The organism is Rhizobium sp. NFR12 (genome assembly GCF_900108545.1).
Lineage (GTDB): Bacteria > Pseudomonadota > Alphaproteobacteria > Rhizobiales > Rhizobiaceae > Neorhizobium > Neorhizobium soli.
Genome location: NZ_FNWM01000002.1, coordinates 229,633 through 343,911, shown reverse-complemented (window position 1 = coordinate 343,911; position 114,279 = coordinate 229,633). Strand labels below are relative to the sequence as shown.

107 protein-coding genes (2 of these 107 cut by a window edge) are annotated in these 114,279 nt (G+C 61.5%); 48 read left to right on the top strand and 59 right to left on the bottom strand.

Going from position 1 to position 114,279, the window contains the following annotated elements:
* A protein-coding gene (locus BLW69_RS08915; RefSeq protein WP_092661481.1) for a homoserine kinase crosses the window boundary here: on the bottom strand, positions 1-840 show its 5' portion. Its footprint begins 126 nt before the window's first position; the window shows 840 of its 966 coding nt (coding positions 1-840); it begins with the start codon at positions 838-840; its stop codon lies off the left edge, out of view.
* Between the two features lie 407 nt (positions 841-1,247).
* On the opposite strand from BLW69_RS08915, the gene BLW69_RS08910 reads away from it, so the two are divergent.
* Entirely contained in the window at positions 1,248-1,553 is a 306-nt protein-coding gene (locus BLW69_RS08910) for a hypothetical protein (protein WP_139283826.1), read from the top strand.
* Positions 1,554-1,598: 45 nt separating this feature from the next.
* Here BLW69_RS08910 and ispH read toward each other — a convergent pair whose 3' ends face one another.
* The 8 genes from ispH to coxB all read right to left on the bottom strand — a co-directional run bounded on the left by ispH (position 1,599) and on the right by coxB (position 8,990).
* Positions 1,599-2,624 (bottom strand): 4-hydroxy-3-methylbut-2-enyl diphosphate reductase, encoded by a 1,026-nt coding sequence (ispH, locus tag BLW69_RS08905; RefSeq protein ID WP_062453623.1) that lies wholly within the window; start codon positions 2,622-2,624, stop codon positions 1,599-1,601.
* 71 nt (positions 2,625-2,695) lie between these two features.
* Complete coding sequence (locus BLW69_RS08900) at positions 2,696-3,463, bottom strand: SURF1 family protein (protein WP_092661477.1); 768 nt, start codon at positions 3,461-3,463, stop codon at positions 2,696-2,698.
* A 115-nt stretch (positions 3,464-3,578) separates the two neighbouring features.
* A complete protein-coding gene (locus BLW69_RS08895) occupies positions 3,579-4,454 on the bottom strand; it encodes a cytochrome c oxidase subunit 3 (RefSeq protein WP_092661475.1) in 876 nt (291 codons plus the stop codon).
* A 61-nt stretch (positions 4,455-4,515) separates the two neighbouring features.
* Positions 4,516-5,160, bottom strand: coding sequence for a cytochrome c oxidase assembly protein (locus BLW69_RS08890; RefSeq protein WP_092661473.1), 645 nt, complete (start codon positions 5,158-5,160; stop codon positions 4,516-4,518).
* A 25-nt stretch (positions 5,161-5,185) separates the two neighbouring features.
* A complete protein-coding gene (locus tag BLW69_RS22735) occupies positions 5,186-5,326 on the bottom strand; it encodes a hypothetical protein (RefSeq protein ID WP_062453628.1) in 141 nt (46 codons plus the stop codon).
* Entirely contained in the window at positions 5,323-6,279 is a 957-nt protein-coding gene (gene cyoE, locus BLW69_RS08880; RefSeq protein WP_062579437.1) for a heme o synthase, read from the bottom strand. The genes BLW69_RS22735 and cyoE overlap by 4 nt, the downstream gene beginning before the upstream one ends.
* A gap of 72 nt (positions 6,280-6,351) precedes the next feature.
* Positions 6,352-8,088, bottom strand: coding sequence for a cytochrome c oxidase subunit I (gene ctaD, locus BLW69_RS08875; protein WP_092661471.1), 1,737 nt, complete (start codon positions 8,086-8,088; stop codon positions 6,352-6,354).
* A 17-nt stretch (positions 8,089-8,105) separates the two neighbouring features.
* Complete coding sequence (gene coxB / locus BLW69_RS08870) at positions 8,106-8,990, bottom strand: cytochrome c oxidase subunit II (protein WP_062579433.1); 885 nt, start codon at positions 8,988-8,990, stop codon at positions 8,106-8,108.
* Positions 8,991-9,316: 326 nt separating this feature from the next.
* Between coxB and BLW69_RS22970 the strand changes: the two genes are divergently transcribed.
* From BLW69_RS22970 to BLW69_RS08845, 5 genes are all read left to right on the top strand, one after another.
* Positions 9,317-9,988 carry an invasion associated locus B family protein gene (locus BLW69_RS22970; protein ID WP_244508788.1) on the top strand — a complete coding sequence of 224 codons (672 nt, stop codon included), beginning with the start codon at positions 9,317-9,319 and terminating at the stop codon, positions 9,986-9,988.
* 122 nt (positions 9,989-10,110) lie between these two features.
* Positions 10,111-11,526, top strand: a complete 1,416-nt coding sequence (gene tldD / locus BLW69_RS08860; RefSeq protein ID WP_062453633.1) for a metalloprotease TldD — start codon at positions 10,111-10,113, stop codon at positions 11,524-11,526.
* Positions 11,523-11,963, top strand: coding sequence for a bleomycin resistance protein (locus tag BLW69_RS08855; RefSeq protein ID WP_062453634.1), 441 nt, complete (start codon positions 11,523-11,525; stop codon positions 11,961-11,963). The genes tldD and BLW69_RS08855 overlap by 4 nt, the downstream gene beginning before the upstream one ends.
* A 76-nt stretch (positions 11,964-12,039) precedes the next feature.
* The gene (locus tag BLW69_RS08850; RefSeq protein ID WP_092661469.1) at positions 12,040-12,831 is read left to right on the top strand and encodes a sulfite exporter TauE/SafE family protein; all 792 of its coding nucleotides are present in this window, start codon (positions 12,040-12,042) and stop codon (positions 12,829-12,831) included.
* 71 nt (positions 12,832-12,902) lie between these two features.
* Positions 12,903-13,964, top strand: a complete 1,062-nt coding sequence (locus tag BLW69_RS08845) for a polysaccharide deacetylase family protein (RefSeq protein ID WP_092661467.1) — start codon at positions 12,903-12,905, stop codon at positions 13,962-13,964.
* A 21-nt stretch (positions 13,965-13,985) separates the two neighbouring features.
* On the opposite strand, the gene pdxH is transcribed toward BLW69_RS08845, so the two are convergent.
* Positions 13,986-14,606, bottom strand: coding sequence for a pyridoxamine 5'-phosphate oxidase (gene pdxH, locus BLW69_RS08840; protein ID WP_062579430.1), 621 nt, complete (start codon positions 14,604-14,606; stop codon positions 13,986-13,988).
* Positions 14,607-14,690: 84 nt separating this feature from the next.
* On the opposite strand from pdxH, the gene BLW69_RS08835 reads away from it, so the two are divergent.
* The 4 genes from BLW69_RS08835 to BLW69_RS08820 all read left to right on the top strand — a co-directional run bounded on the left by BLW69_RS08835 (position 14,691) and on the right by BLW69_RS08820 (position 18,082).
* Positions 14,691-15,122 (top strand): RT0821/Lpp0805 family surface protein, encoded by a 432-nt coding sequence (locus BLW69_RS08835; RefSeq protein WP_082471848.1) that lies wholly within the window; start codon positions 14,691-14,693, stop codon positions 15,120-15,122.
* A gap of 223 nt (positions 15,123-15,345) precedes the next feature.
* On the top strand, positions 15,346-16,515 hold the full coding sequence (locus tag BLW69_RS08830; protein ID WP_092661465.1) for a DnaJ C-terminal domain-containing protein: 1,170 nt from the start codon (positions 15,346-15,348) through the stop codon (positions 16,513-16,515).
* 150 nt (positions 16,516-16,665) lie between these two features.
* Positions 16,666-17,484: an enoyl-ACP reductase FabI gene (gene fabI, locus BLW69_RS08825; RefSeq protein WP_062453638.1), complete on the top strand. Its 819-nt coding sequence runs from the start codon at positions 16,666-16,668 to the stop codon at positions 17,482-17,484.
* 7 nt (positions 17,485-17,491) lie between these two features.
* Positions 17,492-18,082, top strand: coding sequence for a histidine phosphatase family protein (locus tag BLW69_RS08820; RefSeq protein WP_092661463.1), 591 nt, complete (start codon positions 17,492-17,494; stop codon positions 18,080-18,082).
* A 24-nt stretch (positions 18,083-18,106) separates the two neighbouring features.
* Here the strand turns inward: BLW69_RS08820 and BLW69_RS08815 are convergent, their stop codons facing one another.
* A complete protein-coding gene (locus tag BLW69_RS08815) occupies positions 18,107-18,367 on the bottom strand; it encodes a DUF1344 domain-containing protein (RefSeq protein ID WP_062453640.1) in 261 nt (86 codons plus the stop codon).
* A 297-nt stretch (positions 18,368-18,664) separates the two neighbouring features.
* Here BLW69_RS08815 and BLW69_RS08810 point away from each other — a divergent pair, with 297 nt between their 5' ends.
* The 7 genes from BLW69_RS08810 (at position 18,665) to glgB (ending at position 33,856) form a co-directional block, all read left to right on the top strand.
* The gene (locus BLW69_RS08810; RefSeq protein WP_162759498.1) at positions 18,665-21,808 is read left to right on the top strand and encodes a putative bifunctional diguanylate cyclase/phosphodiesterase; all 3,144 of its coding nucleotides are present in this window, start codon (positions 18,665-18,667) and stop codon (positions 21,806-21,808) included.
* A 159-nt stretch (positions 21,809-21,967) separates the two neighbouring features.
* Complete coding sequence (aroC, locus tag BLW69_RS08805; protein WP_092661460.1) at positions 21,968-23,065, top strand: chorismate synthase; 1,098 nt, start codon at positions 21,968-21,970, stop codon at positions 23,063-23,065.
* Positions 23,066-23,075: 10 nt separating this feature from the next.
* The gene (gene ribB / locus BLW69_RS08800; RefSeq protein ID WP_062453643.1) at positions 23,076-24,176 is read left to right on the top strand and encodes a 3,4-dihydroxy-2-butanone-4-phosphate synthase; all 1,101 of its coding nucleotides are present in this window, start codon (positions 23,076-23,078) and stop codon (positions 24,174-24,176) included.
* A gap of 225 nt (positions 24,177-24,401) precedes the next feature.
* Positions 24,402-24,893, top strand: coding sequence for a cupin (locus BLW69_RS08795; RefSeq protein ID WP_062580184.1), 492 nt, complete (start codon positions 24,402-24,404; stop codon positions 24,891-24,893).
* 133 nt (positions 24,894-25,026) lie between these two features.
* On the top strand, positions 25,027-28,281 hold the full coding sequence (locus BLW69_RS08790) for a maltotransferase domain-containing protein (protein WP_092661458.1): 3,255 nt from the start codon (positions 25,027-25,029) through the stop codon (positions 28,279-28,281).
* 23 nt (positions 28,282-28,304) lie between these two features.
* Positions 28,305-31,649, top strand: a complete 3,345-nt coding sequence (treS, locus tag BLW69_RS08785; RefSeq protein WP_175487259.1) for a maltose alpha-D-glucosyltransferase — start codon at positions 28,305-28,307, stop codon at positions 31,647-31,649.
* Positions 31,649-33,856, top strand: coding sequence for a 1,4-alpha-glucan branching protein GlgB (gene glgB, locus BLW69_RS08780; protein WP_092661456.1), 2,208 nt, complete (start codon positions 31,649-31,651; stop codon positions 33,854-33,856). The genes treS and glgB overlap by 1 nt, the downstream gene beginning before the upstream one ends.
* 55 nt (positions 33,857-33,911) lie before the next feature.
* Here the strand turns inward: glgB and BLW69_RS08775 are convergent, their stop codons facing one another.
* Positions 33,912-35,102, bottom strand: a complete 1,191-nt coding sequence (locus BLW69_RS08775) for a winged helix-turn-helix domain-containing protein (protein WP_092661454.1) — start codon at positions 35,100-35,102, stop codon at positions 33,912-33,914.
* Positions 35,103-35,211: 109 nt separating this feature from the next.
* Here BLW69_RS08775 and BLW69_RS08770 point away from each other — a divergent pair, with 109 nt between their 5' ends.
* The 3 genes from BLW69_RS08770 to BLW69_RS08760 are packed head-to-tail and all read left to right on the top strand — an operon-like array spanning position 35,212 to position 37,084.
* Positions 35,212-35,889 carry an energy-coupling factor ABC transporter ATP-binding protein gene (locus tag BLW69_RS08770; RefSeq protein ID WP_244508787.1) on the top strand — a complete coding sequence of 226 codons (678 nt, stop codon included), beginning with the start codon at positions 35,212-35,214 and terminating at the stop codon, positions 35,887-35,889.
* Entirely contained in the window at positions 35,886-36,491 is a 606-nt protein-coding gene (locus BLW69_RS08765; RefSeq protein WP_092661451.1) for an energy-coupling factor transporter transmembrane component T family protein, read from the top strand. The genes BLW69_RS08770 and BLW69_RS08765 overlap by 4 nt, the downstream gene beginning before the upstream one ends.
* A gap of 29 nt (positions 36,492-36,520) precedes the next feature.
* Positions 36,521-37,084 (top strand): biotin transporter BioY, encoded by a 564-nt coding sequence (locus tag BLW69_RS08760; protein WP_062453649.1) that lies wholly within the window; start codon positions 36,521-36,523, stop codon positions 37,082-37,084.
* Positions 37,085-37,088: 4 nt separating this feature from the next.
* Here BLW69_RS08760 and BLW69_RS08755 read toward each other — a convergent pair whose 3' ends face one another.
* A complete protein-coding gene (locus tag BLW69_RS08755; RefSeq protein WP_062453650.1) occupies positions 37,089-37,487 on the bottom strand; it encodes an acyl-CoA thioesterase in 399 nt (132 codons plus the stop codon).
* Between the two features lie 133 nt (positions 37,488-37,620).
* Between BLW69_RS08755 and BLW69_RS08750 the strand changes: the two genes are divergently transcribed.
* From BLW69_RS08750 to dxs, 5 genes are all read left to right on the top strand, one after another.
* The gene (locus BLW69_RS08750) at positions 37,621-38,553 is read left to right on the top strand and encodes a histone deacetylase family protein (RefSeq protein ID WP_062579411.1); all 933 of its coding nucleotides are present in this window, start codon (positions 37,621-37,623) and stop codon (positions 38,551-38,553) included.
* A 5-nt stretch (positions 38,554-38,558) separates the two neighbouring features.
* Positions 38,559-38,825, top strand: a complete 267-nt coding sequence (locus BLW69_RS08745) for an exodeoxyribonuclease VII small subunit (RefSeq protein ID WP_062454826.1) — start codon at positions 38,559-38,561, stop codon at positions 38,823-38,825.
* Positions 38,826-38,893: 68 nt separating this feature from the next.
* Positions 38,894-39,205 (top strand): nucleotidyltransferase family protein, encoded by a 312-nt coding sequence (locus BLW69_RS08740; RefSeq protein WP_092661449.1) that lies wholly within the window; start codon positions 38,894-38,896, stop codon positions 39,203-39,205.
* Between the two features lie 67 nt (positions 39,206-39,272).
* Positions 39,273-39,557 (top strand): HepT-like ribonuclease domain-containing protein, encoded by a 285-nt coding sequence (locus BLW69_RS08735; protein WP_062453653.1) that lies wholly within the window; start codon positions 39,273-39,275, stop codon positions 39,555-39,557.
* A gap of 294 nt (positions 39,558-39,851) precedes the next feature.
* Positions 39,852-41,771, top strand: a complete 1,920-nt coding sequence (dxs, locus tag BLW69_RS08730; protein ID WP_092661447.1) for a 1-deoxy-D-xylulose-5-phosphate synthase — start codon at positions 39,852-39,854, stop codon at positions 41,769-41,771.
* Between the two features lie 103 nt (positions 41,772-41,874).
* Here dxs and BLW69_RS08725 read toward each other — a convergent pair whose 3' ends face one another.
* A complete protein-coding gene (locus tag BLW69_RS08725) occupies positions 41,875-42,885 on the bottom strand; it encodes a DUF4424 domain-containing protein (RefSeq protein WP_092661445.1) in 1,011 nt (336 codons plus the stop codon).
* A gap of 132 nt (positions 42,886-43,017) precedes the next feature.
* Here BLW69_RS08725 and BLW69_RS08720 point away from each other — a divergent pair, with 132 nt between their 5' ends.
* The 3 genes from BLW69_RS08720 (at position 43,018) to BLW69_RS08710 (ending at position 46,749) form a co-directional block, all read left to right on the top strand.
* Entirely contained in the window at positions 43,018-43,767 is a 750-nt protein-coding gene (locus tag BLW69_RS08720; RefSeq protein WP_092661443.1) for a TlyA family RNA methyltransferase, read from the top strand.
* Positions 43,764-45,011: a class I SAM-dependent RNA methyltransferase gene (locus BLW69_RS08715; protein WP_092661441.1), complete on the top strand. Its 1,248-nt coding sequence runs from the start codon at positions 43,764-43,766 to the stop codon at positions 45,009-45,011. Before BLW69_RS08720 ends, BLW69_RS08715 begins: the two co-directional genes overlap by 4 nt.
* Before the next feature lie 133 nt (positions 45,012-45,144).
* Positions 45,145-46,749 (top strand): peroxidase family protein, encoded by a 1,605-nt coding sequence (locus BLW69_RS08710; RefSeq protein WP_062579399.1) that lies wholly within the window; start codon positions 45,145-45,147, stop codon positions 46,747-46,749.
* 17 nt (positions 46,750-46,766) lie between these two features.
* Here BLW69_RS08710 and BLW69_RS08705 read toward each other — a convergent pair whose 3' ends face one another.
* The 3 genes from BLW69_RS08705 to BLW69_RS08695 all read right to left on the bottom strand — a co-directional run bounded on the left by BLW69_RS08705 (position 46,767) and on the right by BLW69_RS08695 (position 49,745).
* On the bottom strand, positions 46,767-47,084 hold the full coding sequence (locus BLW69_RS08705) for a hypothetical protein (protein ID WP_092661439.1): 318 nt from the start codon (positions 47,082-47,084) through the stop codon (positions 46,767-46,769).
* Positions 47,085-47,176: 92 nt separating this feature from the next.
* Complete coding sequence (locus BLW69_RS08700) at positions 47,177-47,932, bottom strand: crotonase/enoyl-CoA hydratase family protein (protein WP_092662431.1); 756 nt, start codon at positions 47,930-47,932, stop codon at positions 47,177-47,179.
* A 31-nt stretch (positions 47,933-47,963) separates the two neighbouring features.
* A complete protein-coding gene (locus tag BLW69_RS08695) occupies positions 47,964-49,745 on the bottom strand; it encodes an acyl-CoA dehydrogenase (protein WP_092661437.1) in 1,782 nt (593 codons plus the stop codon).
* A gap of 203 nt (positions 49,746-49,948) precedes the next feature.
* On the opposite strand from BLW69_RS08695, the gene BLW69_RS08690 reads away from it, so the two are divergent.
* Positions 49,949-50,959, top strand: coding sequence for a transporter (locus BLW69_RS08690; protein ID WP_092662429.1), 1,011 nt, complete (start codon positions 49,949-49,951; stop codon positions 50,957-50,959).
* A 73-nt stretch (positions 50,960-51,032) separates the two neighbouring features.
* On the opposite strand, the gene BLW69_RS08685 is transcribed toward BLW69_RS08690, so the two are convergent.
* Positions 51,033-52,277, bottom strand: a complete 1,245-nt coding sequence (locus tag BLW69_RS08685; RefSeq protein ID WP_092661436.1) for an aromatic ring-hydroxylating oxygenase subunit alpha — start codon at positions 52,275-52,277, stop codon at positions 51,033-51,035.
* 405 nt (positions 52,278-52,682) lie between these two features.
* Here BLW69_RS08685 and BLW69_RS08680 point away from each other — a divergent pair, with 405 nt between their 5' ends.
* Genes BLW69_RS08680 through BLW69_RS08665 form a run of 4 tightly spaced genes read left to right on the top strand, consistent with a single transcriptional unit; the run spans position 52,683 to position 56,171 of the window.
* The gene (locus BLW69_RS08680; protein ID WP_092661434.1) at positions 52,683-53,303 is read left to right on the top strand and encodes a DUF6656 family protein; all 621 of its coding nucleotides are present in this window, start codon (positions 52,683-52,685) and stop codon (positions 53,301-53,303) included.
* Positions 53,304-53,336: 33 nt separating this feature from the next.
* Positions 53,337-54,314, top strand: coding sequence for an L-threonylcarbamoyladenylate synthase (locus BLW69_RS08675; RefSeq protein ID WP_092661432.1), 978 nt, complete (start codon positions 53,337-53,339; stop codon positions 54,312-54,314).
* 22 nt (positions 54,315-54,336) lie between these two features.
* Positions 54,337-55,782, top strand: a complete 1,446-nt coding sequence (locus BLW69_RS08670) for an FAD-binding oxidoreductase (protein ID WP_092661430.1) — start codon at positions 54,337-54,339, stop codon at positions 55,780-55,782.
* Positions 55,779-56,171 carry a winged helix-turn-helix domain-containing protein gene (locus BLW69_RS08665; protein WP_244508786.1) on the top strand — a complete coding sequence of 131 codons (393 nt, stop codon included), beginning with the start codon at positions 55,779-55,781 and terminating at the stop codon, positions 56,169-56,171. The genes BLW69_RS08670 and BLW69_RS08665 overlap by 4 nt, the downstream gene beginning before the upstream one ends.
* On the opposite strand, the gene BLW69_RS08660 is transcribed toward BLW69_RS08665, so the two are convergent.
* The 4 genes from BLW69_RS08660 to BLW69_RS08645 all read right to left on the bottom strand — a co-directional run bounded on the left by BLW69_RS08660 (position 56,172) and on the right by BLW69_RS08645 (position 60,420).
* Positions 56,172-58,007 carry a methyl-accepting chemotaxis protein gene (locus BLW69_RS08660; RefSeq protein ID WP_092662425.1) on the bottom strand — a complete coding sequence of 612 codons (1,836 nt, stop codon included), beginning with the start codon at positions 58,005-58,007 and terminating at the stop codon, positions 56,172-56,174.
* Between the two features lie 229 nt (positions 58,008-58,236).
* Positions 58,237-58,746, bottom strand: a complete 510-nt coding sequence (locus tag BLW69_RS08655) for a plant virulence effector HPE1-like domain-containing protein (RefSeq protein ID WP_175487258.1) — start codon at positions 58,744-58,746, stop codon at positions 58,237-58,239.
* Between the two features lie 105 nt (positions 58,747-58,851).
* Positions 58,852-60,123 (bottom strand): phosphoribosylamine--glycine ligase, encoded by a 1,272-nt coding sequence (gene purD / locus BLW69_RS08650; RefSeq protein WP_092661428.1) that lies wholly within the window; start codon positions 60,121-60,123, stop codon positions 58,852-58,854.
* Between the two features lie 81 nt (positions 60,124-60,204).
* On the bottom strand, positions 60,205-60,420 hold the full coding sequence (locus BLW69_RS08645) for a hypothetical protein (RefSeq protein ID WP_092661426.1): 216 nt from the start codon (positions 60,418-60,420) through the stop codon (positions 60,205-60,207).
* 223 nt (positions 60,421-60,643) lie between these two features.
* Between BLW69_RS08645 and BLW69_RS08640 the strand changes: the two genes are divergently transcribed.
* The 3 genes from BLW69_RS08640 to ubiA all read left to right on the top strand — a co-directional run bounded on the left by BLW69_RS08640 (position 60,644) and on the right by ubiA (position 65,443).
* Positions 60,644-62,944 carry a Tex family protein gene (locus BLW69_RS08640; protein ID WP_092661424.1) on the top strand — a complete coding sequence of 767 codons (2,301 nt, stop codon included), beginning with the start codon at positions 60,644-60,646 and terminating at the stop codon, positions 62,942-62,944.
* 153 nt (positions 62,945-63,097) lie between these two features.
* Positions 63,098-64,354, top strand: coding sequence for an SAM-dependent methyltransferase (locus BLW69_RS08635; RefSeq protein ID WP_092661422.1), 1,257 nt, complete (start codon positions 63,098-63,100; stop codon positions 64,352-64,354).
* Between the two features lie 129 nt (positions 64,355-64,483).
* Positions 64,484-65,443 (top strand): 4-hydroxybenzoate octaprenyltransferase, encoded by a 960-nt coding sequence (ubiA, locus tag BLW69_RS08630; RefSeq protein WP_092662423.1) that lies wholly within the window; start codon positions 64,484-64,486, stop codon positions 65,441-65,443.
* Between the two features lie 70 nt (positions 65,444-65,513).
* Here ubiA and BLW69_RS08625 read toward each other — a convergent pair whose 3' ends face one another.
* From BLW69_RS08625 to BLW69_RS08575, 11 genes are all read right to left on the bottom strand, one after another.
* Positions 65,514-66,080 carry a DUF6101 family protein gene (locus BLW69_RS08625; RefSeq protein WP_062579378.1) on the bottom strand — a complete coding sequence of 189 codons (567 nt, stop codon included), beginning with the start codon at positions 66,078-66,080 and terminating at the stop codon, positions 65,514-65,516.
* Positions 66,081-66,256: 176 nt separating this feature from the next.
* Positions 66,257-66,781, bottom strand: a complete 525-nt coding sequence (locus BLW69_RS08620) for a 2-thiouracil desulfurase family protein (RefSeq protein ID WP_244508785.1) — start codon at positions 66,779-66,781, stop codon at positions 66,257-66,259.
* Positions 66,782-66,789: 8 nt separating this feature from the next.
* Positions 66,790-67,095, bottom strand: a complete 306-nt coding sequence (locus BLW69_RS08615; protein ID WP_092661418.1) for a type II toxin-antitoxin system RelE/ParE family toxin — start codon at positions 67,093-67,095, stop codon at positions 66,790-66,792.
* A complete protein-coding gene (locus tag BLW69_RS08610) occupies positions 67,088-67,339 on the bottom strand; it encodes a type II toxin-antitoxin system ParD family antitoxin (protein WP_092661416.1) in 252 nt (83 codons plus the stop codon). The genes BLW69_RS08615 and BLW69_RS08610 overlap by 8 nt, the downstream gene beginning before the upstream one ends.
* Positions 67,340-67,399: 60 nt before the next feature.
* Positions 67,400-69,556, bottom strand: a complete 2,157-nt coding sequence (gene glyS / locus BLW69_RS08605) for a glycine--tRNA ligase subunit beta (RefSeq protein ID WP_092661415.1) — start codon at positions 69,554-69,556, stop codon at positions 67,400-67,402.
* A gap of 1 nt (position 69,557) precedes the next feature.
* Positions 69,558-70,016 (bottom strand): endonuclease domain-containing protein, encoded by a 459-nt coding sequence (locus BLW69_RS08600; RefSeq protein WP_092661413.1) that lies wholly within the window; start codon positions 70,014-70,016, stop codon positions 69,558-69,560.
* Between the two features lie 146 nt (positions 70,017-70,162).
* Entirely contained in the window at positions 70,163-70,459 is a 297-nt protein-coding gene (locus tag BLW69_RS08595; RefSeq protein ID WP_092661411.1) for a HigA family addiction module antitoxin, read from the bottom strand.
* A gap of 30 nt (positions 70,460-70,489) precedes the next feature.
* Entirely contained in the window at positions 70,490-70,753 is a 264-nt protein-coding gene (locus BLW69_RS08590) for a type II toxin-antitoxin system RelE/ParE family toxin (RefSeq protein ID WP_092661409.1), read from the bottom strand.
* 51 nt (positions 70,754-70,804) lie between these two features.
* A complete protein-coding gene (locus tag BLW69_RS08585; RefSeq protein ID WP_092662421.1) occupies positions 70,805-72,718 on the bottom strand; it encodes a DUF2207 domain-containing protein in 1,914 nt (637 codons plus the stop codon).
* Between the two features lie 14 nt (positions 72,719-72,732).
* Positions 72,733-73,284 (bottom strand): LemA family protein, encoded by a 552-nt coding sequence (locus tag BLW69_RS08580; RefSeq protein ID WP_062453675.1) that lies wholly within the window; start codon positions 73,282-73,284, stop codon positions 72,733-72,735.
* A gap of 94 nt (positions 73,285-73,378) precedes the next feature.
* A complete protein-coding gene (locus BLW69_RS08575; RefSeq protein ID WP_062454837.1) occupies positions 73,379-74,314 on the bottom strand; it encodes a glycine--tRNA ligase subunit alpha in 936 nt (311 codons plus the stop codon).
* 339 nt (positions 74,315-74,653) lie between these two features.
* Between BLW69_RS08575 and BLW69_RS08570 the strand changes: the two genes are divergently transcribed.
* Positions 74,654-76,474, top strand: a complete 1,821-nt coding sequence (locus BLW69_RS08570) for a methyl-accepting chemotaxis protein (RefSeq protein ID WP_092661407.1) — start codon at positions 74,654-74,656, stop codon at positions 76,472-76,474.
* A 253-nt stretch (positions 76,475-76,727) separates the two neighbouring features.
* Here BLW69_RS08570 and BLW69_RS08565 read toward each other — a convergent pair whose 3' ends face one another.
* The 4 genes from BLW69_RS08565 to BLW69_RS08550 all read right to left on the bottom strand — a co-directional run bounded on the left by BLW69_RS08565 (position 76,728) and on the right by BLW69_RS08550 (position 78,928).
* Positions 76,728-76,922 (bottom strand): hypothetical protein, encoded by a 195-nt coding sequence (locus BLW69_RS08565; RefSeq protein ID WP_062453677.1) that lies wholly within the window; start codon positions 76,920-76,922, stop codon positions 76,728-76,730.
* 30 nt (positions 76,923-76,952) lie between these two features.
* Positions 76,953-77,819, bottom strand: coding sequence for a S49 family peptidase (locus BLW69_RS08560; RefSeq protein ID WP_092661405.1), 867 nt, complete (start codon positions 77,817-77,819; stop codon positions 76,953-76,955).
* Between the two features lie 87 nt (positions 77,820-77,906).
* Complete coding sequence (locus BLW69_RS08555) at positions 77,907-78,710, bottom strand: tRNA1(Val) (adenine(37)-N6)-methyltransferase (protein WP_244508784.1); 804 nt, start codon at positions 78,708-78,710, stop codon at positions 77,907-77,909.
* Entirely contained in the window at positions 78,707-78,928 is a 222-nt protein-coding gene (locus tag BLW69_RS08550; protein ID WP_062453679.1) for a putative signal transducing protein, read from the bottom strand. Before BLW69_RS08550 ends, BLW69_RS08555 begins: the two co-directional genes overlap by 4 nt.
* A gap of 106 nt (positions 78,929-79,034) precedes the next feature.
* Here BLW69_RS08550 and BLW69_RS08545 point away from each other — a divergent pair, with 106 nt between their 5' ends.
* The 4 genes from BLW69_RS08545 to moaB all read left to right on the top strand — a co-directional run bounded on the left by BLW69_RS08545 (position 79,035) and on the right by moaB (position 83,551).
* Positions 79,035-80,051 carry a polyprenyl synthetase family protein gene (locus BLW69_RS08545; RefSeq protein WP_092661403.1) on the top strand — a complete coding sequence of 339 codons (1,017 nt, stop codon included), beginning with the start codon at positions 79,035-79,037 and terminating at the stop codon, positions 80,049-80,051.
* Between the two features lie 192 nt (positions 80,052-80,243).
* A complete protein-coding gene (locus BLW69_RS08540; protein ID WP_092661401.1) occupies positions 80,244-82,079 on the top strand; it encodes a tetratricopeptide repeat protein in 1,836 nt (611 codons plus the stop codon).
* Between the two features lie 18 nt (positions 82,080-82,097).
* The gene (locus BLW69_RS08535) at positions 82,098-83,003 is read left to right on the top strand and encodes a 4-(cytidine 5'-diphospho)-2-C-methyl-D-erythritol kinase (protein WP_092661399.1); all 906 of its coding nucleotides are present in this window, start codon (positions 82,098-82,100) and stop codon (positions 83,001-83,003) included.
* Entirely contained in the window at positions 83,000-83,551 is a 552-nt protein-coding gene (moaB, locus tag BLW69_RS08530) for a molybdenum cofactor biosynthesis protein B (protein ID WP_092661397.1), read from the top strand. Before BLW69_RS08535 ends, moaB begins: the two co-directional genes overlap by 4 nt.
* 9 nt (positions 83,552-83,560) lie before the next feature.
* On the opposite strand, the gene BLW69_RS08525 is transcribed toward moaB, so the two are convergent.
* Entirely contained in the window at positions 83,561-84,091 is a 531-nt protein-coding gene (locus BLW69_RS08525) for a glycosyl transferase (RefSeq protein ID WP_092661396.1), read from the bottom strand.
* Between the two features lie 130 nt (positions 84,092-84,221).
* On the opposite strand from BLW69_RS08525, the gene BLW69_RS08520 reads away from it, so the two are divergent.
* Together BLW69_RS08520 and BLW69_RS08515 are read left to right on the top strand one after the other, a co-directional pair.
* Positions 84,222-85,379 carry a PA0069 family radical SAM protein gene (locus BLW69_RS08520; RefSeq protein WP_062579354.1) on the top strand — a complete coding sequence of 386 codons (1,158 nt, stop codon included), beginning with the start codon at positions 84,222-84,224 and terminating at the stop codon, positions 85,377-85,379.
* A gap of 240 nt (positions 85,380-85,619) precedes the next feature.
* Positions 85,620-86,330: a ribonuclease HII gene (locus BLW69_RS08515; protein WP_092662417.1), complete on the top strand. Its 711-nt coding sequence runs from the start codon at positions 85,620-85,622 to the stop codon at positions 86,328-86,330.
* Positions 86,331-86,382: 52 nt separating this feature from the next.
* Here BLW69_RS08515 and BLW69_RS08510 read toward each other — a convergent pair whose 3' ends face one another.
* The 9 genes from BLW69_RS08510 to BLW69_RS08470 all read right to left on the bottom strand — a co-directional run bounded on the left by BLW69_RS08510 (position 86,383) and on the right by BLW69_RS08470 (position 95,185).
* Positions 86,383-86,868 carry a F0F1 ATP synthase subunit B gene (locus BLW69_RS08510; RefSeq protein WP_092661394.1) on the bottom strand — a complete coding sequence of 162 codons (486 nt, stop codon included), beginning with the start codon at positions 86,866-86,868 and terminating at the stop codon, positions 86,383-86,385.
* A 4-nt stretch (positions 86,869-86,872) separates the two neighbouring features.
* Positions 86,873-87,520, bottom strand: a complete 648-nt coding sequence (locus BLW69_RS08505; RefSeq protein ID WP_062579352.1) for a F0F1 ATP synthase subunit B — start codon at positions 87,518-87,520, stop codon at positions 86,873-86,875.
* 77 nt (positions 87,521-87,597) lie between these two features.
* The gene (locus BLW69_RS08500; RefSeq protein WP_037087706.1) at positions 87,598-87,825 is read right to left on the bottom strand and encodes a F0F1 ATP synthase subunit C; all 228 of its coding nucleotides are present in this window, start codon (positions 87,823-87,825) and stop codon (positions 87,598-87,600) included.
* Positions 87,826-87,892: 67 nt separating this feature from the next.
* A complete protein-coding gene (locus tag BLW69_RS08495) occupies positions 87,893-88,645 on the bottom strand; it encodes a F0F1 ATP synthase subunit A (RefSeq protein ID WP_062453688.1) in 753 nt (250 codons plus the stop codon).
* A gap of 63 nt (positions 88,646-88,708) precedes the next feature.
* A complete protein-coding gene (locus BLW69_RS08490) occupies positions 88,709-89,062 on the bottom strand; it encodes an AtpZ/AtpI family protein (protein WP_062579350.1) in 354 nt (117 codons plus the stop codon).
* Between the two features lie 242 nt (positions 89,063-89,304).
* Complete coding sequence (locus BLW69_RS08485) at positions 89,305-90,480, bottom strand: cell wall hydrolase (RefSeq protein ID WP_092661392.1); 1,176 nt, start codon at positions 90,478-90,480, stop codon at positions 89,305-89,307.
* Positions 90,481-90,730: 250 nt separating this feature from the next.
* Positions 90,731-92,632 carry a potassium transporter Kup gene (locus BLW69_RS08480; protein WP_092661390.1) on the bottom strand — a complete coding sequence of 634 codons (1,902 nt, stop codon included), beginning with the start codon at positions 92,630-92,632 and terminating at the stop codon, positions 90,731-90,733.
* A gap of 272 nt (positions 92,633-92,904) precedes the next feature.
* Complete coding sequence (locus tag BLW69_RS08475; protein ID WP_092661388.1) at positions 92,905-94,071, bottom strand: Mrp/NBP35 family ATP-binding protein; 1,167 nt, start codon at positions 94,069-94,071, stop codon at positions 92,905-92,907.
* 379 nt (positions 94,072-94,450) lie between these two features.
* Positions 94,451-95,185: a helix-turn-helix transcriptional regulator gene (locus BLW69_RS08470; protein WP_062453693.1), complete on the bottom strand. Its 735-nt coding sequence runs from the start codon at positions 95,183-95,185 to the stop codon at positions 94,451-94,453.
* Positions 95,186-95,374: 189 nt separating this feature from the next.
* Between BLW69_RS08470 and BLW69_RS08465 the strand changes: the two genes are divergently transcribed.
* Complete coding sequence (locus BLW69_RS08465; RefSeq protein WP_244508783.1) at positions 95,375-96,268, top strand: SMP-30/gluconolactonase/LRE family protein; 894 nt, start codon at positions 95,375-95,377, stop codon at positions 96,266-96,268.
* A gap of 227 nt (positions 96,269-96,495) precedes the next feature.
* Entirely contained in the window at positions 96,496-97,104 is a 609-nt protein-coding gene (locus BLW69_RS08460; protein ID WP_062453695.1) for a PRC-barrel domain-containing protein, read from the top strand.
* An 86-nt stretch (positions 97,105-97,190) separates the two neighbouring features.
* Here the strand turns inward: BLW69_RS08460 and BLW69_RS08455 are convergent, their stop codons facing one another.
* The 3 genes from BLW69_RS08455 to BLW69_RS08445 form a co-directional block, all read right to left on the bottom strand.
* Positions 97,191-99,236, bottom strand: coding sequence for an NADH:flavin oxidoreductase (locus tag BLW69_RS08455; protein WP_092661384.1), 2,046 nt, complete (start codon positions 99,234-99,236; stop codon positions 97,191-97,193).
* A gap of 124 nt (positions 99,237-99,360) precedes the next feature.
* Positions 99,361-100,716 (bottom strand): putative bifunctional diguanylate cyclase/phosphodiesterase, encoded by a 1,356-nt coding sequence (locus BLW69_RS08450; RefSeq protein WP_062579341.1) that lies wholly within the window; start codon positions 100,714-100,716, stop codon positions 99,361-99,363.
* 111 nt (positions 100,717-100,827) lie between these two features.
* Positions 100,828-102,510: a response regulator gene (locus BLW69_RS08445; RefSeq protein WP_062453698.1), complete on the bottom strand. Its 1,683-nt coding sequence runs from the start codon at positions 102,508-102,510 to the stop codon at positions 100,828-100,830.
* A 326-nt stretch (positions 102,511-102,836) separates the two neighbouring features.
* Here BLW69_RS08445 and mutL point away from each other — a divergent pair, with 326 nt between their 5' ends.
* Together mutL and BLW69_RS08435 are read left to right on the top strand one after the other, a co-directional pair.
* Positions 102,837-104,648, top strand: a complete 1,812-nt coding sequence (gene mutL / locus BLW69_RS08440) for a DNA mismatch repair endonuclease MutL (RefSeq protein ID WP_092661382.1) — start codon at positions 102,837-102,839, stop codon at positions 104,646-104,648.
* A gap of 79 nt (positions 104,649-104,727) precedes the next feature.
* The gene (locus BLW69_RS08435) at positions 104,728-104,961 is read left to right on the top strand and encodes a DUF2093 domain-containing protein (RefSeq protein ID WP_092661380.1); all 234 of its coding nucleotides are present in this window, start codon (positions 104,728-104,730) and stop codon (positions 104,959-104,961) included.
* 32 nt (positions 104,962-104,993) lie between these two features.
* Here BLW69_RS08435 and lpxK read toward each other — a convergent pair whose 3' ends face one another.
* The 6 genes from lpxK to BLW69_RS08405 all read right to left on the bottom strand — a co-directional run bounded on the left by lpxK (position 104,994) and on the right by BLW69_RS08405 (position 110,744).
* Entirely contained in the window at positions 104,994-106,034 is a 1,041-nt protein-coding gene (gene lpxK / locus BLW69_RS08430; RefSeq protein WP_092661378.1) for a tetraacyldisaccharide 4'-kinase, read from the bottom strand.
* Between the two features lie 3 nt (positions 106,035-106,037).
* Positions 106,038-106,796, bottom strand: a complete 759-nt coding sequence (locus BLW69_RS08425) for an HAD family hydrolase (RefSeq protein ID WP_244508782.1) — start codon at positions 106,794-106,796, stop codon at positions 106,038-106,040.
* Positions 106,796-108,124 carry a lipid IV(A) 3-deoxy-D-manno-octulosonic acid transferase gene (gene waaA / locus BLW69_RS08420; RefSeq protein ID WP_092661376.1) on the bottom strand — a complete coding sequence of 443 codons (1,329 nt, stop codon included), beginning with the start codon at positions 108,122-108,124 and terminating at the stop codon, positions 106,796-106,798. The genes BLW69_RS08425 and waaA overlap by 1 nt, the downstream gene beginning before the upstream one ends.
* A gap of 167 nt (positions 108,125-108,291) precedes the next feature.
* Positions 108,292-108,528 (bottom strand): DUF4170 domain-containing protein, encoded by a 237-nt coding sequence (locus BLW69_RS08415; protein ID WP_062454846.1) that lies wholly within the window; start codon positions 108,526-108,528, stop codon positions 108,292-108,294.
* 62 nt (positions 108,529-108,590) lie between these two features.
* Positions 108,591-109,394, bottom strand: a complete 804-nt coding sequence (locus BLW69_RS08410) for a 3'(2'),5'-bisphosphate nucleotidase CysQ (RefSeq protein WP_092661374.1) — start codon at positions 109,392-109,394, stop codon at positions 108,591-108,593.
* Between the two features lie 3 nt (positions 109,395-109,397).
* Positions 109,398-110,744, bottom strand: coding sequence for a TldD/PmbA family protein (locus BLW69_RS08405; protein ID WP_092662411.1), 1,347 nt, complete (start codon positions 110,742-110,744; stop codon positions 109,398-109,400).
* Positions 110,745-110,854: 110 nt separating this feature from the next.
* On the opposite strand from BLW69_RS08405, the gene BLW69_RS08400 reads away from it, so the two are divergent.
* Positions 110,855-112,663, top strand: a complete 1,809-nt coding sequence (locus BLW69_RS08400; RefSeq protein ID WP_092661372.1) for a monovalent cation:proton antiporter-2 (CPA2) family protein — start codon at positions 110,855-110,857, stop codon at positions 112,661-112,663.
* On the opposite strand, the gene BLW69_RS08395 is transcribed toward BLW69_RS08400, so the two are convergent.
* The 3 genes in view from BLW69_RS08395 to BLW69_RS08385 are tightly spaced (at most 20 nt apart) and all read right to left on the bottom strand, a layout consistent with a single transcriptional unit that may run on beyond the window.
* The gene (locus BLW69_RS08395; protein WP_092661370.1) at positions 112,664-113,548 is read right to left on the bottom strand and encodes a patatin-like phospholipase family protein; all 885 of its coding nucleotides are present in this window, start codon (positions 113,546-113,548) and stop codon (positions 112,664-112,666) included.
* 20 nt (positions 113,549-113,568) lie between these two features.
* Positions 113,569-114,129, bottom strand: a complete 561-nt coding sequence (gene rsmD, locus BLW69_RS08390) for a 16S rRNA (guanine(966)-N(2))-methyltransferase RsmD (RefSeq protein ID WP_092661368.1) — start codon at positions 114,127-114,129, stop codon at positions 113,569-113,571.
* Between the two features lie 3 nt (positions 114,130-114,132).
* Positions 114,133-114,279, bottom strand: the final stretch of a protein-coding gene (locus BLW69_RS08385; protein ID WP_244508781.1) for a pseudouridine synthase. 1,941 nt of this gene lie beyond the right edge of the window; 147 of the gene's 2,088 nt are visible here — the last part of the coding sequence; its start codon lies off the right edge, out of view; its stop codon occupies positions 114,133-114,135.

The window sequence follows — 114,279 nt, the reverse complement described above, 5'->3', positions numbered from 1 at the left end:
GCGGGTCAGAAAGAAGCGCAGGGCCGAGCCGCGGGCAAGCACCGGCAATGCGGCGATCTCCGCATCAGACAGTGGCCGGACGCTGCGATATCCTTCCAGCATCGCCATACCCTTCTCAACGTTATAGCTGCCGTCCGCTTCGAAGCACCAGGCATTGAGGCAGATGGATACGTCGTAGGCTAAGAGATCGTTGCAGGCGAAGTAGAAGTCGATGAGGCCGGAAAGTTCGTCGCCGAGGAAGAAGACGTTGTCCTGAAACAGATCCGCATGGATGACACCCGCCGGCAGATCCTTCGGCCAATGGGCGGCGAGAAATTCCAGTTCCGAGGTGATCTCGTCCTGCAGCCCCGTTTCGACCTCGTCGGCGCGGTCCGCGGATTTCTCCCACAGGACCTTCCAGCCATCGAGCGACAGCGCATTGGGGCGCTTGATCTTAAACCCTTCGCCGGCGAGATGCATCTGCGCCAGCGCCTTGCCGACCTCGCGGCAGTGCCTCGCCTCCGGCCGTCTCAGCCACATGCCCTCGAGAAACGAGATGAGGGCTGCCGGCCGTGTCGAGAGTTCGCCGAGCAACTGCCCGTCGCGGCGTGGCAACGGCAGCGGGCAGGACAGGCCGCGATCAGCCAGATGCTGCATCAGACCCAGAAAGAACGGCAGGTCGGATTTCTCGACGCGCTTTTCATACAGCGTCAGGATCAGCGGCTCGCGGGTTGTGTGCAGCAGGAAATTCGAGTTCTCGACGCCCTCGGCAATGCCCTTGTAGGACGTGAGCTCCCCGACATCATATTCGGCCAGGAACCGGTTCAGGTCGATTTCGGTGATATCGGTATAGACGGCCAAGATTTCGTCCCGCTGATGATCGTTGCGCTGGATCTCTTCCTAGAGCGTTTCCTGGCCAGATTGAAGCCTGCTGTTGGCTCAAAAGGGGTCGAATGGTCGCCTTTGCCCTGATGAAAATCTGCCCCGGCAGATCGCTTCAATCCGGGCCGTGAACTCAAAAACGGCTATCGGTACCGATGAACCCATCGATAGATGCGGTGTCAGACATTTTGCAGACATATCCCCAAATTCAGGTCGGGAAAAATTTACGCCGACAATGCTGGCGTAGACAAACAATATAGCGAACCATCGACCGGTACTGCTTAAAATCGGAAAAATTGGCGAGTGATTCGATGTTGATCCCGGGTCTGACTAACGTCTATCTTATCGGAATAGTCGGACTAGAATTTCTAACGATATGCGCTCGAGTGCTTGGCTATGGCCCCGCATTTGCTGCCTTTGGCAGCATGGCTGTTGCTGCCGTCGCATACTTTCATCTGACGCTGGTAAAGACCAAAGTCCGCCCTCTTGTCGGAAGCTTGCGTGATGAGGATCGTCGCGCGGAGATGAGATGGCTGGTCGTCATCGCTCCGATTTTCATCATGTGGATCAACTCGGTTCCTATCTCCGGAAAATTCCCGATAGATTACGCGGTCGATATCTGGAAATCGGTATTCTTTATAGCGGTAATGGTCTGGTGTCTTGTTGAGGGCGCAATCAGGATCCGCTTCTAGTGTCCACGCCGACTTGGCCGGTGCTTCGCTAGAGCCGGAAGCGGTTCATCCAGCGGAGAGAGGGCGCTCGCCGTTGACCCAGGCCATGTCTTCGATGGTGAGGGGGACGGAGCGGAGTTCGCGGTTGACGAGGAAGTTTTCGGTTTCCTCGGCGGTGATCGCAAGCTCGATTTCGGCCGAAAACCTCTGCTTGAAGGCTTCGATGATTTCGTCGACGATGACTTCCGGGGCAGAGGCGCCGGCGGATAGGCCGAGCGTCTGGATCTGGCCGATTTCGTCCCAGTTCAGTTCCGAAGCGCGCTGCACCAGGATCGAACGTCTGGCGCCGGCCCGCAGTGCGACTTCGACGAGACGCTTGGAGTTCGACGAGTTCGGTGCGCCGACCACGATGAAGAGATCGCAGCCGGGTGCTGCTTCCTTGACGGCTTCCTGGCGGTTGGTGGTGGCGTAGCAGATGCTGTCGGCTGCGGGTGCCGTCAGGTTCGGGAAGCGTTCCTGCAGCTTGGCGATGACACCGGCCGTATCATCCACTGACAGCGTCGTCTGGGTAACGTAACCGAGATTGTCAGGATCGGCGGGGATATAGGCTTCGGCATCGGCGATCGTGTCGACGAGCGAGACCGTGCCTTCCGGCAACTGGCCCATTGTGCCGATCACTTCCGGATGTCCAGCATGGCCGATCAGGACCACATGGCGGCCCAGCCGCTGGTGGCGCATCGCCTGCTTGTGGACTTTTGAGACGAGCGGGCATGTGGCATCGAGATAGAAAAGATTGCGGGCCTGGGCATCCTCGGGCACCGATTTCGGCACGCCATGAGCGGAAAATACCACCGGCTGTTGGCGATGCTCCGCCGGGATCTCATCCAGTTCCTCAACGAAGACGGCGCCCTTGGCTTCCAGTCCCTCGACGACATAGCGGTTGTGGACGATCTCGTGACGGACATAGACCGGCGCGCCATAGGCTTTCAGCGCCAGCACGACGATCTGGATTGCCCGATCGACGCCGGCGCAAAAGCCGCGCGGACCGCAGAGGCGGATCGTGAGAGCCGGTTTTGTGACCTGGATGTTCATGTCGCTTCCGTAAGCCGTTGCAGTCCCCATATAGGCGAGCCGGCTCCGCCACGCCAAGAAAAAAGTGACGGCTATGGCGTCGCAGGCTTGGCACGGCGCCACCATGCGCCGATGACGACCGCCACCAGTGCCGCTGCAAGCCCGTACCAGGTGAAGGCATATTGGAGGTGGCTGTTGGGGAGATCGAACTGGGTGACGCCGCCCTTCGGCCAGCCGCCGGGATTTTGAACCAGATCATCCACATCGACAAAGAACGGCAGGGTTTTGGCCGGATCGAGACCTGATGACGACGCCATGACGTCTAGATCCTTCCAGAAGAAGATGTTCTTGGCGATATCGTTGTCGGGCACGATGGAGGATGGCTTTTGCGCCAGACGGCTGCGGGCATAACCGGTCAGCCGTTGCTCGCCAGCAACTTCGCCGGCGGTGCGCGTCGAAACCTCCTTCATCTCGTAGGGAATGAAACCGCGATTGACGAGGATTGCGCGGCCATCGGAAAGGATCAGCGGCGTGTAGACGTAGAAACCAGTCTGGCCCTGGAACGTGGCGAAGAAATGCCGCTCTTTCGTGTGGTCGAATGTGCCAGACAGCGCGACGCGGCGGTATTCCATATCGCCGCCACTTGCGGCGAGCCGTTCGATGTCTGCAAGCGGCACAGGATCCGCGCTGCGTCGCTCGGCGATATCGGCGAGCAGGCCTTCCTTCCAGTACAGGCGTTCCATCTGCCAGGTGCCGAGAGCAAGGAGGATGGCAAGCGAGGCGAGGATGAGGGTAATTGTGGCGATGGTCTTGACCGGACGCCGCCTGCGAGCGCCCGCCATATCGACTTGATGTGTCATGTATTCAGACCCGGCCTTCTGCACGCCCTCGGCGTTTGCTCCCCGACCTGTCTACCACCGGCCCTCTCCCGCTAGGGGAAAAGGGCCGTGAGGAGGTGTAGAGAGGAAACCCCAATCAATGCGCCAGCGGTGCGCCCCAGCCGCCCCAGATGTAGATGGAGAAGAACAGGAACAGCCAGACGACGTCGACGAAGTGCCAGTACCAGGCGGCCGCTTCGAAGCCGAAGTGTTTTTCCGAGGTGAAGCCGCCGTTCATGGCTCTGATGAGGCAGACCAGCAGGAAGATGGTGCCGACCAGAACGTGGAAACCGTGGAAGCCGGTGGCCATGAAGAACGTGGCGCCATAGATCGAATTGGCGAATTCGAACGGGGCGTGGGCATATTCGTAGGCCTGCACGAACGAGAACAGCACGCCGAGTGCGACTGTCAGCGACAGGCCGGTGACGAGGCCCTTGCGATCGTTGTGCAACAGCGCGTGGTGAGCCCAGGTGACGCAGGTGCCCGACAGCAGCAGGATGATCGTGTTATAGAGCGGCAGATGCCATGGATCGAGAACCTCGATACCCTTTGGCGGCCATTGTCCCCCGAGAACCTGTGTTCTGGACGCCTGGATTGCCTCGTTGGCATAAAGGCTTGCATCGAAAAAGGCCCAGAACCAGGCGACGAAGAACATCACTTCCGACGCGATGAACATGATCATGCCATAGCGCAGATGCAGCGACACGACGCGCGTATGGGCGCCCGCATTGCCTTCCTTGATCGTATCCGACCACCAACCGATCATCACATAGATGACGATCGCCAGACCGATATAGAAGACCCATGGCGTTGCCAGGTTCATGCCGAAAATGTGGAATTCCGAACCCTTCAGGTAGCGCATGTATCCGACGCCACCGAACGCCATGACGAAGGCGCCGATCGAGGCGAGAAGCGGCCAAGGGCTGGGGTCGATAATGTGATAATCGTGGTTCTTCTGGTGCGCTTCTGCCATGCCTGCCCCTCCCAAGGGTGCTTACCGCAAGTGTTCCACCCGCCAAAAACGGCGGGCCATTTTAAAGCTTACTGCCCTTATCCTGCACTTCATTCCGCAAGGCCGCAACCGGCTTCGGCGCCGGCTCCTTGCCCGGATAGAAGGTGTAGGACAGGGTAATGGTCTTGATGTTCTTCGTCTCGTTCGCCTTGACGATCTCGGGATCGACGAAGAAGACGACCGGCATATCGATCGTCTGGCCCGGCTGCAGCGTCTGCTCGGTGAAGCAGAAGCACTGGACCTTGTTGAAATAGACCGCCGCCTCCATGGGGGTGACGTTGAAGACCGCGGTTCCAGTCGTCGCCACCGGCGAACGGTTCTTCGCGGTAAACGACACCTGCCCGGTTTCGCCGATCTTAAGCTCCACAGGTTTCGAAGGCTTGAAATCCCAGTTCAGGCCGGGCGACACATTGGCGTCGAACGTGACCTTGATGGTCTTCTCGAGGATCGTATCGGAATATTGCTCGCTGCGCTGGGTGGTGCCGTTATAGCCGGTGACCTGACAGAAGAGGCGGTAGAGCGGAACGGACGCATAGGCGGCGCCCACCATGCAGGTGACGAACACAGCGCAACCGGCAAAGATCGCGGCATTGCTGACCCGCTTTGCCTGACCATGGCCCGGCCGCTGGGCATTGCCCTGACCATTCCCGTAAACCTCTCCTCCCATGTGCCTCCTCCTCAAGCGTTCTGGGTCAGTTGCCGACGCCGCCGACTTTGACCAGCGTCATCACGTAGAAAAGGACGACCAGTCCGGCGAGGACCAGTCCCAGCGCCACATTTCTGTTGCGGCGGGACTTTTTCTGGGCGTCGTTGAGCTTGACGGTGTCAATCATAGAAGGCTTCCGATCAGGGTCGCCACACCGGCTGCCGCGTGGTCGGCAAGCAGCGCGGAAAAGATGATGAAGAGATAGAAGATCGAGTAACCGAACATCTTGCGGGCCGGCACCATCCGCTCGTCGCCTTCAGGCATGCGCAGGACAGAGATGGAACAGGCAATGAAGATGAGCCCCAGCACGCCGGCAAATAGGCCGTAGCCGATGCTGGCAAGGCCGGTGAAGCTGGGTGCGACGCCGAGAACAGCCGTCAGAACCGCATAGGCGAACATCTGGATTTTGGTGGAACGCTCGCCGGCGACGTTCGGCATCATCGGCACGCCGACCGAGCCGTAATCGCGCATCTTGTAGAGCGCCAGCGCCCAGAAGTGGGCAGGCGTCCAGAGGAAGATGATGAGGAACAGGATGACGCTGTCGAGCGAAATGCCGCCGGTGACGCAGGCCCAGCCGATCATGGGCGGGAAGGCGCCGGAGGCACCGCCGATGACGATGTTCTGCGGCGTCGAGCGCTTCAGCCACATCGTATAGACGACCGCGTAGAAGAAAATGGTGAAGGCGAGCAGGCCGGCGGCCAGCCAGTTGACGGCGAGACCGAGGATCGCCACCGAAAACACCGACAGCGTCAGGCCGAAGGCAAGCGCTTCGCTCGGCCGCACGCGACCATCAGGAATTGGGCGCTTGGCGGTGCGGGTCATGACGGCATCGATATCGGCGTCGTACCACATGTTGAGCGCGCCGGACGCACCGGCGCCCACCGCGATACAGAGAACCGAGATTGCAGCGAGAACCGGATTAAGCGTGCCGGGCGCCAGAACGAGACCTGCGAACGCCGTGAAGACGACGAGCGACATGACCCGCGGCTTCAGAAGTTCGAAGAAATCGCGCGCGCCCGCTTCAGACAGGAACAGGCCTGCGTCATTGCCGAGAGCGTCGCGATCATCGATAACTGTCATGAGACCTAAAAACCTTGCAATTTCAGGGGACAGCGCGTGTCACACGCGATGTCCCTTGTTGGAACGCTGCCTTTAGCGGATGCGCGGCAGCTGTTCCCACTGGTGGTAAGGCGGCGGCGAAGACAGCTGCCACTCGAGCGTCGTTGCACCTTCACCCCATGGATTGTCGCCGGCGACACGCTTCTTGGCGAAGGCTTCCCAGACGCCGAAGAGGAAGACCAGAACACCGGCGAAGGAGATGTAGGAACCGATCGAGGAGATGTAGTTCCAGCCCACGAAGGCATCCGGATAATCGATATAGCGACGCGGCATGCCGGCGAGACCGAGGAAATGCTGCGGGAAGAACACCAGGTTCACGCCCACGAACATCACCCAGAAATGCAGGTGTGCCACCTTCTCGCTATACATGTAGCCGAACATTTTCGGGAACCAGTAATACCAGCCGGCAAAGATTGCAAATACGGCGCCGAGCGACAGGACGTAGTGGAAGTGAGCCACCACGTAATAGGTGTCGTGCAGCGACCGGTCGAGGCCGGCATTGGCGAGCTGGACGCCGGTGACGCCGCCCACGGTAAACAGGAAGATGAAGCCGATTGCCCAGACCATCGGCGCCTTGAAGGTGATCGAGCCACCCCACATCGTCGCGATCCAGGAGAAGATCTTGATGCCGGTCGGCACCGCGATCACCATGGTTGCGAACACGAAGTAGCGCTGCGCATCGAGCGACAGGCCGACCGTGTACATGTGGTGGGCCCAGACGATGAAGCCGACCGCGCCGATTGCCACCATCGCATAGGCCATGCCGAGATAGCCGAAGACCGGCTTTTTCGAGAAGGTCGAGATGATGTGGCTGACGATGCCGAAGCCGGGCAGGATCAGGATGTAGACTTCCGGGTGACCGAAGAACCAGAACAGGTGCTGGTAGAGGATCGGATCGCCGCCGCCTTCAGGCGAGAAGAACGTGGTTCCGAAGTTGCGGTCGGTTAGCGCCATGGTGATGGCACCGGCGAGAACCGGCAGAGACAGAAGAAGCAGGAAGGCAGTGACCAGAACGGCCCAGGCAAACAACGGCATCTTGTGCAGCGTCATGCCCGGAGCGCGCATGTTGAGGATGGTGGTGATGAAGTTGATCGCGCCGAGGATCGACGAGGCACCTGCAACGTGGAGCGCAAGGATCGCCAGATCGACGGCCGGACCCGGATGGCCCGAGGTCGACAGCGGCGGATACATGGTCCAGCCGCCGCCCGCGCCATAGGCACCGGACGGTCCCTCGACGAACATTGACAGCATCAGAAGCAGGAATGCCGGAATGATCAGCCAGAAGGAGATGTTGTTGAGACGCGGGAAGGCCATGTCAGGCGCGCCGATCATGATCGGAACCATCCAGTTGGCAAACCCGCCGATCATCGCCGGCATGACCATGAAGAAGATCATGATCAGCGCGTGCGCGGTGGTGAACACATTGTACATGTGCTTGCCGCCATCGATCGCGGCATCGCCCTCGAAACCATAGACCATGGACGCCAGGCCGTGGAAGATCTGGATGCCCGGTTCCTGCAGCTCCATGCGCATCGCAACCGACAGGAGGCCGCCGAGGACGCCCGCCATGATCGCGAAGATCAGATAGAGCGTACCGATATCCTTGTGGTTGGTCGAAAACAGCCAGCGGGCGGCAAAGCCCGGTGTGTGGGAATGATGATCGCCATGCGCATGCGCATCGTCGTGAGACGCGCGGGCATGGGCATCATGAGCATGGTCGTCATGGGCGTGAGCGCCATGGGGATCCGTATGAGTGGTATGTCCGGCCATTATCGTCAGCCTCCTGATTACTTCGCAGCGACGGCAATGCCGTCAGCGGGCTTGGCCGTGCCGGCATCGGCGACCAGTCCCTTATAGGCACCGGGAAGGTCGCTGGCGGCCTGGGCAAGCCAGGTGTTGTACTTTTCCTCGGAGACGACGTGGATGGCGATCGGCATATAGGCGTGATCCTTGCCGCAAAGCTCGGAACACTGGCCGTAGTACATCCCCTCGCGATCGGCCTTGAACCAGGTCTCGTTGAGACGGCCGGGAACGGCATCGATCTTGACGCCGAAGGCCGGCATGGCGAAGGCGTGGATCACGTCGGACGGCGCTGCCGTCACCAGCATGCGTACCGTCTTGCCGACCGGAATGATCATTTCGTTGTCGACGGCAAGAAGCCGCGGATAGCGATCGATATCGGTCTTGCCGGCGGCAGCGCGATCCGGATCCTTCAGCATGTAGCTGTCGAAGGCGACGGGCGTTTCGCCGGAACCCTCATATTCGTAGTTCCACTGCCACTGGGTGGCGGTGGCCTTGACCGTCATGTCCGCATCCGGAATTTCCAGCTGTGCGTTCAGAAGGTTGAAGGACGGGATGGCGAGGAAGAACAGGATCAGCACCGGCGCCACGGTCCAGACGATCTCGATGACCGTGTTGTGGCTGGTGCGCGAGGCAACCGGATTGCGGCTGGCGCGGAACTTGACCGCAACCATGATCAGCAGCACCAGAACGAGCAATGTCACCGGCACGATGAACCAGAGCGTATAGTGCTCGAACCAGCGAATTTGGTGCATGATCGGTGACGCGGGCGCCTGCAAATCCATCTGCCATGGCCTCGGCTGGTCCGCATGAGCCAGCGAAGCCGTGAAAAGACAGATAAGCGACGCCATTGCGGCGTAAGCTCTCAACATAACGATAAACCCTCTCTCCCATGCGCCCGAGTCCCGCGATCGAACGGCATGCGGAATTCAAGCGCCTGGTTTGGTTCAATCACAGTTTGCGGGTCGTCGCAATATCTGCGCGGCATTGCTCATGCGGCATTTTGAACCTATCGGCATGCGGCCGAGTGCCTGCGCCGTCAGGAACATGCGGCATTGCTTGACCAGATGGCGCCGCACAGTCGCAAACCCCTCAAGTCCCATTTTCGCCGTACTCGGCTGAAAAGAGAGCGAGGCCTTTCATTTCGGCGTAGGACCGCCAAGAATAGTCACACTGATTCGTCCGTTTAGAGGTCTACATGGGTCGTCCCTACCGCCTTCGCGCCTGCCTTGCCTTGATGCTTGCGGGGGCCGTCGCATTACCCGCACTCGCGCAGCAGCCGGGACCTCGGCCGACTCCCAATACCCCATCGGCACCGGCTCCTTCCGCGCCGGCTCCTACCCCATCGGCCCCTGCCCCATCGACTGGTGCAGCACCGAAGACCGGGCAGAATGCACAGCAGGCGCCACAGAGCCCTGCCCCCGGTTCTCCGGCACAGCCCGGCAACGTGAAGGAAAACCACGGCGCCTGGTCGATCATCTGCGACAAGCCGGCCGGTGCCTCCGTCGAGCAGTGCGCGATGATGCAGAACGTGATCGCCGAAGATCGCCCGGAAGTCGGCCTGTCCGTCGTCGTCCTCAAGACCGCCGACCGCAAGGCGCGCATCCTGCGCATCCTTGCCCCGCTCGGCGTTCTCCTGAAGGACGGCATGGAGCTCTATGTCGACAGCAACAATATCGGCCGCGCCTATTTCACCCGCTGCTTCTCGGAAGGCTGCTATGTGGAAGTGGAAATCGACGACGAGCTGATGCGCATCCTTCGCGCCGGCAAGAACGCCGTGTTCGCGCTGCGCGAGTCCGCTGATCAGGACCGCGTCGGCATCCCGATCGAGCTCAACGGTTTTGGCCCCGGCTACGACGCGCTTCCGTAAAGACGCTTGTTTCGGCGGATTGCCGGAACTACATCGGGCTCCAGATATCTCGACTTGGGCGCGTATGCATTCGCGCCCCTCGGTCCCGAATGCACTGACGTGCGCAAGCGGAGCATAGAACAATGAACACCGACCTGATCTCCCTCTTCGATTGCGACGAGACGAAGCTGCGTTCGATCCTGAGCCAGGCGCTGTCAGGCGCTGACGATGGCGAGCTCTATCTCGAGCATGCCCAGGCGGAATCGCTTTCGTTCGACAATGGCCGCCTGAAGGGTGGTTCGTTCAACACCGATCAGGGTTTTGGCCTGCGCGCCGTTGCCGGCGAGGCTGTCGGGTATGCGCATGCGGGCGAGCTTTCGGCGTCCGCGCTTTCTCGTGCGTCGGATGCGGTTCGCGCCGTCACCGCCAACCATTCCGGCTCCTATGCAGCCGCACCCCAGCGCACAAATAAGAAATACTATGGCGACGAGAACCCGATCGGCTCTCCGAGCTTCGAGGCCAAGGCCAAGCTTCTGACCGAGATCGACGCCTATCTGCGCGCCAAGGATCCGAAGGTGCGGCAGGTTTCGGCAAGCCTTGCTGCCAGCTGGCAGGTGGTCGACATTCTGCGCGCCGATGGACACCGGGTGCAGGACATCCGGCCGATGACGCGCATCAACATTTCCGTCGTCGTGGGTGACGGCGACCGCCAGGAATCGGGTTCGTTCGGCACCGGCGGCCGGATCGGCTTCGGCGATTTCGTCGCGACCGGCAACTGGCAGGCAGGCGCCGACGAGGCGCTTCGCCAGGCACTGGTCAATCTCGAGGCGATCGACGCACCGGCCGGCACGATGGACGTGGTGCTTGGCAATGGCTGGCCGGGCGTGATGCTGCACGAGGCTGTCGGCCACGGGCTGGAAGGCGATTTCAACCGCAAGAAGACATCCGCCTTTGCCGGCCTGATGGGCGAGATGGTGGCAGCCCCCGGCGTTACCGTCGTCGACGATGGCACGATCGACAACCGCCGCGGATCGCTGACCGTCGACGACGAAGGCACGCCTTCGGCCTATAACGTCCTGATCGAGGACGGAAAGCTGGTTGGTTACATGCAGGACCGCCAGAATGCGCGGTTGATGGGTGTGGCACCCACCGGCAACGGCCGCCGCCAGGGCTATGCGCACATCCCTATGCCGCGCATGACCAACACATTCATGCTGGGCGGCGACAAGTCCCCGCAAGAGATCATCGCATCGGTCAAGAAGGGCATCTATGCCGTGTCCTTCGGCGGCGGACAGGTGGACATCACCTCCGGCAAGTTCGTGTTCGGCTGCACCGAGGCCTACATGATCGAGAACGGCAAGATCGGCGCGCCGGTCAAGGGTGCGATGCTGATCGGAAACGGACCGGACGCGATGAAGCGCATCTCGATGGTCGGCAACGACCTGAAGCTTGACACCGGCATCGGCAATTGCGGCAAGGGCGGCCAGTGGGTGCCAGTTGGCGTCGGCCAGCCGCATCTGCGGATGGATCAGGTCACGGTGGGCGGCACCAAGGCGTGACGCGGCACCGATCCAACGCGCTGGTTCCCGAGCTCTCCGTCAGCGATTGGCGCAAAAGCTGCGATTTCTACTGCGAGCTGATCGGTTTCGATATCGTCTATGACCGTCCGGACGAAGGGTTTGCATTCCTGGCGCTTGGCCAGGCGCAACTGATGATCGACCAGATCGGTATCGGCCGAGATTTTGCTCTGCCCGACGGGGCGTCCCCCGCCTATCCGTTCGGTCGCGGCTTGAACCTGCAGATCGAGGTTCCGTCGTCGGGAGCGATCCTGACGCGGCTGCAGGCAGCGGGCGTGCCCCTTCAGCTCGAACCGGAAGACAAGTGGTATCGCCGCGGCGATCATGAGGTGGGCAATCGGCAGTTCATTGTTGCCGACCCGGATGGCTATCTGCTGCGGCTGTTCGAACATCTGGGAGAGCGACCCCTGCCGCTCTGAACCCGTCGGCCTGACGGCTTGACACTTTCGGCCAAATCCCTGCAGTTGCCGGCTTTGTAACAGTGCAAGCCGATCCATGCCCTCCTCCACCCCCATTGCCGACATGTTCAGCCTCTGGCTTCCCGGCCATTCGTCGGGTGAACTCGCCTTAGTGTTCTCAGCGGCCATGATCGCCGGCCTTGCCCGCGGGTTCTCGGGATTTGGCGGCGCCCTGATCTTCGTCCCGCTGGCAGGCACGGCGATCGGTCCGAAACTCGCGGCGGCGCTGCTGCTGGTTATCGATGGCGTGATGACGCTCGGGATGGTGCCGGACGGCTGGCGAAGGGCAAACCGGCGCGAGGTGTTCACGATGATGATGGGTGCCGTCGTCGGCGTGCCCGTCGGTGCGGCGGCGCTTGCACTGCTGCCCTCCGTCACCCTGCGCTGGATCATCTCGGTCGTCGTGTTGTGCCTTCTCGTGTTCCTGATCTCGGGCTGGCGCTACCACGGACGGCCTAAGGCGCCGCTGACCATCGGTGTCGGGGCGCTTGCCGGCCTGTTCGGCGGTGCGGCGCAGATGTCGGGACCGCCGATCGTTGCCTACTGGCTTGGCGGCGCGACGGCACCTGATGTCGTCAGGGCAAACCTCGTCCTCTATTTTGCTCTCGCCAGCGTCATCTCGTCCGTGTCCTATCTGATCGGCGGCATCCTGACGTTCGAGGTGCTCTTGATCGCGCTGATCGCAGGACCGGGCTACGGGATCGGGCTTTACGCGGGTTCACGGCTGTTCGGGCGTGCGAGCGAGGTGACGTTCCGGCGTATTTGCTTTTGCCTGATCGCATCCGCCGCCCTGATCGGCCTGCCGCTGTTTGACGGCATGATTCGCTAAAACAGGTCTTCAGCAACGCTTAACGGCTGACACGGTAGGTTGCATCTCGGGGTTGAACGGGCGTGGCGACGATGGTGAATTTGAAAGCAAAGTTGCCGGCGGCATGGATCCGTGGCCTGAAACGTCAGGTCACGACGACAGGTCTAGAGGCGTCGGCAGCACTCGCGCGGGCCGGCATGCTGGCAGGTGCGCGCGGTCGTGGTTCTATCTTCACGCTTCATCACGTGCGCCCCAAACAATCGCTCGCGTTCCAGCCGAGCGGTCATCTGGAGGTTACCCCGGAATTCCTGGCCGATGCGATCGAACGGCTCTCGGCGGATGGATATGCGTTCGTGCCGCTGGAGGACGTGCCGGAGCGGCTTGCCAATCCGACCGGCCAGCCGTTTGCCGCCTTCACGCTTGACGATGGCTATCGCAACAACGCCGAACATGCGCTGCCGGTGTTCGAGAGATACGGCGTGCCCTTCACCGTTTTCGTCGCCCGCGGCTTTGCGGAGCGGACCCATTCGATGTGGTGGGAGACAATGGCGGACCTGATCGGTCGCGAGCGGGAGCTGAGTTTCGATTTCGGCAATGGACCCGAGCGGATCGAGCTCGGCTGTGAAGAGCAGAAGTTCGACGCCTTCGACCGGTTTGCCGATCTCGTGTTTCGCGATGACGAGGCAAGTGCCGTTTCCAGGATGGATGCGCTTGTGCGGTGTTACGGTATCGACCCGTTGCAGATGACCGCCGACCTGACGATGGATCCGGCCGAGCTCCGCGAACTTTCGCGGCACAAGCTCGCAACACTTGGCGCCCACACAATCAGTCATCGCGCCGTCGGGCGGCTGTCGGAAGCGCAGGCGCGGGCCGAGATGGCGAGTTCTGCCGACTATGTGGAAGAACTGACCGGGATACGGCCGACCACGATCGCCTATCCCTACGGCACGCGGAAGGCGGTGGGCGAGCGCGACTACCGCATCGCCCGCGACCTCGGCTTTTCGGTCGCCGTCACGACCCAGCCGGGCACGATCTGCGAGAAATGGCTGACCCGGCTGACGGGTCTGCCGCGGATTTCGCTGAACGGCCATTACCAGCGGGCGCGCTATGTGTCGGCGCTCGCCTCGGGCATTCCCTTCAAGCTTGCGCGCTAGGCGCAAGCTCTCATCGGTCGCTCACGGATACATCCGCACCTTTTCCCAGGCACCGTCTGGCGTATCGCGGCGGAATTCGATCCGGTCATGCAGGCGGAACGGTCGATCGTGCCAGAACTCGATCGACACGGGACGGATGCGGAAACCGGACCAGTGCGGTGGCCGCGGTATCTCGCCGATCGCAAATTTCGCGGTGTATTCGGCCACGGATTTTTCCAGCGCGAAACGGCCTTCGAGCGGCCGTGACTGTTTCGAGGCCCAGGCGCCGATTCGGCTTCCGCGTGGCCGCGTCGCATAATAGGCATCCGCTTCGGCATCGCTGACGATCTCGACAGGGCCGCGCAGACGCACCTGACGTCTCTGCGACTTCCAGTGAAAGACCATCGCAGCCTTTTTCTGGCCGAGAATTTCCTCGCCCTTCTGGCTTTCGAAATTCGTATAGAATACAAACCCATCCTCGTCGTAGCCCTTCAGCAGGACCATTCGCACATTGGGAAGCCCATGTTCATCGACGGTCGCAAGCGCGACGGCGTTCGGATCGTTGATCTCGCTGGATTCGGCATCCTTCAACCACGACCCAAATAAGGTGAAGGGTTCACTTTCCTGCGTGAAGTCACCGCTTGTTAACCCGTTTTCCGACATATTGACTAAAGTGCTCCCGATCTGATGAACATGCCCGAGACACTTGGCCGGACAGGATGCAAGGTGATTGTGATAGCAAATTCGATGTGCCGTACAAAGAGCCTGAATGGCGCCAGCCTGCGAATCATCGCGATCGTCGCACTGTGCGGTTCGCTTGGCAGCTGCACCAGCATGGATGTGTTCGGCGGCGCGGACAAGGTCGATCGTAGTATCTCGACGAGCAGCATTCCCAGCAAGCCAAAAGCGGGTGATCCGCAATCGGACGAAGCCACCGTGCGCAATGCCGTGACCTCGGCCGATCTCGCCAAGGTGGGTGCGAACCCCCTTCCCTGGGCAAATTCGGCGACCGGCAGTGCCGGTGTCGTCTCCTCGATCCACGAGGACCGGAGCGCCGGCCTACTCTGCCGCGCCTTCACCACCAGCCGCCATTCCTATGAAGGAATATCGCTGTTTTCCGGTCAGGCATGCCGGACCGAAACGGGCGACTGGTCGCTCACGGCATTTGACCGCCAGTAGTGTTAAGGCCAGCACTGTGCGGTAAACGTTTTGTTTACCGTAACATGCATCGACCTTCTCTCCGTAACCTCTGATTCAGCAATTCCTCCATACGGTTACTGCCTGTGATCCGGCCAGCCTCGGGGCATGAGGAACCGAAGGCTGCCGCGAGAGTTGTTGAGTTACGGGGGGTCCGGAATTGGATACGCGACCCACCGCCCCAAGCTTTACGGGTGGTTTCAAAATGCGCGATCCCTACTCTATTCTCGGCGTCAATCGGAGCGCCAACGCTGACGAGATCAAATCGGCGTGGCGTTCGAAGGCAAAGACCATACATCCCGATCAGAACCAGGACGACCCCGATGCCGGCGAGCGCTTCGCCGAAATGGGCCAGGCCTATGAGGTGCTGAAGGATCCCGAGCGGCGCAAGCGCTACGACCGCGCATCCGCTCTTCAACAGACATTCATGCAGCAGCGCCAGGCAGCCCGCGAAGCGGAAATGCGTGCCAAGGCTTCCCGCGAGCGCGCGGCAAAAGTGATGGAAGAGCTTGCCCGTGCCAGCGCCAAGCGGGCGCAGGCCGAAGTGCTTCAATCCCAAGCGCAGCAGCAACAGCAGAACGGCAAGGCCCGCGGCGATGCTCCGCCGGAACCGGCCGAAGACATGGTCGAGCGTATCTTCGGCGTCTCGCCAGACGGCCAGACCGCCGACTCCGGACAGAAGAAAACCGCAGACGAGGCGTCGACCGCGCAGGCCGCTCGTCCATCGTCGAAAAGCGACGCGACAGGAGCCGATGCAACGGATGAGGGTCCCGGTAGCCGCCCGGCCCCGCAGACCACCGGAATGGGTTCCGGTATTCTCAACACGCTGCTGCGGCGCATCCGCGGTGAAACCGTGACCGTTCTCGAAACGGCGCCGGATCTTCTGGCCGAAGCCGTCGTGACGATCGAAGACCTTCTCAACAGGGGTTCGGTCATCGTGCATTCCAGCGACGATCGTGACGTGCGCGTTTCGCTTTCCGCGGGCATGACCGAGGGTCATGTTGTGCGGCTGAAGGGCCAGGGTCTGAAGCTTCCCGGGATGAAGCAGGGCGATCTCGTGGTGACCCTGAAAGTGGCCAAGCATGCGGATTTCCGGGTGAGCGGTTTCGATATCCACACCATTTTGCCGATCTCTCTCGAAGACGCCGTTCTCGGCGCCGAGCCGATGCTGAAGACGCCGGAAGGCGAGCAGACGATCGCAATTCCCGCATGGTCGGGGTCCGATCAGGCAATCCGGCTGGAAGGCATGGGGCTCTACAACGATGCAGGCGGCCGCGGCGATCTGGTGGCGGAACTGCGCATTGTGCTTCTCGAAAAGCCCGACCCGAAGGTGACCGATCTGATGCGCCACATGCGCCACGGGCTGTATCTGTAAGACATCGATCCCCAACCGGCTCCGGCGACAGCTGAAACGTTGGCCTCCCCTTTCGCCAAAGAGTGGGCGTATGAGTTGGTATCCGCAAGCTTGAACCCTTGCCCTGCCTATGTCATAGGCAAGGCCAAATCGAGTTTCCAGGGGATATTCATGGTTCAGGCTTCCGGCCTCATGTCAGGCAAACGCGGCGTCGTCATGGGTGTCGCCAACAATCGCTCCATCGCATGGGGCATTGCCAAGGCCATTCACGATCAGGGTGGCGAAGTTGCTCTGACCTACCAGGGCGACGCCCTGAAGAAGCGGGTCGAACCGCTCGCTGCCGAAATCAACGCTTTCATGGCCGGCCACTGCGATGTGAGCGACGAGTCGACCATCGATGAGGTGTTCGCCAATATCGAGAAGAAGTGGGGCAAGATCGACTTCTTCGTGCATGCGATCGGCTTCTCCGACAAGGATGAGCTGACCGGCCGTTATGTCGATACGACGCCTGACAACTTCGCCAAGACGATGCAGATCTCGGTCTACTCCTTTACGTCGGCCGCACGCCGCGCCGAAAAGCTGATGACGGACGGCGGCGCCATGCTGACGCTGACCTATTACGGTGCCGAGAAGGTGATGCCGAACTATAACGTCATGGGCGTTGCCAAGGCGGCACTTGAAGCCAGCGTCAAATACCTGGCCGTTGACCTCGGACCAAAGAATATCCGCGTCAACGCGATCTCGGCCGGCCCGATCAAGACGCTTGCTGCGTCCGGCATCGGCGACTTCCGCTATATCCTCAAATGGAACGAGTATAACGCACCGCTGCGCCGCACGGTCACGATCGAGGAAGTGGGCGATGTCGGCCTTTATCTTCTGTCGAACCTGTCCCGCTCCGTCACCGGTGAAATCCACCATGCGGATAGCGGCTATCACGCCATCGGAATGAAGGCCGTCGACGCGCCTGACATTTCCGTCGTGAAGGACTGAGCGCCCCGTGCTTCTCTACGTCATCCGTCACGGCCAGACGGACTGGAACGCTGAAGGCCGGCTTCAGGGTCAGAAGGATATTCCTCTGAACGATACGGGCCGCCTTCAGGCTACCGGCAATGGTGAAGCGCTGAAAGAACTGCTCGGCGACGATGTCGCCGATTTTGACTTCGTGGCAAGCCCGCTCTCTCGCACCCGCGAGACGATGGAGCGGCTGCGCACAGCGATGGGGCTCGATCCCCTCGCCTACCGGACCGATGACCGGCTGGTGGAAGTTTCGTTCGGCGACTGGGAAGGCCAGACGCTGGCCGAAGTCAAAAAACTCGAGCCCGAGCTGCTGAAGGAAAGAAAGCGCCAGAAATGGAGCTTCATTCCGCCGGGCCAAACTGCCGAGAGCTACGAAATCCTGTCATGGCGCATCGGCGCCTGGATGCAGTCTCTGACCGGTCCGACCGTGGCGGTCGCCCATGGCGGCGTCATCAGGTCGATCTTTCGCCTGATCGGCGGCGTGGGAGAAGAAGAAGCATCGTCTATCGCCATCCATCAGGACCGTATCCTGAAAGTCGAGCCGCTCGACGGCCGGATGGAATGGCTGTAAGCCGCTGAGGCCCGGTTCCGGCCCTTACTGTACGATTTCGAGATCGTCCACGACGCGGTTGCCATCGACGACCGTGTAGAACACCAGAACCTTGACGCCTGCCTTCAGGCCCTCGAAGTTGAACTCTTCCGGCACCTTGTAGGTCTTGCCGTCGTCCAGCGTCAGGCTGAGCGACTTGGCGTCGATCGTCTTTATCGTCGCCTCGACGTCCACGCTCTGCGCCCAAGTGCTCAGCGGCGAGAAAACACCGGCGGTCGCAAGCAAGGCAGCAATGAGGATACGCATGATGAAGATCCCTGGAACAAACGGTCTGTACTAATTCGGTGCAAGATAGCCTGCCGATTGTGGCGAAAATTGCTCGCCAGCATGACATTTTCGCTACAAACAACAGTTTGATTATTAACCATATTCTTCCAAATTCAAGACGTCTCAAGACCAAATCGAACGTTTAGTGACCGCGTTTACCAACTATTTGCAATAAAACGCAGCTTCACAGCTCTAAGGCGGATGTGGAATGGGAAATTAACTGCGCCACAATACAGTTATACCCGGTCACAAGAGTTAACGAGAAGGTGTTCAGTTTTGGCGCTCTGGCGTTCCTCCATTACCGAAAGGTTTCGCCCTTTCAGCAGTGCATGCGCGCCTGCCGTCGCAGCCTTCCTCGTTTCGCTGACAGTTATCGTCACCGCGGTGGTCCTCGATCACCGATTCGTGCAGAAACATCGCGATGATATTCACGCCGCCACGACACGTGCGGCCGGCACGGCGGCCCGTCAGATCGCTTCGCGGCTGGAGCTTGATTTCGCGGTTGCCGATAGCCTGCGCAATGCGTTGATCGGTCAGGCAGGATACAAGCCCAACGATATGCAGACCTCTGCTCGTCAGGCACTCGCCGACCTGCCACACCTTTCCGCAGTGATCGCGGCACCGGGCTTCACACCAACGACCTTCTTCCGCCGCGACAGCTTGGCCGGTGAGACCGGTATCGATCTTGCTGGTCTTAAGGCGGATCTCGACCGGGCCGGCAACAAGGCGCGCCCAAGCGTGCTGACCGGATCGCAGACGGGCAGGCTTACCCTCATCATGCCGGTGCCTTCCGCCAGCGGACAGGAAGCCGGGCTCTGGGGCGCTCTGGTTCTCGTCCTCGATGTCGCCGATCTGCTTGATCCCGCGACACGCCCTCAGGTTGGCGACGCGGCACAAACGTCCGAGACGGTCTTCGACTGGCTCGATCTCGCGCTCGTCGACAACAGTCGAGCCGACCAGGCCGTGTTTTACGGCAATGAAGCGGTAAAGGGCGGCGATCCGGTCCGGTGGTCGATCACCGTCAAGGGTACGGACTGGCAGATCCTTGCGGCGCCGCGCGTCGGCTGGAATGCTTCGCCCGCCGGTCAGATGCGGTTCCGGTTGATCCTGGCGCTGGCATCGCTTGCGATCGTCTTGCCGGTGCTCATTGCGACCTCGCTGATTTCGGAACGCAACCGGCATATCGAGACGCTGCGGCTGCGCGAAAACAAGCTGTTTGCACTGTCGCGACGGTTCGGGCTTGCCATGGAAGCGTCGATGATGGGCATCTGGGAAGTGACCGATGAGGGTGTGCAGCTCTCCTGGGACGATCGCTCCGCCGCTCTCCACGCCAATCCGTCAGCCACCACCGGCAACCGGTTCGATGACTGGATGGCATCGATCGCGCCTGAGGACAGGGCTGTCGCGGAAGCGCATCTCTTTACAGTTCTCTGCACCGACAGCCCATCGACCGAGACCTATCGCCTGATCCTGCCCGGCGGCGACATCCGGCATCTTCGCTCCGCCGGCGCGAGGGTCCAGAACGAGCGCGGCATCCAGGCGACCGGCATCGTCTGGGACGTCACCGCCGACGTGACGATGGCACAGACCCTGCGCGACGCGAAAGACAATAGCGAGGTCAAGAATGCCGAGCTCGAACTGGCGCTCGACGAATTGTCGGACCGGGAGCAGGAACTGGAAGGTCTGTCGCGCAAGCTCGACCTCGCACTCGGTTCCTACGGATGCGGCGTCTGGGAATATGATCCGGCAACCGGCAGCGAGATATGGGACGCTCGCATGTGCCAGCTTTATGGCGTTGCCCCGATTGCCGGCCCCCTTCCCCACGACTTCTGGCTGTCTCTGCTGGTTCCGGAGGATCGCCAGAGTGCTCTTGACGCGGCAATGCGTTACCTTTCCGGCGACGTCGAGGAGGCTCTGATCGTTCGCGTGCCGCAATCTGACGGCAGCCTCCGCTATATCCGGTCCGTCGGTCAGCTGGTGATCGGTCGCGACGGTTCACGCAAGCTTATCGGGCTCGCCTTCGACGTGACCAAAGATGCGGTGATGACGACCGAGCTCAAGTCTGCGAAAGCGGAATCGGATGCTCGCAATGTCGAGCTTCAGATGGCCAAGACCCGCATCGAGCACAATGCGCTGCACGACCCGCTGACGATGCTTGGGAATCGCCGCAAACTGGACATGGAACTCGACCACCTCTCGCGTGCAAGCCAGGTGGAGCGGCAGAAGTTCTTCATCCTCCATCTCGACCTCGACCGGTTCAAGCAGATCAACGACACGATGGGCCATGCCGCCGGTGACGCGATGCTGGTGCATTCATCCCGGATCCTGTCGCGCAACGTGCGTGACGAGGATATCGTTGCGCGGATCGGCGGCGACGAGTTCGTCATCCTGATGAACAATTCCGCATCCATCGAGGATGTGGCCGAGCTTTCGCAGCGGATCATCGCCGAGTTTCGTCAGCCCTTCGACTTCGACGGCTTTTCCTGCCGGTGCGGCGTTTCGATCGGCATTGCGCAGGCAACCGGTCTCAATGTCGATGCACGACGCACGCTGGTCAACGCCGACATCGCGCTCTACCGAGCCAAGGGCCTCGGCCGCAACCGTTTCGAATTCTTCACGCTCGACCTGCAGGAAGAGATCGTCAGCCACAAACGGACCGCCGACGAAGTGCTCTCGGCGATCGACAACGGCGAGTTCGTGACCTGGTACCAGCCGCAGTTTTGCGCCAGAACCGGTGAACTGACCGGGGCCGAGGCGCTGCTGCGCTGGAACCATCCGCATCACGGCATCCTCGCGCCAGCGCGGTTCCTGAGGATCGCGGAAGACCTCAACGTGTCGGCGGTGCTCGACCAGATCGTGCTTGAGACGGTGCTGAAGGACAAGATGCGCTGGACCGCGCTCGGCCTCAAGGTGCCGAAGGTCTCCGTCAACGTCTCGTCGAAGCGGCTGCATGACGAAAACCTGATCGCCAACCTCGAGTCGCTGTCCATCACACCCGGCGAGATCTGTTTCGAGCTGGTGGAGTCGATTTTCCTCGACGACGGCGACGTGTCGGTATCGGGCAATATCGAACGCATCAAGGGAATGGGCATCGACATCGAGATCGACGATTTCGGGACCGGCCATACCTCGATCGTCTCGCTGCTGAAGCTGAAACCGAAGCGGCTGAAGATCGACCGGCAGCTGGTGATGCCGATCCTCGAAGCGCCGCAGGAACGGACCATGGTTCGCTCGATCGTCGACATTGCCCGCTCGCTTGGCATCGACACGGTGGCGGAAGGTGTGGAGACGATGCAGCATGCGGAATTGCTGCGCGAACTCGGCTGCGACCTTCTGCAGGGCTATGCCTTTGCCAAGGCCCTGCCCTTTGACGAATTCGTTGAGGCGGCCAGAGCCGACTGGCTCAAACAGGCGGCATGAATGGCACCGAATGGCCGGCCGTGCATCCATGTCCGGGATCGACAGCCCGATATGGGGCAAGAAGGGCTTGTCGCCCGCCGACCTTTTCCATAAGACATCCGCGTCAAAGTTTGACGTCCAAGATTGACGGAGGCGGCCCCTCCGAAGCCGGTTAGTGAAATGTCGCACAATACTTTCGGTCATCTTTTCCGTGTCACGACCTGGGGCGAAAGCCACGGGCCGGCGCTCGGCTGCATCGTGGACGGATGCCCTCCCGGCCTGCGCTTCACGCTTGCCGAAATCCAGGCCTGGATGGACAAGCGAAAGCCCGGACAGTCGCGTTTCGTGACCCAGAGGCGCGAGGACGATATCGTCAAGATCCTCTCCGGCGTGATGATGGATGCCGACGGCGAGACGATGATTTCAACCGGCACCCCGATCTCCATGCTGATCGAGAATACCGACCAGCGCTCCAAGGACTACGGCGAGATCGCCCGCAGCTATCGCCCCGGCCATGCGGATTTTGCCTACGACCTCAAATACGGCATCCGCGATTATCGCGGTGGCGGCCGCTCATCGGCCCGCGAGACGGCAGCGCGTGTCGCTGCCGGCGCGATTGCCCGCAAGGTCGTGCCGGGAATGACCGTGCGCGCAGCCCTGGTGCAGATCGGCAAGCACAAGATCAACCGTGACAACTGGGACTGGGGCCAGGTCAACGAGAACCCGTTCTTCTGCCCCGACCCTGAGATGGTGCCTGTCTGGGAAACCTATCTCGACGGCATCCGCAAGGCCGGATCGTCGATCGGCGCGATCGTCGAGGTGGTGGCGGAGGGCGTTCCCGCAGGGCTTGGCGCACCGATCTATGCCAAGCTCGACCAGGAGATTGCTTCCGGCCTGATGTCGATCAATGCCGTAAAGGCCGTCGAGATCGGCGATGGTTTTGCCGCCGCCGAGCTTTCCGGCGAGGACAATGCCGACCAGATGCGGATGGGCAACGATGGCCAGCCTATCTTCCTCTCCAATCATGCCGGCGGCATCCTCGGGGGCATTTCGACCGGCCAGCCGATCATTGCCCGCTTCGCCATCAAGCCGACCTCGTCGATCCTGAGCGAGCGCCAGTCGATCGACGCTGATGGCAACAATGTGGATGTGCGCACCAAGGGTCGCCACGATCCTTGCGTCGGCATCCGCGCCGTGCCGATCGGGGAGGCGATGATGGCCTGCACGATCGCCGACCATTTTCTCCGTGACCGGGGTCAGACCGGTAAAACCCGCTAGGAATCATCACATGCCCTACGATCAGAAGCGCGTCGTCGACGCCATCCGCGCCTTCGAAGCCGGCGAAATCGTCGTTGTTACCGATGACGACGGACGCGAAAACGAAGGCGATCTGATCGTCGCTGCGGTTCACTGCACGCCGGAAAAGATGGCCTTCATCGTGCGCCACACATCCGGTATCGTCTGCACGCCGATGCCGCGCAGCGAAGCCAAGCGCCTGAACCTCAATGCGATGGTGGCGGAAAACGACAGCGCGCATACGACCGCCTTCACCGTAACGGTGGATTTCAAGCACGGCACGACGACCGGGATCTCGGCCGACGACCGGACGCTGACGGTGCGCAACCTCGCCAACCCGAATGTCGGCCCGGCCGACTTCGTGCGTCCCGGCCACATCTTCCCGCTGATTGCCCGCGAAGGCGGCGTTCTGATGCGGTCCGGCCATACGGAAGCGGCCGTCGACCTGTGCAAGCTCGCCAACCTGCCGCCGATCGGCGTGATCTGCGAACTCGTCAACGACGACGGCACGGTGACGCGCGGTCCGCAGGTGACGGAGTTTGCGATCACCCATGGCCTGAAGCAGGTGTCCGTTGCCGATCTCATCGCCTATCGCCAGCGCAAGGAAACGTTGATCGAGCTGCACGGCACGTTCGACATCGAGACCCCGAAGGGCAAGGCCAAGGCACACGCCTACTCCCTGCCCTGGGAGACGATGCAGCACGTCGCCATCGTGTTCGGCGACATCAGGGACGGCGTCGACATTCCGGTCCGCCTTCATCTGGAAGACGTGGCGCGCGATGTGTTCGGCGCGGCGCGCTCCGTGGACCGTTACATGGCAAAGATCGCCGACGAGGGTCGCGGCGTCATCATCTATCTGCGCGAGGGTTCGGTTGGCGTCGGTGCCAGCACGACGTCGCGCAAGGTCCGCTTCGGCGAGGAATCGCACGCGGAGGCCAAGGTCCGCGACAGCGAGTGGCTGGAAATCGGCCTCGGCGCCCAGATCCTGCGCGATCTCGGCGTGTCTTCGATCAAGCTTCTGACCAGAAGCGAACGTCATTACGTCGGCCTCGAAGGGTTCGGCATCCAGATCGCCGAGACCGTGATCTGCTGAACGGCCACTGAGCGGAGCGCGTTTCCGTGCTGACCTTTTGAAATAGAGGTTGGCGCGGGAACATCGCATTTGCGCACGGGTTCAGTCTCAGGACGTTGCTGGAAAATGCCGGCGACGTCCGACAGACGCAACCGTGCAAGGATCAAGTCCGTGACCCGAAGCCTGAACATCGTTCCGCCAGCCCTCGATCCCGCCGTCTCCGCTGGAAGGACGACCGTCGAGAGCATGACGTTTCCGCCGAGCGGTTTCGTGCCCAACCACCCCCACCTTCCGGCTCTGATCTACCGCAACGCCCTTGCCATCGATCCTCTGGTCGGCGACCCGGCCAGCCTGTTCGAAGACCTTTTTGCGAAAAACGGCTGGCAGGGCATCTGGCGCGATGGCGTATTCGATTATCAGCACTACCACACGGGCGCCCACGAGGTCCTCGGCATCGCAAATGGTCGCGGCCTGCTGCTGATCGGCGGTCCGGATGGCACCGAAATCTCAGTCCATGGCGGCGATTGCATCGTGTTGCCGGCCGGCACCGGGCACATGCGGCTGGAGGCCAGCCGCGACTTCGTGGTTGTCGGCGCCTATCCGCCAGGACAGCGTGCGGATCTTCAGACCGGACCCGCGGATTCTGAGGGTCTCAGCCGAATTTCGAGCCTTCCCGTGCCGCAGACCGATCCGCTCCGTGGCCGCGACGGCCCCCTCCTTCGGCACTGGGTCCGTTAGGGTTCATTCATGTACATCTAATGCGTGCGCAAAAATCCGATAGGCACAATTTTATCGGAACAAGCACAGCAGCCTTGCAGTTACCCCGCTGATCGCCACCCGCTCTACGGCCCGGCAACCCAAGGCTATAAAGATGAACACGCGTCCTCAATTCGCCTCGTCCACCCCGCTGTCAAAGCTCCCGCCGCAAATCTACTACGTGCATCCTCTCATGCTCAAAGGCTTGCAGGATTGGCGCCAGGTTTTTGCCCATGCGAAGGATCTCGGCTTCGATACGGTCCTCAGTGCGCCGCTGTTTGCACGCGGCGCGGACACGAGCATTTTCGTCAGCGGAGACCTGGACAGGCTTGATCCGGCGCTGGGACTTGGGGAAAGCATCGACGATGGCGTGAAGGCACTGACAGGTGCCGCTAAAGAGCATGGCATCAAGCTGATGCTCGACATTGCCGTCGATCGTATCGCCGATGCGTCAAACCAAGGCAGCGCCGTCGTATTCGACCCGCGTCGCTCGCCGCAGGAAAGCGGCAGCCGCACGATCGATATCACCCATGAAACGCAGCTGCTTGATGACTGGCGCCGCCGACTGGCGCGGCTGGCCGGGCTTGGCATCGCCGGCTTTCGCTGCATCGGCATTGGCAAGGTCGCGCCCGACGTCTGGAAGGACCTGATCGCTGCGGCTCGCAGTGCCGTCTCCGACACCATCTTCCTTGCCTGGACGCCAGGCACCAGTTTTGAAGATCGCAAGGCGCTCAAGGGCGTCGGCTTCGACGGCAGCTTTTCGTCCTTTGCCTGGTGGAACATGGAGGAACGCTGGATCCTCGACGAATACGAGGTGCAGCGCGAACTCGGCTACCAGATTACCTTTCCGGAAGCCCCGTTCGGCAAGCGCATGGCGCATGGCATTGACGGAACCGAAGTGTCGGAGCGCCGAGCGGTCCGGGCCCTGAAGCTCGCGTCGACCTTCGCCAGCGGCCTCATGGTGCCGATGGGCTTCGAATACGGCTCATCCATCCCGCTCGACCCACTGACCGGCGACGGAATGGGTCTGCGTGGGCTCAAGGACCAGGGCGTGTTCGACCTGTCGAGCGACATCCGTGCCATCAATGCCGCGCCCAACAAGACATCGGCCGGGTTCGGCCGCCAGCCGCTGAGGTTGATTTCCACCAGCCAGACCCAGGCTGTGGCGCTCTTGCAGACCGACCATGAGGATATCCGCGCATCTTCGAAGATCCGCGTCGTCATGCTGAACCGCGATTTGCGCAGGGTCACCAAGGCTCCGTTCAACGTGCTGCGTGAAGCAGCCTCCCCTTTCCTGCCGCTGACGGCGCCGGGGAATGACGCCGACATTTTTGCGCCCGATCTCATGCTGAAGCCGGGCGAACTGCGCGTTTTCGAAGGCCATGCCTCGCAGCCGATCATCGAAGCTGTTGCGGTTTCCACCGCAGCAGAGGCGGCGGCCACGCCGCGGCTGGCGATCGAGAAGATCACGCCGTCGGTGGACGACGGTCGCTTCGTGGTGAAGCGCGTGGTCGGCGAGACGGTCAAGGTGGAAGCCGACGTGTTCGGCGACGGGCACGATCCGCTGTCGGCATCGGTCATGTGGCGTGCGGCCGACGAGGACCAGTGGACCGAAGTGCCGATGACGCTCGTCACCAACGATCGTTGGGCGGCAGAATTTCCGCTGAAGCGAATGGGTCGCCACGAGTTTGCAATCGAGGCCTGGAAGAACCCGTTCCAGATCTTCCGCTACGAATTCACCAAGAAGCACGAGGCGCGGCTCGATCTGCGGCTGGAGATCCAGGAAGGCATCAATCTGGTGCTTGATGCGCTGGATCATGCCACGGGTGACCTCAAGACCGAACTGAAGGTGCTGTTCGACAAGCTGACGGCGCAGGACGATCCGAAGCGGATCGAAACGCTTCTGCTGGCCGACACGGCCGAGCTGATGGTGGAAGCCGACCGCCGCCCGCATCGGGTTCGCTCGACGCTGATCCCTGTCGATGCCGAGCGGACGGCCGCAGCGTTTGCGAGCTGGTTCCAGGTGTTCCCGCGCTCCCAGAGCGGCGATGCGAACCGTCACGGCACGTTCGACGACGTGATCGCACGGCTGCCGGCGATCCGGGAGATGGGCTTTGATGTCCTCTACTTCCCGCCGGTGCACCCGATCGGTTCGACCAACCGCAAGGGAAAGAACAACACGCTGACCCCGGCCCCTGAAGATCCAGGCAGCCCATACGCGATCGGCTCGGAAGATGGCGGACATGACGCGATCCATCCGGAGCTCGGCACGTTCGAGGATTTCCGCCGGCTGGTCGATGCGGCCAAGGACCACGGGCTGGAGCTCGCTCTCGACCTCGCGATCCAGGCCTCGCCCGACCATCCGTGGCTCAAGTCCAATCCCGGCTGGTTCGACTGGCGGCCTGACGGCACGATCCGCTATGCCGAAAACCCTCCGAAGAAGTACGAAGACATCGTCAACGTCGATTTCTACGCCAAGGACGCTGTTCCTTCGCTGTGGATCGAACTGCGTGACGTCGTCCAGAAGTGGGTCGATAACGGCGTCAAGCTGTTCCGCGTCGACAATCCGCATACGAAGCCGTTTCCGTTCTGGGAATGGATGATCGCGGACATCCGTTCGCGCCATCCCGACGTCGCCTTCCTGTCGGAAGCGTTTACGAAGCCGAAGGTGATGTACCGCCTCGCCAAGGTCGGGTTCTCGCAGTCCTATACCTACTTCACCTGGCGCAACGCAAAGTGGGAGCTCGAGCAGTATATGCGCGAGATCACGACTGAAGAGCCGAAGGAATTCTTCCGTCCGCACTTCTTCGTCAACACGCACGATATCAACCCGGATTTCCTGCAGAACGCACCGCGTCCGGCCTATCTGATCCGTGCAGCGCTGGCTGCAACGCTGTCGGGCCTCTGGGGCGTCTATAACGGCTTCGAGCTTTGCGAGGGCCGCCCGGACGCCAAGCGCAAGGAATACGCGGACTCCGAGAAGTACGAGATCCGTGCCTGGGATTACGACCGTCCGGGTCACATCAAGGGCGAGATCGCGCTTCTCAACCGCATTCGCCGCGAAAACCCGGCGCTGCATTCGCATCTCGGTCTGCAGCTCCTGCCCGCCTGGAACGACAACATCATGTTCTTCGAAAAGGCCAGTGCCGGCCGCGAGAACGTGCTGCTGATCGCCGTCAATCTCGATCCGCACAACGCACAGGAAGCGGATATCGAACTGCCGCTGTGGTCGTTCGGCATTCCGGATCACGGAACCCTCGACCTCGAAGACGTCATCGGCGGCGATCGCTTCTCATTGACCGGCAAGGTGCAACGCATCCGCCTCGACCCTCACTCCGGCCTGCCATTCTCCATCTGGCGCGTCCGTTAAAGACAAGAATGGGAGGAGACATCATGGACATCACGAGCGGCAGAAACCAGGGCCAGGACCAGAATCAAGCGATGAACGACGATCCACTATGGTACAAGGATGCAGTTATCTATCAGCTGCATATCAAGTCGTTCTACGACGCCAATGGCGACGGTATCGGCGACTTCCAGGGGCTGCACGAGAAGCTTGATCACGTCGCTTCACTTGGCGCCAACACGATCTGGCTCTTACCGTTCTTTCCGTCGCCGCGTCGTGACGATGGATACGATATTGCCGATTATACCAGCGTCAGCCCGGACTATGGCACGGTGGACGAATTCAAGGCGTTCGTGGCTGCTGCCCATGCACGCAATCTGCGTGTGCTGATCGAGCTCGTCATCAACCACACGTCCGACCAGCATCCGTGGTTCCAGCGGGCACGTCATGCGCCTCCTGGTTCGCCGGAGCGGGATTTCTACGTGTGGTCGGATACGGACCAGAAATTCCCGGAAACGCGGATCATCTTTCTCGATACGGAAAAGTCCAACTGGACCTGGGATCCGGTTGCCGGCGCCTATTACTGGCACCGCTTCTATTCGCACCAGCCCGACCTTAACTTCGACAACCCAGCCGTTCTGGAAGAGCTGTTCGAAGTCATGCGTTTCTGGGCCGATACGGGCATCGACGGTTTCCGCCTCGACGCCATCCCGTATCTGATCGAGCGCGAAGGCACGATCAACGAGAACCTGCCGGAAACCCACGACATCCTGAAGAAGATCCGCGCGGCGCTCGACAGCACCCATCCCGGCAAGATGCTGCTGGCGGAAGCCAACCAGTGGCCGGAAGATACGCGCGAATATTTCGGCGATGGCGACGAGTGCAACATGGCGTTCCACTTTCCGCTGATGCCACGCATGTATATGGCGATCGCCAAGGAAGACCGCTTCCCGATCACCGATATCATGCGCCAGACGCCTGCAATTCCTGACAATTGCCAGTGGGCGATCTTCCTGCGCAACCACGACGAGCTGACACTCGAAATGGTGACCGACGAAGAGCGCGATTACCTCTGGAACATCTATGCCGCCGACCGGCGCGCCCGCATCAATCTCGGCATTCGTCGCCGTCTTGCGCCGCTGATGGAGCGCGACCGCCGCCGCATCGAGCTGATGAACGGCCTGCTGCTTTCCATGCCCGGAACGCCTGTCATCTACTACGGTGACGAGATCGGCATGGGCGACAACATCTACCTTGGCGACCGCGACGGCGTTCGCACGCCGATGCAGTGGTCTCCGGACCGCAATGGCGGTTTCTCCAAGGCCGATCCGGCACGCCTCGTGCTGCCGCCGGTCATGGATCCGCAGTATGGCTATGAGGCGGTGAATGTCGAAGCGCAGGGCGCCGACGCGCATTCGCTGCTGAACTGGATGCGCCGGATGCTGGCGCTGCGCAACAAGCATGCAGCCTTCGGCCGCGGCACGCAGCGGTTCCTGACGCCCGGAAACCGCAAGATCCTTGCCTATCTTCGTGAGTACGAAGGTGAGACAATCCTTTGCGTCGCCAACCTTTCGCGCCTGCCGCAGGCGGTGGAACTGGACCTGTCGCAATTTGCCGGCTGGGTGCCGATCGAGATGTCCGGCATGTCGCCGTTCCCGCCGATCGGTCAGCTGACCTATCTGCTGACGCTGCCGCCCTACGGCTTCTTCTGGTTCCAGCTGGTGGAAACTTCCGATGGCCCCGTATGGCGCAAGGAGCCGCCGGAGCAGATGCAGGACATGGTGACCATGGTCGTTCGCCGTGACCTGCAGGAACTCGGCGAAGACTCGCCGCTGTCGCAGATGTTTGCCAAGGATATCCTGCCGCCATACCTCTCGAAACGCCGCTGGTTCGGCTCCAAGGGCTCGATCCTCAATTCGGCGCGGCTTGCCAACGTGACGCCGATCGCGTTTGCCAACAACATCCTGCTCGGCGAGCTAGAGGTCGATGTTGCCGGCAAGTTGGATACCTATCTCCTGCCGCTTGCCGTTGCCTGGGATGAAACCCAGCCTTCGGCGCTTGCCCAGCAGCTGGCGCTTGCCCGCATCCGTCAGGGTCGCCGGGTCGGCTTCCTGACCGATGGCTTTGCCATGGAAGGTCTGGCGCGCGGCGTGATCCGCGGACTGTCCGAACGGGCGGTGATCTCTGGCGTTTCCGGTGCTCTGGAATTTGTCGGCACCGACACTCTGGACCAGCTCAACTTCGACGAGGATATGCCGATCACCTGGCTTTCGGCCGAACAGTCGAACAGCTCGCTCATCATCGGCAACCTCGCCATGGTGAAGCTGATCCGCCATATCTTCCCGGGCATCCACCCGGAAGTGGAGATGACGCGCTACCTCACCAATGTCGGCTACCGGAATACGGGACAGCTGCTCGGCGAAGTCGCCCGCACCTCGCCGGAGGGCAACCGCTACACGATGATCATCGTGCAGCGCGCGATCCGCAATCAGGGCGATGCCTGGAACTGGATGCTCGGCAACCTGCGCCGCGCAATCGACGAGATCGTGGTGACCGGGCTCGAGGGCGAAGGGATCGACGAGCACTTCAAGCCGCTCGTCAATCTTTCGGCCACCATCGGAACACGGCTTGGTGAGCTGCATGTCGCACTGGCCCAGCCGACCGATGACGAGGCATTCAGCCCGATCTGGGCTGGCGACGCCGATATCTCGAGATGGCGCGCGGGCGTAACGGCTCAGATCGACCAGAGCCTGACCATGCTCGAACTGAACAGCGAGGGACTGGAAGGTCGCGCCGCAGAAGACGCACGCATGATCCTCAGCCGTCGCGAAGACCTGTTCGGCCTTGTCGAGACGCTGTCCGGCTTTGCCATTTCGACGCTGATGACCCGTACCCACGGGGACTTCCACCTGGGCCAGATCCTGGTGGCAGAGGGCGACGCCTATATCATCGACTTCGAGGGCGAACCCGCCCGCGATCTCGAGGAACGTCGTGCGAAGTCAAACCCGCTGCGCGACGTGGCTGGCCTCCTGCGGTCGCTCAGCTATCTCGCAGCCTCGGCCGATCTCGATCGGGAGGTCGTCAGCGAAGTGGACGACGCCCGTCATCCGGAGCTCGTCAGCCGCTTCATCGACAAGGCGGAACCGGCATTCCTGCAGGCCTATTTCGATGCTGTGGAAAAGTCCGACTCGCTCAACATCCCGCACGAGAAGCGGTCGAAAATACTCGACCTCTTCCTGCTGGAAAAAGCCGCCTACGAGATCGCCTACGAAGTGCGCAGCCGGCCGAAGTGGCTGCCCCTGCCGCTCGCAGGTTTTGCGACCATCGCGGCGCGACTTCTCGACACCGACAGCAATTCCACCCCTGATGCACCCAAGGGAGAGACAGAGTGATGCGATACGAGCGCACGGACCTCATCATCGGAACCGTTGAGGAGGGCCTCCAGGCCCTCGTCGACGGCCGTCATGGCGATCCCTTTTCCATTCTCGGCCGCCATCAGTACGGCGACCTCACCGTGGTGCGGGTGCTGCTTCCCGGGGCGCTTTCGGTTGAGGTCGTCGAGCGCGATACGGCCAAGGTCGTCGCGGAGCTGGACAGCATCCACCCCGGCGGTCTGTTTGCCGGCGTGACCAATTCGACTGCGCCCTATTTCCTGCGCATCGAATGGCCGGAAGCAATCCAGGAAACCGAGGATTCCTATTCCTTTCCGCCACTGCTCGGCGATCTCGATCTGCACCTGATCGGCCAGGGCACCCATTACGATCTCGGCCGTACGCTGGGCGCGATCCCGATGGAAGTGGACGGGGTTTCCGGCGTGCGTTTCGCCGTCTGGGCACCGAACGCCACGCGCCTTTCGGTGGTCGGCGATTTCAACGCCTGGGACGGACGCCGGCATCCGATGCGGCTGCGGCCGCAGGCCGGCGTCTGGGAACTGTTTGTTCCTCGGCTGACCCATGGCGAGCGCTACAAGTTCGAAATTCTCGACGCTCACGGCAATATGCTGGCGCAGAAGGCCGACCCGATCGCACGTGCCTCGGAAGCAGCACCTTCGACTGCCTCCGTCATCGCCTCGTCCAAGCCCTTCCGCTGGACGGATGGCGACTGGATGGCGGCGCAGGCCAAGGACCGTGCCCGCGAAGGCGCGATGTCGGTCTATGAGGTGCATCTCGGTTCCTGGGTTCGGATTGCCGAAGAGGGCAACCGCACGCTCGACTGGGTGGAACTCAGCCAGCGCCTCGTGCCCTACGTCAAGAAGCTCGGCTTTACCCATATCGAGATGCTGCCTATCATGGAGCATCCGTTCGGCGGTTCATGGGGCTACCAGCCGCTCGGTCTGTTTGCGCCGACCGGACGCTACGGCACGCCGGAAGACTTCGCCTATTTTATCGATCGCTGCCATGCTGCCGGGATTGGCGTCATCCTCGACTGGGTGCCAGCGCATTTCCCGACCGACGTCTGGGGTCTGGCGCAGTTCGACGGCACGGCGCTCTACGAGCATGCCGATCCGCGCGAAGGTTTCCACAAGGACTGGAACACGCTGATCTACAATCTCGGCCGCAACGAGGTGAAAGGCTTCCTGATCGCGTCAGCGCTGGAATGGCTTGACCATTTCCACATCGATGCGCTCCGCGTCGATGCGGTGGCCTCCATGCTCTACCGCGATTACAGCCGCGAGCAGGGCGAATGGATCCCCAACAAGTATGGCGGACGTGAAAACCTTGAATCCGTTGAATTCTTCAAGCACCTGAACAGCATCATCCATGAACGGTGCCCGCATGCCTTTACGGTGGCCGAGGAATCGACCGCCTGGCCGGGTGTGACCGAAAGCGTCGAGCACGGCGGACTGGGCTTCGACTTCAAGTGGAACATGGGCTGGATGCACGACACGCTCCACTACATGGAGGAGGATCCGGTCTACCGCAAATACCAGCACGGAAGTCTGACCTTCGGCATGGTCTATGCCTATTCCGAACGCTTCATGCTGCCGCTGTCCCATGACGAAGTGGTGCACGGCAAGGGTTCGCTGTTTGGCAAGATGCCGGGCGACCACTGGCAGAAGATGGCCAATCTCCGCGCCTATTACGGTTTCATGTGGGGCCATCCCGGCAAGAAGCTGATGTTCATGGGTGGCGAAGTCGCTCAGGTGACCGAGTGGAACCACGACGCGTCCGTTGTCTGGGATCTGCTGGACAGCCCCGATCATGCGGGCATGCAGCGCTTGATCGCCGATCTCAATGCGCTCTATTCGGCCGAGCCGGCGCTTCAGTATGGCGATCTCCATCCTGAAGGCTTCGAATGGGCCGTGTCCGACGATGCGGAAAACTCCGTTACCGCGATGCTGCGCCTGTCGCAGGATCGGCAGTCGGCAATCATCGTCGCTTCCAACATGACGCCTGTGCCGCGGCATGGCTACCGGATCGGCGTGCCGTTCGAGGGACGCTGGGAAGTGGTGCTGAATACCGATGCCGCGATCTACGGCGGCACCAATTTTGGCCAGACCGAAGCCTGGACGGAAAACCAGTCGGCGCATGGCAAGACGGCATCCATCGCTCTCGACATTCCGCCACTTGCGACGGTGTATTTGCGGTGGCGGGGTTAAGTCCCCGGCATCGCCCGGATTGAGCGCTTCCAAGAGATGAAACGGCTGACGGGACCTAGTCCCGCCAGCCGTCCCGATAGACGACCTTGTCCGCGCCGGCAAACCGCCCCACCCGCTGCAGCTCGGCATCGAGCTTGGCCAGCCTGCCCGCGGATGCCCGGACACCCTTTTCCAGCCACAGCCGCTTGACATCAAGCACACCCGTTTTGCGCTCCGCCTTCATGTCGATGCGACCGATCATGCGGTCGCCTTCCAGAAGCGGAAAGACGTAATAGCCGTATTGCCGCTTCGGCTCCGGCACAAATACCTCGATACGGTAGAAGAAATCGAACAGCCGCACCGCACGGTCACGGTTGCGCAGGAGCGGATCGAAGGGGCTGAGCACCCTCACCCGAGCCGGCGGCTCTGGAATATCGCCGAGATTTTCGGGAAAGCCTGAAAACGCGAAGCAGGCGCGCGGACGGCTGCCGTCGGCGGTTTCGATCAGGACTTCGACGAGTTCATCGCGATGGGATTTCACCCAGTCCCTCGCCTCTTCCGGCGTGACGATATCCCAGAAGGCAGCCAGTTCTCCCGAAGTGGCAAAGCCGAGCTTCTCCATCGCGCTGCGGCAGGCCCAGTCGATGAAGTCCTCTTGGCTGACATCGGGTTCGTGGTGGTGGGCGGCAATGACGCGCTCGGTCAGATCGTAGATCTTCTGGAAACTCACCCGGCCTGCAATCGAAAGCTTGCCGGTGTGCCAGTAATATTCGAGCGCCGTCTTGTTCGGGTGCCAGTTCCACCAGCCGCCGGACTTGTGATCCTCCATCTTCATGTCGCGCGACATGATCGCGCCGTTTTCCGAAATGTGCCGGAACGTGTCCTCGAAGGCGGAATCGAAACTCTCGCCATGCCATTTGCGCCAGCGCTCGGCGAGGATCGGTTCGCGGCGGCGGAAGCGGTGCTTCCAGTAGCGGAACAGACGCGCCGGAATGATCGAGGCGTCGTGGGTCCAGTGTTCGAACAGCTCGCCGTCTTTTTCCAAGAGCGACGTCAGGTGTTCGCGCCGATAGGTCTGGTTGCGCGAAAACAGGATCATGTGATGGGCGCGCTCGACGGTGGCGATACTATCCACCTGCACGAAGCCCAGATCGTCGATCAGCTGCAGAAGACCGGCCTTGTTGAGCGCACGAGTCGGCGGTGCGGAAAGCTGCTGCCGTTCGATGAAAATCCGTCTTGCCCGGGCATTGTCGATCAGAATCCCCATGGCAACGAGACTAGGGCGACAGTGGACCGGATGCAATGTTCACTTTTCATTCCGCCTTCCCGCTCTGCTCCCGCCGCGATATAGACCGTTCAGCAACCGAGGACCGGCATTGGACATCCATTTCGACAAGGCCGAAGCCCGCTTCGACGGGCGTGTCACGCTGCATCCGCTGACGGTGCGGCTGACCGAGCGCCGCATCGGCGTGATCGGCCTCAACGGCTCCGGCAAGACGACGTTTGCGCGGATGATCAATGGTCTGGTTTCTCCCGCGAGCGGCAATGTTGTGGTCAACGGCTTCGATACCAAGGCCGACACCGACCGCGCCCGCGCGCAGGTTGGTTTCATCTTCCAGAACCCGCAGAACCAGATCATCCTGCCGATCCTGAAGGAAGACATCGCGCTCGGCCTGATGTCGCGCAAGCTTTCGAAAGGCGAAATCGAGGCCCGCACGACGGCGATCCTCAAGCGCTTCGGCATCGGCCATCTTGCCGACCGGCGCTCGCACGAGCTTTCCGGCGGCGAATTGCAGCTTGCGGCCTTCGCCTCGGTTCTGGTGACAGAACCGGACATTTTGATCATGGACGAGCCGACCAACCAGCTGGACCTGAAGAACCGCAACCTGGTGGCCCGCACGATCAGCGAGCTCACCGAAAACGTCATAGTGCTCACCCACGATCTCGATCTCATTGCGGGTTTCGATCGGGTTCTGCTGTTCGACAACGGCCGGCTTGCCGGCGACGGAACGGCTTCCGAGACCATCGCCCGTTACCGCGAGCTTGCGGCATGAAGACACTTTACGTGGACGGAAGCGGCTTTCTGCACCGGCTTTCGGCCCGGGCGAAGCTTGTGCTGCTGGCTACCGCAAGCCTTGCTCTGTTCCTCATCCAGTCGCCGTTAGTGCTTGGCGTCGGTGCGGTCGCCAGCGGCCTGCTTTTCGCTTCGCTGCGAATCGGATGGCGGCAAACATGGCTGCGGCTGCGGGTTCTTTTCCTCACCATCGCAGCCGTTGCGCTGTTCACGCTGGTTTTCAACAGCCCTGTCGAGGCCGTCAGCGTGTTTTTCCGGCTCTCGGCGCTGGCGCTTCTTGCGTCCGCGGTGACGGCCACGACTACTACCGGCGATTTTATTACGGAAGTGACATTTGCGGCTTTGCCGCTGGAAAAGCTCGGGCTTGTAAAAGCTGCGGATATCGGCCTGTCGATCGGCCTTGTCCTTCGCTTCATTCCGGAAATCCTGCTGCGCCATCAGGCCATCCGCGATGCCCATATCGCGCGAGGGTTGCGCCCTCGAACCCTCTCCATCATCATCCCGCTGATCATCCTCACATTGAAGAATGCCGACGAGATTGCCAGCGCAATTGACGCCCGGGCAATCCGTGCGCAGAAGTGATACAGATTCAGTCGTCAAGGAATAGCTATTTGCCTACTCGTGATCTCGTTCTGGCCGCCCTGTTTGCCGCTATCATCATCGTGCTGGGACTGGTGCCGCCGGTCATGCTCGGTTTCATTCCCGTCCCCATCACGGCGCAATCGCTCGGCGTGATGCTGGCCGGCGTCGTGCTCGGCGCCAAGCGCGGCACGATCGCGGTCCTCCTGGTCCTGGTGCTTGCAGCGATCGGTCTGCCGGTTCTGTCCGGCGGCCGCGGCGGCCTTGCCGTCTTCATGGCGCCGACGACCGGTTATCTGATCGGCTGGGTGTTTGCCGCGATGGTAACCGGATATCTGTCGCAGATCATGGTGGGTCGCGACCAGGCGGGGCTGGTGCAGGGCGTGAACTTCTTTATCGCAGCCCTGATGGGCGGCGTGATCGTGCTTTACGGGATCGGCATCACCTATCTGGCGCTGATCACCGGCATGGGCTTCGTCAAAGCGTTTCTCGGCTCGCTCGCTTTCATTCCGGGCGACGTCCTGAAGGCTGTGATTGCGGCGCTCGCCGGTCGGGCCGTGATGGCAGGCTATCCGCTGCTGCCGCAGCGCGCGTAAGCGGTCAGTCGAGGAACTGATACAGCCAGTCGCGCAGGTCTTCGGGCAGCGCGGCCGGCGTCCGGGTTTCCGGATCGCATGCGGACCAGACGATTTCGGCTTCGGCCACCTCATCGCTGCCGCGCGTGAAGCGGACGATAAAGCCTGCGGACTTGCCGCCGATCTTGCTCACTCCGACATGGGTATGGACGAGATCGCCGAGCTTCAGCGGCATGTGATAGGTGCAGGAGATCTTGCCGACCGCAAAGAACGGGTCATCCGTTGCCGGCTTGCGGCGGTGCCAGAATTCCGTGACCGCCTGTTCCGCAAGGCCGATATAGGCAGCGCGAAACATTTCGCCGTTAAGATCCACATCGCGATAGGCAACGCGAAAATCATGGGTCTTGCCGATATCCTTCGCCATTCCTGCCCGCACTCCAAAAAACGCCTAATGCGCCTACTTCACGGCAAATCCGGTGAAGAGCAAGGGGTATGCGCTTGAAAACATCGCCGTTCTGCGCCATGTCCGAGCTCAACATACCTCACGAGGCCGCCCAATGACCACGCGCCTTTACGAAAACTCCATATTTCTCGAGCATGCGACGCCGGAAGGCCATCCTGAACGGGCAGACCGGCTGCGTTCGCTCAACATCGCGCTCGAACATCCTAATTTCGACAAGCTCGACCGCAAACAGGCGCCGCAGGCCAACGAAGACACGGTGCTTCTGGCGCATCCGGAGGAACACCTGCGCTGGGTGATGCGCAAGATCCCCGAAGAAGACACGATCCTGCAGATCGAGGCCGATACGCATGTGGGGCCGAAGAGCCTGCAGGCGGCGCTGACCGGCATCGGCGGCGCGATCGCGGCCGTCGACGACGTGATGACCGGCAAGGTGGACAACGCATTCGTTGCCTCGCGTCCGCCGGGACACCATGCGGAAAAGACCAAGGCGATGGGCTTTTGCCTGTTCAACAACATCGCCATTGCCGCCCGGCATGCGCAGCAGACCTATGGCGTCGAACGGGTCGCGATCGTCGACTGGGACGTGCATCACGGCAACGGCACGCAGGACATCTTCTGGGACGATCCGTCCGTTTTGTTTTGCTCGACGCACCAGATGCCGCTTTATCCCGGCACAGGCGCCAGAGACGAGACGGGCACGAAGAACACGATCGTCAACGCGCCGCTTTCGGCCAATGACGGCAGCGACCATTTTCGCGATGCCTTCAAGAGCCGCGTCCTGCCGGCGCTCGAAAACTTCCGGCCGGATCTGGTGCTGATCTCGGCAGGCTTCGATGCGCATCACCGCGATCCGCTGGCGCAGATCAATCTGGTCGGCGACGATTTCGACTGGGCGACCGGTCGGTTGATGGAAATTGCCGGGAAATACGCCGGCAACCGGGTCGTCAGCCTGCTCGAGGGTGGCTATGATCTGGAAGGGCTGGCGGAATCGGCCGGCCTGCATATCTGCAGACTGATGAGAGGATGAAGGACATGACCGAAGCCCCAGGCGAGCCGAACGCTCCGATCGACGTCACTGGTTATTCCTTCGAAAAGGCCGTTGCCGAGCTGGAAAGCATCGTAGCGCGGTTGGAACGCGGCGACGTGGCGCTTGACGAATCCATCGCCATCTACGAGCGCGGCGAAGCGCTGAAGAAGCATTGCGAAAAGCTGCTGAACGCCGCCGAAAGCCGGATCGAAAAGATCCGCCTCGACCGCAGCGGCAAGCCGCAGGGCGTGGAGCCGCTGGACGGCGAGTGAGGCCTTCACTCGCATGAAGCCCTGAGTTGCATCTCGACTGAAATCCCGACCTGCGCTATAGTCTCCCCATGGACAAGGACCAGGTCATCGCCAAGCTTCGCGAGCACGAGGCAGAACTTCGTGCCGCAGGCGCGGAGCAGATGTCGATATTTGGCTCGGTAGCGCGTGGCGAGGCGAAGGACGAGTCAGATCTTGATGTTCTGGTGACGTTTTCAGAGCCTGTCATACAGTCTGGCTGGGGGTATTTTACCGCCGTCGAAGAGCTGCGCGCCCTGATCGTTGGCATTACTGGTGTAAGGAGTGTTGACATAGTTCCCGAACCGTTGCGCCGGAAACGTTTCAGCCGGAGCGTGGAGAGGGATAGGGCGATTGCCTACTAAGCGTCCTCTGATCCGTTTCCGAGACATTGTCGAGAACGGTCAATCCATTCTCGAATATACACACGGTATGGATTTCGACGCGTACTCAGTCAGCAAGATTACACGGGATGCGTCTGAGCGATGTCTAGCACGAATTTCCGAAGCCTCTTTCAAGCTTGGCTCGACGGCAGAAGAAATCTTTCCAAGCCACAACTGGGGCGCCATCAGGGGTTTTGGAAACATGCTCCGGCATGAATACGATGATATTCTTGATGAAACCACTTGGGCAATTGTCACCCGGCACCTCCCGCCCCTCCTTTTCGAACTCGAAACCTTCCTCGCGCGCTACCCCGAAGATCAGGAAACGCTGTAGGAAGGCCGTCGTCATTCTTCCCGGGCATCGATCCCATCCGGATGATGCATCTGCCTGCGATGCGGTCGAAACGCTGATCATGCCTTGGTCCTCCGACATCGTACCTGATGACGACCAGGAGTTCGTGCCGTTGGCGACACCCTCCCTTCCCCGAGTCCCTCCCCTTGCCCGTCAGCTGAAATCGATTAAAACCGCGGCAAGGTTGTCTCCGTGGACAACTTGAAAAAGCCGGTTTCATCCTCATGTTGGGGTGATAGTTGCTTTTGAGAACAAAAGAAGAGAAAGCCAGCCTCTGTGACACCCCTGCCCGAGACGCCGCTGCTCGACACCGTCAAGCTTCCCGCCGACCTTCGCAAGATCGATGACCGCGACCTGCCGAAGCTTGCCCGCGAATTGCGTGACGAGATGATCGACGCCGTCTCCAGGACCGGCGGACATCTGGGTGCCGGCCTCGGCGTCACGGAACTGACGATCGCCATCCACAAGGTGTTCAACACGCCGGACGATCGGCTGATCTTCGATGTGGGACACCAGTGCTATCCCCACAAGATCCTGACCGGTCGCCGCGACCGCATCCGCACGCTGCGCCAGGAAGACGGTCTCTCGGGCTTCACCCGCCGCGCGGAAAGCGAATACGATCCGTTCGGGGCAGCGCATTCCTCGACCTCGATTTCGGCCGGCCTCGGCATGGCAGTGGGTTCGGATCTCGCCGGTTCGAAGCGCAATGTGATCGCCGTGATCGGTGATGGCGCGATGTCGGCCGGCATGGCCTATGAGGCGATGAACAATGCCGGTGCGCTCGACGCGCGGCTGATCGTCATCCTCAACGACAACGACATGTCGATCGCGCCGCCGACCGGCGCCATGAGCGCCTATCTCGCCCGCCTTGCTTCCGGCCGCACCTATATGGGCATGCGCGAAGTGGGCAAGAAGCTGACCGGCTATCTCGGCAAGAATATCGACCGGGCGATTACCCGTGCCGTCGAACACGCCCGCGGTTATGTGACCGGCGGCACGATGTTCGAGGAGATGGGTTTCTATCACATCGGCCCGATCGACGGTCATTCGTTCGAGCATCTTCTGCCGGTGCTGCGCAATGTGCGCGACAATGCCAAGGGCCCGGTGCTGATCCATGTCGTGACGCAGAAGGGCAAGGGTTATCCGCCTGCCGAAGCTGCGGCCGACAAGTATCACGGCGTCAACAAGTTCGACGTCATCACCGGCGCGCAGGCCAAGGCCAAGCCAAATGCGCCATCCTATACCAGCGTGTTCGGCGACGCCCTCGTTCAGGAAGCCGGTTTTGACGACAAGATCGTCGGCGTGACTGCCGCGATGCCGAACGGTACGGGGCTGGACAAGCTGCAGCTTGCCTTCCCCAACCGCACATTCGATGTGGGCATTGCCGAACAGCATGCCGTTACCTTTGCGGCAGGCCTTGCGACGGAAGGCTTCAAGCCGTTCTGCGCGCTCTATTCCACCTTCCTGCAGCGCGGTTACGACCAGGTTGTCCACGACGTGGCGATCCAGGGTCTGCCGGTGCGCTTCCCGATCGACCGCGCCGGTTTCGTCGGTGCTGACGGGCCGACCCATGCCGGTTCGTTCGACACGACCTTTCTTGCGACTCTCCCCGGCATGGTCGTGATGGCCGCCAGCGACGAGGCCGAACTGAAGCATATGGTACGCACTGCCGCGGCCTATGACGAAGGCCCGATCTCGTTCCGCTATCCGCGCGGCGAAGGCGTCGGTATCGAACTGCCGGAACGCGGCCAGATCCTGGAGATCGGCAAGGGCCGCGTCGTCAAGCAGGGCGCGAAAGTGGCGCTTCTCTCGTTCGGCACGCGCCTCAAGGACTGTCTGCTGGCAGCCGAAGATCTCGATGCCGCCGGTCTTTCGACGACGGTTGCAGACGCTCGCTTCGCCAAGCCGCTGGACCACGACCTCATCCGCCAGCTTGCCCGCCATCACGAAGTGCTTGTCACCATCGAGGAAGGCGCCGTCGGCGGCTTCGGCAGCCATGTGCTGCAATTCCTCAGCACGGAAGGTTTGCTCGACCACGGTGTGAAAGTTCGCTCGCTGGTGCTGCCCGATGTCTGGATGGAACAGGCAAGCCCCGACGTGATGTACGCCAAAGCCGGCCTCGACCGCGCCGGCATCGTCAAGACGGTGTTCAATGCGCTGGGCAAGACCCAGGTTGGTGTTGGCGCTGCGGGGTAAAGGCCTCAGCCTCGCTCTCCTTGCCCGTCCGTCTCGTGACTTAGATGTCTTGCTAGCACTCGGCAGGGCGAGATGAAGACGTTCGTCCGGGCGAGTTTGTTCGTTACTCCCCCGCCGTCAGAAACAGCACGTGCAGGTCCTTCTCCGGCGTGAAATCCTCGGCGGTCATCTCGAAGGTGGTCGGGCCGGTTTTCTTGATGTTGGTGGCGCAGAGGCTGACGTAATCCTTGGGGTTGCCCTTGTCGATTGTCAGGCGGAATTTGCCGATGGGGCCGGACCAGTTTGCGCCGGTGGTCAGCACATAGGACAGCCATTGTTCGGTATAGTGCGGGCCGCCCTTGGTGGCTGCGGCTTGAAGCTTTGCGGCTGTCTTCATGAAGCTGTCGTCGATGCAGTAGCGTTCGACGTAGCGGGCGTACTCATAGGCCGGCTTGCCGTTTTCGATGAAGGTCATGGCCACCGTGCCGCCGACGCTCGGTTTGTAGCGGTGGCTGACCTTGACCGGTTTTTGCGCGGGAAATCTCGTCTTCCACCAATAGGCGGAGCGGAGCGTCCATGCCGGCGTGATGTCCTCTTGCCAGCCTTTTCCGGCATCGTAGCGATCGATCCGGACCAAGCCCTTGGCAATGAAGTCGGCCTTGACGTCATCGGGCAGGGTCTTGAGGGCCTCGGTGGTTCTGTCGCTATAGGGCAGAAGCGGTACCTTTTGGGCGACGAGGTCTTCGGTGCGGTCAATGCCGGTGGCAATGATGCGTTGCTGGAGCTGCGGCTTGATCTCGCGGCCGTCCTGCAGGACCGTGAAGCCGAGGAAGTTGTCGGCTTCCGGATCGCCATAGGCGATGTCGCTCTCAGCGCCGCCTGTAATATCCGGCATCGGAAAGGCGATGACGCTTTCGACATCCTTGTCGGTGTCGTTCCTGAAGATGTAGTCGACCCGGACTTCCTCTCGTGAGAGGTGAAGATGCTCTTCGGCCATCGTGATATCGGCGGTCTGGACATAGACGAGGCCGCCGGTCGTCAGTTCCGCCGTCGTATCATTGGCAAAAAGCGGCGGTGCAGCCAAAAGCAGGCCGGCCGTCAGCGTGGCCCCGAAGACGATTGTCCAGCGTCTCATCCATTCCCCTCCCGGTTGGCGCGGCAACAATAGGCAGAAGACGCGAACTATAAAAGGCCGGCTGAGGCTTGTCCGGCAGGTCGAAACGCGTTTTTGTCTTGCGTGCGGGGCTCGCCCGCGTCATGGGAAGGCATGTCAGACATTCAACAAAGACTTGACCAGCTTCTGGTCACCCTCAACCTCGTCGACAGCCGCTCGCGCGCGCGCGACGCGATTGCCCGCGGCACCGTCAAGGTCGACGGTCGCACCATCACCAAATCCGGACAGATCGTGTCCTCGACCGCGCAGATCGAGATGGACGATCCGGCGAGCGCCTATGTGTCGCGCGCGGCGCTGAAACTGGTTGCCGCACTCGATCACTTCAAGCTCGATCCGACCGGCTGCGAATGTCTTGACGTCGGCGCCTCGACGGGCGGGTTTACCGAGATCCTGCTCGCCCGCGGCGCAGCGCATGTAACGGCGCTCGATGTCGGCCACGCGCAGATGCATCCGCGGATTGCCGATGATCCGCGCGTCAGCAATATCGAGGGGGTCAACGCCCGCTATCTCGAGGCCGACGATATCGACGACCGGCCGATCGATTTCGTCGTTTCGGACGTGTCCTTCATCTCAATCAAGCTGGCCCTGCCGCCGGCGCTGGAACTGGCGCTGCCGGGCAGCTATTGCGCGCTGCTGGTCAAGCCGCAGTTCGAGGCCGGCCGCGACGCGATCGGCAAGCGGGGCCTCCTGAAGGAACCGGACACGGCACCGGCGGTGGCGGCTGAGCTGGAACGCTGGCTGGTGGAAGACATGGGCTGGGAAAGCCTTGGCCTGATCCCCTCGCCGATTGCCGGCGGTGATGGCAACGAGGAGTTTCTTCTGGCAGGACGGAAGCCGGAATGAGCACGGTTCACGTCACCATCAACCGTCTTGGCGCACAGGGCGACGGCGTCGCCAATGGCGAGGACGGGCCGGTCTATGTTCCCTATGCTCTTCCGGGCGAAACGCTGGCGATCGCCCGCAATGGCGACCACGGCACGGTCATGTCAACGGGCAACCTTTCGCCGGACCGGATCGAACCGGTCTGTCGCCACTTCGGACCCGATGGCGATGCCTGTGGCGGCTGTTCGCTGCAGCATCTCGCCAAGGCGCCGTATAATGACTTCAAGCGCCAGCTCGTCATCGACGCGCTGAAATCCAAGGGCCTGACGCCCGACGTCAAGGAGACGGTCGAGTGTCATCCGGGCGAGCGGCGGCGCACGGTGTTTTCCGCGCGCAAGACGGAGAAGGAGCTTCTGCTGGGCTACAACCGGGCAGAAACGAACCATATCATCTCCATCGTCGAATGTCCGATCGCCGCGCCCGGCATCGTGGCGCGGCTTGATGCGATCCGCGCGATCGGCATGGCGCTCGCAACCGGCTCGGAGACGTTCCGCATCTCGGTGCTGGAAAGCCTCTCCGGTCTCGATATCGCGGCCGAGGGGTTGAAGCCGCTTTCGGACAAGCAGCGCCGCAAGGTGACCGAGACGGTTCTGGCGCTGAAGGGCATCGCCCGTGTTTCGGCCAATGGCGAAATCGTGCTGGAGCCGCAAAAGCCGGTGATCGATTTCGGTGGCGTCAAAGTTTCTCCTCCGCCCGGTAGCTTCACGCAGGCGACGAAAGAGGCAGAGGAAGCCATGGCGACGCTGGTGCATGGCCATATGGGCAAGGCCAAGCGGGTGCTGGACCTGTTTGCGGGCTCTGGCACGTTTGCTTTGCGCCTTGCAAGAACGGCACGCGTGCACGCGGTGGAAAGCGACGACAAGGCACTGAAGGCGCTGGACCATGCGGCCCGCAACAGCCAGGGGCTGAAGCCCGTCAGCATCGAGAAGCGCGATCTCTTCCGCCGGCCGCTGATCCCGATGGACCTGAAGCACTTCGATGCGGTCGTCTTTGACCCGCCGCGGGCGGGTGCCGAAGTGCAGGTCAAGGAACTGGCGCGCTCGAACATCAAGACGATTGCTGCGGTCAGCTGCAATCCCCTGACGCTCGCACGCGACCTGAGGATCCTCGTCGATGCGGGATACCGGATTGTCTCGGTCACCCCGGTTGACCAGTTTCTCTGGTCGCCGCACGTCGAGGCCGTCGCGCTGCTCAGCAAAGTTTGACGCTAGTCTTGACAGAACGCAATTTGGTTGTGCAACCTTGGTTTACAACCTAGCCATAGAGGCGTAGCTTTCCCGTGTCGCATCCAAGGCGGCAAATGACTTGCCGCCAGTGCGATCTCCAAGGGGGGAAAGCATGGCACAGATCGCAATGCATGGGCATGGCGTGCGCGGCATGAAGCCGGAAACGCTGCATTCTTTCGACGGCATCGGTGATCCCGGGAAATTCGGGATCATGTTTCCCAATCTCTTACCGTTTTCGGCAAGCGACGATGCGCTTGCCGCCCTGGCCAAGTCTATGGCGGATAAACTGCTCGACGACGGCAATCCGGAACCGGGCAAGGACAACCCGAACATTCCGGCCGGCTACACCTATCTTGGCCAGTTCATCGACCATGATATCACGCTCGACACGACGCCTCTCGACCAGCAGCATGCCGACCCGAAGGCGACCACCAACTTCCGGACACCGGCGCTCGATCTCGATTCGCTCTACGGCGATGGGCCGGGTATCCATCCCTATCTTTACCAACGCGACGTCGAAACGCTGCAAACTTCCGGCAAACTGTTGATCGGACGGGCAGCGGCGTCATCGGATCAGCAAGGCGCTGCGATCCCCGATCTTCCCAACGACCTTCCACGCAACCAGGAGGGCCACGCGCTCATCTTCGACGAACGCAACGATGAGAACCTGCTGGTGGCACAGACGCATCTGCTGATGCTGAAGTTTCACAACAAGGTGTTCGACAAGGTCGCAGCGGAAAGGCCTGACCTCAAGGGTACCGCGCTCTTCAAAGAGGCTCGGCGGATCGTCACCTGGCACTACCAGTGGATTGTGCTGTTCGATTTCGTGGAACGTCTGACCGAGCCCGGCTTGATCCAGAAGATCAAGAAGGAGGGTCGGCGGTTCTACCGGTTCAAGCAGCGGCCCTATATGCCCGCCGAATTCGGCGCCGCGTGCTACCGGCTCGGCCATTCGATGGTGCGGGAAAGCTATAGCCACAACCGGGTGTTCAACCCTACAGCCGATAGTCTTGCGAACGCGACGCTCGACCTTCTGTTCCTGTTCACCGGAAAGTCCGGGAACATTACCGGCGAGCTCGCCAACGACCCGGGCGTCGGGTTTGCCGCGCTCCCGTCGAACTGGGTGGTCGACTGGCGGCGGTTCTACGATCTGGATACGCCCGAAGGCGAGAAGGAGACCAATTTCGCCATCAACCACAGCCGGCGACTGGACCCTTTCATCACACCCGCCCTGCACACCCTGCCCGGCGGACCTGGTGATGGCTCGGTTGCATCGCGGGAATTCGACCTTGCCTTCCGCAACCTGCGTCGCGGCGTACAGATCGGACTTCCCTCCGGGCAAGCAATCTGTCGCGCCATGGGTCTTCAGCCACTGACGCCCGAGCAGATTGCCACGGGTCCGGACGGCAAGGCGGCCAAGCAGCACAAGATGCTCGAGGAAACACCTCTGTGGTATTACGTTCTCAAGGAAGCGGAGGTCTTCAACAAGGGAAGACGGCTCGGGCCGATGGCATCCACCATCATCGCCGAGACATTCCTCGGCATGGTGCATGGCGACCACGAGTCGTTCCTGTGGCTGCGCTCCGACTGGAAACCGGAACTGCCGAGCGACACGCCCGGCCACTTTACGATGGCCGATCTCGTCAAGTTCGTCGGTGACGTCAATCCTCTCGGTGCGGCTGTGCCGCAACCCGCAGAAGAGAAGGTCGACGGCTGACGGGTGGAGGACATGCTCTAGTCGTCGAGGTCGAGCCTGCCGGTGCCTGTGACGCCGGAGCAGCGGCAGGTACCGCCGACCCGACCTTCATCGGCCCGGCAGACATAGGGACGGTCGCGGTCGTCGCTCTGGCGCGGCTGCACTACGCAGACATAGCGCTGACGGCGTCGGTCGCGCCGGTCCGTCTGCTCGGAAAGACTTTGCTGGCTCTGTATCAGGGTGATCGGCGCGTTCGCTGCATTGGCGGACGCGGCAAATGCCGGCCCAGCAGCGGCGGGCAGGCAGGAGAGGCCAAGAGTTGCAAGAAAAAGCAGGCCGGTCAGGGCTGTACGCATGATGTCCTCCTCGTTTGAGGAGTATCTAGCCACGCTTGCCTTGCGAATGAAGGCGCAGCGCGGCGTGGATGGAACTTTGATGCAACTCAGCGTTAACGCCGCATGAAGGCCTCGAAAGCGGCGCGAGCTTCGGCGCTTTTCAGCCGGGCGGAGAAATGCTTCAGTTCCTCGTCCATCCGGGCAAGCACGTCGTCGCGGGGGCCTCGCACCAGATCGCGGGCGATTTTTAAGGCCTGCGGTGGTTTTGCCGAAAGTTTAGCGGCGAGCGCCAGTGTTTCCGCCTCGACGGCCTGCGGCTCGACCACCTTCCACACAAGGCCTGCCTCGTGGGCGGCATCGGCAGAGAACCCCTCGCCGGCAACAAGCATCGCGAAGGCACGCTGGTGGCCCATCACCCTTGGCGCCAGAAGGCTGGAGGCTGCTTCGGGCACAAGGGCCAGATCGACGAAGGGTGTTTTGAACAGACTGCGGGAAGAGGCGATGGTCAGGTCGCAATGCAGGTTGAGCGTGGTGCCGATACCGATCGCCAGACCATCGACGCCTGATACCATCGGCTTTTCGGCAAGCGCCAGCGCGCGGATAAAGAGGGCTGCGGCCGGCGGTTCATCCGAGCCCGAGACCGCATGCGCCAGAAAATCCGCCATGTCATTGCCCGCCGAAAAGCAGCCTTCGGTGCCGAGAAAGGCGACAGCGCGGATCGTGTCGTCGGTATTGGCATCTGCGAGCGCCGCCGTCATGCGGTGATACATCGACGACGTGATGGCGTTCTTCTTTTCCGGCCGGTTGAATCGGATCGTGAGCACGCCCTCGAAATCCGTAGGGTGTTCGATCAGGACGTGGTTGTCGATTGATAGGGTGGCGTCGCTCACGGCATTCTCCTCAGGCAAGCACGATGCGTGCGGCTTCCAGGCTCTCGGCACCGCCGATGACGCGGTCCTTCAGGGCTGCAGTTTCGGCGAGCATGTTTTCCGCCGCAAACCGGCAGAGCGACACGCGCTTCTCGCCTAAGCCGTCTTCGGATGCGACGAGCGCGCCCTTGGCGAGATAGGCACCGGTCAGGACGAGGCCGAACAGGCGCTGGTAGGGCGTCGCTCCGGCAAGGGCTTCCGCCACGCGGCCAGCGGCCTGCGCCTCCAGCAGCCAGTCGGTCGAGGCTTGCAGGTCGTCGATCGATGCGTTCAGCCGTTCCGCCGTGCTGCCGAAGCCGGGGGCGTTGAGGCTTTCGACTCTCTGCGCGATGTCGCGCAGTTCACCGATGAAGGTCCGCACCTGCGCGCCCTTGGAAAGCGGCAGTTTGCGCAGCACGAGATCAATCGCCTGGATGCCGTTGGTGCCCTCATAGATCGGGGCGATGCGGGCGTCGCGCAGATAGCGCGCGGCACCGGTTTCCTCGATATAGCCCATACCGCCATGAACCTGGATGCCGAGCGAGGCGACATCGACGCCGCAATCGGTGGCGAAGGATTTGGCAATCGGCGTCAGCAGAGCGGCGCGCTCGACCCAATGGGTGGCCTGATCGCCTTCGAGGTGATGCGACATGTCGATTGCGTGGGCGCAGGCAAAGCAGATGGCGCGCGACCCTTGCGTCAGCGCCTTCATGGTCAAGAGGGTGCGGATGATATCGGGGTGCTCGATGATCGGGCTCATCTGCGGACCGGTCGAACCCGGCGCCCTGCCCTGGGTTCGATCGGACGCGTAGGCGATTGCCTTCTGGGTTGCAGCTTCCGCGATCGCGACACCCTGCATGCCGACGGCGAGACGGGCGTTGTTCATCATCGTGAACATGCAGGCGAGGCCCTGGTTTTCTTCCCCGATGAGATAGCCGATCGCGCCGGTGCCATCGCCGAATTTGCCGTCGCCATAGATCATCGTGCAGGTGGGCGAGCCGTGGATGCCCAGCTTGTGCTCAAGCGAATGACAGAACACGTCGTTGCGCTCACCGAGCGAGCCATCGTCACCGACCAGGAATTTCGGCACCAGAAACAGCGAAATGCCGCGCGTGCCGGCCGGCGCATCGGGGAGACGTGCGAGGACTAGGTGGATGATATTGTCGGCGGCGTCGTGTTCGCCCCAGGTGATATAGATCTTCTGCCCGAACACGCGGTAGCTGCCATCGGCGTGGCGTTCGGCGCGGCTCTTCAGCGCGCCGACATCGGAGCCCGCGTGCGGCTCCGTCAGGTTCATCGTGCCGGTCCATTCGCCCGAGACCATCTTTTCGAGATAGGTGGCTTTCAACGTGTCGCTGCCATGGGCAACGAGCGCCTCGATCGCACCCATCGTGAGCGTCGGCGCGAGCGCGAAGGCCATCGAGGCGGAATTCCACATTTCCAGCGTCGCGACGTTGAGCATATGCGGCAGCGCCTGACCGCCGAACGCTTCCGGTGCCGTCAGGCCGTTCCAGCCGCCTTCGCGCCACTGGCGATAAAGTTGCGGCCAGCCATCCGGCGTCTTCACCACGCCGTCCTCAAGCCGCGCGCCCTGGCGATCGCCTATATCGCCCAGCGGCGCCATTTCGTCGCTGGCAAAGCGACCGGCTTCTGCCAGGATGGCATCGACGAGATCGGGGGAGAGGTCGCCGAACCGGCCGATCTCCAGCGCGTCGGCAAGACCCGCCACATGGTTCAAGGTGAAGGCAATCTCCTCCACGGGTGCCTTGTACATGTCGCTTCTCCCAAATTGACAATTCTTCCGGACGATGCCGCAGCTGCGATCACCGAACTCCCACTGGCTTTTTACGTAAACGTAAACGCGGTTGTCAATCGGTGCATCGAGGTTCCGCGGGCAGGATACGAGAAAATCCCCGTTGCAACAGGTGTCACACATAGCGCCTAATGAGGAGCGTCATGCTTGCAGGTTTTCAGTCCATGCCTCCGATAAATTCTCCGCTGATTTCCGCCACGCCAGGTCTTGTCTGGGCCTATCATTTCCGGCCCGGCGAGGCTGGCGCCTGCTTAAGGCTTTCGCTGGAGGCGACGCCTTCGGACCTTGCGATCGAAACCGGTTTCCTGTGGCTGCATCTCAACCTTGCAGACCTGCGGGTCGGCGCCTTTCTGGAGAATTTTCCAGGCCTGCCGGCGGCCGCAGCTGTCGCGCTCACCACCCATGAAACGCATGCGTCGATCACGCTGGACGAGCAGTCCGTCTATGGCACGCTGATCGATTTCCAGCGGGAGTTCGATAGCGACACGCGCGATATCGGCTGGCTGCATTTCTTCGCCTCCGACAAGGTGATCATCACGACCCGGTTGCAGCCGTTGCGTTCGGTCGATCGGGTGCGCGGCGCGATCGAGAAGAATGCCGGTCGCTACAAAAGGCCGCTCGACCTGTTCGAGACGCTGGTGGCCGAATTCCAGCGCACGATGATTTCGATGGTGATGGAATTTACCGAAGAGCTGAACCTGATCGAAGATTTCGTCTACGACAACGTGCCGCGCGACGAGCGCCGGCGGCTTGCTCCCGTGCGGCGTATGGTGGTGCGGTTGCACCGGCACCTGCGCACGACCCTGTCGCTGATGCGGCGTGCGGCGGCGGCCGACGACGACGATATGCCGCCCGGGTTCGACGATATCGCCTCACGGCTGATCGGCCGGCTTGAAGCCGTCGATCACGATGTCTATGCGCTGCAGGAGCGGGCCCGGCTGCTGCACGAGGAAATCGATTCCAAACAGGCATCGGAAACCAACCGGCACCTCTACATACTCTCGATCATGACCGCCTTCCTGCTGCCACCATCGCTGGTCACCGGCTTCTTTGGCATGAACACGTCGTCGCTGCCGTTTGCCGAGGGTCTGCACGGCACGGCCTTCGCGCTGGGTTTCATGGTGCTTTCGGCGGCAATCGCCTGGTGGCTTCTGAAGCGGACGGGAATTTTCTGAACGATTGGCAAAACGAACTCAGCCCGCCCTGATATGCCGGACGGGCTGTCTTGTCGTGCACGGTTTCGCCGGATCAGGCGACGGCGTGAAGCTTGGTCTGATCGCCCTTGAGACGATCGGTCATGAAGTTCGCGTACCATTCCACGAACTGCATGACGCCGCCTTCATGCGCTTCCGAATAGGGACCCGGCTCGTAGGCGGGCGAGCGGATGCCGAAGGCATTTTCCTCGACGATCTGGCGGTCCTGGTCGTTGGTCATGTTCCAGACGTGGGTCAGTTCCTCGACCGTGTAGTCGACGCCTTCGACCGCATCCTTGTTCACGAGCCACGTGGTGGTGACGGCCGTCTCTTCCGGCCCGAGCGGAATGACGCGGAAGGAGATCGCGTGGTCGACCAGCATGTGGTTCCAGGTGGTCGGATAGTGGAACATCAGCATGGTGCCGATATGGGAGATCGTCACGTCCTCCGACAGCGCCTTGGCGACTGCCGGCCGGCCGTTCATCGTGTAGCTTTCGGCATCCTCGATCAGCGGCATGCGGGCGACGCGGTACTGGCCGTCCGTCGACATGTTGAACGTGCTCGGGAGGTTTGCCGCTTCGCAACGCTGCCAGTGCTCGGAAATGAACGGATCGTCGCCGGCGCCCTGCACACCAGTCGCCGTCGGCGCTTCGGGATAGGTGCGGCAGAGTTCCGGATGATTGGCGGCGCAGTGGTAGCACTCGCGATTGTTTTCCCAGACGAGCTTCCAGTTGCCCTTTTCGATGATCGTGTTCTTGGCTGCGACCTTCGTTTCGGCCAGCCGATGCGGCGCCATATAGGGTTGGATCGTCGCGCGGACGGGCGCGAAATCGGGCGCCTCGTTGGCAAGGCAGACGAAGATATAGCCAGCGACGGATTCGCAGTGAACAGGCTTCAGGCCGAACTGCTTCTTGTCGAAATCATCGCCCATATGGCGCGCCGACATCAGCGTGCCGTCGTGCTGGTAGGTCCACTGGTGATAGGGACAGACAAGACGGGTCGCAGAACCGCTATCCTTGGTGCAGACGCGGTGACCGCGGTGGCGACAGGTGTTGTGGAAGGCACGGATCTCGCCTTCGCGGGTGCGCAGGACGAGGACCGGATAGTCGCCGATCTGCAGCGTCACGTAATTGCCGGCCTTCGGGATTTCGCAATCATGGCCGACGAACAGCCAGTCGCGATACCAGATCATTTCCAGATCGAGCTTGTAATAGTCCGGATCGATGTAAAAGGGCTGTTCGAGGCTGAAGCCTTCGCGGCGATTGTTGAGCTGCCGCAGAACCTGGCTGTGAATGTCCATCGTGTCTTCCTCGTCAATTCCACTAGCGAAAGACTTGGGGGGTAATGCGGACAGACCTCCTGCCCCCAATCCTACCCCGAACGTCCACCGCGATCGGTCGTCAATCACGTCCCCAGACTGGCACCGGATCGGCCGAGGGTTCTCGTCACGCCTGCCGGCTTCCCAATTTAACGCCGTCCCTAGCCGAGGCGACTCCATGAGTTTTGCCGATTTAAGCACTCGCGCTGCCTGTCGCACAGGCGACATTGCGACATCGGAAAACGCATTGACGACGATGGCTCACATGACGGCTTCGGTTTTCCGCTGACAAGTGGGGGACAGGGTGCTTCTCGCGGTGCGTTGAGACGTAAACCGGCTGTTAAACCGCTCCGGCTAGACTTCTTTTTGCGCGAAGGGGCCAGCCGCATGCAGACGACCGGAAAACTACGCTACTACGACGCGAACCGGCCGCCACCGCCGGTGTCGGCGCAGGCACCGACGAGCGCGATCGGGCATTCCGAGTTCCTGCGCACAGGCCGTATCTCCAGGACACAACCGCTGTGGCTGCCCAAGGAGCGCCGTTATCTCACCTATGAGGAAGTCGCGGAGCGGACGGGGCTGAAGCTGGAGTCTGCCGGCGAACGCACGCATCAGCGGATCAACGGCTTCCATCACTCGATCCAGTTTCCGAAGATGGTGTTCCACCGCACGCTGGAGCAGACCCCGCATCTCGGCTATTGCCATGTTACCGCCGCAAGCACCCTGTTTTCGCCGAAGGCGAAGGTGAAATGGTCTTTCTACATCGCCAATTTCCTGGCCGAGATCGGCGATGAGGACGAGTTCTTCAAGAGGGTGAACACCCAGTATTCCCGCATGTATTTCGCGGTGGCGACCGAAAGCGATCCGGATCAATCGATGAAGATCGACCGCAGCATCCGCAAGAACGGTCTTCTGTTCCGGACCACCGACCCGAAGGAAGCGCTGAAGAACGTGCTGATGCTGGGGGCGCCTGATCATGCGGTGCGGGCCATCATCAAATCGCTTTAACGCGGTCTCAGTCCGCGCTATGCACTGCGGGACATGACGGCAAAGATTATCGACATCAGGACGGACAGGGACGGGGCGCTTGACGAAGCGTGCGCGGTGCTGTCGCAAGGCTTTCCGGTCGCCATTCCGACGGAGACGGTGTACGGGCTTGCAGCCGACGCCACCAATCCATCCGCGATTACGCGCATCTATGAAACCAAGGGGCGGCCGCGCTTCAACCCGCTGATCTGCCATATGGCCGATGTCGCGATGGCGGAGCGGTATGCATCGTTCGATCCGATCTCGCGTCGGCTGGCGGAAGCCTTCTGGCCGGGGCCGCTGACGCTGATCCTGCCGCTCATTCCAGAAAGCGGTATCCATCCGCTCGCAACTGCAGGGCTCGATACGGTCGGCATCCGCCTGCCATTGGGCTTTGCCGCCGATCTCATCCGCGCCTTCGGCAAGCCGCTGGCAGCACCGAGCGCCAACACGTCCGGCAAGGTCAGCCCGACCAGTGCCGGCCATGTCGCTGGTGATCTCGGGAGCAAGCTGAAACTGATCCTCGATGGCGGCGCGTCGTCGGTCGGCGTCGAATCGACCATTGTCCGCGTCGAGGGCGAAACGGTCCGGCTGCTGCGTCCCGGCGGCGTTGCCGCTGAAGAGATCGAGGCGCTGATTGGTCGCGCGGTCATTCGTCCGGAAGGACCGGCGGCGATCATCGAAGCGCCCGGCATGCTCGCCTCGCATTATGCGCCATCGGCAGCCGTGCGGTTGAATGCGACCCATGTGGCGCCGGGCGAGGCGTTGATCCGGCTGGGATCGGATCCGATCGAGGGCATCGAGCAGGCGAAGGCAGTGTTCGACCTCAGCCCCTCCGGCGATCTTGCCGAGGCAGCCGCCAATCTGTTCGATTATCTGAAGAAAGCCGATGCGGTGGGGGCGACGCGCATTGCAGTCACAGCCATTCCCGATACCGGGCTTGGAGAAGCCATCAACGACCGGCTGGTCCGAGCGGCCGCGCCGCGGGAATAAAACAAGCCCAGGAGAAAACGCCATGGACATGCCTCTCCCTTCCCCGGATCTACTTGCCCGGTTTACGGCGATCGTCGGCGCTGCGCATGCGGTCAGCGATCCGGTGGAGCTTGCGCCGCATCTCGTCGAAAACCGCGGGCTCTATAAGGGCGCGTCCCCTCTCCTTCTCAAGCCAGGCACGACGCAGGAAGTTTCGGCGATCCTGAAGCTTGCCAGCGAGACCGGGACGGCCGTCGTGCCGCAGACTGGCAATACGGGTCTTGTCGGTGGCCAGACGCCACGCAGCGGCGGATCCGACATCATCATATCGCTCGAACGGATGAACCGCATCCGCGAGATCGACCAGATGGCAAACGTGATCGTTGTCGATGGCGGCGTCATCCTTGCCGAGGTGCAGAAGGCGGCGGAGGAGGTCAACCGGCTGTTTCCGCTGTCGCTCGGGTCGGAAGGCTCATGCCGGATCGGCGGCAACCTTTCCACCAATGCCGGCGGCACGGCCGTGCTTGCCTATGGCAACATGCGCCAGCTCTGCCTAGGCCTGGAAGTGGTGCTTCCGACCGGCGAGATCTGGGACGGGCTGCGCAAGCTGAAAAAAGACAATACCGGCTACGACCTGCGCGACCTGTTCATCGGCGCCGAAGGCACGCTCGGGATCATCACCGGCGCGGTCTTGAAACTTTATCCGCGGCCGGTCGGACACCAGGTGGCGCTTGCCGGGCTTGCCTCGCCGGCCGATGCGCTCTTGCTGTTTCAAAAGGCATCGAACCTCTGCGGCACGGCGCTGACCGGGTTCGAGTTGATGCCACGGATCGGCATCGAGTTCACCACGCGGCATATCGAGGGCGTGCGCGACCCGCTGTCTGAGCCCTACCCATGGTATGCGCTGATCGACATCTCGACATCGGACGCTGCCGAAACCGCCGACACGATGGTGCAGGCGCTGCTCGAACAGGGGTTCGAGGCCGGACTGGTCATGGACGCGGTAATCGCCTCGTCGGTCGCGCAGCAAAAGGCGCTGTGGCACATGCGCGAAAGCATGTCGGATGCGCAAAAGCCTGAAGGCGGATCGATCAAGCATGACGTTTCGGTGCCGATCTCGAAGATCCCGCATTTCATGGAGGAAGCCGAGCAGGCTGTTCTCGCGGCCGTTCCCGGCGCCCGCATCTGCGCCTTCGGCCATCTCGGCGACGGCAACATCCATTACAACATCTCCCAGCCGCTCAGCAACGACATGGCCGGCAACAAGGCCGCCTTCATCGACCGCTGGCGGGAGGTGAATGCGATCGTCCACGGGATCGTGCTGGATGCCGGCGGCTCGATTTCCGCCGAACACGGGATCGGCCAGCTGAAGCGCGACGAGCTTGCGCATATCCGCCCGCCGATCGAGATGGAGCTGATGCGGCGCATCAAGCACGCCTTCGATCCGGCCGGTATCATGAACCCCGGCAAGGTCGTGGCATTGCCATGAGCAAGCCGGCACCGGACCGGCCGACCATGACGATCCGCGTCGATCTGGAAAACGGCGTCCGGCTGGGGCCCGGCAAGGCGCAGCTTCTGGAACTGATCGCCGAACATGGTTCGATCCGGGCCGGCGGCGCTGCGATCGGCATGTCCTACCGGCGTGCCTGGCTGCTGGCAGACGAGATCAACCGGATGTTTCTGGAGCCCTCGATCTCGACCCGGCATGGCGGCAAGTCGGGCGGCGGTGCGGGGCTGACCGAATTCGGCCAGCAGCTTCTTGGCCGCTACAGGGATATGGAAGCAAAAAGTCGGGCTGCAGTGCAACCCGACCTCGATTGGCTTGATAGTGTGACGGACCCGCAATTCCGGGCCGCCGGGAGCGACAAGGCTGAATGATCAGCCCGCCCGGCGCATCCGTTCACCCATGCCCTGCAGAGCGCCCGGCTGACGCCCGGTGCCGCTGACGCGGAAGCTGCGGATGAGGTTGAGCAGTTCTTCCGTATCGGCAGACAAAGCCTCGGCGGAGGCCGTGGTCTCTTCGGCCATCGCGGCATTGTGCTGGGTGGCCTGGTCGAGCATGTTGAGCGACGAGGAGATCGAGCGCAGCGTCGTATCCTGTTCGGCTGCGGAATGGGCGATGCGGCCGACGATGTCGCTGGCCGACTTCACCTGATCGGAAATCCGCTTCAGGGCCTGACCGGCCTCGCCGACGAGGCGGACGCCGTTTGCGACCTGGCCCGACGAGCGGGAGATCTGTTCCTTGATCTCCTTGGCGGCGGCGGCCGAACGCTGGGCCAGTTCGCGCACTTCCTGGGCGACGACGGCAAAACCCTTGCCGCTTTCGCCGGCGCGGGCCGCTTCGACACCGGCATTGAGGGCCAGAAGGTTGGTCTGGAAGGCGATCTCGTCGATGACGCCGATGATCTTGGTGATTTCCGCCGAGGACTGTTCGATGCCGCTCATGGCGCCGATTGCTTCCTCGACGACGGCGTCGCTGCGATTGGCTTCGGTGCTGACAGCCGTGACGCGCTGGGCGGCGTCGCGTGCACCGTCGGCGGTCTGGCGGACGGCGACGGTCAGTTCGTCAAGTGCGGCGGATGTTTCCTCGAGGTTGGCGGCCTGGCGTTCGGTCCGCTGCGACAGTTCGTTGGAAGCGCGGCGGATTTCCTCTTTCGAGCCGCCGATATCGATACCCTTGTCGTTGACTTTGGACATCGCAGCTTCGAGATGACCGAGCGCTTCGTCGAAGTTGTCGCGCAGACCGGCGTAGCGGGTGCCGAGATCGCCGCAGCGAACCGTCAGATCTCCCTTGGCGAGCTGTTCGAGCGCCGAGCCGATCGTCGAGACGACGCGGGCCTGAAGCGCTGCTTCGTCGCGCTGCATGTCGAGATTGTGCTGGCGTTCGCCGTCGAGCTCCTCCTGCTGGCGCTGCTGGCTTTCCTGCATGGCATGGCGCTCGCGCACCTTTTGCTGCAGCGCCTGCGTTGCACGGGCCATCAGGCCGACTTCGTTTTTCATGTCCGTGTGCGGAATCTGCATCGTCACGTCTTCGTCGGCCACGGCGTTCAGCGCCTGACGGATCGCACCGAGCGGACCGGAGATGTTGCGGATTACGACGAAGGCCAGCAGCGAGCCGAGGAGCAGGATGACGAAGCCGAAGGACAGCGCCTTGAAGACTTCGCTGCGGATCTGCGCCTGGAGATCGTCGACGTAGACGCCGGTGACGAGAACCAGCTGCCAGGGCTCGAAGGCAAGCGCGTAGGAGCTCTTCAGGAAGGTATCGCCTTCCTGACCAGGCTTGGGACCGAGAAAATCGACGGTGCCGCCACCGGCGCGGCCGATCTTGACCAGTTCGTCACGGTACATGAAGCCCTTGCTGTCCGGCTTGCCCTTGAAACTCTGGCCGAGCCGCTTGGGATCCGGATGGACACGCATGTTCACATCGTAGTCATAGGCAAAGAGGTAGCCGTCCGGGGTGAAGGTCATGGCCGACACGGCTTCGAACGCCCGCTTCTGCGCCTCTTCGCGACCCATCGCACCGGAGGCCTCGAGAGCCTGGAAACGCTTGAAGATACCGATGCCAGATTCCACCTGCGTGCGCAGCATGCCGTAACGTTCGGCGTAGATCGCCTGGGTGGACGTGCGCAGCTGCATGTATGTGGCAGCGGCAAAGCCGGCGATCAGCAAAAGCACGAGCAGCAGCAGCTGGTGGGAGATTTTGAGGTTCTTCATGGTCCGCTCACCTGTGACCGGCAGCGACCGCGCAGGCCGCACCTTGGGAAAAATGATGTTTGTGGGAGGCGGCACATTCTGCACCATGTCGTCTGCAATGATTGCAGTGCAACGACCATATGAGCGATGCATAAATAATTATTTAATCACACAATAACGCAGAAAAACGTATGGCCGCACAGTAACTGCGCGGCCTTTTATTGACTGGCTGCAATGACTTGCTGACTGTTTATTCAGCCCGTTTCAGCCTGAGGCTGAAGTCTTCGAAAGTGATCGGTTTCGCCGAGGCTTCCGCAACTTGAGGGGCTGGCGCAACAGCGCTCGTGGTGGCCTCCAGATCGATGCCATCGCGCGGCGGTGGCGCATTCTCGATCATCTCTTCGAACGAGGTGGAGGTCGGCGCCGGCACGTTCGCAATGGTTCTTCCGGCATCCATCCAGGCCGGGACTTTTCCGACGAAGACGACAGGCGATCCGCCGAACCATGCTTCGGTGCGGACAAGACGCTTTTCGCCGTTGATTTCGATGATCTCGGTCTTCTGTGTGCCGGGCTCGAGGACCGGAACCTTGTAGTTGGACAGATCGGGCTTTGCGGCCGGAGGCTCGCAGTCGCTGCAATGCCACGATACGATGCTCGAGGATTTCTGACTGCCATTGGTTGCGGTGACGGACGACGCCTGGGCGCCGCCGGCCAGCAGTGCTGCGGCTACCGTTGCTGCCGTGATCAGAACGCGATGCATCGCCGGACTCCCGAGTTTGGTCCGACAATCTATAGCAATGCTTCGTTTCCAACCCGTCAGGAGAATTGGTAAATTTTGAACGAAACCGCGGCTGCTGAACCGTCTCTAGCTGGTTTCGCGCTCGATGGCGCGCCAGCCGATGTCGCGACGGCAGAAGCCGTTTTCCCAGTCCACCGCGTCGACCAGCCGGTAGGCGTTTGCCTGGGCTTCCGCAACCGTTCTGCCTGTCGCGGTGACGTTGAGTACGCGGCCGCCGGTTGCGACCAGCGCGCCATCCTTCATCGCCGTGCCGGCATGGAAGATCTTCTCGCCCTCGCCTGCTGATGGCAGCGAGGCGATCGGCGTTCCCTTGTCATAGGCGGCCGGATAACCTTTCGAGGCCATGACGACGGTGAGCGCCACATCGTCGCTCCATTCCGCCTTTACCTCGTCGAGCGTGCCGGTGGCGGCGGCGTAAAGGATCTCCAGCAGATCGCTCTTCAGCCGCATCATCAGAACCTGGGTTTCCGGATCGCCAAAGCGGACATTGTATTCGATCAGTTCCGGCCCCTTGGCGGTGATCATCAGGCCTGCGAAGAACACGCCGGTGAACGGATAGCCGCTTTCCGCCATGCCGCGAATGGTCGGCTCGATGATCTCCTTCATCGTCCGCTCGACCATATCTTGCGTCATCACCGGGGCCGGCGAGTAGGCGCCCATGCCGCCGGTGTTGGGGCCGGTATCGCCATCGCCGACGCGCTTGTGATCCTGCGCGGTTGCCAATGCCAGCGCCGTCTTGCCGTCGGAGAGGCAGAAGAAGCTTGCTTCCTCGCCATCGAGATAGGCTTCGACCACGACCTCGGCACCGGCGGCCCCGAAGGCGCCATCGAAACAGTCGTCGATCGCCGCCAGCGCTTCTTCCACGGTCATGGCGACGGTGACGCCCTTGCCGGCCGCCAGACCATCGGCCTTGACGACGATCGGAGCGCCCTGCGCCTCGACATAGGCTTTGGCAGCAGTGCCGTCCGTAAAGCGCTGGTAGGCGCCGGTCGGGATATTGTAGCGGGCGCAGATATCCTTGGTGAAGCCCTTGGACCCTTCGAGCTGGGCGGCGGCGGCGGACGGGCCGAAGACGGCGATGCCCGCCTGCCGGATGCGATCGGCAATGCCGGCGACCAGCGGCGCTTCCGGGCCGACGACCACGAAATCGATGGCCTCGCTGCGGCAAAATGCAAGGACCGCCTCATGGTCGTCGACATCGAGCGCGACCAGTTCGGCATTTTCGGCCATGCCGGGATTGCCGGGAGCGGCAAAGAGTTTCGTCAGTTTCGGTGATTGGGCAAGCTTCCATGCCAGCGCATGTTCGCGACCGCCCGTGCCGATAAGAAGAACCTTCATCTGCCGCCCTCGATTTATCATCTGTGCTGGCGGTTAAGGCGAGGGACGGAAAAGGTCAAGTCTCGCCGGCAAAAGCGGCATTCAAGACGGCCGGTCCGGTTGCTGACGATAACTGTCGCTGCGCAATCTCAACGTTGCTTTGAATATCACTTTGTTACGAAAGGCCAGAAATGGGACAGGCTCGTTGCGCCGCGCCGCGTCCTGCAGTTTTTCGTCGAGATAGATGATCGCCGCCTCCAGTTCTTCGGAGCCAACGGCATCGTCGGACGCCAGTATATGGGCTATTTTGCTAGGCATTCATACCTCCTTACACGCCAAATCATGTGGCAGGAGCAACTATAGGATTCTGGCACAATGCGAGAAGGTGTCATCTCTTTTTCCACCGGTTCGCGGTTACCGACCGGTAAATGACGCCCCATTCCGAGACGACTGCCTGGGTAAGCTGTGAACCGTTCCGATGGTCGGTTGTCTTGCCGCAAAGTTTGACTATGGTCTCGCCTCCTATCCAACGAGGACTTGCATGGCCGTCGAAAACCGCCTTCTCGCCGCCGTGATCGCCGCGGAAATCAACGCCCGCCCGGACCAGGCCATTGCCGCAATCGGGCTCCTGGACGAGGGCGCAACCGTGCCCTTCATCGCGCGCTACCGAAAGGAAGTGACCGGCGGACTGGATGACACCCAGTTGCGCAACCTTGCCGAACGGCTGATCTATCTTCGCGAACTGGAAGCACGCCGCGCATCGATCGTCGATTCGATCAAAGGCCAGGACAAGCTGACCGACGAGCTTGCGGCCAAGATCGGCAAGGCGGTGACCAAGGCCGAACTCGAAGACCTTTATCTTCCCTTCAAGCCCAAACGCCGCACCCGCGCCGAAATCGCCCGCGAACGCGGTCTTGGTCCGCTGGCAGACGCGATCTGGGCCGACCGCACGCTCGACCCGGCCAAGCTTGCCGAGACGTTCGTTCAGGGTGAAGTGACCGACGTGAAGGTTGCGCTGGACGGCGCGCGCGATATCGTCGCCGAAGCATTCTCGGAAAATGCCGACCTGTTGAAGCGACTGCGCCAGCACATGCGCGACGGCGCCGTGCTCAAAGCCCGCGTGGTCGCCGGCAAGCAGGAGGCCGGCGCCAAGTTCTCCGACTATTTCGAGCATACGGAGCGCTGGGCCACCACGCCGGGACACCGTGCGCTTGCCATGCTGCGCGGCTGGAACGAGGAATTCCTGACGCTGACGATCGAGGTGGATGCAGACGACACCTCCCCGATCAAGCCGGCGCAGCGGATCATCGCGCTTGCTTTCCATATCAGCGACAAGGGTGCCGCCGACCGCTGGCTGATGGAGGTCGCCGGCTGGACGTGGCGGGTGAAGCTCTCCGTCTCCCTCTCGCTCGACCTGATGCGGGAAATGCGCGAACGCGCCGAGCAAGAGGCGATCCATGTGTTTGCCCGCAATCTGAAGGATCTGCTGCTGGCCGCTCCCGCCGGTTCGCGCGCGACGATGGGCCTTGATCCTGGCATCCGCACCGGCGTCAAGGTGGCGATCGTCGATGCCACCGGCAAGCTTCTCGAAACCACCACCGTCTACCCCTTCCCGCCCCGCAACGATGTGCGCGGCACCCAGGCGGAACTCGCAAGCCTGATCGCCAAACACAGAATAGAGCTCATCTCGATCGGCAACGGCACCGGCAGCCGCGAAACGGAAAAGCTGGTGGCCGACATGCTGGCCAACCTGCCGGGCAGCAAACCGACCAAGGTGATCGTGTCGGAGGCAGGCGCTTCGATCTATTCCGCATCGCAGGCGGCGGCTGACGAGTTTCCGGGTCTCGACGTGTCGCTGCGCGGCGCCGTGTCGATTGCCCGTAGGCTGCAGGATCCGCTGGCCGAACTGGTCAAGATCGAGCCGAAATCGATCGGTGTTGGCCAGTACCAGCACGATGTCGATCAGAACAAGCTGTCGCGTTCGCTCGAAGCCGTGGTCGAAGACGCGGTGAATGCCGTCGGCGTCGATCTCAACATGGCATCGGCACCGCTTCTGTCGCGCGTGTCGGGCCTCAGCAAATCGATTGCCGAGGCGATCGTTGCGCATCGCGACCAGAACGGTGCCTTTACCACGCGCCGGGAGCTCCTGAAGGTCGCAAGGCTCGGCAACCGCACGTTCGAACAGGCGGCCGGGTTCCTTCGCATTGTCAACGGCAAGGAACCGCTCGATGCGTCTTCCGTGCATCCGGAAGCCTATGGTGTCGCGAAGAAGATCGTTGCCGCCTGCGGCCGCGACCTGCGTTCCCTGATGGGTGACAGCGCAGCACTCAAATCTGTCGATCCGCGCCAGTTCATCGACGACACGTTCGGTCTGCCGACGATCAAGGACATTATCGCGGAACTGGAAAAGCCCGGTCGCGATCCGCGTCCGAGCTTCAAGACCGCGACCTTTGCGGACGGGATCGACGAGATCACCGACCTCAAGCCCGGCATGCAGCTGGAAGGCACCGTCACCAACGTGGCGGCGTTCGGCGCCTTCGTCGATATCGGCGTGCATCAGGACGGGCTGGTTCATGTCTCGCAGCTGGCGGACAAGTTCGTGAAAGACCCGCATGAGGTGGTGAAGGCCGGCGACGTGGTGAAGGTTCGCGTCGTCGAGGTGGATGTGAAGCGCAAGCGCATCGCGCTCAGCATGCGCAAGGACGGCGGCGACGCCCCACCTCCGGGCCCCCGCGGCGGTGATCGCGACAAGCCCGTCAATCCGAAGTTTGCAAAGACGGACAGCAAGCCATCTCAGGGCGCATTCGGTGCAGCGCTTGCCGAAGCTATGAAGCGCCGCTGAGCCTGCGACGCCCTGGATAACCTCGAAAGCACTCCGTTGAGCACTGGCTCGACGGAGCTACTTCCAGTTGTTTTTTTTGCGCTTGCAGTTGGATTGAAAGACGGTAGATTTTGATGATCAGCAAGGCATCCATCGTGTTCAGGAAGTGGGTCCATGACCTTGTCCCTTCACAGACTGCTTTCCAAGATCATCAGAAATGGCACTCTCATCGTCCGCGGCTCGGGCGGGGAAACCTATTACGGCAGCGGCGGCGGACGGACCGTTGCAATCCGCTTTACCGATGAAGCGGCTGAAAAGGCGCTGGTTTCCGACCCGCAACTGCAGCTCGGCGAACTCTATATGGACGGCCGGATCATCGTCGAACAGGGCGACATTTACGAGTTCCTGGCTCTCATCAAGGACAACACGCTGAAGGAAGGACTGACCTTCCAGATCCTTACGCGCAGCCTTGGCAGAATAATCGCATCGCAGTTTCGCAATCGTGTGCCGATCAACCACAACCGCCGCAACGTCGCCCACCATTACGACCTCGACGAACGGCTGTTCGCGTTGTTTCTGGACGAGGACTGGCAATATTCCTGCGCCTATTTCAACCCGCCCGATATTTCGCTGGATGAGGCCCAGATCGCCAAGAAGCGTCATATCGTGGCAAAGCTTCTGGCAGAACCCGGGCACAAAGCCCTGGAGATCGGCTCCGGATGGGGCGGCATGGCGATGTATCTGGCGGAATCGTCCGGCGTCGACGTAACCGGCATCACGCTTTCCACCGAACAGCTGAAGATTTCCAAAGAGCGTGCGGCACGACGCGGGCTTGCGGGCAGTGTGCGCTTCGAGCTGCAGGACTATTATCACCTTCCCGCCGACCAGCGCTACGACCGGATCGTCTCGGTGGGCATGTTCGAGCATGTGGGACGGCTAAACTACCGAAAGTTCTTCAACAAGGTCACCGACGTGCTGTCCGACGACGGCGTGATGGTGCTGCACTCGATCGGCCAGCCCTACCCGGCGGTCTATAACAATCCCTGGATGGACAAATACATCTTTCCGGGTGGCTACATTCCCTCGCTTTCAGAAGTTCTGCCGGCGATCGAGAAAGCGGGACTTCTGGTTTCCGACATCGAGATCCTGCCGATGCACTACGCTTATACGCTGCGGTACTGGCGCGAGCGCTTCATGGCGAACCGGGACAAGGCAATCGCGCTCTATGACGAACGCTTCGCGAGAATGTGGGAGTTCTATCTGGCCGCGTCGGAAATGGCCTTCACGCATGAGGCCTTTCACATTTTCCAGATCCAGATCGTCAAGAAGCGGACGGCCGTACCGGACAATCGCGACTATATCTATGAGCGGGAGGCCGAGCTCTACGCATTCGAACAGGGCCGCATACCGCTCGAGCAGATTGCAGGGTGAGGCTGGACGCGCTGAGCGGGGTCGATGGGGAAGATCATAGGCTGGAAGAGACGGCTCGCGGCGGGTCGCACCACCCTGTCCGGATCGTCCCGCTTGACGATTTCCACCACTGGGGGCATGACATCGGCCATGACCGAGAAACCAAATTCCGATGCTTTCGGCGGCCGCGTCTCAGACGCTCCATCCGACAATTTCGTCTATCAGGTTCTGCCGCGTGCGGCCTGGCCCTACGCGCAACTGGCGCGCTGGGACCGGCCGATCGGCTGGCAGCTGCTGATGTGGCCGTGTTTCTGGTCGGCAGCGCTTGCCGCCAATGCGGCGATGGACGAGGGCATGTTCCAGCCCTGGCAGCTGATCTCGCATCTGGTGCTGTTCTTCGTCGGCGCCGTGGCGATGCGCGGCGCCGGCTGCACCTATAACGATCTGGTCGATCACGAAATCGACAATGAGGTGGCGCGCACCCGCTCGCGGCCACTGCCCTCCGGCCGGGTGTCCCGCTTCGAGGCAAAGGTCTTTCTGGCGGTTCAGGCGCTGGTCGGCCTGATCGTGCTGTTGCAGTTCAATACGTTCTCCATCCTTCTCGGCATTGCGTCACTTCTGGTCGTCGCGATCTATCCGTTTGCCAAGCGGTTTACCGACTGGCCGCAGTTCTTTCTGGGACTGGCGTTTTCCTGGGGTGCGCTGATGGGCTGGGCCGGTGTTTTCGGCAGTCTCTCCTGGGCACCGATCTGGCTTTACGCGGCAGCCGTTGCCTGGACGATCGGTTACGACACGATCTATGCCCATCAGGACAAGGAGGACGACGCTCTGGTCGGCGTGCGCTCCACGGCAAGACTGTTCGGGGACAATACCAAGGCCTGGCTGATCGGGCTTTACGGTCTGACGCTTGTGTTTTTGCTGTTTGCCTATATCGCCGGCGACGCGGGCCTCTTTGCCTATGTCGGACTGATCGCCGCGACCGTCATGCTCGCCTGGCAGATCCTGATCATCGATATCGACAATCCCGACCAGTGTCTCAAACTGTTCAAGTTCAATACACAAGTCGGCGCCGTCCTGTTCGGCGGACTGATTTTGGGCCTCATATTGTAAACATGGAAAAGCCCGGCTGTTTGGCCGGGCTTCGCATTTTCGCGGGCGGTGGTTCTTAAGAGTACGTCTCTTAACGCCGCGCGATGATTTCCTTGCCTTCGATCTTCATGATAACACCGAGGCTGCCGGTTGCGCGGCGCACCAGGAAACGCGGGCGGCGCTCTGCGAAATAGGAATGGCGGCGGCGCGGCTTGGTCGTGGCGGTGCGAAGATCGCCGAGGTGGTTTTCCAGCGGACGGGCAATGCCATCGGCTTCGACCATCAGCATCGGAATGCGGAACGCATCCGACCAGCTGCGCCAGTCTGCAGCGATATCGCAGAGATCGTGGGCGACGAGAAGCGGGATGCAGAGATCCGGATCATCGTGATGCAGTTCAAGCGTGACAGTGACGTCGCCATCGCCATGATCGATGGCGCGGGCGGCCACACCCTTGAAGGCGCGGGCCGGGAGAGCGAAGGAAAGCGGCAGACCGCTTTCCGGCAGGATCTTGCGCAGAACAGCTCCGCGCTCGTCGATGGTGATTGTTACATCTCCTGACGTCTCGTTCATCGCATAGGTGACCTGCTGCGGAAAACGTGACGGATCGATCCTCAATGTCGACCCTGCCCAGACGGGCTTCAGAACGGTATTCGTCATCGGTTGTGCTACCCTTGTTTTACCTGAGAGCCGTTTCCGGTGTTTGCGGCTGCGTATCTCTGCGGGACTTATGTCCTCTGATAGGCTCACAATAAGCGGCTGCTGTTCGAGACTGCTTAAAAATCGCGGTTAAGGAAAACCTGCCGTTTTGAATGGTTAGCGAAACCAGATATGCTTTAAGTTTCCGAAGGATGAACGGGATGTCTCGCGTCCCCGATCGGGACGGATCCGACCCTCGCCGCGAGACGGTCGATCTCGATATGGGAAAACACCTCGATCCCTGCGGAGGCGAGCAGCGCTGCGGTGACGCCGTTGCCGGCGTGCTTTCTTCCGGAAAACGACCCGTCATAGATCAAGCCCGAACCGCAGGACGGGCTGCCGTCGATCAGCAGCGCATGGGTGCAACCGTTTTGGCTCGCAAAATCCAGCGCCCGGCGGGCACCGGCCACAAACTCCGCCGTCACGTCGCCGCCGGTGATTTCCAGCACGCGGGCGCGGCCGGCAAGCACGTCCTCGCCCGTCATGCCATTCTCGATCTCGGCTGGCGGACGCGGCACGCTCATGCCGCCCGCGAGCTCCGGACAGATCGTCACCAGACGCCCCTCCTCCCGCCACCGCTCGATCGCCGGATGAACGAGCGGCTTGCCCGTGCCATCGTAGCGGACGGCATGGCCGAGCAGGCAGGCGCTGATGAGAATCATGGGCCGCGTCATGCGGATGGATCGAGATGCCGGAGGGCGTCGCTCTTTTCGTGCAGGATGCGGATGATTTCGACCGATCCGTCCGGAACGACTGCGTAGAATACGAGGTGATGTCCGGCTCGGCGCCGGCGATAGGAATGGCGGATCCCAGACAGGTTCTGCCCCGACAGCGGATGCTCCGCTATCAGCTCGATCACGTCCATGATGTCATCGATATATCGTTCTGCCTGCTTGGCCGACCAGATGCTTCGGGTATATTTGCCGATATCGTGCAGGTCGACCTTAGCCGTTCTACGTATCCGGACATCAACCACGTTCTTGCCAGGACTTTTTTATCGATGCCATGAGCGCATCGCGATCGAAAACCTCAGCCGGACCGCTGTTTTCGCCCTCGATCAGAAGCGCGCGCAGCTTTCCATATTTGGCGAGGTCTTCCTCGAGCAGGCGCAAGCCGGCTTCGATGACGGCCTGGGGCGAGGCGAAACGGCCGCTTTCCACTTCGTTTTCGACGAAGTCTGCGAAGGGTTCGCCGAGGGTGATCTGCACGGGCTTGTTCATGGGCTTTGTCCTATCGGCTCCACGCTATGAAGATAGCACGGAGCCGATGGAGAACAAAGGTTAGGACACGATGCGGGAGAAGTCCGCAACGGTGGCTGTCGCCTCGCGGATCGCCTTCAGGAGAGCGAGGCGGTTGGCGCGGATCGCTGCATCCTCGTCATTGACGAGCACGTCCCCGAAGAACGTATCGACCGGAGCGCGCAGCTTCGACAGGGCTTCCATGGCCGAGCGGAAATCTTCCTTGGCAACCGCGTCCGACGCTTCCTTCGAGGCTTGCGAAATCGCTGCCCAGAGCGCCTTTTCGGCATCGAGCGTCAGGAGAGCTTCCGAAACGCCATCGGCAACGACGGTACCCTTCTTCTCCTCTGCGGCCAGCAGCTGGGTGGCGCGCTTGGTGCCGGCCAGAAGGTTCTTGCCGTCCTCGGAGGTGATGAAGGCCGTCAGCGCTTCGGCACGACGGGCCACCAGCAGCAGATCGTCCGCGTCCGGCGTCAGCACCGCATCGATGATGTCATGACGGGCGCCGAGATCGCGGAGATAGACTTTGAGGCGGTCGTGGAAGAAGGAGAGGAGATCTGAATCCTTGGTGACCGCAAGCAACGGCAACCGCACCTTCCGCTCCAGCAAAATCCGCACGACACCCAGCGCTGCACGGCGCAGCGCATAGGGGTCCTTGGAGCCGGTCGGCTTTTCGTCGATGGCCCAGAAGCCGACGAGCGTATCCAGCTTGTCGGCGAGTGCCAGCGTCAGGCCGACCTTGTCTTCCGGCAGGCGGTCGGAGGGGCCGTTCGGCTTCCAGTGGTCTTCGATGGCGGCGGCGACCGATGCATCCTCGCCCTGCAGCAGCGCATAGCGGCGGCCCATCAGGCCCTGGAGTTCCGGGAACTCGCCGACGGCTTCGGTGCGCAGATCCGCCTTGGCCAGCACGGCAGCACGATCGACCAGAACCGGATCGGCACCGGTGATCGGCGCCAGTTCCTTCGCCAGTGCGCGGATGCGGGTGACGCGTTCGCCCTGGCTGCCGAGCTTGGCGTGGAAGGTGACGTTGAGCGCATCGAGCTTGGCCATGCGCTGGTCGAGCGACTTCTTGAGATCGAGGCCGAATTTTTGGGCCGAGGCTTCCAACGTCGCGAGATCCGGCAGGTCGCCCTGGTCGCGGGTCCAGAAATGCCGAGCGTCGGAGAGGCGTGCGCGCACGACCTTGCCGTTGCCGTGGACGATTTCCTTGCCGCCATCCTTCGCCTCGATATTCGAGATGAGGATGAAGTGGTTGGACAGGCTGCCATCGTCAGTGCCCTGGCGACGGGTGACGAAGCATTTCTGGTTGGTCTTGATGGTAAGGCGGATGATCTCGGCCGGGATTTCCAGATAGTCTTCCTCGAACGTGCCGAGCAGGACATGCGGCCATTCCACGAGGCCGGAGACTTCCTCGAGCAGGCCTTCGTCCTCGACGAGGTCGAGACCGTTGGCAAACGCGATGTCGCGGGCATCGTGCAGGATCATGTCCTTGCGGCGGTCCGCATCGAGCATGACCTTCGCCTTTTCGAGGTTCGACACATAATCGTCGAAGCGGCGCACTGTGATGGCCTCAGGCGCGTGGAAGCGGTGGCCATAGGTGACGTTGCCGGCGGTGATGCCGTCGATCTGGAACGGGATGACCTTGGTTTCTTCATGCTCGGTGCCGAACATGCAGACGATCGACTGCAGCGGCCGCACCCAGCGCAGGCTTTCAGGCCCCTTGCCCTCGATGCCGGCAAAGCTCAAACCCTTCGGCATGGAGGCGGCACCCCAGCGCATGGATTTCGGCCAGGGGAAGGAGCGAATGATGCCGGGCATAACAGCTTCGATGATCTCTTCCGCCGCACGGCCGGACTTGGAGACGACGGCCACGTAGAAATCGCCCTTTTTCGGATCGCTGGCGACTTGGGCTTGCGCAATATCGGTGAGGCCGGCCTTGCGCAGGAAGCCGGCGATTGCCTGTTCCGGCGCCTTGGTGGATGGGCCCTTGATCTCCTCGCGCTGATCGGCCGAGCGAGCATTGAGGCCGCGGATATCCAGCGTGAGGCGCCGCGGCGTCCAGTATTCGCGAACGCCCTCATAGGTCAGGCCCGCATCCACCAGCGCATCGGTAACGAGCTTCCTCAGATCGCCGGCAGCCTTGCGCTGCATGCGGGCCGGAATTTCCTCGGAGCGGAGTTCTAGGAGCAGATCGGGCATATCATTCTTCCTCACCCTCCCCTTGAGGGGGAGGGTCGGACCGCAGGTCCGGGGTGGGGTGACAATCGTGTGCTTCTGCTAGCAAAGTTAAGCGCTGCTGCACAATGGCAAATATGGTGTCGAGAACGGCTTCGAGTTCGTCAAGCACTTCAGCATTCCAGAATCGGACGACGTGGTAACCCGACGCCTTGAGGTAAGCGGTCCGTTCGGCGTCATATCGGCGCGCAGTCTCCTGCCCATGCTGGATACCATCCAGTTCGATGACCAGGCCGATCTGGTGGCAGGCGAAATCGGCAAAATACCGACCGATCGGGACTTGCCGGCGAAAGTGCGTGCCTTCGATCGGGATCTTCCAGAGATGGCGCCAAAGCCTGGATTCGGCATCCGTCGTGGTGTTTCGCAGGCGACGCGCGTTGGCGGTTTTGAAGCGTTGGAGTTTTGCGGGTTTTTCCTCTGCCATGCGCCACCTCACCAGAGTGTTCGAAGCATGCAATCACCCCCACCCGCCGCTTCGCGGCGACCTCCCCCCTCAAGGGGGAGGTGAAGGAAGTCATGAGCCGCCGCCGGCAAAAGTCATCACTCGGGTTGGGGAAAGTCTGTCGATGCTTAGGCCGCGGTCATGACGGGGATCGCGGCGATCTCATCCTTCTTCGCGGCAATCTCGATCTTCAGGTCATAGCTGATCTGGAGGTTCATCCAGAACTCGGGCGTCGTATCAAAGAAGCGCGCGAGCCTGAGGGCCGTATCTGGCGTCACTGCCGTCTGCTCTGCGGCCAGTCGCTCAATCCGTGTGCGGGGAACGTTGAGTTTCTTAGACAGCGCACTGGCGCTCATCCGCAAGGGAACGAGATATTCCTCGCGGAGGATTTCACCCGGATGCACCGGTGGAAGGACACTTGCCATGACTGTTCTCCCTCAATGATAATCGACGATCTAGACCTGTTCGGCGCCGCCATCCGACCACGTAAAGCACACGCGCCACTGATCGTTGATGCGGATCGAATGCTGGCCCGAGCGATCTCCCCTCAAGGCTTCCAGGTGATTACCCGGTGGCGAGCGAAGGTTGATGAGTTCCACGGCGTTCTCGATCATGGTCAGCTTTCGAACAGCGCGCCGCAAGATATCTGACGGAAATCCTTTCGGCAGTTTGCCGTTGGCGACCGCTTCGGTCATCGCATTGCCGAAGGATCGTATCACGTCGCAGACCTTTCTGTATCATGCCATGATACAATCATCAACGGGTCGCGCTTACCAGCCGCCTCCCCCGCCTCCACCGCCGCCGCCACCCGAGGAGCCGCCGGTGGAGAAGCCTGAGGATGAGGAGGATGTGGGTTGTGGCAGGGTCGAGGATATGGTCGAGGCCATGGAGGAGGAGAAGCCGCCGATGCGGTCTCCGAAACTGTTGAAGCCGCCGCCGTGATACCAGGCGGCGGTGTAGGCGGCACCGAGGCCGGCTGCCGCAAGCCAGGTGTCGAATGCCTTGCTCCACGGCTTCTCGACGCCGAGCGCTACCGCATAGGGTAGAAGCTTTTCGAAATGCTGCGGCGACATTTGCGGTGCGCCGGCCATGTTCATGCGGTCCTTCTCCGCAACGGTCAGATAGAGGCGCAGGCCTTCGATCCCGTCCATCAGCTTGGCGCCGATCGGCGTCGGCGCGCCCATCAGGAAGAAGAACATGACGTTGGCGAGCACAATGCCCCCGACTGAGACGAGCAGCGGCCAGTGATCGGTGCCCGTGAGTTCGGATACGAGCGCCACCAGAACGGAGGAGACGATCGAGAGCGCGACGAGGCCGATAAAGCCGAGCACGACTACGGTCATGATGCGGCCAAACAGCGACGAGCCGCGCCGCAGCTTCTTGCCGAAGCCGACCGCGATGAAGCCGAAGAAGACAGCCACGAAGACCGGCACGATCAGCACGGCGACCATATCCGGTTCCAGATTGCCGAACACGAGCAAGGCTATGAGAAAGATGACGCTGAGGCCGATGCCGCCGAGAACATAGCCCCAGTTGGCGTTGTAATATTTGCCGCGATGCTCGCGTTCGATCGCCTGCCGGAAATTCTTGCCGACGGTCTGGACGGCGGTGCCGTTGTCCTTGTCGATGACGAAGCTTTCACCCTTGCCGCCGACGGCTGCGAGAATGACGGACTGACCGGCGGGCAGATCGCGACCGCTCCCCTTGTCGGTGCGCCTGATGACGATCTGCTTTGAGAGATCATCGAGCACGACATAGCCCTTGACGGCAAGATCGATGGCGCTCGCCGCAAAGGCGGTCCAGCCGCCACCGGAAAAGCCCTTGTTGTCGATATAGTTGACCAGCGCCGGGGACAGGCCATCGGGCGCATCCCAGCGCGGAACGACGATGCCGCGGGCCGGATCGCGGCCGACGCGTTTCCAGACGGCGAAGTAATAGGCCAGCACGATGACGAGGCCGGCGCCGGCGATCAGCGTGCCCATATGGTCACGCAGCCACCAGCTGCGTTCCTGATCCTTGGAGGGTACGGCCACGACGCCTTTCGGAAAGCCGGCAACAATCGTCAGCCCTTCCTGGGGGCCGAGCGGTCGGGTTGTTGAAAACACAGCATTGTCACCATTTGCCTGCACGCGGGCATTGCGGGCGGTCGAGCCGAGCGGGCCGGTAAAGGCGGCCGTCTGCTGCACCTGCCCGCCATCCGGCAGCGTGACCCGCGCCGAGGCCTGCGCGATGCGGAAATGCCAGCCGTTGCCGGTGACGTTCCAGTAGAGTTCGTCGTGATCGGCAAAGTAGCGGATCTGCCGGTCTGTTTTGTAGGTGAGCACGAATGTATGCTCGCCGTCGCGCAGAAAAACGTCCTGGTCTCCGGAATAGATGCGGATGCCGCCGGCGATCGTCTCGGTCCTGTACGGCTCATCGCGGCCATCGCGGGTGACGGAGACGATATCGAAGCCGACCCGAACCGTGCGACCGTTGGCATCGACCATGGTCAGCGGAAAATCGCGGAAGATGCCGCGGCGGATGCGGTTGCCTTCCGACTTGGCGACGATCGTCTCGGTCACCGTGAGCTCGCCATCTGGCTCGACTGCGATTTCGGAATGGTAGCTGCGGATATACTCTTCGGCGACGGCCGGAAGCCATGCCGCGCAGACAAGCACAACAGCAAGAAGAAGGCGGCGAACCATCAGCCCGCTCATCTTTAGAATTTCACGGTGGGAACGGCGCGATCGGCTTCGTTGGTGATCTCGAAATACTCGCGCTTGGAAAAGCCGAACTGTCCCGCCACCAGGTTGTTGGGGAAAGTTTCCACCTTGACGTTCAGTTCGCGCGCAGCACCATTGTAATAGCGGCGCGACATCTGGATCTCGCTTTCGATGGTTTCGAGCGATGCCTGCAGTTCGGAGAAATTCTGGTTGGCCTTGAGGTCCGGATAGGCTTCCGCCAGCGCAAACAGTTTTCCGAGCGCCTGGGAAAGCATGCCTTCGGCCTGGGCACGGCCCGCGACATCGCCGGCCGGCACCGCCTGCGCCTGGTTGCGCAACCGCACGACCTCTTCGAACGTGCCCTTTTCATGGGCCGCGTAGCCCTTGACGGTCTCGATCAGGTTGGGGATCAGATCGGCGCGACGCTTCAGCTGCACGTCGATGCCGGACCAGGCTTCCTCGGCCATCTGTCGCGCCTTGACGAGGCCGTTATAGATGACGACGAGATAGACAGCCACGAGGGCAAGAATGCCGAGCGCGATATACATGACGAGAACTCCCCCGGATAACAATAGCCGGGCGGAGACTAAGTCGGGTTCAATGAATTGTCACTGGAAATCGGTGGGTTAGCCCGGAAACGCTCTAGGCAGCTTCCCGGCCGAGTTTGGCGCCGCCGGCATCCGTCAGAAGGAAGGCTTCGCCGCAGGCCTTGGCCAGTGTGCGCACCCGCAGGATATAGCTCTGGCGTTCGGTGACCGAAATCACGCCGCGGGCATCCAGCAGGTTGAACACGTGGGATGCCTTGATGCACTGGTCATAGGCCGGGAAGACGCATTTGTGCAGCATCTGGTTCGCCTGATCGCCCGGCGCGCCGAAAGCAAGCAGCGCCTGGCATTCCTTTTCGGCATCGATGAAGTGACGGTGCAGCATTTCGGTGTTGGCGAATTCGAAGTTGTGGCGGGAATATTCCTGCTCTGCCTGCAGGAAGACATCCCCATAGGAGATCTTCTCTTCGCCTTCGCGGCCGTTGAAATTGAGATCATAGACATTGTCGACGCCCTGGACATACATGGCCAGTCGTTCGAGACCATAGGTGAGCTCGCCCGCGACCGGCGAGCACTCGATGCCGCAGACCTGCTGGAAGTATGTGAACTGCGACACTTCCATGCCGTCGCACCAGCATTCCCAGCCGAGACCCCAGGCGCCGAGCGTCGGGCTTTCCCAGTCGTCCTCGACGAAGCGCACATCGTGCAGAAGCGGATCAAGACCGATCGCGGCCAGCGAGCCGAGATAGAGTTCCTGCAGGTTGGACGGGTTCGGCTTCAGGATGACCTGATACTGGTAATAGTGCTGCAAGCGGTTGGGATTTTCGCCGTAGCGGCCATCGGACGGGCGACGCGACGGCTGCACATAGGCGGCTTTCCAAGGCTTCGGACCAAGCGCGCGCAGCGTTGTGGCCGGATGGAACGTGCCGGCACCGACTTCCATGTCGTATGGCTGCAGGACCGCACATCCCTTGTCAGCCCAATAGGCATGCAAGGTCAGGATCAGCGCTTGGAACGAGCGCTTCGGGTTCATGTGATCTGGCAGGGTCGTGGCGGTCATGGGACTGGTCGCTATTTGCTTATTTCCGGTGGCGTCAGGTGCCACGGGCGGGACTGGGGGTCAAGAGTTTTGCGGCATTCGCCCGCCTGCGGCCGCCGTTGCGAACCGCGACATCGCCGGGCCAAACGTCACTTGATCAATCGCAATTCACGCGGGGGCAGGTCACCGATGGTTCAAAGCACCGTTCGGATAAATCTCTGATTTTATTGCCAAGTATAGAACCAGCCAGACCGGACCGGGCGTCGGAACGTTTCATTTTTCTTAAGTAAACTATGCTAAATTTCAACAAATCCGCACAATAGGACGATTGAAATGGTAACAATTCGTACCAAGATGATCTTTACGAGCCTTGCGATGTTCGTGCTTGCGGGCGGTGCTGCCGGAGCCGGGATTTGGGGTTCGACGACGCTGACGAACAATGTCGATACCGTCGCGCGCACCGCCGAGATTTTGCGCAATCACATGCAGGCCGACATGATGCACGACGCCCTGCGCGCCGATGTTCTTTCGGCGCTGATGGCACGCAATGCCCAAGGCGAGATCTCCACCGCTGACGTCACCTCGGATCTGAAAGAGCATGTCGAGTCGTTCCGCAAGGCAATCGACGACAACAAGGCTCTGGTGACCGATCCCGAGATACAGGCTGTTCTTAAAAACCTGGATACGCCTCTGCGCGGTTACATCGACAATGCCAGCGCCATTGTCGCGCAGGCAGCGAGCAACCCGGATCAAGCACTGTTGTCGCTGCCTGCATTCCAGCAGCAATTCTCGATCCTCGAAACCGCCATGGAAAAAGCAGGCGATAGCATCTCGTCGCTGTCCGACGGCGTCAAGCTCAACAGCGACCGGCTGGCGGTTCTGATCGACACGATCCTCAAGACTGTGCTGGCCGCAACGGCCGTATCTGCGCTTGTCCTGCTGTTCGTATCGCGAAAGACCATCATTCAGCCGATCCGCTTTCTTGCAGGCGACATGCAGAAGCTGGTCGGAGGCAACACGGCGCTGTCCATCACGGGGATCAATCGCACCGACGAAATCGGCGAGATGGCGACGGCTGTCGAGGTGTTCCGGCAGGCAGCGATTACCAACAAGCGACTGGAAGCGGAGGCGATTGCCGCGCGGGAGCGCAACGAAGCCGATCGCATCCGGGTGACCAGGGAAGCAGAAGCGGCAGCCCGCGTGATGCTGCACGAGGCAACCTCCAGCCTGGCGGGCGGGCTGCGAAAGCTCGCGGCAGGCGATCTCAGCTTTCATCTCTCGGACGCTTTCGCACCTGATTTCGAAGCGCTGCGGCACGACCTGAACACAGCCGTACACCAGCTTGACCAGACGCTGACCACCGTCGCACAGGCGGCAGGCTCGATCGACACCGGCACCCGCGAAATCAGCATCAGTTCAGACGACCTGTCGAAACGCACGGAACAGCAGGCCGCCTCGCTCGAAGAAACTGCTGCGGCGCTCGACCAGATTACCATCAATGTCGCCAACGCCTCCAAGCGCGCCGACGAAGCCCGCGCGATCGCGATCCAGGCCAATGCCAGCGCCACCCAGTCCGGCATCGTCGTTGCCAGTGCGGTCGATGCGATGCAGCGGATTGAGGAGTCCTCGGGACAGATCTCCAGCATCATCGGCGTCATCGACGAGATCGCCTTCCAGACCAACCTTTTGGCCCTCAATGCGGGCGTCGAGGCCGCCCGCGCCGGCGAGGCCGGCAAGGGCTTTGCGGTGGTCGCACAGGAAGTCCGCGAGCTGGCGCAGCGCTCTGCTCGGGCCGCCAAGGAGATCAAGGAACTGATCCGGAATTCGACGACAGAGGTCGAGAGCGGTGTGAAACTGGTGCGGGAAACCGGCGGCTCCCTGAAGGTGATCGGCGACTACATCATCACTATCAACCAGCATATGGACGCGATCGCAACGTCGTCGCGCGAGCAGTCGGTCGGTCTTGCCGAGGTCAATACAGCCGTCAACCAGATGGACCAGGTGACGCAGCGCAATGCAGCGATGGTGGAGGAAACCAGCGCCGCCAGCGCCTCATTGGCCACCGAAAGCCACCGCCTGCACGAGCTGATCTCACAGTTCACACTCGGCCGGCCCGCTGCCACAAAGCATGACAAGACACGCCGGGCTGCCTGATCATCGGAGTCAGGAACTACCAACGCAAAAGCAGCGCCCGGGAACGGACGCTGCTTTTTTTCTATGTGGAGCGCCAACCTCCCTCATTCCTGTGCTTGTCAGGGAAGAGAGGGAGGCGTGGGCGGAGGAATGAACGAGAGCGCGAGTAGAGGATGGAGCAACGTGGCAAGCGGGTGACGCGGCCACGAGGGCAATATCAAAGTGTATGTCTTTAAACCGTATCGACAGCGACTACTCGCCGGCGACAGCCTGATCAGACGTCGTCGTCGCGCTTGACCCGGTATTCGCCCGTCACCGGATCCTTTTCCAGCGTTCCCATGGCACCGGTGCGTTGCTGCTCTTCCTCGCGGCGCGTGCGCGCCGTGAGCCGTTCCGCGTCCTTGATGAAGCGCTTGTAGAGCATCCATCCGCCGCCGATCAGCAGGGCCAGAAGTATGAGCTGAGCCATTTCCCGTCGAAACCTTATAAGGCGGGCATATCAGAGCCCGAAGCGGCTCCACATTGCCCGTTCTTCCAGGCCTTCGGCAAGACCTGCCGTGGCGCGTGAGGCAATTTCCCCCAGATTGGCGGATCCTAGCGCAACGCCCGGCACCCGGCGACCGAACAGGGTGCGCGTGCCGCCGATCAGCTCAAGCTTGGCATCCTTGCCGAAACGGCGCTTGATCACATCGCGCATCTCGCCCAGCCCATCGATGAGGCCGAGTTCGAGGCCACGGGTGCCAGTCCAGAAGAGCCCGGAGAAAATCGTGCTATCTTCGCCAAGCCGCGACCCGCGGCGCGATTTCACCATGTCGATGAAGACCTGGTGGATCTCGAGCTGAAGCGTCTTCAGGTACTCGATGTCGCCTTCCTTTTCCGGCTGGAAAGGATCGAGAATCACCTTGTTCTCCCCGGCCGTATAGACGCGGCGTTCGACGCCGATCTTCTTCAGCATTTCCGGGAAGCCGAAACCACCAGACACGACGCCGATCGAGCCGACGATCGAGGTCGGATCGGCAAAGATTTCGTCGCCGGCAAGGGCAATCATGTAGCCGCCGGACGCTGCCACATCTTCCACGAAGATCAGAACCTTCTTGTCCTTTTCTTCGGCAAGCGAACGGATGCGCTGGAAGATCAGGCGCGACTGGACGGGCGAGCCGCCCGGCGAATTCACCGAGATGGCAACGACAGGCGCATCCTTCTTCGCGAACGCCTTTTCCAGCATTGGCGCCACGGTTGCGATGTTGAGCGTCTGCTTGAACTGGCTTCCGCCGGCCATGATCGTGCCATGCAGTCGGACCACCGGGATCGACACTCCGGTCTTGCGGAAACGTTTCGGCAGCAGGCGATTCAAGAAGCTCATCATCCATCCCGTTCAAGCACATATCGGAAGTCTGGATGTAAGTTCTCGCGGTGCGAACACAATGGCTGAGCCCCTAAAATCGGGGTTTTATCAGCGCCGCCGGTGATAGGCCGTGCGGCCGTTGTTCAAATCATCCGCCTGCGACATGAAGGAATTGCCATCCGATCCATGCACGATCAGCGGCGCGCGAAACACCAGCCGTGCCCTCGATCCCTTGACCCCGGTCACCAGAATGCGTGTCGCATCCTCGCCGGGGCGCGGATGGACGGGGGTGAATTCGAGACCGCCGAAGCGCTTGCCGCAGGCCGCGATGATATCGACGATGGAATCCGGACGGGCGATGAGCGACAATTGCCCGCCAGGCTTCATGATGGCGGCGGCCGTGCGCAGCCAGCTTTCAAATAGGCCGGCCGTCATCGCATGCGCTTGCGCCTTCAAGGCATCGGGCGTTACGCGGTCATCGGCGTGGTTGAAGGGCGGGTTCATGATCACATGGTCGTGCACGCCGTCGTGCAGACCGGCGTCGACCCGGGCCTTGCCGGTGAGCGTCACATCGGCGCCGAGAACCGTGATGCGGTCAGAAAGGAAAGCGTTCTCAGGCAAAGCCAGGGTTCGCCTTGCATACTCCGCCATCAGCGGCAGTTTCTCGACCAGAAGGATTTTTGCGTTTTCGAGCCGGCTGGCGACAGCAAGTCCCGCGGCACCGGCGCCCGATCCGAGATCGGCGACAGAGACCGCACGAGTGTCCGCCACGAGCGAGGCCAGCAGCATGGCATCCACGCCGGAGCGATGGCCGCCGCCCTTCGGCTGGACCAGATGGAAACGGCCGCGGTGAAACGCATCGATGGTGAAGTCCGACGAGAAATCCTGCGTGATGCCGGCGTCCGAAGTCACGGGCGAAGCTCCGCCTCCAGGCCGGCATCGATCAGGATGCGGCGGGCTTCATCTCCCCTCTCCTCCTCGACAAGGAAGCGTTTCGACAGCATGCCGAGCGAGCCCTCGAGCACGCTCATGGACTGGTCGGCAACCATGAAATGAATGCCGGCATCCTTCATCAGGCTGCTCGCAACAGACAGAAGCACCGGGTCGTTGGCGCGAATGAGTTCTCGCATGCGGCAAAAATCCCCCTCAAAAACAGCAGTTCAGCGAATTGTCACTTGCCGCATCCTGCCACGCTTTCTATTGTCTAGACCGGAATTGAACCTGGGAGTCCGATCGTTGGGCGTCGTAATACCGCTTGAAGAAGGCAAAAACAAATCTGCTTCCGTGAAGCCCCTGGTGGACCTCACGAAAGGAGACATGGAGCGGGTCAACCAGCTGATCCTGTCGAAGGCAGGCTCCGACGTGCAGATGATCCCGGAAGTTGCCAACCACCTGATTTCATCGGGCGGAAAGCGGCTGCGGCCGATGCTGACGCTCGCCTCCGCGGTGCTGTTCGGCTACAAGGGCGAAGGCCACGTCAAGCTCGCGACCAGCGTTGAATTCATGCACACGGCAACGCTGCTGCATGACGACGTGGTGGACGAAAGCGACCTGCGCCGCGGCAAATCCACCGCACGGATGATCTGGGGCAACCAGGCCAGCGTTCTCGTCGGCGACTTTCTGCTTGGCCAGTCCTTCAAGATGATGGTCGAAGTTGGTTCGCTTGAAGCGCTGGACGTTCTGGCAACCGCGGCTTCCGTGATTGCGGAAGGCGAAGTGCTTCAGCTTTCCGTCGCCAAGAACATGGAAACCACCGAGGACGACTATCTCTCCGTCATTCGCGCCAAGACGGCGGCGCTGTTTGCGGCGGCCGCGGAAGTCGGCCCGATCATCGCCAATGCCGACAAGGCCGGGCGTTCCGCGATGCGCTCCTACGGCATGAACCTCGGCTACGCCTTCCAGCTGGTCGATGACGCGCTCGATTACGGCGGCACCGCTGCGGATCTCGGCAAAAACGTCGGCGACGATTTCCGCGAGGGCAAGATCACGCTTCCGGTCATCCTTGCCTACCGGCGCGGCACCGAGACGGAGCGGGCATTCTGGAAGACGGCGATCGAACAGGGCGAAAGCAGCGAGGAAAATCTTGAAAAGGCACTGGGCCTGATCAAGAAATACGACGCGCTGAACGACACGATCGGCCGGGCGCTGCATTACGGCACGATTGCCCGCGACGCACTGGCACCGTTGCCGGCATCGCCGCTCAAATCCGCGATGCTTGAGGTCATCGACTTCTCCATCCAGCGCGTGAACTGACGCCTCCTTCGTCGTGTTGACGAAGGTGTGACCGTTTCGACCGGGCGTCCGCTCTGTGCGGTGCCGGAGATTTCCTTGCGGACATGCTTCAAAAAAGCCATTCTGTCATGACTCAATTGGCGCGGGATGGTGGCGATTTGCCACCGTCAAAGCGTCGCCTGCTCAAGGCCCACCACGAAAGGCATTCTCTTCATGCGGCAGAAATACAGCCTCCGTCTGCTTTCCAGCGCAGCGCTTGCAGCCGTTCTCATGCTCGGCGGTGCAGCGCAGGCGGCGACGCCAGAGGCGAAGCCGGCCGCCACGGAAGACGTGAAATTCGATTCCAGCAAAGCGCAGTCGTTTTCGGGCGCGTTTCTCGCTGCCCGCACAGCCGATGTGGATCATGATTATGCCAACGCGATTGCGCTCTATCGCAAGGCGCTGTCCTTTGATGCGACCAACCTGGAGATCCGCGAACGGCTGATGATTTCGCTGTTCCTGAGCGGCGATTTCGAGGGTGGTTTGACCGAAGCCGAGACGCTGAAGGACGATGCCGGCGTGGAGCGCATCACCCGCATCGTGCGGGGACTGGATGCGATCCGTGACAAGCGGTTCGATGCCGCCAAAAAGACGCTTGCCTATACCGGCCCGAACGATCTTGACCGGCTGACCCACCAGATGATGATGGCCTGGGCGGATGTCGGTGCCGGCCGCGGCCGTCAGGCGATGTCGGCGATTACGGGCCTCAAGGGCCCCGCCTGGTTCAAGGTGTTTACCGATTATCATCTGGGTGCGATGGCGCTGGTTTCCGGCGACACGGCCAATGCCCGCAAATATCTGACCACCGCCATCACCAACCAGGAAGCGGTTGCGACGGCGCCGGATACGTTCATGCGCGCCATCATGGCGCTTGCCCGTCTTGAAGCGTCAACCGGCAACAAGCAGAAGGCGCTGGACGCGATTTCCGTCGGCGACCAGATGATCAGCAATTATGCGCCGCTGAAGGCGCTTCGCCAGAGCATTGAAAAGGGCGAGAAGCCCGAGCAGCAGATCACCACCGCTGCCGAAGGTGCGGCCGGCGTGCTGTTTTCGATCGGCGGCGCGCTGAACCGGCAGGGCGCCGAGGATATGGTCGGTCTCTACCTGCAGATCTCCCATGCGATGGACCCGAAGAGCGCCGATACGCTGATCCTTCTCGGCGGCATTGCCGAGAAGATGGAGCAGCCGCAGCGCGCAATCGAGCTCTACGCCAAAGTGCCGGCTGATAGCCCGATGCGCCGGATCTCCGAATTGCAGCTGGGCATCACCCTGTCCGATACCGGCAAGGTCGACGAGGCAAAGAGCCATCTGAAGGCGCTGATCGATTCGGATCCTGCCGATATCCGCAGCTATATCGCCTATGGCAGCGTGCTTTCCGAAGCCAAGGACTACAAGGCGATGGCGGCCAATTACGACAAGGCCGTCGAAATGATCGGCTCCGTGCCGAAGCCGGGCGACTGGAGCGTGTTCTTCCAGCGCGGCATTTCCTATGAGCGCCTGAAGCAGTTCGACAAGGCGGAGCCGAACTTCCGCCGGGCGCTGGAGCTCAACCCCGAGCAGCCGCAGGTGCTGAACTATCTCGGCTATTCGCTTGTCGACCTCAATCTCAACCTTGCCGAAGGCCTCGACATGATCCGCAAGGCGGTCGATGCGCGGCCTGACGATGGCTATATCGTCGATTCGCTGGGCTGGGCCTATTTCCGCCTCGGCAAGTTCGATGAAGCCGTGACAGAGCTGGAACGCGCGGTTCAGCTGCGAGCCGGCGATGCGACGATCAACGACCATCTGGGCGATGCCTACTGGCGTGTCGGCCGCAAGCTGGAAGCGGTCTACCAGTGGAACCGCACGCTGATTTCCGAAGGCGAGGACGTCAACAAGGAAATGGTCAAGGACAAGATCGCGAACGGCCTGCCGCCGCTCGATCCGAACGCGACGACGGCCGATCGCGGCCAGGCAGCACCAGTGCCGCCTGCCCCGCCGGCGCCTGCCAATCCCGACAAGAAAACCTGATAACGCGGGCTTTCCAGCATGACCATAACTGATACGCAAGACGCCACGGACGTGGTGCTGACGGAGCTTGCGCCTGCCAAGATCAATCTCGGCCTGCATGTGGTGGGGCTTCGCTATGACGGGTTTCACTTGCTGGAAAGCATCGTCACCTTTGCCGATCTGGGAGACCAGCTGACGTTCAAGCTTTCGGAAACGGATGAGTTTTCCGTTTCCGGCCGCTTTGCATCGGAGCTCGGCACAGACCAGACGGGCAATCTCGTGGTCAGGGCGCGCGATCTGTTTCGCCAGCAGCTGATCTCCAACGGCTTCCCGGCACCGCCCGTTTCAATCCACCTTGAGAAGCAACTGCCGATTTCGGCCGGGGTCGGCGGCGGATCTGCGGATGCGGCGGCCACGCTTCGCGGCCTGTTCCGGCTGTGGAATGCGGAGATACCGGAAGCCGCCCTTCTGGCGCTCGGACTTTCGCTGGGTGCGGACGTGCCCATGTGTTTGACGGGGGCTGCCATTCTGGCTGAAGGGATCGGCGAAAGGCTCGAACCCCTGCCGACCATGCCGTCGCTATTTCTCGTGCTCGCCAACCCGTTGATCAGCGTCTCGACGCCTCAGATCTACGCTCAACTGGCGGACAAGGAAAACGAGGCCCTGCCGGCACCACCGACAGAGGCCAAGGACTGGCTGACTTACCTGAAGACGCTGCGCAACGATCTGGAACCGCCAGCCCGCGCGCTGATCCCTGAAATCGCCGAGATTTCGGCAATGATTGCGGCCGAGGGTGCTGATCTGGTGCGGATGTCCGGATCCGGTGCCACCTGTTTCGGTGTGTTCCCCTCAAGGGCCGCTGCCGAGGCTGCCGTGCAGGCGCTGGCGTCCCAAAAGCCGGACTGGTATTTCGCAGCGGTCGAAACCGTAGGAGCAAAACCATGAGCAAGATCGACGAAACGCGCGACTTCATTCCGGTTTCGATCGCGGTGTTGACAGTATCGGATACCCGCACGACGGCGGACGACAAATCCGGCGACACGCTGGTTGCCCGTATCGCTGAAGCCGGCCACAGGCTTGGCGCCCGCGCCATCGTGCCTGACGACAAGGAGCGGATCGCTGGCCAGGTGCGGGAATGGACGCTCGATCCTGAGATCGACGTGGTCATCACCACCGGAGGCACCGGCTTTACCGGCCGCGACGTGACGCCGGAAGCGCTGGAGCCTTTGTTCGACAAGCGGATGGACGGGTTTTCCGAAGTGTTTCACCGGATCTCCTACGACAAGATCGGCACCTCGACGATCCAGTCGCGGGCAACCGGAGGCGTTGCCAATGCAACCTTCATCTTCGTGCTGCCCGGCTCCCCGGGTGCCTGCAAGGATGCCTGGGACGGCATTTTGAAAGCGCAGCTGGACTACCGCCACATGCCCTGCAACTTCATCGAGATCATGCCGCGGCTGGACGAGCATCTGCGGCGCGGTTCGGGCAAGTAACGGTCTGATTTATCGCGCGGACGCGGCAACCCATGCCGGAATCATCTCGCTCACCAGTCTCGACGGCTTTGCGGCTGACGTCACAGCCTTGGCGACATCCACGAGACCCATGCCGGACTTTGCGAGCGCGACGGCTTCGCGCTTCGGCAGGATCAGCCCCTGCTCGAGCGGCGGGACTGAACGGACGATCCTTGTAAGGAACGGCTTGCGGTAGGTTCGCGAAGGCGAGAACCGCACGGGCTGACGGTTGAGCGCCAGATATTCCATCACCTCGTCGATCCAGCCGGCCTGGAGACGCGCTCCGGGCTCTAGCAGAAGCAGCCATTCGGCGCGCGCCTTGTGCAGGATATCGACGATATCCCAGGCGCTGTGGAAACGGCAGCCGGCGGCATCCGCGACACGGGAGGACCCGTCGCGCGAGTTGTGATCGAGCACCACGACATCGCTGACCAGCCCCTCCACCGCGGCGGAAACAAGGACGGACAACGTCTGCGCGAGCTCGGCTTCCTGATCCCGGCATTCCAACAAAACAGTCAGCATTTTCAATGTCTAGCGCATTGCACAACGGATTGCCACAAATCCTTTGCGAGTTTGTTCTTGCATTGTTCTCAATGTCGCGATAGGAATCTTGTCATTCGAGACCGGGAATTTTTCCCGTCAGGAGTGCCCCATGAACGAGCTGTCCCATTTGCGGCAGGACGCATTCGCGCCTGCTCATACGGCTGATATTGCCGATGCATTGGTGAAGACCTCCGGCCTCCGGATCGAGGGGGATCGCCGGCGCGGTCGTGGCGCCGGACTGAACCCTTCAGGACGTTTCGAGACGGAGCGTCGCGAGGCTTTCGACGACGGCTGGCAGACGATCGAGGAACTGGAACCGTTCCGGACCGAGGTGCAGGTGGAAAAGCCACGTACCGCGATTACCCGCAACGATTCTCCCGACATTCCCTTCGACCGCTCGATCAACCCTTATCGCGGCTGCGAGCATGGCTGCATCTACTGCTTCGCGCGGCCGAGCCACAGTTTCATGGGGCTTTCGCCCGGGCTGGATTTCGAATCGAAGCTGTTTGCCAAACCCGACGTGCCGAAGCTTCTGGAGCGCGAACTGAGCAGGGCCGATTACAAGGTCCGGGCGATTGCGATCGGCACCAACACCGATCCCTACCAGCCGATTGAACGGGAATGGCGCGTCATGCGCCAGATCCTTGAAGTCCTGCAGAAGGCCAACCATCCCGTAACAATCGTCACCAAATCGTCGCTGGTCACCCGCGACATCGACATTCTTTCCGACATGGCGTCGAAGGGCCTCGCCAAGGTCGCGATATCGCTAACCACCCTCGACCGCAAGCTTGCCCGCAGCATGGAGCCGCGCGCGTCGACGCCCGCCAAACGGCTCGAGGCGATCAAAGCGCTCTCGGACGCTGGCATACCGACAGCTGTGTTCACCTCGCCGATCATTCCGGCGCTGAACGACCACGAGATCGAGCGGCTCCTGGAAGCGGGGCACGCTGCCGGCGCAACGGAGGCGAGTTACGTGCTCTTACGTCTGCCGCTGGAAGTGGCGCCGCTGTTCCGCGACTGGCTGCTGCAGCATTACCCGAACCGCTACCGGCATGTGATGTCGCTCGTTCGCTCGATGCGGGACGGCAAGGATTATGACGCGGAGTTCGGCAAGCGGATGAAGGGCACCGGTCCTTACGCCTGGCAGATCGGGCGACGCTTCGAGATGGCAACGAAGCGGCTCGGCATGACGCGTCGGGGCGTGCCGCTCAGGGACGATTTGTTTGTTCGTCCGAATGGCGCGGGCATTCAGCTTTCGCTGCTTTGAGTTTGGCCTGCAGGGGCATCCGTCGTCCCTGCGAAACGGCCTGATGACGTCGCGAGAGTTACAGCGACTTTCATTCAGGTCGATTAATTTCGAATTTCGGCACGGTTCCCGCATATCACCTGCCGAAAGACCCCCGGTTCCCACCATCATCCCGAAAGGGCGCCCCCGATGGTGGGCAACGACGCCGCACTCGTTGTCCGGGGGTTGCCGGAGGTCGGGCGGGCGTGCGAAACTGCCGCCATGTTGCTTCGCACGCCGCCCGATTCTCCGACATTGTTTGAAGAGACGCCATTCGTTCCAGATTTCAGCCTGGAGCTGATGGCGCGGGATGCCGGACATTGGCCGGTGGCTGGCACCGACGAAGCAGGCCGCGGTCCCTTGGCGGGTCCGGTTGTGGCAGCCGCCGTGATTCTCGATCCCGACAACATTCCACCCGGTCTCGACGATTCCAAGAAGCTCAGCCTGAAGCAGCGGGAAGCGCTGTTTGCGATGATCATGGCGACGGCGCATGTGTCGATTGCATCGTCTGGTCCGCGCCTCATCGACGAGCGCAACATCTTGCGCGCCAGTCTCGACGCCATGCGACGTGCGGTGATCGGGTTGAATATCAAGCCGGCCTATCTCCTCACAGACGGCCGCGACATGCCGCCTGGCCTTTCCTGCCCCGGCAAGGCGGTGATCAAGGGCGATAGCCGCTCGGTCTCCATTGCCGCAGCCTCGATCGTCGCTAAGGTCACCCGCGACCGGATGATGGGCCGCGCCTGCACCGTGTTTCCGGCGTACGGCTTTGCCAAGCATGTCGGATACGCCACCAAGCAGCATCGCGACGGTATCACCACACACGGCCCCTGCTCGCTCCACCGGATGAGCTTTCGTCCGATGCGGAAGGATGCTGCGCCTGAGGACGAGGTCGCGGATCTCCAGGCTTCGGACATCCTCACAACCCCATAACGAAAAAGGCCGAGCTTTCGCCCGGCCTTTGTCCAAGTCCTGTATCTGATGCTTAGTTCAGGCGCGTTTGAACTGTGCCGACGGCGTCCTTGAACAGGGCTTCCTGCGTTGCGGCATCAGCCTTGCGGGCAATGACGCTTTCGGCGGCAGCGATGGCGAGGTCGACGGCTGCGGCGCGAACGGCGCTCACGGCATCGGCTTCAGCCTGCTTGATCTTCTGCTCGGAAACGGCGTTGCGGCGAGCGACGAATTCTTCCGTCTTCTGGCGGGCTTCTTCCGTCAGGGCAGCGGCTTCGCGTTCGGCTGATGCCACGATACTGGCTGCGTCGGCTTCGGCCTGCTTGCGCTTCTTCTGGTATTCAGCCAGCAGCGCTTGAGCTTCTTCGCGAAGCTTCTTGGCTTCGTCGAGTTCGCTGCGGATGTTGGCGGCGCGTTCGTCGAGCGACTTCGCCATCATGCCCGGCACCTTGATGTAGATCAGGATGCCGAGGAAAATGACGAGACCAACGAGTGCGAAAAATGTTGCGTCGAATGCCATGCGATCAGGCCCCCGTCTTGGCGGCCGCGACGGCAGCCTTGATGTCATCGCCGCTTGCCTTGCCGCCGATCATAAGATCGACGATGGCGGATGCGGTGTCTTCGGCGATCTGGCCGACTTCAGCAAAAGCCTTGTCCTTGATCTCGCCGATGCGGGTTTCTGCTGCACTGAGCTTTGCGGCCAGTTCGGCTTCGATGGCGCTACGGTCGGCAGCGGCCTTGGTCTTGGCGGCTTCGCGGGCCGCTTCGGCAATGCCGTGCGACTTGGCGCGGGCGGCGGCCAGTTCCTTTTCATAGGTCTCGACGGCAGCATCGGCTTCCGCCTTGGCGCGGCCGGCTTCCTCGAGATCCTTGGCGATACGATCGTGACGATCCTCGATGATTCCGCCAACGCGCGGAACGATCACCTTCTTCATGAGAAGGTAGAAGAGACCGAACGTGATGACGAGCCAGAGAAGCTGCGACGCGAAATGGGATGAGTCGAGCGGCGGAAACGCGCCACTGTGCTCAGTGTCGTGGGCGACACCGGTTTCGGTATGCACTTCGCCAGCCGGAGCAGCATGCGGTTCGGCCGCCGGTGCGGCGCCCGGTGCTGCAGGCGTTTCAGGAGCGGCCGGCGCGGTCTGCGCATATGCCGAAGTCACGAACATCATCACCTCCGGGTGAATTCCAAATGCGAAGGATCACGGTGCGCTTTGAAACGACCGTGATCCGAAGTCCAGGTCTGGTATTAGACCACGAACAGGAGGAGGAGAGCTACGAGCAGCGAAAAGATGCCCAGAGCTTCCGTAACGGCGAAACCGAATACCAGACGGCCGAACTGGCTGTCAGCGGCAGACGGGTTGCGCAGGGCGCCCGACAGGTAGCTGCCGAAGATGTTGCCGAGGCCGAGGGCCGTGCCGGCCATGCCAAAGCAAGCCAGACCTGCGCCGATGAACTTTGCTGCTTCCGCTTCCATGATGAACTCCTTGAATGGGTTTGCGGCTGATGACTGACGCCTCAGGACGCCAATTTGGTAGTTATTCTTAGTGCCCGCCGGGATGGACCGCGTCGTTCAGGTACATGCATGTGAGTACCGCGAAGACATAGGCCTGGAGGAAGGCAACGAGGAATTCGAGACCGGTCAGGGCGACCGTCATGGCGAGCGGCAGGATGGCGCCGCCGATGCCGAGTGCGCCAAGTGCTCCAAGCGAGCTGACAAAGCCCGCGAACACTTTCAGCGTGATGTGGCCGGCCAGCATGTTCGCGAAAAGACGAACGGAGAGCGAAATCGGCCGGGACAGGAAGGAGATGACTTCGATGACGACGACCAGCGGCAGAAGCGCGCCGGGAACACCGCTTGGCACGAACAGCTGCAGGAAGCCGAGGCCGTGCTTGTAGAAGCCGTAGACGATGACCGTGCCGACCACCAGAAGCGCAAGCGCAAAGGTGACGATGATCTGGCTGGTGACGGTAAAGAAGTACGGGAACATCCCGAGCAGGTTTGCCGTCAAGACGAACATGAACAGCGAGAAGACCAGCGGGAAGAACTTCATGCCATGGCTGCCGGCGCCTTCGCGCAGCATGTTGGCAATGAACTGGTAGGACATTTCGGCGACCGACTGCGCACGGCCCGGGATCAGGCTGCGGGCGGACGATGCGAAATATAGGAAGCCGGCTGCGCAGGCGACCGTAGCAGTCATGAACAGCGATGCATTGGTAAAGGATAGGTCGATACCGCCGATCTCGATCGGGACGATCTTGCTGATCTGGAACTGATGGATCGGATCGTTTGCCACCGCTTACCCTCTTTCATATGCCGCCATGCCGGCGGCTCAATTCGTGTTGCGAAACCGAGCCTGTTAGTGCCCTGCCCCGTCCCCGCTGCCTTTTTTCCGCAAGGGCGGCGGCTCGGCCACCTTGCCCACGGATCGAAGCACGTTCAGAACACCGGCGCAGAAACCAAGAAGGAGAAGAATGATCATCCCCCACGGCGACGTGCCGGCATAGTAATCCAGTCCATAGCCCAGAATGGCGCCAACTGCGACAGCCGAGATGAATTCGGAGGAAATCTTGAAGCCGAGGGCCATGCCCTTTCGACTTTCTTCAGATTGCGCTTCCCGCTTCGCCTCTACCGCGTCACCAGCCTTCCGATCCGCCAATTGTGCGGACAGACGCTTTCGGCGTTCTTCCAGACCATCCTCGCGGTTGTCCATCCTCACGTCCTCCCATCCGCCCTTGTTCGGAGCGGACCAACCGCAACAGCAGCCAGCGGGGTTTCGCGCCTTCCGGCCCGCTTCTAAGTCGCGCGCAACATAGTTTTGAGAGGACTTATAGTCAAGGCGGTGCCGGGCCTTGATTCAGGGGAAATTAACGCTTCGATTTCAAGCGGTTATCGCTGAATTCCCGGCAACATGGCAAAACCTTCGCGGGAATATTCACAGATCGGCCGGGTTTATCAGCTCCAACCACCACCATAGGTACGGTAAAACACGTGCAGACCGATGCGTCCGACCTTTTTCATGGTCTTTGCCCAGTTCGGACGGACATAGACCGCGTGGTAGTGAGTGGCCGAGCCGACTTCCGGCAACCAGATCTTGCCGGCGGTCACCGCCATCGCAACTTCCTGGGCTGTTTCGAAATGATCCGGCGCGCGGATTCGGTCTGGAATGTTGTCGCAGGCGAAGGAGAACTGGCAGCGGTTGCGCCAGTCTTCGTTCTGATAGACGACGTCGCAGATGCTTTTCGGATAGTGCGGATTGCGGACGCGGTTGAGAATGACCTGTGCGACCGCGGCTTGGCCACGCACTTCTTCCCCGCGCGCTTCAAAATAGATGCCGGCGGCCAGGCATTGCTGCTGCTTGGGCGAAAACGATTCTTCCGGCAGCGCTGTTGCTGCCCAGGCGTGGTCTTCCGGGCCGATCGGCGGAATGAAGCGGCCGGTTTCGGGCTTTGCGCCGAGGATCGCATCGAAGGGTGACTTGCGCGAGAAGTCGGGCTTGGCCGGTGCATAGGCGGTTGCCAGCACATCGGCCTTTTCGTTGGTGATGAGATCGGCGAGCATCGAAGGAAGACCGGGCTCCTTTACCTCGTCCTTGCGGAAATAGAATTCGGCGAGCTCGACCGGCTGGTCGTCGGCTTCGGCTTTGACGAAGGCGGTCATTTCATCGCTGGCATCCACAGGCGTGGTCAGCGAGCTGGAACGCTCGAGGATCGACCCGGCCGAAAAGGCCTTCGGCGGCTGCATCTGTTCGACGGCTACGATCCGGCTCTTCTTTTCAGCGCGGTTGACGCGGTCTTCGTCCGGCGTGTCCTCACCTGACTTCTCGCTGCCGGTGAATGCAACGCGGCGACCGTCGGGCAGCGTCATGCCGGCATCGCCGCCGAGCACGGAACCGCCACCCGGAAAGGCAAGCGATGCGTTATGAATAGAACCGGCCGGCGAGTTGGTCATGACCATGCGCCACTGGTCGCGGCCGCGATCGATGCCGGAGAGGAGATCGGTGAGATCGCCTTGTGCGGGAACGGCTGGAAACACCAGCCAGGCAGCAAGTCCGAGGACGCCAGGCGCCAGCCAGATATCGCGGCGCGACAGGGCGCGGTGCAAAAGAGACTTCGTCCGAGCCGCCGGCATGGCCACTTTAGAGGACTTTCGACGCTGTACGGTCTTCGAACGCAAAACCGGCTACTCCACAAGGCAGGTCAACCAGGGACCTCAATGACTGATCGATGGGTCAAACATCAATCATTAACCTTGATGAGCAGTTAACGCTTATAGACAGAATCCCTTGTAACGCTGGGATTTGGGCATTTTCACTTAAACGTCAGAGGCTCGTGTCCGAAATGCCACGCGGGTTTTGGACGACCTCTCCGTCACCCTTCCGTCAGATGATGACGTGCGAACCCAGTTCGACGACGCGGTTGGCCGGCAGGTGGAAATAGTCGGACGGATCGGTTGCGGCATTGGCGAGCGCGATAAACAGCCGGTCCTGCCACATGGGCATGCCGGAGGCTGCGTCCGGTACCAGCTTGCGTCGGCCGAGATAGAACGACGTCGACATGATATCGAACTTGAAGCCGGTCTTTCGCAAATAGGCAAGCGACTGCGAGACATTGTGGGATTGCATGAAGCCGAATCGCAGCTCGATCACCGTAAAACGATCCGACAGCTTCTCGACCCGGTAGCGGTCCTCGATCGAGACGCGCGGCTTGTTGACCGTGATGATGGTCAGGATGACGTTCTTCGCATGCAGGACGTGATTGTGCTTGATGTTGTGCAGCAAGGCCGCGGGTGCCGTCTGCGGATCGCCGGTCAGGAAGATGGCGACGCCTGGCACGGACACCGGAGCATGATCGCTTTTCTTTTCCACCATGGGAATAAAGGTCTGCAGCGGCACATCGATGCGGCGGGTCTTTTCAAACAGGATCGCAGCACCCCGCTTCCAGGTCCACATGACGACGGTAAAGCCGATCGCCATCATGACCGGCACCCAGCCGCCATCATGGATCTTCAAGAGATTGGCGCCCAGGAAAACGAATTCGAGCAGCAGAAGCGGCGCGAGCACAAGGGTTGCCAGCACACGCGGCCAGCGCCATCTCAGCCGAACGAACTCGAACGCCATCAGCGTCGTCACCACCATGGCGCCGGTCACCGAGATGCCGTAGGCGGTGGCCAGAGCATCGGAGCTCTCGAAACCAAGAACCAGCGCGATGACACCGACCAGAAGCAGCGTGTTGACGGCGGGCAGAAAGATCTGGCCGGTATTGGTTTCCGAGGTGAACAGGATCTGCATGCGCGGCAGATAGCCGAGATGGATCGCCTGGCGCACCAGCGAGAAGGCGCCGGTAATGACGGCCTGGCTTGCGATGATGGTGGCGCAGGTGGCGAGAATGATCACCGGAACGAGCGCCCATTGCGGGAACATCAGATAGAACGGATCGCTCATCGCTTCGGGGTGGCTCAGCACCATGGCGCCCTGACCGAGATAATTCAGCGTCAGCGCCGGAAAGACCAAAACGAACCAAGCCCACTGGATGGGACGGCGACCGAAATGGCCGAGATCGGCGTAAAGTGCTTCCGCGCCGGTCACCGTCAGAAAGACGGCGCCGAGAACGACGACGCCGGCAAAGCCTTCTTCGCTCATGAACTGGAAGGCATGCAATGGATTGAAGGCGGCAAGAATACTAAGGTCGTCGAAAATATGCACCAGGCCGATGCCGCCCATCACGAGAAACCAGACGGCGGTGATCGGTCCGAAGAACTTCGCCACCATGCCGGTGCCCTTTGACTGGATGGCAAACAGCGCAACCAGGATGGCAATCGAAATCGGCAGAACGGCGCTTTCGAAATGCGGTGATACGTATTTCAGGCCTTCCACCGCCGACAGGACCGACAGCGCCGGCGTGATCATCGCATCGCCCAGAAACAGCGCGGCGCCGATCAGCCCGAGCAGCATCAGGACAGCCCGATGGCCGCACGCTCCTTTGGTCATGAGCGCCAGAAGCGACAGCGTGCCACCCTCGCCATCGTTATCGGCGCGCAGCAGGAAGAGAACGTATTTGAAGGTGACGATGATGGTCAGCGTCCAGATCATCAGCGAGATGAGGCTGATGATTTCCATCTGCGTGACGCCGTCATGGGCGACGGGCTTCAACGCCTCGCGAAAGGCGTAGAGCGGACTCGTGCCGATATCGCCATAGACGACACCGACAGAGCCGAGCGCAAGCGCGAACAGCCCATGTCCTTTGGTTTTCTCGGCGGCACTGTGTTCTGCTGGGTGGCCCATTCGGCATCTGGCGTTCGAGCCAGCCTTTCAACGGAAAAATGCGGATACTTCGCTCCGCCCGCGAAGAGCAAGGAAGCGCCCTCCGGCGGGAGGCGCCTATAAAGACAGCAATTGCACAAGGCAAGGGCTGCAACTGCATGCTTTCACTATCGCCGCAGACGTCTAGCGGCGATGTTTAACAATTTCGAAACGAAAAGAGAGGCGATTTCAGAGTATTGACCGCCACTGACCGTGTATTCCTGCCCGGGAGACCGTCCAAACTTGAATAGGTTCTATTCGAAAACGATGGCAGGCGCCCTGCGCAGCGGCTTGCCCTTAATCTCTGCCCAGGCCTTGGATGCAATCTCCCGATAAACGGCGGCGGATGCACTGTCCGGGTCGGAAACGACGACCGGCGTGCCCGCGTCGGAGCGTTCGCGGATGTCCATCGTCAGCGGCACTTCGCCGAGGAAGGGAACGCCGATGCGCTCGGCTTCCGACTTCGCGCCGCCATGGCCGAAGATGTCGTAGCGTGTGCCCGTGTCTGGGGCGAGGAAGTAGCTCATGTTCTCGATGATGCCGAGGATCGGGATCTCGACCTTGCCGAACATGGCGATGGCCTTGCGGGCGTCGATCAGCGCGAGATCCTGCGGGGTCGAGACGATCACGGCGCCGGCGAGCGGCACCTGCTGGGCGAGCGTCAGCTGCACGTCGCCGGTTCCAGGCGGCATGTCGATCACGAGAATATCGAGCTCGCCCCAACCGACTTCGCGCAACATCTGCAGCAGCGCCGATTGGATCATCGGACCGCGCCAGATCATGGCGGTTCCTTCTTCGACCAGGAAGCCGATCGACATCGCCTTCAGCCCGTAGTTTTCCATCGGGGCGATCTTGCGGTCTTCAAGCTGCTGCGGCTTGCCGGAGATGTTGAGGAGACGCGGGATGGACGGGCCGTAGATATCCGCATCGAGAATGCCGACCTTGAGACCGTTGGCCTGGAAACCCAGCGCCAGATTGACTGCTGTCGTCGATTTGCCAACGCCACCCTTGCCGGACGCCACCGCGATAATGGCACCCACGCCCGGAACGCCGGCTTTGGGTGCGGGCTGTCTCGGCCCGGGTGTGGCGGGGGGGTGCGGATGCGCGTGACCGGCGGCAGGCTCTTGCGGCTTTGGCGGAGGTGCCGTCTTGGCAGGTGCCGTTCCAGCTCTGCGATCGGCCGTCAGCGTAACCAGCGCGCCGTTGACGCCCTGCATCGCGGCGACCGTCCGTTCGGCGGCCATGCGCAGCGGCTCGAGTTCCGTTGCGCGATCCGCCGGCACGGTAATCGAGAAATAGACCTTCTTGTCGGAAATAAAGACGTCGGAGACCATTCCGCGAGAGACGATATCACCCTCGAGGTCGGGTCCGCGAACCTTCGCGAGAACCGCCAGAACCTGTTCCTTGGTGACGTCGGACATTGCCTGCTCCTGATAGCGATCTCGACACAAACTGCCCGTGCCGGATCCAAGGCTTATATAGGAAGTGTCACCGGTCTCGAGCAAGACGCTTCGTTGAAACGCCCCATGTCAGAAAAAAGAAAGCCGCTACCCGGATGGCAGCCAGACGGCGCCCCGGATAGCGGCTTGTTTTTATCGCGCCTCTTGGGACGCTTTCAGCCCCCTCTGGACCTGCCTGTAAACAAGCACGAACCATGCCAGACCGTAATGCGGATGTTTACGTAGTCGAAACAGGGTGTTAGGGACAGGCAACTGGAGAGCGTTGGGAATTTGCCCAGTGAACGATCAATTGACCGCGTAGAAAACAGAGGCGTTGATCAAATAATGATCGCCGGCATCGTTACTTGATGATGCCGGATCTCAACGCCTTGGCAACCGCCTGGGTGCGGTTGACGGTGTCGAGCTTGCGGGCCGTGCGGTTGAGATAATGGTTTACGGTGTGCTCGGAGAGTCCAAGGATTTCGGCAATTTCCGCGCTGGTCTTACCCGCAGCCGTCCAGTTCAGGCAATCGACTTCGCGTTCGGTCAGGACATCGTTGGTCTTGACGTCGAGGCTGCGGATCTGCGCCAGCTGTTCATAGACGTGAACCGAGAGATAATGCAGTTCCATCATCTGCTGCTGGTCAAATGTCTTGCCCGTACCGCCGAAGCAAACGGCGCCGCGATTGCCGAGCCGGTCATGGACGGGGAAACAGGCGCCGCGCTGGATGCCGAACCCGGAAAAGATCTGCGTGACCTCGTCGCTCGAATTGATCACGCCGCGATCGCTCGAGAGATCGAAGACGAAGGGCGTCGTGAACTTGCGCAGATGTGCAAGGCCGGAGCTGGTCTGCATCAGACCGCTTTTGTCGAACTGCGACATCAGCTCCGCCGGCCAATTGGTAACGACGGTATTTTCGGACAGTTCGCGAGACGTGATCGACGGAAGGTTGAGAACCATGAAGGTGCGACAGTTATAATACTGCGTCACTCGCTTCAGGAACCGGATGACATCGAACTGGGTCTGCAGGGTGGCGATTTCGGCGACACTGCCGTCGAGAAAGGACATCTCTTCGGCTTTTTCGGTCTTAGACATATACTGCTTCTTGCTCCGACCAGACCTTACGCACGCAAACGTCACCACGTGATGGTGATAGGTTCTCGCATTTGCGAATCTTGTCGCATGGTTTCAGGAATTTGTCAGGGAAAATCTGATGACGCGGCTAGCCATCGCGGCGGTTCGCGTTAATTCTGCAACGAACAGAAGCTTCTGCGGAGGATGCCCGTGACCACAGCCGATTTTGTCTCTCACCCGTTCGAGGGTAGCGTATTGTCCTCGACGCCTTGTGAACTTGGCGAAGGAGCCAGCTTCGATGCGGATACCGGGACGATCTGGTGGTTCAGCATTCTCGAAAAGCAGCTTCGCTCGCTCGACATCAACACCGGCAAAGAATCTGTGCAGATCCTCCCCATAATGGGAAGCGTTCTCGTGCCGGTCGACGCCGAGCGGCAGCTGATCGCCTCCGATCAAGGGCTCTTCATACGGGATCGCGCCACCGGCGAACTGACCCTGCACTGCGACCTCGAGAAGGACAAGCCGGACAACCGCTCCAACGACGGCCGGCTGCACCCTTCCGGCGCGCTGTGGATCGGCACGATGGGGCGCACCGCTGCGGAAGGCGCGGGTGCGATCTATCATGTCGTGGGCGGCAAGGTCACGACGCTGTTTGACAAGATGAGCATTCCGAATGCGATCTGCTTTTCGCCGGACGGAAGCATCGGCTATTATGTCGACACGCGCATCAACCACCTCATGCGTGTCGACATTGATCCATTGACCGGGCTCCCGACGTCAAAACCCACCCTCTTCATCGATGGCAGCGGCAGCCCCGGTGGAATGGATGGCGCGATCTGCGATCAGGACGGCACGATCTGGAACGCCCGCTGGGGTGAAGGTGCGGTCGACCATTATGGTCTGGACGGTGTCCTTCTCGCGCGTTTCGAAGTGCCCGCCAAGAGAACGACCTGCCCTGTCGTGATCGGAAATGGGCGCTTGGCTGTCACATCAGCCTGGGAGGGAATGGACCAGGACGCCCGTACCTCCGATCCGCTGGCGGGAGCGTTGTTCGAACTCGCCGTTCCAGTCACGCTTGGTCGGGAACCCCGATACTCGGCCTGACTTTAAGGATCTATATTCTCGCTGATAAAGCCCCAAACCCGCCAAGTGCTGAAACGTTCCGCAGTTTCTGCCTAATAAAACGGCATGGAAATGCGGAACCAAACCGGCGTTTCGGCCATTTCCCTACCGAAGCCAAGCAGAACGAATGCGTCCTTCTTGGTCGAGACGGCCCTTCAATCCGAGAAGCCGTCCTTCATGACGAATTAGATGGAAAAGGTAGGAACACGATGAAAAAGACTCTCAGCACGATCGCCGCAGCAGCCGTTCTCATGGCGTCCACCACACTTGCACCGGCTTTTGCCCAGACGGCACAGCCTGCTCCGGCGACACCGGCAGCACCTTCGGCACCGGCCGATACCACGACAACGACCCCGGCTGCCCCAGCAGGTGGCATGGCTACCACTGCAGACGGCAATTACCTGACCGAACAGGCGACCACCCAGGTCAGCGCCAACGATTATATCGGCAAGTCGATCTACAATTCGGCTAACGAAAGCATTGGTGACGTCAACGACCTCCTGTTTGAAGAAAACGGCGGACTCGTTGCAGCAGTTGTCGGCGTCGGCGGCTTCCTCGGCATCGGCGAAAAGGATGTAGCTCTTCCGATCAGCAAGCTGACGCTTACCCGCGACGCGCAGAACAACAACGAAGTGCGTCTGTCGACCACCGAAACGGCCGAGGCGCTGAAGTCAGCGCCAGAGTTCAAGACACTGGACGACAAGCAGGCAGCATCCGACACATCGACCACGTCGTCCACGATGAACCCGGCTCCGGGCACCCCGGCAGCACCGGCTGAAAATGGCGCCACAACGCCGTCGACGGCTCCTAAGAACTAATTCTACCTGGAACGGGCTACACGCCGCGTGACAGACGATTGAATGGAAGAGGCGGCATTGATAATGCCGCCTTTTTCGTGCGCGGTTTACAGAAGCGAGCAGTATCGCAGCGCATCGTAGATTGCTGCATGGACATTGCGGCTTGCCACAGCGTCACCGATCCTCACGAGATCGAAAGCCGCGCCGGGGTTCTTCGGCAGCAGCGGCGCTTTTCTGTTAATCAGCATCGCGTAGTCCACGGCGCCAAGATTGCGCGAGAGCGGCTTCAACTCGTAATAGAGCTCCGCGTTCGCGGCCGTGCCGTGCTCGACCACGACCTGTGCGACACGCCTTTCCTCGACCACATCCTTTGCGTAATCGGATCCGAGGCTTGCCACCAATGCATTGCCGTCACGCCGCACCGACTTCAACCGCGTATTGATCGTCACGCGGACACCCTTCTCGGCAAAAATCCGTGCGTAGGGGACATGGTTCATGCCCCCCATCTCAGGTGCGAAGAAGCGTTCGGGGGAGACAAGCTCGAAATCCGCGCCTGATGTGGCGATGACTTCGGCGGCACTCATACCCGGATGGCCGCCATTGTCATCGAACAGCAGAACCGGGCCTGCGGGTTTGGCAGATCCGGCGAGAATATCCCAGCTGGAGGTCAGAAGCTCTTCGCCCGCCTCAAGTTGCGGCGACTGCGGTATGCCGCCGGTTGCGACGACGACGAGGTCGGGCTCGAGTTCGAGGACATCGTCGGCGCCGGCGAACACGTCGTAGCGGATCTCGACACCCAACCGCTCAAGCTCCGCCAGCCGCCAGTCGATGATGCCGATCATTTCGCGGCGGCGCGGATTGCGAACCAGAAGATTGATCTGGCCACCCGCCTCCCCCGTTGCCTCAAGCACGGTGACGGAATGGCCGCGCTCTGCCAGCACGCGGGCCGCCTCGAGCCCGGCAGGACCGGCACCGATCACGACGGCCCTTCGGACAGCTGCCGCCTTTTCGACCACATGCGGCAGCAAGGCTTCGCGCCCCGTCGCCGCATTGTGGATACAGAGAGCCTCTCCTCCCTCGTAGATGCGATCCAGACAGTAGGTCGCACCGACGCAGGGGCGAATGGTCGCCTCCTTGCCACTTGCTACCTTGTTCGCGATATGCGGATCGGCAATGTGGGCACGGGTCATGCCGACCATGTCGAGCTTGCCTTCGGCGACCGCATGCCGGGCCGTTGCAACATCGGCGATACGGGCCGCATGAAAGACCGGGAATTTCGTCGCCTTCCTGACATCGCCGACAAAGTCGAGATGCGGCGAGGATCGCATGCCCTGGATCGGGATAACCTCGTTCAGATCCGCATCGTGATCGATATGGCCGCGGATGACGTTGAGGAAGTCGATGCCGCCCGACGCCACCAACCGCCGGGAGATCTCGATCCCCTCTTCGCGGGAAAAGCCCTTGTCCCAGTTCTCGTCGGCAACCAAACGGATGCCGACGATGAAATCCGGACCGACGGATTTGCGCACCGCATCGATCACCATGGTCGAAAACCGCATGCGGTTTTCGAGCGATCCGCCGAACGCATCGTCGCGGTGGTTGGTGGCGGGCGACCAGAACTGGTCGATCAGGTGGCCGTAGGCTTCGATCTCGATGCCATCGAGACCCGCCGCCTGCATGCGGCTGGCGGCATCGGCATAGTCTGCAACGATGCGCTCGATATCCCAGTCCTCGATCTCCTTCGGGAAGGCGCGGTGGGCGGGTTCGCGAATGGGAGATGGCGCCAGCACAGGAAGCCAGGCGCCTTTGTTCCATCCGGTCCGGCGCCCGAGATGGGTGAGCTGGATCATCACCGCCGTGCCGTATTCATGACAGTCATCGGTGAGCGTCTTCAGCCACGGCACGATATCGTCGCGATAGGCGTGCAGGTTGCCGAATGCGGGTGGACTGTCCTGCGAGACGATCGCGGAACCTGCGGTCATGGTGAGCGCGATGCCGCCCTTTGCCTTTTCGAGATGGTAGAGCCTGTAACGATCCTTCGGCATGCCGTCTTCGGAATAGGCCGGTTCGTGAGCCGTCGACATGAAGCGGTTCTTGAGGGTGAGATGCTTCAGCTGAAACGGCTGCAGAAGGGGATCGTTCGAAACGGACATGGTGATCTCGCAATGCGGCTTGCAAAACCACATCATCGCGCAGCGGACAGCCCCGTGCGAGCATCAGACGCGGCGCGGACTGTCCACTCCGCGCCCTCTCCTCAACGGTGGTGGAGGCAGAAGATCAGTCCCGTTCGGGGGTCATGAAGTCGCGGTGATGGGTGCTCAGATAGCGCAGCGTCGAGGCCGTATCGGCGGGTCTGCCGTGGTAATAGCCCTGCCCCATGGCACAGCCCAGCGATCGCAGCATTTCCGCTTCTTCCGGCTGCTCGATGCCCTCGGCGACCACTTCCAGTTCCAGACCGTCGCACATGGCGATGATCGCCCTGACGATGTGTCCAGAGGCACGGTCCGAGGTGATGCGGGAGACGAAGGCGCGATCGATCTTGACCTTGTCGAAGGTGAAGTCGCGCAGACGTCCGAGACTGGACTGACCGGTGCCGAAATCATCGAGCGAGATGCGCGCGCCTGCCTTGCGAAGATCCGTGATGATGCGCTCTGCCGTATCGGCCGAGGTCATCACGGCGGTTTCGGTGATCTCGAATTCCAGCCGATGCGGATCGAGCCCGACGCGGGCGAGCGTCGAAAGGATGCTTTCCGTGGTCGTCGGGTCCATCAGCTGGGCGGAGGACAGATTGAAGGACAGGAACAGATCCCGCGGCCAGGACAGCGCTGCCTCGGCTGCCTTGCGCAGCAGGGTTTCCGACAGCGCATCGATGAAACCGCGCTCTTCGGCAAGCGGCACGAAGACGGCGGGCGATACGAAACCGAGATCCTTGTCGTTCCATCTCGCGAGTGCCTCGAACCCGACGACCGATCCATCGTCCAGGCGCACGATAGGCTGGAAATGGACATCCACGGCATCGCTGATGATCGCATGGCGCAGCGCCTGTTCAAGCTGCGTCGCGCGCATCATCTCCTGCGCGATTTCCTGGGAATAGACCGTGATCTGGCCGCGACCGCGGCGTTTGGACCGGTAAAGCGCGGTTTCAGCGCTCTTCAGCAGTTCCTCGAAATGCTCGCCGGCGAAGGGGTAGATGGCAAAGCCGAAGGACGCCGAGAGACGCACATTGCGATCCCCCAGATCATAGGGTGCGGAAAGAACATCCCGGATCATCTGGCCGATCCGTTCGGCACCGGTGCGCTCGAAGACGAGCGGCAGCACGAAGGCAAACTCGTCGCCGTCGTGACGAGTGACCGTTGCGCCATCCGGAATGCAGGCCTTGAGGCGATGCGCGACCTGGCAGAGGATCTCGTCGCCCGCTTCCATACCGAACAGGTCGTTGATCGGCTTGAAACCATCGAGATTGGCAATGCAAACAGTAAACGGGGCGGGATCGGCTGCACGCTCTGCGGCGAGAAGGTGAACCTTGTCGCGCATACGGTGTCGGTTTCCAAGACCCGTAAGCGGGTCGCTATAAGCCTTGGCCTGCAGCTCATGCTGACGGAGCTGCGGCAACGGGTTTTCCGCCAACGTCATAAGTTTATCCGCTTGCACCACATTTGATAGGCGACGATGCGGGACAAAGCTTAACATTTCATAGCGGAACCGTAGCGTTTCGGGATAGCCGCCCGCGCTTCCGATCCATGCTCAAGACAGCATCTGCTGCGAACCGGCAACGACGAGAAATTTCGCGAACAGGGTTTCCAGCACATCGGGACTGATCGGCTTCAGGATCACGTCGTCCATTCCCGATGCAAAGCATTCCTCGCGGTCGCGGTCGAATGCCTGGGCGAGGACGCCGACGATCGGTGTCGACGCCTGCCCTTCTTCCTCGAGCGTGCGGATCGCCCGCGCTGCCTCGAAGCCGTTCAGGGTCGGCAGAGTGACATCCATCAGCACCAGCGAAGGACGAAGCTCGTGCCACATCCTGACCACCTCTTCTCCATCGACCGCAATCGCATAGCGGTACCCGAGGCTTTCGAGGATCTGCGAGAACACGATCTGGTTCACCTCGTTATCTTCAGCAACAAGGATATCGACGCAGGGCTGAGGGTCATCGGGCAGGATCTGCCAGTTGTCTTCTTCGTCCTGTTCGACAGGTCCACGCAACTTGGTCAGTTCGCGGCTGAGGGTCGGAACGAGATGCTCTTCGAGAGCCGCAGCATCGAAGGCCACGACCTGTTTGTCGTAATTTGAGCCGATGGCGCGGCAGGCGGACGCCAGATCGCGATCCGCGACGATGAGATCGACCCTGACCGCGGCGTTGGACACGAGTTCGAGGCAAAGCGCCAGTTCGTGTTCATCAACGACCGAGGATGCCTCGACCTGAAAATCCGCAAGGATCGCCTTCGCGGTTCCAGTGAAAAGCGGGTCGCTCGAGACGATCAGGATCTGGCTGCCGGCGATATCGGGATCCGCGCCCTGCAAAGCGTCCCGCATCTTGCTCTTGCGATGCAGCTTGGCGGAAAACAGATTGGGGTCGTCGAACAGGCGGATAAAGCCACGCCCGTCCTCTTCCACTTCTACCATTCGGGAAATGTCCTGCATGGCGGTGACGAGATAGTACCGGCCTGGTTTGCCGATCCGGTACTTGTTGGCGACGATCACCATCTGCGAGCCATCCGGACGCGTCAGACGCTCCGGCAGCTGGATCTCCTCGCCGTCTTCCACCACCCGGCGATTGATACCGTCGAGCCGCTGGGCCAAGGCCGGAGCATGGATGTCGGTCCCCGTGCAGCCGAGCAGCGCTTCGGCGGGGAGATCGTGAAAGCGGCAGGCGGCCTTGTTGACGGCGACGAAGGCGAGATTGGTGTCCTTGACCATGACCGGGAACGGCAGGTTGTCGAGGATATCCTCGGTCAACTGCACGCGCTCCATGTCGGCGCGCCACTGCTCTTCGCGCTTGCGCTGTTCGGACACGTCCCGGAGGATGCAGACGCCGTAGCCCGACGGCAGGCGCCGTTTGGCAAGACTGATCCAGCGATCGGCACCACGGCGCATCAGCGCCTCGTGCCGCTCCTTCCAGAGCGTGGCAATATTGTCGGAAATCCAGTCGTCGCGGCTGAGCAATCGTTTTGTGCCGCCGGTCTCGGACATGAACCGTCCGCCGCCGTCATAGATGGCACCAAGGAGATCGCGCAGCCGTGTACCGGGTGCAAGGACGCTGTCAGGAATGCCGAGAAGGATGGTCAGTTGTTGACCGGCAAAGATCAACAGGTCGTTCTTGTCGTAGACGACAAGGCCGCCTGAGTGCCCACCCGAGATCGCCTCGGAAATCACTTCCATCATCGCAGTCTGAATGTCCGCGTCCGCCGACGCCAAATCATTCATGTGACAAAACCCCCTGTGTGTTCACAGACTCGGCCAATCGCCGGCACCATGCGGTGCAATCCGTCTCAATTAATCAAGTCGGGTAAGACACATGCTGGCTTCAAGTCCTCGAACAAAGGGCCGATCCTCGTGTACGGGTGCCCAGCCGGCCCATACATCGGTTCCTCTGCGGAGAGCTGGCGCTCTCCCGGGTTCATCCTGTTCAACTCAGATTGAATATCGGTTTTCGGTTAAGGCCGAATTAAGATAGGCTTGCTGCAGGGCTTGCAGGGGACAAACCATCCGGCAGCCTTTCCTTCCCGCCGGAAATCCTTGAAAATAGCGCCATGTTCATCAAGCAGCTTTCCGAAACGCTCATCAACCAGATCGCTGCCGGCGAGGTCATCGAGCGACCCGCGAGCGCCGTGAAGGAACTGGTCGAAAACGCCATCGATGCGGGTGCGACGCGCATCGAGATCGCCACGGCGGGCGGCGGCAAGTCTCTTTTGCGCGTCACAGACAATGGATCGGGCATGGAGCCCGCTGATCTCGACCTCGCGATCCGGCGCCACTGCACCTCGAAGATCGCGACGACGCTCGACGATATCAGAACGCTCGGCTTTCGCGGCGAGGCATTGCCGTCGATCGGGTCGGTCGCGAAACTCACGATCACCAGCCGGCGCCAAGGGAGCGACAGCGGCTCGCAGGTGTCGGTCACCGGCGGCAAGACGACCGCGGCGCGGCCGGCACCGGCCAATCCCGGCACGGTGGTCGAAGTTCGTGACATCTTCTTTGCGACGCCGGCACGCCTGAAATTCCTCAAGACCGAACGGGCGGAAGCCGGTGCGATCACCGAAATCGTCAAGCGGATGGCGATCGCTTTTCCGCATGTGCGTTTCGTTCTGTCGGGCTCCGACCGCACCACGCTGGACCTGCCGGCGACCGGCGAGGACCATCTGGCGCGCATGGCGCAGGTTCTCGGGGCCGAGTTTCGCGACAACGCGATCGAGATCGACGCGATGCGCGAGGATGTGGGGCTGACCGGTTTCGTCGGCCTGCCGACATTCCACCGGGGCAATTCGGGGCACCAATATGCTTTCGTCAACGGACGGCCGGTGCAGGACAAGCTGATCCTGTCGGCCATCCGCGGCGCCTATGCGGAGCGGATGCCCTCCGGTCGCTATCCGGTGGCGGTGCTTTCGATCACGCTCGATCCGGCGCTGGTGGATGTCAATGTGCACCCAGCCAAGGCAGACGTGAGGTTTCGCGATCCGGGGCTGGTGCGCGGACTGATCGTCGGCGCTATCCGCGAGGCGTTGCACCGCGAGGGCGACCGGGCGAACACGACCGGCGCATCCGGCATGATGCAGGCGTTCAGGCCGGGGTTTTCATCCGGCCCCGCCTATCGGCCACCGACGCCAGCGCCCTGGAGCCCGGCAGCATCACCGTCGCGGCCGCTGCAGGCACCGTTCGGCTTCGGGGAACGGGCGCAGCAGGATTTCGATGTGCTGACCATGCCGACGGCGCGTACGGACGATGCCATATCGGAAACGGTGCACGTTTCCGAAGACAGGCAGCGGCACCGGCTGGGTGCGGCCCGCGCGCAGGTTCACGAGAACTATATCGTCGCCCAGACAGAAAACGGCCTTGTCATCGTCGACCAGCATGCGGCACATGAAAGGCTGGTCTACGAGGCACTGCGCCAGGCTTTGAACGACAAGCGGCTGGCGTCCCAGGTTCTGCTCATTCCGGAGATCGTCGATCTGCCGGAAGAAGATTGCGACCGGCTGATGACGCATGCGCAAGAACTCGACCGGCTGGGGCTGGCGGTCGAGCGGTTCGGTCCCGGCGCGGTTGCCGTGCGCGAGACGCCCGCCATGCTGGGCGAAGTGGATGCATCCTCGCTGATCCGCGACCTCGCCGACGAAGTGGCCGAATGGGGCACGGCCGGTGCCCTGCGCGGCAAGCTGGAATATGTCGCGGCCACCATGGCCTGCCATGGCTCGGTGCGCTCAGGGCGCCGGCTTCGGCCCGACGAGATGAATGCGCTTTTGCGCCAGATGGAGGCAACGCCCGGTTCCGGCACCTGCAACCACGGCCGCCCGACCTATATCGAACTCAAGCTCTCCGACATCGAACGCCTGTTCGGGCGGACTTGAAGGCGCGCCAGACGCGGTGTAGGGAATGACGGCATAACGCGCGAGCAATCCGATGTTTTTTCGCAGGAGACGCAGACAGATGAACCGGTTCGAAGGCGGCAGCTTCCGCGAAGCGAAAATCCGGTACCTGGATGGCGACTACCAGATCGTCAGCAGCGGTTCATACGTGATCTGCGCGATGACGGGGGCACAGATCCCCGTCGACGAGCTCAAATACTGGAGCGTGGCGCGGCAGGAAGCCTATGCCGATTGCGCTTCCTCGCTGGAAGCCGACAAGCGTGCCGGCATGCTGCCGAACCAGAGCCGGGCTTAAGCACAATCAACCGACGCGCGATTGCGACCTGATCAGGGTTTAACGCCGTTCTTCAATCGACGTCCGCGAAAACGGGCGAGTGCTGCGTCGATGATCTGGCCAGGCGCCTTCGGATTGTCGAAGATCATCTCCACGTCCACCACCTGTACCCGGTTGAGCAATTTTTCGGCGGGACCGTGATGACCGACGAGACGCACCGCGTCCTTTGCCGTCGTCACGAGATGGAGACCGTTCCTGTCGGCATCCTCCAGCAGGCTTTCGATTTCATCCGCCAAGAAGAAATGATGGTCCGGGAACGACCGGCGCTCTGAAATCAGCCCGCCGACGCTGTTGACGGTGCGGTAGAATTTCTCCGGATCGGCAATCCCGGTAAAGGCGAGAAGATTTGTGCCCGCCAGCGACTGGCCGGGGCTTGGATCGAGTGTCGCGACGTGGACCTGCTTGCCGGCGCGCGATGCCTGACGCACGATCCTGTCGGCCGCGTCGCCGGTGCCGACCTTGAGGATGGCGGAGGCCTGGCGCATCTGCTCGGCCAGCGGTGCCCGCACGGGACCGCCCGGCACGAGATGGCCATTGCCGATGCCGCGGACGGAATCGATCACCACCAAAGCGAAATCGATCGAGAGACGGGCGCTCTGGAACCCGTCATCCATGATGATGAGATCGGCGCCGTTTTGCGCCAGCATTCTCGCACCGTCCACGCGGCGGCGGGAAATGACGGTCATCGCTTCGCGCTCGAGAAGCAACGCTTCGTCACCGACGGCTTCGGCCCTGTGTTTGGAGCGATCGACCATTGTCGTGACGTCGAGCGATCCACCATAGCCGCGGGTGAGGAAACCGGGCGTGAGGCCTTTCTCCTTGGCAGCGCGGGCAAGCGTGATCGCCGTCGGTGTCTTGCCGGCACCGCCGACGGTGAAGTTTCCGACGCAAATGACCGGCAGCGGCGACTGCGCCCGCTTAGACTTCGCCATGCGGCGGCCGGAGACGGCACCATAGACGAACGAAACCGGCGACAGCGCCCAGACGCGCCAGTCGGCCTTCGTCCACCAGAATGGCGGTGCTTCGGAAACCACCGCTCAGCCCGCCGCAGCCGGTGCCGAGACCGGCAGGAGGGCGGCAAAGGCGGAGATATCGTCGAGGCAGAGATCGGCGGCAGTCGAGAGCGTCTGGCGCGAACCGGTCCCGGTCAAAACCGCGACCTTGATGCCGGCGCCTGCCGCCTCGCCCATGTGCATATCGTGATTGTTGTCGCCGACCATCGCCACCTGCGCGGGGTCGAGACCGACGACTTCGCAGAATTTGAGGAACATACCGGGTTTGGGCTTCACACCAAAACCGCTGTCATAGCCGCAGATGAAATCGACATGATCGATAAAGCCGAAACGGATCGCCGTCTGGCGGATGGCTTCCTCATTGTCGCTGGAGGCGATGCCGAGCTTCAGGCCGCGTGCCTTCAGCGCGCCGAAGAAGGCGGCGAGATCGGTGACCGGAACGGAATATTCGGCCGAGCGCACGAAGAGTGCATCGAGCTGACGGGTGAGATCTGCCACATCCATGGGGGCGCCTGCGGACACGAAACCTGCGGCGATCTCGGCGGCATTGCCGGCCGCAAGCAGGCTATCGGCACGGGTGTGGCCGGAGACGGGATCCATGCCGCCGGCTTGCAGGAGGCGCGTTTCGAGATCGGCGTCGCCGCCCGACGCGATGCGGGCCGCTTCGCGGTTCACCGGTCCCCAGCTCGCATCATAGTGCAAAAGCGTGCCGTCCTTGTCGAACAGGATGCCGGCGATATGCGAGAAGTCCATATCCACCACGTCGCCTGTCTCCCCGGCCATCAGCGTGCAGCACCGGCGGCGGCTGTCTTCGGCTGAAGTCTGGCGCTGACGGTGAGCGGATTGACGTAAGGTTCGAGCGCCTTGACGGTCTTTGCCAGCGCGCCGCGCATCTCGTCCATCGCGTCATGGCCGGCTTCGACCATCTTGCGGCGGGCAGGGTCGTTGATCATCAGGTAATGCACGGCCTTTGCCAGCATCTCGACATCGCGGACCATCCGGGCGCCGCCCTTCTTGACCAGATGCTGGTAGGCATCGCGGAAATTGTCGATGTTCGGGCCGGACAGAACCGCAGATCCGAGCATGGCCGGCTCCAGCGGGTTCTGGCCGCCCTCGTTGGTCAACGACTTGCCGACAAAGGAGATTTCGGTCAGCCGCAGATAAAGACCCATTTCACCGATGGAGTCGCCGAGGAAGATATCGGTTTCCGGCGTGATCGTGTCGTTGCGCGAGCGGCGCGCGACGGTGAGACCTTCCGCCTTCAGCATGTCCTCGATCGCATCTGCGCGATCCGGATGACGGGGCACGAGGATGGTCAACAGGTTGCTTTTCGGCTTCAGCGCCCGATGCACGGTGGCAGCGGCCTTTTCCTCGCCATCGAAGGTGGAGATCGCAGCCCAGGTCTTGCGCTCGCCGATTTCGGCCTTGTAGCGGGCCAGGAGCTCCTCGTCGCATGGCGGCGGGTCGGTATCGGTCTTGAGGTTGCCGGACACGATCACCGGCCAGGCGCCGAGATCACGGAAACGCTCCGCATCGAGATCGGACTGGGCCACCACGAGGGCCAGCTTTTCGAACAGCGCTTCGGCGATGGTATTGTGATTGTGCCAGCGCGTGAACGAGCGATCGGAGAGGCGTGCATTGACGCGGATCTGCGGGATCCGGCGGCGTGCCAGTTCGGCGACCGTCGTCGGCCAGATTTCGGACTCGGCCGTAATGCACGCATCCGGCTTCCAGTAGGAGACAAAGCGCTTGATGGAGAATTTCAGATCGAACGGCACATATTGATGAATGACTTCATCGCCGAGCCTGGCATCGACCAGTGCTGCGGATGTAACGGTCCCTGTCGTCAGCAGGACATGGATCTCGCGACGGCGAAGTTCGCGGATCAGCGGCATGATCGACATGGTTTCGCCGACGCTTGCGGCATGAACCCAGACCAGCGGTCCGCGCGGGCGCGGGAGGCTGGCATAGCCGAGCCTTTCGAGACGGCGCGAGGAATCTTCCTTGCCCTTCATCGACCGGTACGTGAGGTACGGCCCGGCAAAGGGATAAAGCGCGATGCCGGCCAGGCGGTATCCCGCCAGGGCCATGCGAGCCATACTGCCGCTCATCGCTTTTGCCCCCACTGCATGATGGCCGTCATCAATCCCGGTCGTCCTTCTGATATCGTATCAGTCGCCGAATTTCTGTCATGCACAAATGCGTCAAAAAGGGGTCCCGGACCCTATGTTCCAGACCTTGGCATTTCGAAACCTGGCAGATCAGGCTTGCTTCAGCGTTACTTGGGGCCCGGCTCGAGCAGGCGATGCATGTGAACGATGAAATAGCGCATCTGGGCGTTGTCGACCGTCTGCTGTGCCTTGCTGCGCCAGGCCGTCAGGGCCGTTGCATAATCGGGATAGATGCCGACGATATCCAGCGCCGCAAGATCCTTGAACTGAACCTCTTCGAGGCTCGAAAGTTCGCCACCGAAAACCAGATGCAGAAGCTGTTTCTTGTCAGTCGTCGCGGTCATGTCCATCCTGTCCCGTTTATCCTCTCCGCCCGATCCTCATCTGCGGCATTACGCCACAAAGGTCAAGCGGCCGGAAATCGCTGGATGTGCGGCAATAGCCGTTCCAGTGCATGCTCTGCGCCAGCCACCAGCATCTCGTGGCGGACCTGCCGCCGGTTGTAGGTGAGCGGGCTTCCCGCAAGGTCGGTCAACCGGCCGCCTGCGCATTCCAGGATAAGGTCGGCGGCGGCGAGATCCCAGTCATGCGAGTTGCGCTTGACGACGGTGCCATCGAGGCGTCCGTCCGCGACCATCGCCAGCCGGTAGGCGAGCGACGGGATATGCCGATGGCGTTCGACATGGCTGCGGAACGGCAGATCAAATTTCTTCACAAGGTTTTCATCGGCAGCGATCACAAGCTTATCATGATCATCCTTGGTAACAGAGATCGGCGCACCGTTGCGGATCGCCTGACCGCCCTTGACGGCAAAGAACTCCTCGCCGAGCGCCGGCGCGACCAGAACGCCCGCCACGGGTCGGCCGTGATGGACGACGGCGACCGAGACGCACCAGGTCTTTTCGCCATTGATGAAGGCGCGGGTGCCGTCGATCGGATCCACCACGAACAGCGTGTCGAGTGAAAGCCTGGCGTCGTCGTCATCCGTTTCTTCGGACAGCCAGCCGTAATTGGGACGGGCGGTCAGAAGCAGGCTCTGGAGAATGTCGTTTGCCGCAAAGTCTGCGGCACTGACGGGCGACGAGCCCTCGTTTTTCCACCAGACTTCCGGCGACTGGCCGAAATAGCCATGCGCGATCTCGCCGGCCTGACGGGCGGCATCGCGGATCAGGTCCAGATCTTCAAGCCATTGCCCTTCCGCGCCAGCCATCGGTCAGCGTCCCGCCAGCGTCATGCCTTCGATGGCGATCGTCGGAGAGGCAGTGCCGAACTTGCGGTCGATATCGTTTGCCGGCGTCATCCGCATGAACATGTCCTTCAGGTTGGAGGCGATCGTCACTTCGGACACCGGATAGGCAAGCTCGCCGTTCTCGATCCAGAAGCCGGTCGCGCCGCGCGAATACTCGCCGGTGATCATGTTCGCGCCCTGGCCGATCAGTTCGGTGATGTAGAAACCGGTGCCGATCTGGCGGATCAGGTCTTCAGGCGAAATGTCTCCCGGTTCCAGCGCCAGATTGGTCGAGGCCGGGGTGACGGACGTGCCGCCGCGCACGCCGCGGCCATTGGTCGGGAACCCGATCTCGCGTCCTGTCGAGGTGGAGAGGAACCAGTGGTTCAGCACGCCGTCCTCAATCATCACCAGACGCTCGCCCTTCACACCCTCGCCATCGAAGGGGCGCGAGGAAGAACCGCGCACGATCAAGGGATCGTCGGTGATGTTGAGGCCTGACTTCAGCACCTGCTGGCCCATCTTGTCGCGCAGGAACGATGTCTTGCGGGCAACCGATCCGCCATTGATGGCGCCGGCGATATGGCTGACAAAGCCGCGCGCAATGCGGGGTTCGAAGACAACGGTAACATTGCTGCCGGTATCGACCTGGCGCGGATTGATGCGCTTGACCACCCGCTCGCCGGCCCGCCGGCCGATCAGCTTCGGATCGTCGAGATCGGCTGCAAACAGACGGCTGTCGAAATCGTAGTCGCGCTCCATCTTCGTGCCCTCGCCGGCGATAACGCTGACGGAGCGGCCGAAGCGGCTGGCCATATAGGCGCCGGAAAATCCGTGCGAAGTAACGAGAACCATTCCGCCCATGCCGGCAGAGGCGCCGGATCCCGACGAATTGGTGACGCCTTCGACATCGAGCGCTGCCTGTTCCATCTCGAGCGCCACGTCCCGCATCGTATCGGCGGAGACTTCGGTCGGGTCGAACAGGTCGAGATCCGGGTAATCCCTGGCCAGGTCCTTTTCATCCGCCAGGCAGGCGAAGGGATCCTCGGGCGAGACCTTCGCCATCGCCACTGCGCGTTCGGCCAAGACCTTGAGATCGAAACCCGGATTGGCGGAAACGCTTGCAACCTTGTTGCCGACGAAGACACGCAGCGAGAAATCGTCGCTTTCCGAGGATTCGGTTCCTTCCACCTTTCCGAGCCGGACGCTGACGGAACTGGAGCGGGAACGGACGACCACCGCATCCGCCTTGTCGGCGCCCGCCGCCTTGGCCAGATCGATCAGTTCGCCGGCACGCGCCAGAAGGGAGGCGGAATCGATTTGCGAGGTCATGTTTGCAAGCCTTTCGTTTGCACCCCATTTATTGTGCACCGACCAAAGCATCAAGGGCAGCGCTCCGATTCCCCGGTTGACCTTCCGCATTCCCGACCCGAAAGTGCCCCATGACTGCAAACGGCTCCCACTTTATTGAAATGTTGATGCTGCTTGCCGGTGCGGTGATCGCCGCCCCGCTGTTTCGCAGGCTCGGTCTTGGCACCGTGCTTGGATATCTCGCGGCCGGCATCCTGATCGGTCCGGTGCTGCAACAGGTGACCGATACGCAGGAAGTGCTGCATGTCGCCGAATTCGGCGTCGTGTTCCTGCTCTTCGTCATCGGGCTGGAGCTGAAACCCTCGCGTCTGTGGCAGATGCGGGCCGATGTGTTCGGGCTTGGGCCGGCGCAGGTGGCGATATCGGGTGGCATCCTGAGCGGGTTCGCCTACCTGTCGGAAATGGCGGACTGGCGCGGTAGCCTGATGATCGGCTTCGGGCTTGCCCTGTCGTCCACCGCCTTTGCGCTGCAGATCCTCAATGACACAGGTGAGATGAACAGCCGCTACGGGCAGCGCTCCTTCTCCGTTCTCCTGTTCCAGGATCTCGCGATCGTGCCGCTTCTGGCGTTGATCACAATCCTGGCACCCGGCACCAGCGAGGCAGCCGCCACCCCGATGCTGGACTTTGCAATCGCTGTCGCTGCCGTGGGCGCCATGGTAATTGCCGGCAAGTACCTGCTGACACCGATGTTCCAGATCATTGCCAGCAGCGGTGCCCGCGAGGTGATGATTGCCGCCGCCCTTCTCGTCGTGCTCGGTTCGGCGGCTGCGATGCAGGCCGTCGGTCTGTCGATGGCGATGGGTGCTTTCCTCTCCGGCGTCATGCTGGCGGAATCCTCCTATCGGCACGAGCTGGAAGCGGATATCGAACCCTTCCGCGGCCTGCTTCTGGCGCTGTTCTTCGTCGCTGTCGGGCTTTCGCTCGAAGTCCAGGTGATCTTCGAAAACCTTGCCTTCCTGATCCCGGCCGTTGCCGTGTTCATGGGTGTGAAGGCGGCCGTGGTCTACGCTCTCTCGCGCCTGTGGGGTTCGCCGCCCAATGACGCCCTGAAGATCGCGTTCCTGTTGCCGCAGGGTGGCGAATTTGGCTTCGTGCTGTTTACCACCGCGACCGCGGCGGGCCTCCTCTCTTCCGCCACCGCTTCGCTTCTGATTGCCGGCGTGACGCTGTCGATGGCGCTGACGCCGCTTGGCTCGGCGCTTGCTAGGCGCCTGCAGAAGAGCGAGACGCGCGAACATCTGGAGGAGGATTTCGAAGGCGCCGGAGCCGATGTGCTGATGATCGGCTTTTCCCGTTTCGGCCAGATCGCCGCGCAGATCCTGCTTGCCGGCGGCAGTTCCGTGACTGTCATCGACGACAGTCCCGAGCGTATCCGGCAGGCGGCGAATTTCGGCTTCCGGATCTATTTCGGCGATGGTGCCCGCAAGGACGTTCTGATCGCGTCCGGTATCGAGAAGACGAAGATCGTTGTGGTCGCGACGCAGAAACGGGAAACGACGGACCGGATCGTCGACCTGATTGCGTCGGAATTTCCCGATGTGCGCCTGTTCGTGCGGTCCTACGACCGGGTTCATTCGCTGGCGCTACGCGAAAAGAACGTCGAATACGAGTTGCGCGAAACGCTGGAGTCCGGGCTGCTGTTCGGGCGACGGACGCTGGAAGCGCTCGGCATGAGCGAGGCTGCCGCCTCCGAGATCGGCGACGATATCCGCCGTCGCGACGAGGAACGGCTGCAGGTTCAGGCCGTGCAGGGTTTGGGCGCCGGCCGCGAGATGCTCTTCAACAGTCCCGTTCGCCCCGAGCCACTGATCAAGCCGAAGCGCTCCGCCAAAAACGCGGAGGACAAGGTCTCCAGCGTTTCGATCGGAAAATGGTGATCAGGCGGCCGTTTCCAGAGCCTCGATCGCCCGCTTCAGCTCGTCTCTTGTGCCTTCCGAGGCTTCGAGAATGTCGCGTGCCTTGTAGAAATCCATCACGCCGAATCGATTGACGCTGGGGCGCAGGAAGATGTGCGGCGGATTGAGCTTCAGCTTGAGGGCGATGCTGGCCTGCATGGTGAGCTGGCTTGCGCCGAACAGGCTGTCGAAGCGGTTGGGCGGATGCAGGCCATCGCCTTCCGGCGCGCCGACCACATCGATGCCGATCACCACGTCGGCGAGATTCATCAACTGCTCATAGGGGACGGGATTGAAGACGCCGCCATCGATCATGATGCGGTTGTTGACCCTGACCGGCATGAACAGGCCGGGAATGGCAGCAGAGGCCGCGATCGCCTTGCGCAGATTGCCCGTCTCGAGGATCACCTCCGCCTGGCCATAATAATCGGTGGCGGAGATCTTCAAGGGTATGACGAGATCGGCGAAATCCTGGGGGATCTGGCTCGGCAGGAAGGCCTCGAGGATCGGCTCCAGATTGAAGTGACCGAAGCGAAATCCGCCGAGTGCATCCCGCATCGTCGACGGGCCGAGACCCCAGAGCCGGTTCACCAGCGAGCCGCGGTTGCCGACGGTCTCGACGGTATAGTCGCGGATCTCGCGGCCCGACATGCCCGATGCCATAGCGGCGCCCATGATCGCGCCGATCGAGGAGCCGGAAATCGCCACCGGCCGGATGCCGAGTTCGTCCAGCGCTTCGATGACATGGATGTGGGAAATGCCGCGGGCGCCGCCGCCGCCGAAGGCGACCGCGTAGCGCAGATCGCCCTTCTTCCGGCCAACGCGATCCGCTGTCTCATGATCAGCAAGGGTCAGCCTCGTGCTCATGATCGGCCTTTCCCGCTCGCTCAGGCCGGTTCGTAGCGGAAGAAATCCATCCGCGTATCGCCGAAGGTTCGGCTTTCGAGCAGTTTGAAGGCCGGATCGACGGCAACCGTGACATCGGCGCGTTCTTCCAGGATCGCGAGTGCGCCGGGCACCAGCCAGCCGCCGACATGGGCTGCAAACAGAGCCCCCTCACCCAGCTTCTGACCATAAGGCGGATCGGCGAAGAGGAAGTTGTAGGGTTCCAGCGTACCGACCGGGCCGAGCTTGGTCGCATCGCGGCGCAGGATGCGGGCGCGGCCATGCAGGCCGAAAGCGTCGATGTTCTCCCACAGGAGACCGCGACCTTCGACACCGTTTTCGACAAACAGCGCATGACGACAGCCGCGCGAGACGGCTTCCAGTCCGACGGCACCGGTGCCGGCGAAAAGATCGATCACCCGCGTGCCATCGAGCGCCTGCGGATAGACATGGCCGATAATGTTGAACAGGCTTTCGCGCGTCCGGTCGATGGTCGGCCGGATCGCGCTGGTCTTCGGCGTGGCCAAAGTGCGGCCCCGGAATTCACCCCCTACGATGCGCACGGATCAGCCTCTCGGGGTCCGCGGTTTTCCACCTGGGCCGCCTGATCGAGCGCCAGCCGGACGTCCGCCTGGCTTGCCACCCGAGGGACGGCCACCCGAAGGCTTGCCACCGGACGGCTTACCGCCAAAGCTTGGCTTGCCACCGCTCGG

Bases quoted from the DNA above. Each gene is read 5' to 3' on its own strand.
- ispH (WP_062453623.1), bottom strand. From the start codon at position 2,624: ATGAACATCCAGGTCACAAAACCGGCTCTCACGATCCGCCTCTGCGGT.
- BLW69_RS08900 (WP_092661477.1), bottom strand. From the start codon at position 3,463: ATGACACATCAAGTCGATATGGCGGGCGCTCGCAGGCGGCGTCCGGTC.
- BLW69_RS08895 (WP_092661475.1), bottom strand. From the start codon at position 4,454: ATGGCAGAAGCGCACCAGAAGAACCACGATTATCACATTATCGACCCC.
- BLW69_RS08890 (WP_092661473.1), bottom strand. From the start codon at position 5,160: ATGGGAGGAGAGGTTTACGGGAATGGTCAGGGCAATGCCCAGCGGCCG.
- BLW69_RS22735 (WP_062453628.1), bottom strand. From the start codon at position 5,326: ATGATTGACACCGTCAAGCTCAACGACGCCCAGAAAAAGTCCCGCCGC.
- cyoE (WP_062579437.1), bottom strand. From the start codon at position 6,279: ATGACAGTTATCGATGATCGCGACGCTCTCGGCAATGACGCAGGCCTG.
- ctaD (WP_092661471.1), bottom strand. From the start codon at position 8,088: ATGGCCGGACATACCACTCATACGGATCCCCATGGCGCTCACGCCCAT.
- coxB (WP_062579433.1), bottom strand. From the start codon at position 8,990: ATGTTGAGAGCTTACGCCGCAATGGCGTCGCTTATCTGTCTTTTCACG.
- BLW69_RS22970 (WP_244508788.1), top strand. From the start codon at position 9,317: ATGGGTCGTCCCTACCGCCTTCGCGCCTGCCTTGCCTTGATGCTTGCG.
- tldD (WP_062453633.1), top strand. From the start codon at position 10,111: ATGAACACCGACCTGATCTCCCTCTTCGATTGCGACGAGACGAAGCTG.
- BLW69_RS08850 (WP_092661469.1), top strand. From the start codon at position 12,040: ATGCCCTCCTCCACCCCCATTGCCGACATGTTCAGCCTCTGGCTTCCC.
- BLW69_RS08845 (WP_092661467.1), top strand. From the start codon at position 12,903: ATGGTGAATTTGAAAGCAAAGTTGCCGGCGGCATGGATCCGTGGCCTG.
- pdxH (WP_062579430.1), bottom strand. From the start codon at position 14,606: ATGTCGGAAAACGGGTTAACAAGCGGTGACTTCACGCAGGAAAGTGAA.
- BLW69_RS08835 (WP_082471848.1), top strand. From the start codon at position 14,691: ATGTGCCGTACAAAGAGCCTGAATGGCGCCAGCCTGCGAATCATCGCG.
- BLW69_RS08830 (WP_092661465.1), top strand. From the start codon at position 15,346: ATGCGCGATCCCTACTCTATTCTCGGCGTCAATCGGAGCGCCAACGCT.
- fabI (WP_062453638.1), top strand. From the start codon at position 16,666: ATGGTTCAGGCTTCCGGCCTCATGTCAGGCAAACGCGGCGTCGTCATG.
- BLW69_RS08815 (WP_062453640.1), bottom strand. From the start codon at position 18,367: ATGCGTATCCTCATTGCTGCCTTGCTTGCGACCGCCGGTGTTTTCTCG.
- aroC (WP_092661460.1), top strand. From the start codon at position 21,968: ATGTCGCACAATACTTTCGGTCATCTTTTCCGTGTCACGACCTGGGGC.
- ribB (WP_062453643.1), top strand. From the start codon at position 23,076: ATGCCCTACGATCAGAAGCGCGTCGTCGACGCCATCCGCGCCTTCGAA.
- BLW69_RS08795 (WP_062580184.1), top strand. From the start codon at position 24,402: ATGACGTTTCCGCCGAGCGGTTTCGTGCCCAACCACCCCCACCTTCCG.
- BLW69_RS08790 (WP_092661458.1), top strand. From the start codon at position 25,027: ATGAACACGCGTCCTCAATTCGCCTCGTCCACCCCGCTGTCAAAGCTC.
- treS (WP_175487259.1), top strand. From the start codon at position 28,305: ATGGACATCACGAGCGGCAGAAACCAGGGCCAGGACCAGAATCAAGCG.
- glgB (WP_092661456.1), top strand. From the start codon at position 31,649: ATGCGATACGAGCGCACGGACCTCATCATCGGAACCGTTGAGGAGGGC.
- BLW69_RS08775 (WP_092661454.1), bottom strand. From the start codon at position 35,102: ATGGGGATTCTGATCGACAATGCCCGGGCAAGACGGATTTTCATCGAA.
- BLW69_RS08765 (WP_092661451.1), top strand. From the start codon at position 35,886: ATGAAGACACTTTACGTGGACGGAAGCGGCTTTCTGCACCGGCTTTCG.
- BLW69_RS08755 (WP_062453650.1), bottom strand. From the start codon at position 37,487: ATGGCGAAGGATATCGGCAAGACCCATGATTTTCGCGTTGCCTATCGC.
- BLW69_RS08750 (WP_062579411.1), top strand. From the start codon at position 37,621: ATGACCACGCGCCTTTACGAAAACTCCATATTTCTCGAGCATGCGACG.
- BLW69_RS08745 (WP_062454826.1), top strand. From the start codon at position 38,559: ATGACCGAAGCCCCAGGCGAGCCGAACGCTCCGATCGACGTCACTGGT.
- BLW69_RS08740 (WP_092661449.1), top strand. From the start codon at position 38,894: ATGGACAAGGACCAGGTCATCGCCAAGCTTCGCGAGCACGAGGCAGAA.
- BLW69_RS08735 (WP_062453653.1), top strand. From the start codon at position 39,273: ATGGATTTCGACGCGTACTCAGTCAGCAAGATTACACGGGATGCGTCT.
- BLW69_RS08725 (WP_092661445.1), bottom strand. From the start codon at position 42,885: ATGAGACGCTGGACAATCGTCTTCGGGGCCACGCTGACGGCCGGCCTG.
- BLW69_RS08720 (WP_092661443.1), top strand. From the start codon at position 43,018: ATGTCAGACATTCAACAAAGACTTGACCAGCTTCTGGTCACCCTCAAC.
- BLW69_RS08715 (WP_092661441.1), top strand. From the start codon at position 43,764: ATGAGCACGGTTCACGTCACCATCAACCGTCTTGGCGCACAGGGCGAC.
- BLW69_RS08710 (WP_062579399.1), top strand. From the start codon at position 45,145: ATGGCACAGATCGCAATGCATGGGCATGGCGTGCGCGGCATGAAGCCG.
- BLW69_RS08705 (WP_092661439.1), bottom strand. From the start codon at position 47,084: ATGCGTACAGCCCTGACCGGCCTGCTTTTTCTTGCAACTCTTGGCCTC.
- BLW69_RS08695 (WP_092661437.1), bottom strand. From the start codon at position 49,745: ATGTACAAGGCACCCGTGGAGGAGATTGCCTTCACCTTGAACCATGTG.
- BLW69_RS08690 (WP_092662429.1), top strand. From the start codon at position 49,949: ATGCCTCCGATAAATTCTCCGCTGATTTCCGCCACGCCAGGTCTTGTC.
- BLW69_RS08685 (WP_092661436.1), bottom strand. From the start codon at position 52,277: ATGGACATTCACAGCCAGGTTCTGCGGCAGCTCAACAATCGCCGCGAA.
- BLW69_RS08680 (WP_092661434.1), top strand. From the start codon at position 52,683: ATGCAGACGACCGGAAAACTACGCTACTACGACGCGAACCGGCCGCCA.
- BLW69_RS08675 (WP_092661432.1), top strand. From the start codon at position 53,337: ATGACGGCAAAGATTATCGACATCAGGACGGACAGGGACGGGGCGCTT.
- BLW69_RS08670 (WP_092661430.1), top strand. From the start codon at position 54,337: ATGGACATGCCTCTCCCTTCCCCGGATCTACTTGCCCGGTTTACGGCG.
- BLW69_RS08665 (WP_244508786.1), top strand. From the start codon at position 55,779: ATGAGCAAGCCGGCACCGGACCGGCCGACCATGACGATCCGCGTCGAT.
- BLW69_RS08660 (WP_092662425.1), bottom strand. From the start codon at position 58,007: ATGAAGAACCTCAAAATCTCCCACCAGCTGCTGCTGCTCGTGCTTTTG.
- BLW69_RS08655 (WP_175487258.1), bottom strand. From the start codon at position 58,746: ATGCATCGCGTTCTGATCACGGCAGCAACGGTAGCCGCAGCACTGCTG.
- purD (WP_092661428.1), bottom strand. From the start codon at position 60,123: ATGAAGGTTCTTCTTATCGGCACGGGCGGTCGCGAACATGCGCTGGCA.
- BLW69_RS08645 (WP_092661426.1), bottom strand. From the start codon at position 60,420: ATGCCTAGCAAAATAGCCCATATACTGGCGTCCGACGATGCCGTTGGC.
- BLW69_RS08640 (WP_092661424.1), top strand. From the start codon at position 60,644: ATGGCCGTCGAAAACCGCCTTCTCGCCGCCGTGATCGCCGCGGAAATC.
- BLW69_RS08635 (WP_092661422.1), top strand. From the start codon at position 63,098: ATGACCTTGTCCCTTCACAGACTGCTTTCCAAGATCATCAGAAATGGC.
- ubiA (WP_092662423.1), top strand. From the start codon at position 64,484: ATGACCGAGAAACCAAATTCCGATGCTTTCGGCGGCCGCGTCTCAGAC.
- BLW69_RS08625 (WP_062579378.1), bottom strand. From the start codon at position 66,080: ATGACGAATACCGTTCTGAAGCCCGTCTGGGCAGGGTCGACATTGAGG.
- BLW69_RS08620 (WP_244508785.1), bottom strand. From the start codon at position 66,781: ATGATTCTCATCAGCGCCTGCCTGCTCGGCCATGCCGTCCGCTACGAT.
- BLW69_RS08610 (WP_092661416.1), bottom strand. From the start codon at position 67,339: ATGAACAAGCCCGTGCAGATCACCCTCGGCGAACCCTTCGCAGACTTC.
- glyS (WP_092661415.1), bottom strand. From the start codon at position 69,556: ATGCCCGATCTGCTCCTAGAACTCCGCTCCGAGGAAATTCCGGCCCGC.
- BLW69_RS08600 (WP_092661413.1), bottom strand. From the start codon at position 70,016: ATGGCAGAGGAAAAACCCGCAAAACTCCAACGCTTCAAAACCGCCAAC.
- BLW69_RS08595 (WP_092661411.1), bottom strand. From the start codon at position 70,459: ATGGCAAGTGTCCTTCCACCGGTGCATCCGGGTGAAATCCTCCGCGAG.
- BLW69_RS08585 (WP_092662421.1), bottom strand. From the start codon at position 72,718: ATGGTTCGCCGCCTTCTTCTTGCTGTTGTGCTTGTCTGCGCGGCATGG.
- BLW69_RS08580 (WP_062453675.1), bottom strand. From the start codon at position 73,284: ATGTATATCGCGCTCGGCATTCTTGCCCTCGTGGCTGTCTATCTCGTC.
- BLW69_RS08575 (WP_062454837.1), bottom strand. From the start codon at position 74,314: ATGAACCCGAAGCGCTCGTTCCAAGCGCTGATCCTGACCTTGCATGCC.
- BLW69_RS08570 (WP_092661407.1), top strand. From the start codon at position 74,654: ATGGTAACAATTCGTACCAAGATGATCTTTACGAGCCTTGCGATGTTC.
- BLW69_RS08565 (WP_062453677.1), bottom strand. From the start codon at position 76,922: ATGGCTCAGCTCATACTTCTGGCCCTGCTGATCGGCGGCGGATGGATG.
- BLW69_RS08560 (WP_092661405.1), bottom strand. From the start codon at position 77,819: ATGATGAGCTTCTTGAATCGCCTGCTGCCGAAACGTTTCCGCAAGACC.
- BLW69_RS08550 (WP_062453679.1), bottom strand. From the start codon at position 78,928: ATGCGAGAACTCATTCGCGCCAACGACCCGGTGCTTCTGTCTGTTGCG.
- BLW69_RS08540 (WP_092661401.1), top strand. From the start codon at position 80,244: ATGCGGCAGAAATACAGCCTCCGTCTGCTTTCCAGCGCAGCGCTTGCA.
- BLW69_RS08535 (WP_092661399.1), top strand. From the start codon at position 82,098: ATGACCATAACTGATACGCAAGACGCCACGGACGTGGTGCTGACGGAG.
- moaB (WP_092661397.1), top strand. From the start codon at position 83,000: ATGAGCAAGATCGACGAAACGCGCGACTTCATTCCGGTTTCGATCGCG.
- BLW69_RS08525 (WP_092661396.1), bottom strand. From the start codon at position 84,091: ATGCTGACTGTTTTGTTGGAATGCCGGGATCAGGAAGCCGAGCTCGCG.
- BLW69_RS08520 (WP_062579354.1), top strand. From the start codon at position 84,222: ATGAACGAGCTGTCCCATTTGCGGCAGGACGCATTCGCGCCTGCTCAT.
- BLW69_RS08515 (WP_092662417.1), top strand. From the start codon at position 85,620: ATGTTGCTTCGCACGCCGCCCGATTCTCCGACATTGTTTGAAGAGACG.
- BLW69_RS08510 (WP_092661394.1), bottom strand. From the start codon at position 86,868: ATGGCATTCGACGCAACATTTTTCGCACTCGTTGGTCTCGTCATTTTC.
- BLW69_RS08505 (WP_062579352.1), bottom strand. From the start codon at position 87,520: ATGATGTTCGTGACTTCGGCATATGCGCAGACCGCGCCGGCCGCTCCT.
- BLW69_RS08500 (WP_037087706.1), bottom strand. From the start codon at position 87,825: ATGGAAGCGGAAGCAGCAAAGTTCATCGGCGCAGGTCTGGCTTGCTTT.
- BLW69_RS08490 (WP_062579350.1), bottom strand. From the start codon at position 89,062: ATGGACAACCGCGAGGATGGTCTGGAAGAACGCCGAAAGCGTCTGTCC.
- BLW69_RS08485 (WP_092661392.1), bottom strand. From the start codon at position 90,480: ATGCCGGCGGCTCGGACGAAGTCTCTTTTGCACCGCGCCCTGTCGCGC.
- BLW69_RS08480 (WP_092661390.1), bottom strand. From the start codon at position 92,632: ATGGGCCACCCAGCAGAACACAGTGCCGCCGAGAAAACCAAAGGACAT.
- BLW69_RS08475 (WP_092661388.1), bottom strand. From the start codon at position 94,071: ATGTCCGACGTCACCAAGGAACAGGTTCTGGCGGTTCTCGCGAAGGTT.
- BLW69_RS08470 (WP_062453693.1), bottom strand. From the start codon at position 95,185: ATGTCTAAGACCGAAAAAGCCGAAGAGATGTCCTTTCTCGACGGCAGT.
- BLW69_RS08460 (WP_062453695.1), top strand. From the start codon at position 96,496: ATGAAAAAGACTCTCAGCACGATCGCCGCAGCAGCCGTTCTCATGGCG.
- BLW69_RS08455 (WP_092661384.1), bottom strand. From the start codon at position 99,236: ATGTCCGTTTCGAACGATCCCCTTCTGCAGCCGTTTCAGCTGAAGCAT.
- BLW69_RS08450 (WP_062579341.1), bottom strand. From the start codon at position 100,716: ATGACGTTGGCGGAAAACCCGTTGCCGCAGCTCCGTCAGCATGAGCTG.
- BLW69_RS08445 (WP_062453698.1), bottom strand. From the start codon at position 102,510: ATGAATGATTTGGCGTCGGCGGACGCGGACATTCAGACTGCGATGATG.
- mutL (WP_092661382.1), top strand. From the start codon at position 102,837: ATGTTCATCAAGCAGCTTTCCGAAACGCTCATCAACCAGATCGCTGCC.
- BLW69_RS08435 (WP_092661380.1), top strand. From the start codon at position 104,728: ATGAACCGGTTCGAAGGCGGCAGCTTCCGCGAAGCGAAAATCCGGTAC.
- BLW69_RS08425 (WP_244508782.1), bottom strand. From the start codon at position 106,796: ATGGCCGGGGAGACAGGCGACGTGGTGGATATGGACTTCTCGCATATC.
- waaA (WP_092661376.1), bottom strand. From the start codon at position 108,124: ATGAGCGGCAGTATGGCTCGCATGGCCCTGGCGGGATACCGCCTGGCC.
- BLW69_RS08415 (WP_062454846.1), bottom strand. From the start codon at position 108,528: ATGACCGCGACGACTGACAAGAAACAGCTTCTGCATCTGGTTTTCGGT.
- BLW69_RS08410 (WP_092661374.1), bottom strand. From the start codon at position 109,394: ATGGCTGGCGCGGAAGGGCAATGGCTTGAAGATCTGGACCTGATCCGC.
- BLW69_RS08405 (WP_092662411.1), bottom strand. From the start codon at position 110,744: ATGACCTCGCAAATCGATTCCGCCTCCCTTCTGGCGCGTGCCGGCGAA.
- BLW69_RS08400 (WP_092661372.1), top strand. From the start codon at position 110,855: ATGACTGCAAACGGCTCCCACTTTATTGAAATGTTGATGCTGCTTGCC.
- BLW69_RS08395 (WP_092661370.1), bottom strand. From the start codon at position 113,548: ATGAGCACGAGGCTGACCCTTGCTGATCATGAGACAGCGGATCGCGTT.